Source organism: Prochlorococcus marinus str. MIT 9312 (assembly GCF_000012645.1).
Lineage (GTDB): Bacteria > Cyanobacteriota > Cyanobacteriia > PCC-6307 > Cyanobiaceae > Prochlorococcus_A > Prochlorococcus_A marinus_L.
In genome coordinates, this window is sequence record NC_007577.1 from 452,531 (window position 1) to 567,873 (window position 115,343).

Here is a 115,343-nt window from a genome sequence, read left to right on the forward strand (position 1 = left end):
GCCTCAAATGGACTTGGTGCAAGATAAACACCTCTTCGAAGCATCTCTCTATGTAACTTTCCAAAAAGTTTAGCATCATTTGTTTTTGCTTCATCAAAGTTCCTAACTGGCCCATCACATAAGAAAAAACCAAACATAGCACTTACACTTCCACCGTAAATAGCAATACCATTATTTTCGGCAGACTGAATTATCCCTTCAATTAATCTAGAAGTTATTGCATCTAGTTTCTCATAGGTACCTTCTTGTTTAAGTAGTTCAAGAGTCTTTATACCAGCAGTCATTGCAAGTGGGTTTCCGCTCAAAGTACCTGCCTGGTAGACCGGTCCTGAAGGAGCTACCATTGACATTATTTCTTTCTTACCTCCATAAGCTCCGACAGGTAAGCCGCCTCCAATTACCTTTCCAAGTGTAGTTAAATCAGGAGTAACACCAAATTTTTCTTGTGCGCCTCCATAACTGATTCTGAATCCAGTCATGACTTCATCAAAAACTAATAAGGATCCATTCTCAGTGGTTAATTCCCTTAATCCTTCTAAGAATCCAGGTTCAGGAGTAATAAAGCCAGCATTACCAACAATAGGCTCAAGAATGACCCCCGAAATGGCATCAGGATTTTCTGAAAATAATTTTTTAACTGCTTCAAGATCATTGTAGGGAGCAGTTAGTGTATTTGCAGTTGTTGTTCGTGGCACCCCTGGGGAATCTGGTAAACCTAAAGTGGCCACACCTGATCCGGCTTTCACTAAAAACATGTCTGCATGACCGTGATAGCAACCGTCGAATTTAATAACTTTATCTCTCCCAGTGAATGCTCTCATAAGCCTCAAAACAGCCATGCAGGCTTCAGTTCCACTATTAACAAATCTAACCATTTCTACAGATGGGACAGCATCTATAACCATCTCAGCAAGTTTGTTCTCTAAAACGCAAGGAGCTCCAAAACTGGTCCCTTTCTCAATTGCTTCCTGTAGTGCAGTTGTAACTTCGGGATGCGCATGTCCACATATAGCGGGCCCCCAACTTCCTATGTAGTCAATATATCTATTTCCATCAATATCCCAAGCAAAAGGGCCTTTAACTCTATCAAAAACAATCGGCTGACCTCCGACGGATTTAAAAGCTCTTACTGGGGAACTTACTCCCCCAGGCATTAATTCTTGGGCAGCAGAAAAGATTTCTTCTGATTTGGTGCAATTTAATATGTCAGTCACAATTTAACTAAATAATGCTTTGATAAAAATCTTGTCATGTTCTAAGTTAGAAATAAGTAAAAATTTTGTCAATGAGATTGAAATTCTACATTATGATATTTTTATTGCGATAGTTTGGATTGTAAATTATTTATTTTTAGGAAATCATGATAGAAATCAAGATCATGCTAGATATCTCTTTATTAATAAGCGTTTTCAGATATTAAAAAAATTCAATTTATTTTATTTATATTTCGAAAAAATTATCCTCTTCCTCAAAAAAATCTACATTTATATCGTTCAAGTTAAGATCAATCATTACTGGTGCATGATCACTTGGACGTAAATTCGCTCTTGGTGAGCTGTCTATGACACAACTTTTAAGTTTTGATGACAGTTCTTTGCTGATGTAGATATGGTCTATCCTCCAACCTTTATTTAATTCATAAGCGTTATTACGGTAATCCCACCAACTCCAATGGCCAGGATTTTTTTCAAAAATCCTAAAAGAATCTATTAATCTTTCTTTCAGAACATTATTTAGTGCATTTCTCTCTATCTCAGATGCCATTATTCCTCCTTCATATTTCTTGGGATCATAAATATCCAAGTTAGAGGGAGCAACATTAAAATCACCCATAAGACAAATTAATTCTCCTTTTTTTTCTTGCTCATCCAAATATGAAGCTAAACTACTTAACCAATTAATTTTGTATTCGAACTTATTAGATTCTAGAGAAGATCCATTTGGCACATAGACATTTATAATCTTGATACCATTAATATCAGCAGAAATTAATCTTTTTTGATCAAGGAAAATTTCGGCATTTTGATCAGAGTCTGAACAACCGTAGAATCCTTTTTTAACATTTTCTGCTTTTATTTTAGAAATAATAGCAACACCATTATATGCTTTTTGTCCGTAGACCTCCACTGAGTATCCTAATTTTTCAAAAGGTTCAAATGGGAAACTATTATCCATTACTTTTGTTTCCTGCAAACATAGAATATCTGGATTGACTTGATTCATCCAATCTATTATTTGTGAAAGTCTGGTTCTTATAGAGTTAACATTCCAAGTTGCTATTAACAAATTTCTACCAAATTATGTAGAATTAAGTTAGCAGGAATTTTCGGCGTTAAAGAATTTTGAAATTAAATAAAATGAAAAATTATTTTTGCAAAAACCCTCCTAAATTAATACCTTTAGTAATTTTTCTTATTCCCTTAATTTCCTTAAAAGTTAATTTACTAAATGCTGAATATTTATTTGAAGAATTAGAGATCGATTCCTCAACTAAAACAGATGAGAATAGTTCAGAATTTCCAACAAATCCATTTGAACTTGTTGAAATGATTAGGAGACAAAATAGTATGAATGATGCAACTAATCCGTCTGATGCTATTGATGATGCGTTAAGGTCTTTTAATGGTTTGGAGGAAAAGCAAGAAATTTAAAAAAAATTGTCATTTCAAAAATTTAATATGTTAAAAAACCCTATCCCACAAGTTACTAATCAATTGCAGTACAGAGCAATCGGTATTATTAATGGAAAATTTTCTCCCCATGATAGTGATCAATTAAATAAAGGCTTTTTAATTGACAAAAAGGGCGAGAAGATAGAAACAGTAGTACTAGGTAAAGCATTATCACTTTTAAAAAAGCACATTGATTTAAAGAAAAGTTATTACTGGGTTGTTTATCCAAAAAATAAAAATGCTCAAAACTTGCATTTACAGGTTGCAGGTATTTGGGATCCTTACCAACTGAATGATTTCCCAAATGATTCTTCAGAAACTAACTTTTCTAAATTATTAAAAGAATTAGATTTAGAAGATAATTATTTTTCTGTTAGGGGAGAATTAGTTTTTGTCAATACTCAAAAAAAAGAAATTGTTATTAAAATCTGCTCTGCTTCAAAGTTAAAGAATTTAAAAAATAAAAATTTTAAATTAGTCATAAAAGGGGAGCTTTCTCTTCAACTACTTAATAATTTTGTAAGTTTAGATATTATCAGAGATGGAAATGCTTTGAAATTAATCAAGTACGAAGTTATTGAAAAAGATCTTTCTGGAAATGACTAGAATGAAAGGTTGATTTTTATCGCAATTTTACCAATCAAGCAATCGTGGATTTATGGAAGATGTTTTAATTGAATGTTCTCCAGGTATCTCTGGAGATATGTTGTTAGGGGCTTTTTATGATTTAGGGGTGCCTAAAAAAGTCATTGAACAACCACTTATTGATCTTGGATTAAAGGATTTATATCATCTCGAGTTTAAAGAGTCAAAAAGTTGTTCAATCCGAGGGATCAAGGCAAAGGTTGAGAATATTGATAGCAGTCCTATCAAAAGAACTTGGAGAACTATTAAAGAACTTATTTCAAATGGGCACTTAGAAGATAAATTAAAGCAAATAATTTATGAAGTTTTTGAATCCTTAGCAAATGCAGAAGGAAAAGTTCATGGTGTCAAATCTGAGAATGTTCATTTTCATGAAATTGGAGCTATAGACTCATTAGTGGATATCATAGGAGTATGTGCTGCCTTGAATTACTTAAATCCAAATAAGGTTTATTGTAATGAACCAATGTTGGGGAAAGGTTTTGTTCAAACTGAACATGGAAAATTATCTGTACCACCTCCTGCTGTAATAGAACTAATAAGACAAAAGAATATAAAGGTTTTATCAAGCTTTGACTCAATAGAAGGGGAACTATCTACACCAACTGGCATTGCTTTACTTTCTAATTTAGTCGACTATCTGCGACCTCCTTCAAAATATTCTATTAACTCTTATGGAGTAGGCATTGGTAACTTAAAATTTTCATTCCCTAATTTGGTAAGAGTTTATAAAATTTCTTCATTTGAGGATTCTTCTTGTAATCAACAAATTAATCCAAAGTGTGAAGAGATATCTGTTCAAGAAGCATGGATAGATGATCAAACACCTGAAGATATATCTAATTTTGTAGAGAAACTAAGAATTGAGGGAGCTTACGACGTTTCTTATCAATCTATCTACATGAAAAAGAATAGAATTGGATTTTCTATTCAAGCAATCTTACCAATAGAGAAAAGAGAATATTTTAGGCGATTATGGTTTGATTATTCTAATACTATTGGAGTGCGTGAAAGGACCCAATCTAGATGGATATTACTTAGAAGGAAAGGAGAATGTACAACGACCTTTGGAAATATAAAAGTTAAACAGACTTTGAAACCAGATGGATCAATAACTATGAAACCAGAAAATGACGAAGTCATGAGATTAAAACTAGAGCATAAAATATCAACTGAGGAAATAAGAAAAATAATAAAAGAGTCAAGTAAAGAATTTAAAGCATTTGAAAATTGGAAATGAGATTTAATATAAGGAGTCATAAATATTGGAAATTCCTTAAAAAAGTTAATTTTGATGGTTTAAAGAGTCTTTTCTTTATTTCAAGCTTGTTATATTTTTGCATCTATTTTTTTAATAATTTTGATCAAATTTCTTTTGATATCAATTTTAAAAAAAGTGTAATTAATCTATCTTTATCATTTTTATTTTGTGTTTTAAGTATTTACCTTAACGCTTATGCATGGAAATATATAGTTAAATGGTTCGGAGAAGAATTTAAAAGTAATAATCTAGTTTCTTTTTATGTTTTAACCAATATTCTTAAATACGTTCCAGGGGGTATTTGGCATTTTGTTGAAAGATTTAACTTTATAAAAAAAATAAGTAATCCTCAGATTGCTTTATATTCGACACTTATAGAACCTTATTTTATGTTGAGTGGAGCTTTTCTGTTGGCTTCACTGGGAGTAATTTTTTCACCACTTTACTTTTTTTTAATTTTGCCTTTAATATTTTTAAATAAGAAATTTATTTATGTTGTATTAAAAAGATTAGGGTCTATAAAGGGGAAAGTATTTGAGGTTTTGAGATTTGCAAATTCAAAGGACCAATTTGAAAAGAGAATAAATATAATTTCTTTTTTTCCTGCCAAAGCGTTATTACTTGAAATTGGTTTTGTTTTATCTAAATTTACTGGTTTTTATATCTGTCTAAATACTTTTTATTCAAGTAATACTCTCAACATCATATTTTTATTAGTAATCTTTTCTTTGTCATGGTCTTTAGGTTTGGTAGTCCCATCAGCTCCAGGGGGAGTTGGCGTTTTTGAAGCTTGTCTCCTTTTTTTTGTTAGCAGAAATATTCCACAAAATACAATTATTGTTAGCTTAATTTATTTTAGGGTTATATCTACCTCGGCAGATTTGTTATTAAGCTTCCCTTTTTTAATTAGAAAGCTGTTTAAAAGAATTTAGTTTTTTTTCTCTAAACTTGGAATCAATGTAATTGATGCAATGAGACCTAAAGTCATGATAAGAATGGCTGGTAATATTGCCTCTACCATTCTTTCATCTCCAGCATATTGATATATTCTCACAGATAATGTATCGAAATCGAATGGTCTTAAAATAAATGTTATTGGTAATTCTTTTATTGTGTCTACAAAAACTAAAAGTGATCCTACAAATATTGGTCCTTGGAGTAGAGGTAGATGAATTCTTTTAATGATTCCCAGCCAGTTCTCTCCTAGTCCAAGCGCAGCTTCATCAAGACTAGGAGAAATTCTTTCAAGACTTGAATCAATAGAACCCTTAGCAATAGTTAGAAATCGTACAACATAACCCCAAATTAGCAAGCAAATAGCCATGGAACTCAATTCTGAAGAAGAAATGCTTATTAAAGATAAAGCTAATACAGTGCCTGGGATTGCGTAACCTATTCCCGAAAGGTTCGTAATTAGTCCTAATAAAAAGCTTTTATTTGGTCGTCTAGTTAAGGAAATTATTAATGAGAATAACATCGTTATTAATGCAGTAAAAAGTCCTAGACATATAGTCCTTAATAGTAGATTAAGTAATTCTATAGATAACCCCTTTTGAATTTGATCGATATTTATGAGAACCCAAAAACATGGAATTCCAAAAGAGAAGATTGGAGGAAATAAGGATAAGGTTATTGCTAAAAGAGCTCTAGTTTTTTTTAATTCCCATCCTTGAGAATCTTGTGATGCAGGATTTTCACTCCACCTCTTAGATTTTCTTCTCGAGAATTTTTCAAAAATAATTAAAGTAAAAATTATTAACAAAGCTACCAAAGATAATCCAATAGCACTTTTTGGATTGCCCTCAATTATCCAATTTTCGGCGATACCTGTAGAAATACTTGGAATATTTAATAATGCAAATGTACCTAACTCATTCATTACTTCCATACACATTAAACTTATTCCTGTTATTAGTGCTGGTAACGCCATTGGAAAAGCGATTTTAAAGAAGCTCCTCCACGGCCCAACTCCTAATCCTCTACTAGCATTAATTTGATTAACTCCAAATTTGTTAAAACTTTCGTTAGCAAGAATGAATACATATGGATAAGTAGAAATTGAAAGTATTAAAACACCCCACCATAAACCAGTTACTTGATATCCAAAAATACTTCCTAAATCCTGCAAAACAGCTGTTATTAGATATGCTGGAGCAGCTAGTGGAACTAGCTGACAAATACGGAGAACTTTTCTGAATTTAAAATCACAATTTGAAAGTAACCATCCATTCAAGGTCCCTAAGCCTCCTCCAAATAAACTTGTCAGTGCTAAAACTTTTAAAGTGCCTAGTACCTCTTCTCCTCCTGCAATACCTAATGAAAAATTTCCACCTAATACATATTGAACTCCTTCAAGAAGAAAATTAGAAATTGGAATTAATACTAAGAGTGCAACAATAAACGAAGTGATATAAAAAAGTTTTAATTCGGTTAATGCTTTTTTAAATCCATTAATAAGTATTTTCAAAAATTAATTAAGTCCTACTATTTGCTCTAGTCTGAATTAAATCTACATGATGAAAGTTGATTTTTAATAGTTTGATGATCTAAGTTCTTTCCAATTAATACTATTTTGTTAGATTTATCTTTTGTCCATTCTTCATCATCTAGAGAAAACCGTTTCCCAGACAGGTGAAAAATGTGTTTTCTTTCACTTTCCATAAACCATAATATTCCTTTCGCTCTAAATACATTTTGTGATATTTGATTATCTAAGAAATATTGAAACTTCCTTAAGGAGAATGGTTCAACTGTCTCATAAGAAACTGATGTAAACCCTTCGATATTATTGATCAAATGATTTGAATGAGAAGAGTGATCGTGTGAATGAGAAGAGTGATCGTGTAAATGAGAAGAGTGATCGTGTGAATGAGAAGAGTGATCGTGTAAATGAGAAGAGTGATCGTGTGAATGAGAAGAGTGATCGTGTGAATTATCTTTTACATTTTTCTTTTCCTTCTCGAATTGAAAAGTATCTGTCTCAAAAAGACCAACGCTCATTATTGTTTGTAATCCAACTTCACTATTGGTTGATCGCAAGATCCTAGGTTCTTTTTTTATCTTATTTATAAACTTTTCTACTTTCTTTAATTGTTCTTCGTTCACTAAATCACACTTATTTAAAAGGATGATATCTCCGTATAAAATTTGAGAATAGGAAACACTTTTATTATTAATTTCAAAATCAAAATTTTCTCCATCGATTACAGTGATAATTGAATCTAATCTTACTTTTTCTCTGAGATCGCCAGCTGCAAAAGTCATTGCTACTGGTAATGGATCAGCAAGTCCAGTTGTCTCAACAATTAAATAGTCTAGTTTTTCAGATCTTTCTAAAACTTTTGATACTGTATTTAATAATTCGCCATTAATAGAGCAACATATACAGCCATTATTTAATTCGATCATATCTTCTGAGCCTTCTATGATTAAGTCATTATCTATTCCAATCTCTCCGAATTCATTAACTAAAACGGCTGTTTTAATACCAACTTGATTTTTTAAAATATGATTTAATAATGTGGTTTTGCCAGAACCTAAAAATCCACTAATAATCGTAACTGGTAATAACTTTTTAGACATTTTTACGAATTGTTTTAAATAAATTCAAATTTGTAATTTTATTGATCGAAAATTTTATTGATTTCTGAAGCTAATGTTTGATCCAAATTTGTAATGCCTCCCAAATCATGTGTATTTAAACTGATGATTACTTTTGAATAAATATTTTCCCAGTTTGGATGGTGGTTGTATTTCTCACAGATTAAAGCAACCTTCGTCATAAAAGAGAAGGCTTCAATGAAATTAGCGAAGCTAAATTCTCTTTGGATTTGTTCGGACTTAATTTCCCAGCCAGGTATTTTGACAACTAATTCCTTCAATTCTTCATCTCTTAAAAGGTAAGGTTCCATTGAATAACTAATTGGACTTTAATACATTATAAATATTTTACTTTTTCTCACCAATTATATGTACATTTATAATTCTTTCTTTTTGATCAAATCGATGTTCCCATAAATAAACTGCTTGCCATGTGCCAAGTATTATTTTACCATCTTGAAAACTCAAAGATAAACAAGTGTTTGTTAAGGATGTTTTAATATGTGCTGGCATATCATCAGCCCCTTCTTGATAATGTTTATATGAAATTTCTTCTCTATTTTTTGATAATGTTAGGTAGGAATCATATGGAACTATAGATTGCATATATTTTTTTAAGTCCCTAAGTACATTTGGATCTGCATTCTCATTAATAGTTAAGCTGCAACTGGTATGAAGTGAAGTTAAATTAAAAATTCCTGAATGAAAGTTATTTTTTTCAATAAATAAATTTAAATCATTTGTGATGTCAATAAAACCCTCTCCACTGGTTAAAAATTCTAATTTTGAAAATATTTGTTCCATATAAGTCAAAACTCAACTTATTAATATTCTATTATGAGTAAACAATGTATGTTTTTTTGCAGTCATTAAAATTTTTATCTTAAAATAAATTTAATTAAAATCTAAATTTTTGGCCGAAACTCAATGGAATAAGCTGGGGGCTTATCTTAAAGAAACTCAAATATTAAGTTCAATCCAAAATACACTTTATTGGGACCAGAATACTGGGATGCCAAAGAAAGGCGCTTCTTGGAGGTCTGAACAACTTACCTACATTGCAAAAGTACTGCATAAAAGAAATTCTTCAGAAGAATTTTCTAATTTAATACAATCTGCTAAAAATGAATTATTAAATACGGAACAGAATTCAGATAATCAATTTTTTATTAAAGACAAAGGAAGAAATATTAATCTTTTAATCAAGGAATTTAATAGAGAAAGAAATTTAGATCCTAAGTTAGTTGAATCTTTGGCAAAGGCAAAATCTAAAGGGTATGAAAGCTGGCAAGAAGCTAAGAAAAAATCAGATTTTAAAGTTTTTCTTCCATTCTTTGAAGAATTAGTCAAATTGCGTATTGAAGAGGCAAAGCAAATAAATGATCAATATTCACCATGGGAGACTCTAGCCCAGCCCTTTGAGCCTGAATTGACTTTGAAGTGGTTGAATAAAATGTTTAAACCATTGAAAGAAACTATCCCGGCTTTGATAAGAGAAATTAAACAGTCAAAAAAAAATCATTGGGATTTAAGTCCTGAATCTCAACAAAATTTATGTTCTAAATTACTAGATGAGTTTGGGAGAGATAAAGATCTCGTTATTGTGGGTAAATCGCCCCATCCTTTTTCAATTACATTAGGACCTAATGACTATAGGATTACTACAAGAATTGTTGAAGGTGAACCATTATCAAGCTTTTTAGCAACTGCACATGAGTGGGGCCATTCAATTTATGAGCAGGGTCTGCCATCTCAAAGCCATCAATGTTTTGCTTGGCCTTTAGGTCAAGCAACTTCTATGGGTATTCATGAAAGTCAATCTTTATTTTGGGAGAATAGAATAGTTAAATCCAAATCTTTTTCAAAAAGATTTTTTAAAAAATTTGTTTCAGCTGGATGTTCTTTAAATAATTATTTAGAACTCTGGAAAACTATTAATCATTTGGAAGCAGGATTAAATAGGGTTGAGGCAGATGAATTAACCTATGGTTTACACATTCTAATTAGAACCGAACTTGAAATAGATTTGATTGAAGGAGGTTTGCAAGCCAAGGATATCCCAGCCGAATGGAATAAAAGATATGGTCAACTTTTAGGAATAAAACCATCTAATGATTCAGAGGGGTGTCTTCAAGATGTGCACTGGAGTGAAGGAGCGTTTGGATACTTTCCTTCATACTTATTAGGACATCTTATAAGTGCCCAAATATCTACTCAAATGGAAAGAGAAATTGGTTTGATTGATAATTTAATTGAAAATGGTGAATATCAAAAAATCATCTTCTGGTTAAAAAATAATATACATAAATATGGTAGATCAGTTAATTCTATGGAATTGGTAAGAACTGTCACAAATGAAGAACTATCACCTCAATATTTTATTAATCATTTAAGGTCTAAAGTAAATGATTTTTGCTGAACATTACTTTTGAAGAATTTAGTTGAGTGTAAGGATGTAAGATAAACAAAAATAATTTTTTGATGGCAAATCTTAATCAACCCCCAAGTAGGGTTACACCAAATTTATTGCATATACTAAATGCTTTCACTGATAACTCAAATTCAATAGTAAATACTATCGTTGAATTAAATTCTAATACGATAAATAAATATGAATTAATTACAGAAACGGGTCATCTTAAACTTGATAGAGTTGGTTATTCTTCTCTCGCCTATCCCTTTGCTTATGGATGTATACCGAGGACATGGGATGAAGATGGAGATCCACTTGATGTGGAAATTGTTGGCGTAACTGAGCCATTGATACCTGGATCTATAGTGGAGGCACGGATTATTGGGGTGATGAAATTTGATGATGGTGGAGAGGTAGATGATAAGGTTATAGCAGTTCTGGCAGATGATAAAAGAATGGATCATATCTCAAGTTTTGAAGACCTTGGAGAGCATTGGATAAAAGAAACAAAGTATTATTGGGAACATTATAAGGATCTAAAAAAACCTGGGACATGTACTGTAAATGGTTTTTTCGGGATAAAAGAAGCTGTTAAAGTAATTAAAGATTGCGAAGATAGATATAAAAAGGAAATTGATCCTAAATTAATTAATTAATTTCAGTTCTCCCTAAATTGTTCAAAGATTTCGCTCAGTATTTTGTCAGCCCCTTGGAGCTTTAGTTTCTTAGCTAGTTCTTTGCCTACTTGTTCAGGATCATCAATATTGCCAATATATTGATCTTTAATCAGCCTTTCTCCATCAAGAGAGGCTACCATTCCAGTAAGGTAAAGTTGTTCATTTTGAATACTACTATTTACGCCTATTGGAACTTGGCATCCTCCTTCAAGTTCTCTTAAAAAAGCCCTTTCTGCTAGACATCTTTGACTAGTGGGTTTATCTTCTAAGACACTTATAATTTCTAAAACTTTTTTATCATCAGATTTACATTCAATTCCTAGTGCTCCTTGTCCAACGGCATGAAGGGAAATTTCATTTGGTATGATCTGATGAATTCTTGATTCAAAGCCTAATCTTTTTAAACCAGCGGCAGCAAGAATTATGCAATCAAATTCTCCTGCATCTAATTTTTCTATTCTTGTAATAACATTTCCTCTGATATCCTTGAAGTTAAGATGTGGGTACTTATTTCTTAATTGTGCGAGTCTTCTAAGAGAGCTTGTCCCCACAATTGAACCTGCAGGTAAAGTTTCTAATTTATAGCAATCATTTTTTTTGCTTACTACTAAAGCATCTGCGGGGTCTTCTCTTTTTGTGATGCATCCTAATTTAAGGCCACTAGGCAAATTTGTTGGTAAATCTTTTAGAGAATGTACTGCTATATCTGCTTGGCCTACAAGCATTTGTGCTTCAAGTTCTTTTGTGAATAAGCCCTTGTCACCTATTTTTGCTAGGGCTACATCAAGAATTTTGTCACCTTGAGTTGCCATGGCTTCTATGGATACCTCTAAATTGGGAATATTTTTTTCTAGTTGATCTTTAACCCATAAAGTTTGTACCATGGCTAGTTTACTTCTTCTACTAGCTATTTTAAGTTTAAAATTAGTCATCAAATATTATTTTGAGTTTGGATTAAAATTAAGTCGTATCTATTTTAAGCTATTATTTTGCAACTTTTTAAAGCTGAAAATTATATTTAACTATTATTATTTTATATATTCTTTTAAAACCCCATTTCGATTTGGATGTCTAAGTTTTCTTAGGGCTTTTGCTTCTATTTGTCTAATTCTTTCTCGAGTTACATCAAATATCTGTCCAATTTCTTCAAGAGTTTTCATTCTTCCATCATCAATTCCGTATCTCAATCTAAGAACATCTCTTTCCCTTGGACTTAGAGTTGCTAGGACTCCCTCTAAATCTTCTCTTAATAAAGTTTTAGACACATCTTGCTCTGGATTTTCTATATCAGCCTCTATAAAGTCTCCAAGTCTTGAGTCTTCTTCTTTGCCTATTGGAGTTTCTAAAGAAATAGGTAACTGAGCACTTTTAGCTATAAATCTTAATTTTTCAATTGTCATTTCCATACTCTCAGCTATTTCTTCTTCACTGGGTTTCCTTCCGAATTCTTGGCTGAGAACTTTTGTGGTTTTTTTAATTCTGGATATTGTCTCGTATAAATGAACTGGCAATCTAATAGTCCTACTTTGGTCTGCGATTGCTCTAGTAATGGCTTGGCGAATCCACCAAGTAGCATAAGTAGAGAATTTATAACCTTTTTCATGGTCAAATTTTTCTGCTGCCCTGATCAAACCCAAACTTCCTTCTTGTATTAAATCTTGGAATGATAAACCTCTATTCATATATTTTTTAGCAATGGAAACAACTAATCTTAAATTTGATTGAACCATTTTTTCTTTAGCTCTTCTTCCTAAAAGTAGTCTTCTTCTAAATTTGGAAAGAGGCATATCTATTAATTCTGCCCATTCTCTAACAGAAGGGAAATGGCCTTTTTCTGACTCATATTGAGTTGCCAGTTCTTCTAATTGGAGTAAGTCAGCAATTTTTCTTGCAAGTTCAATTTCTTCATCTGGTCTTAAAAGTCTAATTCTTCCAATTTCTTGCAGGTAAACTCTTATTGAATCTTCGGTGTATATACCTTTTGGCCCAAGCTTTATGTTCCCAAGGCCCTTATCTGCATCTTCAGAATCACTAAATTCATTATTGTTTTCTAAGCTGCTTTCGTTTGAATAAGAAGATTCCTTTAAATTTTCACTATTGATATTACTATTTTCTTCAACCACTGTTTCTAAATTGGAATTAATTTTTTTGTTAATCTTTTTTTTTGAGCTAGGCTTGGAATTCTTTGAATCTGCTGCTACTGGACACATGATTGACTCCTTTCTACGGTGAATTTAACTAGATAAAATTTTATTTAGGGCTAATTTGTACATTTAGTAGTAAAATCCCCTTTTCTTTGTAAAAGAACTTTTTCAAGAAATTAATAAAAAAAGTTTTTTTAAATTGTTGAAAAATTTAAATAGTGCTATAGATTACCTAAAGTAAAAAGTCTTGGGATTTCTCAGACAGGCAGATCAGTTTTTGAATTTTCATTCAATGATCAAAGCTTCATGTCTCCCTTAAGAGCAGGATACTTACAATGTGCAAAAAACACTTTGTGGAATGTTCAACAATCCAATACTAAGAAAAAGTTTTGAAGCCGGCAAGTAATCAGTTATTAAATATCTCTTGTAAATTGGAAATTTTGCTTGATATAGGTAGTAGTAATGATAGCTTTTACTACTTAGATGGAAATAATCTTGGGGTAGAAGTTGGGGATATAGTAATTGTGAAACTAAGAGGGAGATTATTGAATGGGTTAGTGATCTCCAAAGAGAACTTTTCGTCAATGAATAAAGATGAAGCAAATAATACTGCAGGAAGAAGTATAAGATATTTGTTTGTTGAAGGTATTTTGCAGAAAAAAATAATTGATGACTGTTGGAGTGAATGGATAGAGTCCCTAGCTTCTTTTTATATGGTTAGTAATTTAAAAATGTTTAAAACGGCATTTCCGCCAGGCTGGATTGGTAAATATAAGAAAATTCCTCAAGGTTTAAAAGATCAAATATGGATTGAAACCAAAAAAAAATTTGATATAAAAAAAAATGAATTGACCAATAAAGAATTTTTATTAATAGATACTTTGCCCGAAAAAGGTAATTGGCAAAGTGAGTTAATAAAGTCTGGTTTTAATTACACTCTAATTAAGTCACTGGTTAGTAGAAATTACCTGGTTAAATCTAAAAGAAAAAAAACAATAAATACTAAATTTAATTTCTTTGTAAATGATCATATTGCAACGAAGAAACCAAATCTTACAAATGAGCAAAAAATTGCATTTCAGGAATTTCAAACAATGAAACCTGGAGATGCGTTACTCCTATGGGGCGAAACAGGTTCAGGTAAAACAGAAGTTTATATGAGAATTTCTGAATATCAATTACTTAAGAAAAAAAGTTGTTTGATACTTGCACCAGAAATCGGACTTATTCCTCAACTTATTGATAGATTTAGTAAGAGATTTAATAATGTTGTTTGCGAATATCATAGTAACTGTTCTTCTAGTCATAGAACTTTAGTTTGGAAGAAAATTATTAGTGCTAATGAACCTCTAATAGTAATAGGAACGAGGTCCTCAATTTTTCTTCCAATTAAAAATCTAGGATTAATAATAATGGATGAAGAACATGATGTTTCATATAAACAAGATAGCCCTATGCCTTGTTATGACGCAAGAGAGATTGCTATTGACATAGTAAAAAGGAATTCTGCAAAGCTAATTTTGGGGAGTGCAACCCCATCAATGAAGACTTGGAAAAAGTGTATTTTCGAAAAGAATTTTAAGTTAGTACGAATGATTCAAAGGATATCAAGCAAAGAGGCGCCTGAAATAAGAATTATCGATATGCGAGATGAATTTAAGAAGGGAAATATGAAAATTTTATCCAATGAATTATTACAATTGATTCCCCAACTACGCTTAAAGAATGAGCAGGCAATAATTTTGATCCCTAGAAGGGGGCATAGTGGGTTCTTGAGTTGTAGAAATTGCGGATATTTAGTTAATTGTCCAAACTGTGACGTTCCTTTATCGGTACATCTCGGTTCACAAGGAAAAAAATGGTTAAGCTGTCATTGGTGTGATCATAAATCGAGACTGATCAATCGTTGCCCAGATTGTAATTCAAATGCCTTCAAACCTTTTGGGATAGGGACACAAAGAGTTATAGAGTTTTTAAATGCAGAATTTCCTGACTTAAGAGTACTTCGCTTTGATCGAGATACAACCTCAGGAAAGGATGGTCATAGAGATATTCTTTCAAAGTTTTCTAGAGGTGATGCTGATATTCTTGTTGGGACTCAAATGTTAGCAAAAGGGATTGATATCCCTAATATTACTCTTTCAGTAGTTATTGCAGCAGATGGATTGCTTCATCGTCCAGATATTTCGGCAGAAGAAAAAGCATTACAATTGTTTTTACAATTAGCTGGCAGGGCAGGCAGGGCTCAAAAAAAAGGAAAAGTTATTTTTCAAACATATAAACCTAACCATCCTGTAATTTCATATCTTCAAAAAAGAGATTATGAAAGATTTTTAATTGAAAATTCGAACTTGAGAAAAGATGCTAATTTATTTCCATTTTGCAAAATTTGCCTTCTTAAATTATCAGGGGAAAACTATGAATTAACTGAATCTATTGCAATAAAATTAGCAAAATATCTACTGAATTTTTGTGAGAAAAATAACTGGAAATTAATTGGCCCTGCTCCTAGTTTAATTGCTAAAGTCGGGAAAAAATTTAGATGGCAGATATTAATACATGGGCCTGAAGGCTCAAAAATACCTTTGCCTGAAAGATCATTATTATGGAAACTTATTCCAAAAAATGTTTTTTTAATAATTGATGTTAATCCAGCAGAGTTGTAATTATTTTGATGGAAGTTGAGGTAAATCTGTACCTAATTTAAATCTATAGAATCTTAATGAATAAGCTAATATTATAATTATTAAAATAATAGATATCCCAATTAAAAGTTTGTTCAAGCTCCAGAAAGAAAATTCGAGAGTATTAATCTGCCCTTGATTTAAATTCCAGATTATCAAATTCCTTGTGATTTCTAAATTTGAATTATTTTTACCAGTAAGGTTAGCTTTATTAGGGTGAATGATTTTGAAAATGAGTTCTAAATTATCAATACCTTGAATTGAATTAAGATCTAAATCCACCTTATAAAAGTATTTTTTAAAAAAAATAAAGTTTTTTTGAGTAGAGTTAATTTCTATATTTGTTGATGCTCCCGCTAACTCTCCTCCAGTATTTTGGATTATTTTAAGAACTTGCTTTGTATTCTCTAGATCTAGATTTTTATTTTTCATAGAGAAAGTTGATTCTTCTTGTCCAATTTCTGCGTCAGGGAAAATATTTTTCATTTTCTCTTCAAATTTTATTTGCCAAGGGAATTTTTTAATGTATTTACTTTCTATCACTAGATTATTAGTTATTGAATCAAGTTCACTAAGATCAAGAGTATCCTCAACTTTAACGCAGCCACTTAAGAGTGGAATTAATAATAATAGTATTAAAAAAATGATCAGTGAAAAGCCCTTCTGAAAGGGTTTTGTTTCACCAGTTGGAGTATCAGTAACATTGATAAATTTTTTTTTCTCCAATACTTCTCTTTTTTTGCGAAGCGAGTTAAGAGATTTTTTATTTTGTGATGGGTAGCTTTCAAACTGAACGTTCCAATTTTCTGGTTTTTTAATGTCAGGTGAATCTATGACTTCCATCAAATATTTTGCATTTTCTCTCGTCTTATTATCGTAAGATTTTAGAAGTTCTTTACAAAATCTTTTTGCCTCCACCTTTTTATTTGTACCACAAAGAGCGGTGATTAAAATTGTTCTTAAATTTACTCCCTCTTTACTTGATAAAGGAAATGAATCGATTCTTGTCAAAAGAAATTCAATACAATAATGATACTCACCTTTAGCTAAAGCAAGTTCTGCTGTTTCTAAAACTTGCTCATAAGTTTTCATAAGTTAAGCAACTATCATTGTGCCTATTCCGGAATTTGTAAAAATCTCAAGTAGTAATGAATGTTCTATTCGTCCATCGATTATGTGAGCTGCTTTGACTCCTTGAGCTAAAGCTCTTATGCAGCATTCCGTCTTTGGAATCATCCCTTCAGTGACAATTTTTTTATCAATAAAATTTCTTGCCTCTTTAAGATTCATTTTTTCAACGAGACTATTTTTGTTATCTTTTTCTTTTAAAATGCCTTGTGTATCAGTAAGAAGAATAAGTTTTTCTGCATTTATTGCGGCAGCAATTTCTCCAGCGACAAAATCTGCATTGATATTATGCGAAATACCTTCCATGGTTGATCCAATACTAGAAATAATAGGGATATATCCTTTAGAAATAAGAGGATCTAATATTTCAGGATTAATTTTTGTGACCTCTCCCACTAACCCATGGCTCCCATCTCCTAATTCTCTGGATTGAATTAAGTTTCCATCAAGACCTGATATTCCCACAGCTAGGGATCCAGTTTTGTTAACACCTTTTACAATTTGTTTGTTGACCCTGCCCATTAGGACCATTTCAACAATATCCATTGTTTTTTGATCAGTAATTCTTAATCCATTTTCAAATTTAGGAGATATTTCTAATTTCTTTAGCCAATTATTAATCTCGGGACCTCCGCCATGAATTACTATGGGACACACTCCCACGCTTGACAAAAGTGCTATATCTCTAAAAAAAGCCTTTTTTAAATTATCATTTTCCATAACAGAACCTCCATACTTGATAACAATTTTTCTACCTGAGAAACTTTGTATATATGGAAGTGCTTCGCTTAATATTGATACTCTTTGAGAATCATTCATTATTAAAAATCAATAAAACTTTATTGAATTAAGAAATTAGTTTTTTCAAATATATACCTAAATTTAATAAAAGAGAATAAAATCAAATTCTTTTTTATTATCGTCGATGATAAATTCTGATTCAAGACCTTTAACGAAAAACCTGTTTAATCTTTCTTGTTTCTCAATCCATCTTTCTATTGGAACAGCATTTAATTCAAAACGCATTCTGAGACCATTTTTCTCTTCCTTTGTAATTTCTTCTATTTCTTTTAGTTGAGGAGGATTATCCTCGTTCCACAAATTTAAAGATTCTAATGAAGACTCAAGATGAGCCTTTATCCCATACCTCCATCTAGTAACATCTTTAACTAGTGCTGTTAATTCTTTTGGCCTATTAAATCTATTTGTCGTAAAATTCGCCTTGTCAAATAATTCTGCAGGAGGTATCTCTGAAGTCTTTAAACCTAATCCAATTAGAAAAATAGGTACTCCATAAAAAAAAGTAGGTACACTTAAGTTTACTGAGTCTGTAAAATAAGCAGTCATTCCAACAAAAGCTAATATACCTCCAGTTGTTACGATTAAGTTTCCAGGCGATAAGTATTTCTTCATTGTGATTTAGTAGTATGATTTTTAAATGTTCTAACAAGTATTATGCAAGATCCTAATACTGCAAATCAAGGCGATTTAATTTTAAAACTTGATCAAGATAGGGCATGGCTCTTAGAAAATCTTGATAAGGGTAAATGGCCAGAAATTAGAAGCGAACTTGCTTCTCTTGAAAGAAAAATAAGCAAATTAATTATAAGTGTTCAAGAAAATAATGTTGATATTTGATTTAAAAAGGTATTTCGTCAACTTGCGGCACTAAAGGTGAGCTATCCCAACTAGAATTCTTGGCGTTTTCTTTCTTATCAAATGATCCATTATTTTCTTCTTGATCAGTTTTAATAATGTCAACTGGCGTTATTTTATGAATCTTTGAAGCTGTTAGTTCTGGTTGCTTTTCTTTAGTTCCATCTTTTCTAGTAACTGAATTCATTCTAAGACGTCCTTCAATAACTATATTTTGCCCCTCTTTTAGTTCTTCTATCATTTCTTGAGCAATATTTCCCCAACCTAAAATCTTGAGTTCTCTAGCTGGATCTTCACTACGTAATCCTTTAAAATTAACAATCATTTCTGCAATTGGAGTCTGGTTCTCTTGCGTATACCTCATTTGGGGAGCGCTATTAATTACCGCTTGAATTAAACAATGATTCATTACTTTACTATTTAATTAAAGACATACTGATGCAGAATCAAGAAAATTGCTACGAAAATGTTTGGATCCTATCAGGAACTTCTGATGGACCTGTAATGGCTAGTAGGCTTCTTGATCTTAACTATTCAGTTTTTGCAAGTGTTTTAACTTATAGAGCGGCTCAAGCTTATATTGAAAATCCAAAGTTACATATCATTACAGGTAAATTAAATGATAAAGACGAAATTATTAATTTCATAAAAAAAAATAAAATCAAATGCGTTGTAGATGCTACTCATGCGTTTGCCGTAATAATTTCTGAGAATCTAAATAAAGCATGTAAAGAAATTAATGTACCTCTTCTAGTATTTGAGAGAAAATCTCTAATGAATAACTCTAGTAATATTAATTATATTGATGGTTTAAAGGACATAAATAAAGGTGATCTAAAAAATAAGAACATTCTTCTCGCAATAGGATCAAGATTTCTTAACGATACTGCTGAATATTATATGAATTGTGAAGCAAACGTCTTTACAAGAGTACTCCCAACCTATGAAAGCATAACCAAAGCTTTTGGATCATGTATAAAAAATTCAAATATAGCGATACTTGAACCAAGGAAAAATGAGGAAGGCTTTTTAGAAAAAAAACTTTGTAATTTCTGGAGGATAGATTATGTACTATGCAGAGAATCTGGAAGTTATTCTCAGAAAAACTGGGAAAGTATTATTTCTGGAAGTAAGATGAAGTTATTTTTGGTTAAAAGGCCAAAATTTAAAAATGATAATTCTTACTCTTTCTATCAATACGGAAATTTGATAGATCACATAAAAAATATTGAAGTTTAATTCATTATGGAAGTAATAGTCATGATCACAACTGAATCAAGTAAAACAAATGCTTTGAGACTGGCTAAGTTACTAATACAAAAAAAGCTCGCGGCTTGTGTTTCTATGAAGCAAATTTCTTCAATTTATAAGTGGAATGATGATATTGAAGAAACTAAGGAGTTTGAAATAACAATAAAAAGCAAACCAGAATTTAAAGATGATTTAATTGATTTCTTACATAAATTTTCAACATATGATATTCCTCAAATTATTTACAAAAAATACCATTCTGAGATTAAATATTATGAATGGATGAATAAGACTATTTAATTAAACCTAGCTTATTAATTTTTTAAGATCAATATTGGATCTAGATCCTAATTGTGTAATTATTTGCCCTGCACAAATTGAGCCTATCTCTCCACATTTTTTGAGGGAATAATTATTTATTAATCCATGAATAAATCCTCCGGCATAAATATCTCCCGCTCCTGTAGTATCAATAATCTTCTCTGTCGTTATTGACTTAATTACTTCGACATCATTTTTATTAATTATTAGAGAACCATTTCTACCTAGAGTTACTACGACTAATTCACATAAGGACGAGAGGTCTCCTTGGCAGTTTGCTAATTTATCCTTTTTAAATAGACTTAAAACTTCAGATTCATTACAAAAAACTATATCTACATAGTTATCAATTAATTCCAAGAAACTCTCTCGATGTCTATCTACACAAAATGAATCAGACAATGAAAGGATTATTTTTGTATTAGATAGTTTTGCAATTTGAGCGGCTTTAAGAAAAGCATTTTTAGCTAATTCGCTGTCCCATAAATAACCTTCTAAATACAAGTATTTACTTTCTTTGAGTACACTAAAATCAATATCTTTTGGTTCAAACTCTATTGATGCTCCTAAGTAAGTGCACATAGTTCTTTGAGCATCAGGAGTAATCAAAATAATTGAATGAGCTGTTGCCGCCCCTTCTTCAGTTGGTGGAGTATTAAATGTAGTTTTACTTTTTTTTATATCAGAAGAAAAGAAATTGCCAAATTGATCATTTTTCACCCTTCCAATAAACTGCACATCATTACCTAATTCTGCTAAACATACAACCGTATTTGCTGAGGACCCCCCTGATATTTGTTTGATAACTTTGCAATTATTTAACAATGTCTGGGATTGATCAGAATTAATGAGATTCATTGATCCTTTCTCTAAATTATTGATCTCAAGAAATTCATCTTCAGTATTGACAATAATATCTACTATTGCGTTGCCCAAACCAACAAGGTCAACTATTTTATTTTGTTCAAAATGTCTAAAAGATGTCCTCATTAATTTTTTAGTAAATTATCTTAGAAGAGCTCTTTTAGGTCCATGTATTGGGTCTTCAATTACTATAGTTTGATCTCTATTCGCCCCCAATGAGACAATAGCAATTGGAACTTCCATTAATTCAGCTAAAAATCTGAGGTAATTCATGGCATTTTGAGGGAGATCAGATAGATTTCTACAATTTGCAGTTGAACATTGCCAACCTTTTAATTTCTTGAAGATTGGCTTGCATTTTTTTAAGTCATCTGAATTTGTAGGGAAGTAGTCTATTCGCTCTCCATCTAGATCATATGCAATGCAAACTTGAATCTCATCTAATTCATCTAGTACATCTAGTTTCGTAACTGCTAAACAATCAAGACCATTTACAGATACAGCATATTTACCAATAACTCCATCAAACCACCCACACCTCCTCCTTCTACCAGTAGTGGTTCCAAATTCACTACCTCTATCACAGAGTTGATCATTGATACTTCCCTGTAATTCCGTTGGGAATGGGCCCTCACCTACTCTTGTGGTGTATGCTTTTGCGACTCCTATAACTCTATCGATTAACGTAGGGCCAACTCCAGCTCCAATGCAAGCACCTCCTGATATAGGGTTTGATGAGGTAACAAAAGGATATGTCCCATGGTCTAAGTCAAGCAGAGTCCCCTGAGCACCTTCAAATAGAATATTCTTCTTATTTTTTGAGGCTGAATGTATAGTTCTAGTACAGTCGACTACATGTTTTGATAATCTTTCACCATAGTCAAGATATTCTTCAACAATGTCTTCTGTTTTGAGTGGTTTAATACCATAGATTTTTTCTAATAGACCGTTTTTTTCTCTTAATGGAATTTCGATAACATCTCTTAATCTTTCCTTATTAAGTAAATCTCTTACTCTAATACCATTCCTTTGCGACTTATCAGCATATGTAGGGCCAATTCCACGACCTGTCGTCCCTATTTTATTTGAGCCTCTATCAGCTTCCATAGCTTCATCTAATATTCGGTGGTAAGGCATTGTTACATGTGATGTTGATGAAAGTTTTAATCCTGAGATGTCAATTTCATTATCAATTAACATATCAATTTCTTTCAGCAAGATTTTCGGATCTACAACTGTTCCTGATCCAATTAAACAAGTTTTATTTTTATAGAGTATCCCTGAAGGAATTAAATGTAATTTTAAGACTTTATCATCTACAACTATAGTGTGACCAGCATTTACACCTCCTTGGTAACGAACGACAACATCAGCCGAACGACTAAGTAAATCTGTTATTTTACCTTTTCCTTCGTCACCCCATTGGGCCCCGATTACAACAACATTAGCCAATTTTAGAAGAGCATTATTTTTGTGCGAATATTTAATATATTCAAAAATCTTGGTTTACTTTTAAAAAGTAAATGAATTGTATCAACTTTCTCTTAGAACCATTTTTTCAGCAAGAGAAAATTCTTTGGTTAAACGCTCTTTAAGTTTATCTGGTAAAGGTCTACTTGCAAAGTTTTTGTAATGGCCTGCCATAGCATTTAATGCTGTTTGCATTGTGGTAAATGATTGAGTTTTGTTCACCATCCCTCTATTTCTGTATCTAGAAATATAATCAGTTATAAGGGTAAGAGATTCACTTCTTACTTCATCTTTATTTGGAGAATCCTTTGGAGTATCAACTGCTATTTGTAATGTTTTAACAACTGAGATTGTATCTTTTGTATAGTCACCAGTCATTGAGGTTTTTGCAGCTATAGAAGGGGAATTGAATAATGTAAAAATAACAATAAAGGAGAGTGAAAAAGATATAGCTTTGGTGAGATTTTTAATAATTAATTCTGATGTCCATTTTAGTAACATAATTAGCTCCCAAAAATTTTGCCTTAAGAATTTTTATTGTACATTATTTCTGATTCGGAAATAAATGTTTCCAACAATTTATGGGCACTAATTTTAAATTTAGTATTATTTGTTCTGCATATAAGTTCTACTTCGTTGTTAATAGAATCTCTACCAATAATTATTTGAAAAGGAATTCCAATTAATTCTGCATCTTTGAATTTCACGCCCGCTCTATCTTCCCTGTCATCAAGAAGAACGTCAATTTTATTAACTAAAAAGTTGTTATATATTTGCTCTGTAAGGTCTCTTTGAATCTGATCTTTTAGGTTGGTTGGAATAATAATGACTTCAAAAGGAGAAATCTGGATCGGCCAACAAATTCCTTTTTGATCATGATTCTGTTCAATAGCAGCTTGAGCTATTCTTGTTACTCCAATTCCATAACAACCCATCCATAAATTTTTCAAATGACCATCCTTATCAGAAAACTTAGCATTTAATTTTTCACTATATTTTTGTCCTAGTTGAAAAATATGTCCTATCTCAATACCTTTTTTTTCTTTGAGTTCTTCATTATCATTGATTTTTATTTTATCTCCTTTTTTAGCATTCCTAATATCCTCTATTAGATAATCTTTTGAAGTAAAAGAAAACTCCTGAAAAACTTTGTGGAAATTAACTTTATTCGCACCACTTATAAACTTTGAGAGAGTACTTGCAGAATGATCAATTATTCTCGTCCATGTTTTGTCCCAATTAGAACTCGCTTTAATAGTTTCATTATCTAGGTCTGGCCCGATAAAACCTAAAGGAAAGTTAACTAGGTTTTTTTCGATAATTTTTATGTCTTCAATTTTCTGAAGATGCAGGAGGTTGGAACTATGAAGTTTATTTATTAAGTTAAAAAGCTTTACTTCATTAATATGTTGATCTCCTCTTATGCAAGCAAGAATTGGGACCTCCGATTTAATCTCAAACTTTGCAAGAAATACTACGACTTTAATAATCTGACTAGGGTCTAAATTATTATTTTTACAAACTTCGAGAATTGTTTTTTGTTCAGGTGTTTCTATCCATCCTGAAATATTATTTTTTAATGGAATAGGTTGAGAGGGAATGGAAACAGCTTTTTCAATATTCGCAGCATATGAACCGCTTTGAGTAAACAAGATGGAGTCTTCCCCAGCATCTGCAGTTACCATAAATTCTTTGGAGGAGGCCCCGCCAATGGCTCCACTATCTGCTTCAACCCCTACTGTCTCTAGTCCACAAGATTTAAAAATATTTTCGTAAGCATTGCCCACCTTTTCATAAAATGAAGCCAGGTCTTTTTCTGAAGAATGGAAAGAATAACCATCTTTCATTATAAATTCTCTACTCCTCATTAATCCAAATCTTGGCCTTATTTCATCTCTAAATTTTGTCTGAATTTGGTAAAAACATTGAGGTAATTGCTTATAGGAGTTGATGATCTCTGATGCAATACTTGTTATCACCTCTTCGTGAGTTGGAGCTAAACCAAATTCTTTCCCTTGTCTGTCTTTTAGATTAAACATTATTCCTTCCCCTGCAGTATATCCTTCCCACCTTTCACTTTTTTTCCATAAATTTGCAGGATGAAGTTGAGGTAAGAGTAATTTTGTGCAACCAATACTATTGAGTTCTATCTCTATTATTTTAGATATTTTCTCAATAACTTTAAGCATTATTGGCATGTATGCATAAATGCCGCTGTAAACTCTGCGAATGTAACCAGCTTTTAAAAGTAATTGATGTGAAATAATCTCAGCTTCAGAAGGTGTGTCACGAAGTGTCCCCAGAGGAAATGAGGTGGTTACTCGCATACAAAAAATAATTTAATAATAGTTAATTTTATCAATTAAGATGAAAAAAAAATAAAAAGTGTCTTGAGTCCCTCAACGCCGCTAGTCTTGAAATATTCTTTTTGCTACCTTCTTCAGTAATGAAGTACAAACTCTTTTAAAAAGTTCATTATTTCTAAAACATTTTTTAAGGTTATGGAAAATATAGATTCTAATATTTCTAACGAAGAAGAATTAGTAGGTATTGATGAAGTTCAAAAATTCTTAAACAGATCAAGAGCCTCTGTTTATCGTTATACAAACACTGATTTAAGAAATCTAAACCCTAGTTTTAATCCAAGAAAATTAAATCCCGAATTTAGAACTGATCAAAAAGATCCGCTAAAATTCCATCCTAATGAAGTAGCAAGATTTGCAAAAGATATTTTGAGAATTAAGGAAGTAACTGTAGAGGTATTTAATACACCTTCCTCGGCGGCTCAAAACATACTTGTACAAATATTAGACGAATTAAAATCTATTAGGTCATTACTAGAAAAAGAATAATTAAGAAGTCAATAAACAATGTTTTGATTTATTGACATTTAGAATGTAGGATAATTATGTTCAATTATCTCCTTAACCTTTACCAATTAAGAGTTCTTGAGTTATACAAAATCAAAGCACTTTATAAAAAGTAAATCAAGCGAAGAATCTTCTCTTAAATCTACTTTAAGTGATTTTGAAAGAGATGATGATGATGACCCCTTAAGTATAAGGAGTTTATGTATAACATCTCTAGGTATTATTTTTGCCTTTATGATATTTTTATTACCTTCAATCGGCATTTTAATTGGAAGACCTTTCTCTCAAGGGAAAGAGGTAATTATTAATCACGATTTTAAAAAAGATGGATCTTAGTTCGATACCTCCATCTCCAATGAAGGGAATAGTAAATATTGTTGTTGAAATACCTGCAGGAAGTAGGAATAAGTATGAATATTGTTCTGAGGCAGGAATAATGGCATTGGATAGAGTACTTCATTCTTCTGTGAGGTACCCTTTTGACTATGGTTTTATCCCAAATACCCTTGCAGATGATGGAGCTCCTCTTGATGCGATGGTGATAATGGACGAACCTACTTTTGCTGGTTGTCTAATAAAAGCTAGACCTATTGGAGTTTTGGACATGCATGATTGTGGTGCATATGACGGAAAACTTTTATGCGTGCCTATGGCTAATCCTAGACAGGCAAATATAGTAAGTATAAAGCAAATTGCTCCTAATCAACTCGAGGATGTTGCTGAATTTTTTAGAACTAGTAAAGGACTTGATGGAAGAACAGTTCAAATTGATGGTTGGAGGGATTTTGATGCAGTTGAAAATCTATTGAAAAATTGCACACCCCTAAAAAAGAAAAGCTTTAAAGTGCTTAAGAAATCAACCATTAGTAAAGTAAATTGAAGAAAATAATTTTTTATAGTTATTTAAAATGCTCTACTTGCCGAAAAGCTGCTAAGTGGCTTGATAAAAAAGATTTTGAATACCAATTAATTGATATTGTAAAAGAACCTCCACTATTAGATTATTTAAATTTAGCTTTAGAACAATACTCTCCTGATAAAAAAAGGATTTTTAATACAAGAGGGAAAGCCTTTAAATCGATTAATCTTGATATTTACTCTTTATCAAAAGAGGAAATAATTCAACTTCTTTTAAGTGATGGTAAATTAATAAAAAGACCGTTTTTGGTTTATGAAGAAAAAAAAGTGATACTAGGGTTTAACGAAATTGAATATGCCGAACAATTTATGTAAGGTTAAAAAATCAATCCTTAAATAAATTTATGCCTTCTTCTATTAAAAGTTTTTTAAAAGAATGGGGTCTACTAATTCTACTAACTTTTTTTGTTTCTTCTTGTAGATCTTTTTTCGCTGAACCTCGTTATATCCCCTCTGGTTCAATGCTCCCAGAATTACAAATAAACGATAGGTTAATTATTGAAAAGTTCTCTCTGAGGAACTCTTTACCAAGAAGAGGAGATATTGTAGTTTTTAAATCTCCTTACTCATTTGATGAAAAACTAATTTCATCGAGATCTAAGCCGTTACCAAACAAAAGATATTGTTTTTTTATGAGTTTTCCTCCAATGTCTTTTATTCCTGGTTTGAGGGACCAAGCTTGCGATGCTTATATCAAAAGAGTAGTTGCGCTCCCTGGAGAAATTGTAAGTGTAAATACTAATGGTGAAGTAATAATAAATAATAAATTAATTCCTGAACCTTATGTAACTTATAAGTGCTCATTATCCCTTTTTAATAGATGTGGTGAATTTGAAAATATAAAAGTTCCTAAAGATCATTTTTTAGTTTTAGGCGATAATAGGTCAAATAGCTGGGATGGAAGATATTGGCCTGGAAGTAAATTTCTTCACAAAAATGAGATTATTGGAAGAGCTTATTTAAGATTTTGGCCTCTTAGTAAAGCTGGCTTTTTTAATAATTAAAGCCTTTATTTTAAATCTGACTGTATCAAAATAATTTTTTAAAAAGCGTTTTAATTTAAAGCGCTCCAGAAGCAGTTGAATCAATGACACCTCCTAGATGAGTTGTGATATTTAGAGCACTAATTACAGGGGCTTTACTGGGATCTTTAAAAATGTCAATTATAGTTATGCCACCATTACCTTGTTTTATCATCCAGATATTTGAATAATTAATCCCAAGTATATTGCAAATCAGAGTTTTATTGACTGCATCATGAGCGACTACAAGGCTTAAATCATTATCTTTTTGAGATAGACAAATTTTGTCAAAAGCTTCTATGGACCTTTCTGATACATCTTTTATAGATTCCCCTTCGGGCATTATTACTTCTTCAGGTTTATCATGCCAATTTTTTAGCAAAACAGGCCACTTTTCTCTGATTTCTGATTCCAGTTTACCCTCCCATAATCCGTGACTAATTTCTACAAGTGAATCTATTTTTTCTATTTTTAAATCTTTATTATTTTGAACAATTATTTGTGCAGTCTCGTAAGGCCTATCCATTGAACTTGAAAATGCCTTATTGAAAGAAATATTTCTCAAATATTCAAAAGTCTTTCTCGCTTGATCTTTACCGTTTTCGTTTAGTGGGATATCAATTTGGCCTTGGAATCTACCTTCTTTGTTCCAGTTTGTTTCACCATGCCTTATTAGGAAAATTCTTGAATCTCCAATTTGATTGGGAATGTTTTTATTAAGATGAGATGTTTGATTTAAACATTCAATTTGTGTGTTAAAAGATTTACCATGAATTGAAAGATTGAGAATTGAAAAAGAAGCATTCTCTAATCTTATTTTTCTAAAGCCTTGGGTAGGCTTTCCCAATGACAAAAGGATTAAACATCTTAGAATTGCATTATGCCCAACTACTAAAATATTTACATCATCTTTGTCTAAATAAATTCTCAAAATATTTTCTAAAAAATTTGTTGCTTGTTCAAATAAATCTTGAATTGGTTTATATGTTTTACCGTCACTTCTTTTTAAAATAAGATTTTCTGGATCATTTTTCCAAATAGGATAAATTTCTGGAAATTTGTTTTTTATTTCATCAATTTTTATACCAGACCATTCACTAAGGTCTACCTCTAACAAATTATTATCGAATGTAATTTCTTGTTCTTTGTTGAAGCTTTCTTTAATTGTTTTCGCAGTCTCTGCAGCTCTCACGAGAGGTGACGAATAGATTTTATCGAAGTTTATTTTTGATAATGCTTTTCCTGCTTTGAGTGCTTGTTCGTATCCTTCATCAGTTAATAATGAATCATCTGTCCGTCCTTGAATTAATCCTTTTGCATTGAAACTACTTAGTCCATGCCTAACCAAAACTAATCTTATAGTCATTATATAAATTTGAGAATGATTATAATTTAATCATCTCATGGCGTGATAAAAATAGGTATATCAATATTAGAGATTTCAATGAAAACTAACTATAATTTTAAACTTTATAATAAATTATGATCTTTAAAAATATTTCTAAAACGAAACTTTCATTAGCTTTAATTTCTCTTGTCATAACTTTCTTCGTATGGCAACAAGGGTTAAGAGATAGTTTGAGTAGACCATCTGTTTCATTTGATATAAGTCAAAAGGAACAAGAAATTGTTGAATTAGCGGTCCAATCAATACCAACAAACCTTAAAAAATTTTTTATCACAAATGATCCTATTGATCAAATAAATAATTCACTCTCTGAGGTCTCATTTAATGAACTTTCAGAAAGAAATAAATTAATTCGAATAATTTCTTTAGAATCAAATGAATCTTTAATCTTTAAGAATAGATCTAAAGAGTTTGAGAATAAAAACTATAACTTACTAATTGATGAGATACAAAAAAAATCCAATAATAATTCTTATAATCCAAATTCTGAAAAGTTTGATTTTTTTAAAAGGGATAGATTTTTATATCACCTTTTAAGCAAGAAATTTGATTTTGACGATAGTTCAGTAATAACAAAATCATTTTCAAGCAAAATGTTTTTAAAAATATTAGCCATTAGATTAATACCACTTTTGACAATATTGCTTGGCTCTATACTAGCTTTAAAAACATTATGGACAGCCATATCTTTGAAAAAATTTGTGTGGAAAGAAATTAAATCCTTAGACTTAGAATTAATAGATATGGTTTTATTAATTGCAGGTGGATTTGTTGTTTTAGGAGAAGTGGTCTCACCTTTGTTTTCAATAAGTTTAGTTGAACTTATTTCTAAAAATATCTCAAATGAGTTGTCTCAATCTCTGAAAATTTTCTTTGGATATCTTTTTATGGCTATTCCTCCATTATGGATAGTTTATTATCAAATTAAATCTTTGAATGGTGAATTTAGTTTAAAAAAAGATTATTTTCAGTTCAATTTTTTGCCAATAAAAGACGCAATTATACAAGGAATTAAAGGTTGGTTAACAATTGTTCCTTTTGTTTTATTGATTTCTCTAATTATGAATAGTCTGATCGATAATCAAAATGGTAGTAATCCTTTGCTTGAAATTGTACTTAATAATAATAATTATTTATCATTTATTCTTTTATTTTTAACAACAACTCTACTGGCTCCTTTATTTGAGGAGATTATATTTCGCGGTATTTTACTACCAACTCTTTCAAGAGATTTTGGAATAATTTTGGGCATCATAGTTTCCGCTTTTATCTTTGCTTTAGCTCATTTAAGTCTGGGAGAAATGCCGCCATTATTTGTTCTAGGAATAGGACTAGGAATTACAAGAATTGCATCAGGGAGTTTGCTATCTTCAGTAATTATGCATTCTTTATGGAATGGATTGACCTTTTTAAATTTGTTCTTATTGAGAACATAAAGAATTGAATTTTATTACTTGCGAATCAAATCAAAAGATGTTTATTTGATTTATAACACTTCTTTTATTCCAAAATAAATAATAGATGGATCCTTATGATAAAAAATCTTTTTTTTAAAAAAAAAGTTTCATACCAAAGTCAGAAAAATTCACAAAAAATATCTAAAATAAATATCCAATTAATGCATAAAATATTCGACACCATTAATATCTCTATCTTAGTTTTAATTTTTACATTATTTTTCTTGTCTTTTGAAAGCCAAAGGAAATGGTCAAATATTTATAAAACTTTATCTAAAACACAAGCGATGAATAATAATCTCATTGACTATATTTCTAAAACAGAACAGTATTATATTACCGAACTTGATTCAATTAGTACTCATAGAAAGACTAAACCTGAAGATTTAATTTATCTCAATATAATTAAAGATAAAAAAGAAAGTCTTTTCAAGAAAAATTTTAGAAGCTTAATTGAAGGTTTAAGAGATAGCAAATATCAAAGGGGATATTGATGAGAAAATATAAAAAAATTGTTCAAATTATACCTCTTGATAAAAGGAGATTTAAATTACTCTATATTTTTAGCTTGCTAATGATATTTTGTTTGTTTGGTAGGTTAGTTAACTTGCAAGTCTTTAATGCCTCAGATTTGAAAAAGAAAGCGAGATTAATACAATCTTCTACAACTAACGCCTTGAAAAAAAGGAGATCGATTGTTGACAGAAATAATAGACTCATTGCTTACGATAAACCCCTTTATAAGCTGTGGGCTCATCCAAGATATTTTAATTTTCCTGGTGATTCTATTAAAGAAGTTCGTAGCATTGAAGAAGTTGCGAAAAAATTATCACCTATTTTGGATATTAAAGATAAAAAACTCTTGGAAAAATTTAATGACAAAAGCAGCGGCATCATGCTTTTGGATAAAATTTCTGAAGAAAAAGCAGAAAAGATTAAAAACCTTCAAATAAGCGGACTTGATTTGTTTAAATACTCTCAAAGATATTATCCACAAGGGGAACTTTATTCCAATCTTGTTGGTTTTGTTAATGATGAGAATAAAGGTTCAGCAGGTTTAGAGCTTCATTTGGATAATCAAATTAAAGTTTTTAATAAAAGTAATCTAATAAAAAGAGGAGGAGATGGCACCCCTCTGCCTGATAATTCAGCTCCAGGTGATTTTATTTATGATTACAAGAGTTTAGGTCTAACTATAGATTCAAAATTACAGAAAGCGTCATTAAATGCATTGTCAAAGCAAATAAGTAAATGGAAAGCAAAGAAGGGATTTGCCATGGTTATGGATGTTAATAATGGTCAGATTCTTTCCTTGGTTGCAGTGCCTTCATATGATCCGAATAAATTTTGGCAGTATGATTCTGAACTCTTTAGAGGTTGGTATTCTCAAGATTTATTTGAGCCGGGTTCAACTTTTAAGCCTATTAATCTTGCCTTAGCGTTAGAAGAAAAAGTAATCCAAAAAGATGGTTTAGTTGAAGATAGCGGAAAGATTAATGTTGGAGGATGGACACTTTCTAATTGGGATAAAAAAGGTAATGGATACATTGATTATCCAAAAGTATTGCAGGTTTCAAGTAATGTTGGGATGGTAAAAATAATGCAAAATTTAGAGCCTAGAGTTTATTGGGATTGGCTGAAGAATTTAGGTATAAATAAAAATTTAGAGACTGACTTATATGAATCAACTGCAGGCCAATTAAAGAGAAAAGATTTATTCGTAAATCAATCAATAGAGCCTGCTGTGGCTTCTTTTGGGAAGGGTTTCTCAATCTCGCCACTTAAATTGGCTCAACTTCATGCGGCTCTAGCTAATGGCGGTTTTGAAGTTACTCCCCATGTAACCTCAAATTTCAAAGAAAGAGTAAATCAAAACTCAAAAAAACAATTTTTTTCTCCTGAGGTCTCTAAAATTGTTCTTGAATGGATGGAGAGCGTGGTTGATAAAGGTAGTGGATCTGGAGTGAAAATTGAGGGTTATAGAATAGCTGGAAAAACAGGGACTTCTCAAAAAGCTTTAAATGGTGTGTATACAAGTAAAAAAGTTTGTAGTTTTGTCGCCACCTTACCAGTAAATGATCCGAAATATGTTGTCCTTGTTGTCGTTGATGAGCCATCAAAATTATATGCATATGGTTCAACTGTTGCAGTACCAGTTGCGAAAGAAATTATCGAGAGTTTAATAGTAATTGAAAAAATACCTCCTAAGGTTAAAGGTCATGGAATGATTGTTAAAAAACTCTAAAATTTTCTCATTTATATAAATATTTAGTTCATTATTTGATGATTTCATTAGGAATTAAAGCTAGTTTATATATACGTATGATTATCTAGATATGAAATCAATTTTAGAACAATTGTCCTCAATGACTGTTGTTGTTGCAGATACTGGTGATTTAGATTCGATAAAAAAATTTCAGCCAAGGGACGCTACTACTAATCCATCTTTAATACTAGCTGCAGCTAAGAACCCTGATTATGTGAAATTAATTGATAAAGCTATAGAAAGTTCAGAAAATACATTGCCCAATGGATTCTCTGAAATTGAATTAATTAAAGAAACTGTTGACCAAGTTTCAGTATTTTTTGGAAAAGAAATATTGAAAATTATTTCAGGGCGCGTATCGACAGAAGTTGACGCAAGACTTAGCTTTGACACCGAAGCTACGGTAAAAAAAGCAAGAAAATTAATCAATCTTTACAAAAATTTTGGCATTGAAAAGGAAAGAATCTTAATTAAGATTGCCGCAACGTGGGAAGGAATTAAAGCAGCTGAAATTTTGGAAAAAGAGGGTATTAAATGCAACTTAACCTTACTTTTTAACTTCTGCCAAGCGGTAACTTGTGCGAATGCAAATATAACCTTAATTTCTCCGTTCGTTGGTCGTATATTAGATTGGCATAAAGCAAAAACTGGTAAAACTAGTTTTATAGGTGCTGAAGACCCAGGTGTTATTTCGGTTACGCAGATTTATAAGTATTTTAAAGAAAAAGGATTCAAGACAGAAGTAATGGGAGCTAGTTTTAGAAATCTTGATGAAATAAAAGAATTAGCAGGTTGCGATCTTTTAACAATAGCACCAAAATTTCTAGAGGAACTAAAAAGAGAAAAAGGAGTTTTGATTAGGAAATTAGATGCAAGTACCAAAATAAATAATTCTATTGACTATAAATTTGAGGAAAAAGACTTTAGATTGAGTATGTTAGAAGATCAAATGGCCAGTGAGAAGCTTAGTGAAGGTATCACAGGATTCAGTAAGGCTATAGAAGAATTAGAAGAACTCCTAATAGAGAGATTATCAGAAATGAAAAATCATAAATTAATTTCTGCCAACTAAATTTAAGTTTTAATTAAAAAAACTAAATCCCACTCTTTGTTAAAAGCCTTTTTATAACTCTTTTTGCTATGTCTTCATAATTCATTTCCCCTGATAATATTTGGGCAATACGTTTAGGTGCTGTTTTTCTTTTGACACCTAATTGATATCCTGTTCTCGGAAATCTATAAAAGACCTGCGCAATCCTTCTCCCCCAAGCCATTGATCTCCCCCAATTGTTGTTAATTTCTGTTGTGTAAAGATTTAAATCATGTACTTTCCCAGTTAGGCATTGATCTATGCATTCTGCAGCATAAAAACTGCTAATTAAAGAAGGTCTAATTCCTTCAGCTAAAAATGGATCGCATAGAGAGGCTGCATCTCCAACCGCTAAAACTTTATCATTATTTATTGGGTGGAGGCCATTCCATATTCTCAATTTCTTATTAATTGTTTTGTAAGACAAATCATCAAATCCGAAGCTTCTAATAACTTGATTATTTATAGTCTGATTTTCTAGAAGACCGTTATTTATAAAAGTACCTAAACCAATATTTAAGCTCTCTTTTAGGGGGAATGCCCATGCAAATCCATATTTTATAAATCCAAACTCAAACCTAACTGCATCTCTAGGAATTGCACCTAAACCTTTCAATCTTAGTGAGATTGTGTTTGCAAATTTAGGTTTTCTTGGCCCCAATTTGAAATATCCTGCCCATTTGGATTGAGATCCGTCTGCAACAACAAGAAATTCAGATATATATTTTCTTTTGTTATTGCACGTAATTTCCCATTTATCATTTTTTTTTATGATTTTTTCTACTAATACTGGCCTTATTATTTGAACTCCATTCCTCAAGGATTCATCTAGTAATAATTGATCAAGTTTCTCTCTTTTAATAATCCAAAAAGGCGATTCACCAGTAAGATCAGCGGTCACATTATCAGAAGCCTTCCATCTGAATTCAACATTCTTAATTTTTGACTCTATGGAATCTTTTATGTCTAAAGGTAGAAATTTTTGCATTGAAGACGCCATTCCTCCGGCACATGGTTTGTAATCTTGGCAATTTTCTTTTTCAATAACTAGAACAGAATATCCTTTTTTTGATAGGTTAAGAGCGGAAGAAGATCCTGATAAACCTCCACCAATTATTACGACATCAAATTCTTTCAAACTTTTAGAATTTCCTTCTCTTTTTCGGATAATTTAGTTTCTATTAAGGCAATAAATTTATTGGTAATTTTCTGAATTTCAGATTGATTATCTCTTGATTCGTCAATAGAAATAAGACCATCTTTTTCGTCTTTTTTTTCTTTATCAACAGCATCTCTTCTAATATTCCTTAAAGCTACTTTTCCTTCCTCTGCATATTTAGAAGCTAATTTACAAAATTCCTTTCTTCTTTCCTCTGTTAAGGGAGGAACATTTATTCTTATTACTTTACCATCATTATTTGGAGTAATACCTAAATCGCTCATGGAAATAGATTTTTCTATAGCTTGCAAACATGAAATATCGAAAGGTTGTATTGAAATTGTTTGTGAATCAACAGTACTTATTGTGGCAAGAGATTTGATTGGTGTTTCTGCACCATAGTACTCAACACTTATTCTGTCTAACAATGAAGCATTAGCTCTCCCAGTTCTTATAGTATTAAAGTTTCTTTGCGTGGCTTCAATACTTTTATTCATGTTTTCTTGAATTTCTTGTTCTTTCATAATAAAAAAATTTAAATAAGCTTTAACTAATTAATGAACCTATAGCCTCCCCAGCGACAGCTTTAGAGATGTTCCCTTTTTTGAATATATCAAATACCATAATAGGGATATTATTGTCTTTGCAAAGCGCAATTGCAGTACTGTCCATTACTGCGATTTCATCACTAAGAACTTGTTGATAACTGAGATTGGTATATTTTTTTGCGTCTTGAAATTTATTGGGATCACAATTATATACTCCATCAACTTTGGTGGCTTTCATGACAACCTCAGCATTTATCTCTGCTGCCCTAAGAGCTGCCGTCGTGTCAGTTGTGAAAAATGGATTTCCGCACCCACCTCCGAAAACAACAACCCTACCTTTTTCTAGGTGCCTCATGGCCCTTCTTCTAATATAGGGCTCTGCAATTTCCTGCATTTCTATTGCAGTTTGAACTCTGGTTGCTACTCCTACTCTTTCCAAACCATCTTGAAGTGAAATCGCATTCATTACTGTTGCTAGCATGCCCACATAATCAGCTGTCGCTCTATCCATGCCATCTGCAGAGCCTTTAAGTCCCCTAAAAATGTTCCCACCCCCAACAACTATTGCAAGTTGAATATTATTTCCGACTACTTTTGAAACGTCTTCTGCAATTGACTGAACTATAGCAGGATCAATCCCATAAGGTTTTTCACCCATTAGTGCTTCACCACTAAGTTTTAAGAGAACTCTTTTGTAAGTCATTCAATAATCATACTTTTAAGACCTTAGCAAGTAAATGTACCGAATTTATTTTTTGTTCAGATATTGCTTGCGTCTTTAAACATTTCTAAACCTATCTGAAGAAATTAATTAAAAATTTGTTTTAACTAGAACTCAACGCACTTTTGAGCTTTTATTCCTTGTTCTTTGAAAGGATGTCTTATTAGCTTCATTTCTGTAACTAGATCAGCGTAATTGATAATAGAATCAGATGCTCCCCTTCCAGTTAAAACAACATGATTTTTTCTATTATTTAAACTTTTAAAAAAGGTGATTATTTCTTCTGAAGCAAGATAGCCAAGTTTTGTAGCTATATTAATTTCATCAAGGATTATAAGTTTATAAGAATCATTCTTAATATATTTTTTGGCAAGTCGCCATGCTTCTTGAACTAATTTTTCATCCCTAATTCTATCTTGTGTTTCCCAAGTAAATCCCTCTCCTAATGAATGCCAAGATATGTTTGAAGACAAATTCTTCAGTGCTTTTTCTTCTCCAGTGGTCCAGCCCCCTTTAATAAATTGAATAATTGCTACTTTATAACCGTGCCCTATTGTCCTTAATGCCATCCCTAAAGATGCAGTTGTTTTACCTTTGCCATTCCCCGTAAAAACAATCAATAATCCTTTTTTTGTTTTTCTAATTTGTAATCTTTCAGCTTGAATATCTTTTCTTTGCTGCATTCTTTTTTTATATGAGCTCTCATCGTTTTCTGGGGATAGCTTGCCTCCCATTCCAAGTTCTTTGGCTTGATTATCGAGGTTGAATATTTTCTCGGAAGATAATGGTTGCTCTTGCATATAACTCTAATTTTATTAAGTGATTATAAATCTTTAAAGACTTTTAGCTCTCTTAACTCTTAAAAGTGCATTATTGACTGCCTGTTGTTGATCTCTTTTAGTAATCCAGTGGTGATAAGTTTGAGTATGTAAGCTTACCGAATGTCCCATCATTCTGGCAGCTACAGTATCAGGTAAATCATAAAAAATTGTTCTTACTGCCCAAGCATGCCTTAGATCATAAGGTTTTATCTGTAAAGAGTATCGCTTAAACTGGTCTGTAATTTTTTTTCCAATATTTTGTAAGGTTGTGATTTTAAGGTCTCTATTAATATTTGGTAGTAGTTCTGGATTTTTACCAAGTTTTGTTAATTCGAACTTTTCTACCCATTCAGGATGAAATGGCCAAATTTGATGTTCCCCTGTTTTCGTCGTAGGTAAAACTCTAATGATCTTGTCTCCAAAATTTGTTAAAGAACTTAAGTCACAAAAAAACACTTCGTGATTTCTTAATCCATATGTAGCCATAAGACCAAAAACAAATTTCCAAGAGTTGTTTGGTATCTTATCCCAAAGTTTCTCTATCAACTCGTCTGTGGGGAGATCTCTATAGCCTGCTTTATTTAGGCCATATCCTTTAGAATTTAATTTCCAATTTTCTGGGAGTTTAATGTCCAAAAACTTTGCTAAAACACTTAGGGAAGTAGCGCATTGTTTCCTACTTCTACTCCCTTCCTTGTAACTTTCAAGTGCTTTTTGAAATATAATTTCTAAATCTTCATTGTTATCAATATCATAAATATAAAGAATTCTTTTCATATAGGGCTTATAAGAACTTCTCCAAGTAGTTTTTCTAGTGCTGGTTAAATATTCATTTTTTCTTTCTTTAAAGAAAAATTCCTCAAATTGATTTAATCTTTTTGAAAATTCAAAATCATTTTTTATTTCCTTTTTATTAGGTTTATTTATCCAATTAATCCAGTCAAATTGATTTAGTTCTAGTTGCAAATTGATTAATTTTAATTTTTTTTTAGCCTCCTCTAATCCAGAAATATCAGCCTTTATACCAAGAGATATTCTTTGAATTTTAAAGTTATTTTTATCTTCTTTAGTAGGTAGTGAACCTCTGATATTTAATTTCTCTCCTCTTTTTTCAATTCTAAGCTTGCTTCCTTGAGTAGCAAATTTATCATTGACATTATTAATTTCCTGAATTACGTTCATTTACTTCTATAATTGACCTTATAATGACGTTTTTAATGTTGATTTTCAATCACCATAAATTTTAAATGAATAAAATAGGCGTCTTGCTAATGAATTTAGGGGGGCCTGAACGCATTACCGATGTCGGCCCATTCTTATATAATCTTTTTTCTGATCCAGAGATAATCAGGACTCCTTTTCCTGCTTTTCAAAAACCTTTAGCTTGGTTAATTAGTACGCTTAGAAGTACCACTTCACAACAAGCTTATCTTTCTATAGGTGGAGGATCACCCATTAGAAGGATAACTGAACAACAAGCAAGAGAATTGCAATCTAAATTAAGGGAGAAAGGTTTAAATGCTACTACTTATATCGCTATGAGGTATTGGCATCCTTTTACGGAATCAGCAATTGCTGATATGAAAGCAGATTGTGTAGATCAAATTGTTGTACTACCTTTGTATCCACATTTTTCAATAAGTACAAGTGGTTCAAGCTTTAGGGAATTAAAAAAATTAAGAGATTCCGATAATGATTTTAAGAAAATCCCAATGCGATGTGTAAGAAGTTGGTTCAGTCAATCAGGTTATTTAAAGTCAATGGTCGAATTAATTTCCCAACAAATTTCCTGTTGTGAATCACCTCCAAATGCACATATATTTTTTACTGCTCATGGAGTTCCCAAGAGTTATGTAGAGGAAGCTGGAGACCCTTATAAACAACAAATTGAAGATTGTTCCTTATTGATAATTAATGAGCTGGAAAAATATTTAGGGCACAGTAACCCGCATACACTTTCTTACCAAAGTAGAGTTGGTCCAGTTGAATGGTTGAAACCTTACACCGAAGAAGTGTTAGCAGATCTTGGGAAGTCTAATGTTGAAGATCTTATTGTGGTTCCAATAAGTTTCGTTGGAGAGCATATTGAAACATTGCAAGAAATTGACATTGAATATAAAGAAATTGCCGAAAAAGCTGGTATTAAAAACTTTCGTAGAGTGAAGGCTCTAAATACTCATCCTACTTTTATTGAGGGTCTTAGTGATTTAGTAATTTCTTGCCTGGAAGAGCCTCAAGTTAATATAGAGGAGGCTTCTAAGTTACCTGAAAAAGTTAAACTTTATCCCCAAGAGAAATGGCAATGGGGTTGGAATAATAGTTCAGAGGTGTGGAATGGGAGAGTTGCCATGATCGTTTTTCTGGTACTTTTTATAGAACTAATTGCAGGCTCTGGACCCTTACATAGGCTTGGGATTTTATGAAAATTAATTTATGTTTATTTGAAAAATTTTAAATTTATTGAAATTTCTTTTGAATACTTTTCTGACATTACATTTCTAAATGAGGCAAAAGTATTTAATTGAGTTTAATATTTAAAGTAAATATTGAATTTCTTTAGTGACTCTTACTTCGAGATCCTTGTTAAAGGATAGTTCAAAAAATGAAAATTCCGTTTGGATAACTGGTGCAGATGCACTCATGGATGCTCTAAAAATTAATGGGGTAAAGGTTATATTTGGATATCCTGGAGGAGCTATATTACCAATATATGACTCTGTTCATAAGGCAGAGCAAGATGGTTGGTTAAAGCATTATATGGTAAGACATGAACAAGGAGGTTCTCATGCGGCTGATGGATATGCGAGATCTACTGGTGAGGTAGGGGTATGTTTTGGGACCTCAGGTCCAGGTGCAACAAATTTGGTAACTGGAATTGCAACTGCTCAAATGGATTCAATACCTCTAGTAGTAGTTACAGGTCAAGTTCCAAGACCTGCAATAGGGACAGATGCTTTTCAAGAAACTGATATTTTTGGCATAACTCTTCCAATAGTTAAACATTCATGGGTAATAAGAGATCCTGCAAACATCGCGAAAGTAGTTTCAGAAGCTTTTTTTATAGCCTCTTCTGGAAGACCCGGCCCTGTTTTAATTGACATACCCAAGGATGTAGGTCAAGAATTCTTTCATTACCAAAGAGTTTTGCCTGGTGAGATTATTCCTAAGGGATTTAAAAGAAATGGAGACATTAATGATAGTGATATCAAAAAGGCTATTAAATTAATAGAAGACTCTGAAAGACCTCTTCTCTATGTTGGCGGTGGTGCAATATCTTCCGGGTCTCATGATGAAATAAGAACTTTGGCAAAAAATTATCAAATACCAGTTACTACGACATTAATGGGTAAAGGAGCTTTTGACGAAAAAGATAATCTATCAGTTGGGATGTTAGGAATGCACGGAACTGCTTACGCAAACTTTGCAGTAACAGAATGTGATCTTTTAATAGCTATTGGAGCTAGATTTGATGATAGAGTGACTGGAAAATTAGATACTTTTGCACCTAATGCAAAGGTCATTCATATAGATATTGATCCAGCAGAAGTTAATAAAAATAGGCGTGTAGATGTTGCAATTGTCTCTGATGTTTCAAAAGCTGTTCGCAAAATTAATGAAAAATCTCGGGATAACAAATTTGCTTGTCAGACGAAGAAATGGTTAGAAAAAATTGATTTTTGGAAAAATAAACATCCCTTGTATGAACCTCCTCAAGAAGGAGAAATTTATCCTCAAGAAGTTCTTTTGAAAGTTAGGGAACTTTTACCTGAAGCTTATGTAACTACAGATGTAGGACAACATCAGATGTGGGCGGCTCAATATCTTAGGAATTCTCCAAGAAAATGGATTAGTAGTGCTGGCTTAGGAACTATGGGTTTTGGATTGCCAGCGGCAATTGGAGTTAAAGCAGCCTTACCTAATTCAGATGTAATATGCATAGCTGGAGATGCTAGCGTCTTAATGAATATTCAAGAATTAGGAACCTTATCTCAATATGGTTTAAATGTTAAGTTAATTATCATAAATAATCGCTGGCAAGGGATGGTGAGGCAATGGCAGGAAAGTTTCTACAATGAAAGGTATTCCTCATCTGACATGAGTTGTGGCGAACCTGATTTTGTAAAACTTGCTGAGTCTTTCGGAGTTAAGGGATACTTAATTTCTGATAGAAAACAATTACAGAATGAATTACAACATGCGCTTAATCATGACGGCCCTGCCTTGATTAATATTCTTGTCAGAAGAGGTGAAAATTGCTATCCAATGGTCCCTCCTGGGAAAAGTAACGCTCAAATGGTTGGATATGTTAATTGTGAAGAATAATTTTTAAATAAGCCATTTTAAAAAATTTAATTTTAAAAAAAATCAAAATCTTAAAAATTTCTGAATTGAAAAATTTATCAAAATTTATAATAATAATTTGCTTGATTGTTCTTAATCCTCTAGTAGTTAACTCGGCTGAAATTCTTCAAATTAAAAGTTCAAATACTATTTTGGTGGGGGATCAAAATAGGAACTTAATTATTGGATTATTTTGTGTAGATGTAAATGTAAATAATGAACTTGAAGCAACTAATTTACTCAAAAGTGAATTTCCAAGAGGAAGCAGAGTGAAAATAAAACCTTTTGGTTTTAAAGATAATGTTTTGTTAGCGAAAGTATTTAATATTAAAGGTACTAAGGAGATGACAGAATTATTAGTCGCTAAAGACTTTACTAGAGAAAATTGTCCAAATTAAGCATTACTTATGAGTGAATAAAACTCCATTGCCTTGAGATTGTTTTGCTCCTTCTCCAGGAATTAAATTCATCTTTTAATTTGTATGTGCATAAATTGGAGATGTCGATATTTGTATCAGGAATATTTTCATTCAAAAGTTGTCTATGAGCGAATCTTTTTAGATTAAGTTGATTAAAGTTTCGCTTTTTCAAGTTATTTAAATCATTAACATAAAAAAAATTTTCAAATTTAGTCAAGTTGACTGCTATTCTTTTATTTTCGGCCTTTCTATAAAATTCATTTAGTGTCTTTTTATCAACTAGATAATGTTCCTTCGATATTGATGGCCCTATCGCAACAAGTAAGTCATCTCTAGAAGTTCCTAAATTATCAAAAATTTTAACCATATTTTTTATTATTTTTTTTTCTAAGCCTTTTCTTCCACAATGCAAGGCTGCTACATTTCTTGTACTTTTGTCTGCAAAAAATATTGGCATGCAATCAGCTGTGTAAACCCACAAGTTTTGATTAAATTTATCACCAATAAGACCATCTGCATCAATCTCACTCCCTTTTTGCGAATGTGATCCAAAAACTATCGAATTACTGTGAATTTGATTAGAAACGCAATTTACATGATTTTCATTAAAGAAATTTCCTAATAATTGAAGAAATTTCTTAGAGCTAGACTTCGTAAAGTAAGCATGTGGAAATTTATATTTACTAAGAATAGGTGATGAATAGTACTCAAATTTTTTGTTTTGAATGAAAATTTTATTTTTTGAGAAATGTATATCTTTATAAGGAATAGTTCCCTCTCCCAAACAAAACTTATTTAATTAATTCAATATCTCTCAAGATCCAGAATCCTGCAAATTTTTCGATGTATGGCGTTGACTGTATGGAAATAAATTGATAACCAAAGGAATTTTTTTTATTTTCTAAAAACTTTGTACTTAAAATATTTGCATCTTTTTCTGGTAAATCCGTTACAAGCCACTTATCATCTTCCGAAGCTTCAAGTATTAGTTGGTTTTTACTTATTATTAATTTAATAGGTTCTAAAGAACTGAACCATGCAGAAAGTGCCAAAGATCTTTCTTTGCTAAAAAGTCTTAATCCAGGAATTAATTCATTATTATCCAATGGTTGATGAATTGGAAAAATATCTCCAAATTCAATTGGCCAATTTTGTGCTGATTTCAATTCGCCAACAGATATTTCAGAGATAGTTAAAGCATCGCCTCTCACTGCTTCTGGTAAGGGTGTAGGTGAGCTTTCCATTGTAGAAGTAAAAGTTGGAGCTAGTACACCTCTTACGTAGCCTTTTTCCTTTGGATAAATATCTTTTTCAAGAAATTCTATTCTATCGAACAAATTATAGGTTCTTCTACTAACAAGTGCCTCAATATTAGTGGCTTCCAGTGACTTTTTAATTATGGACTTCATTGAAGATCTCCAGAATCTAACTATTGAAGGTTTCGCCCACCCTTCTTTTCTCGCTTCATTTAGTGCTTCATTAAGAGCTTTTGTAAGCCATATCGAATTAACTTCACTAGCAGGGCATTTTTTATTCCAAAGAAAAATATCTTTTGTCTCATAACTTCTTGTAGAGCAAATAATTAACTCCCATCTTTTTTTTCCATTTGCTTCAATTATTGGTCTTGAATAAAAGTCTAATTCCCAATCTGAAATTTTTAATTCAGGACTTGTTTCTTTTTTCTTATTAATATTCATTTGTCTTGATTTTTTTTGTCGAAGAGTGCTTTGGTTTTTAGTGCTCTATCAGTGGCTTCTCGCATAACTTTTTCTTTATCAATAATTAATTCTCCTGCAGAGTTCTCTAAAAGGGCTGTATTAAGACCAATTCGCCCTTTCTCAAGGTCAATTTCAGATATTAAAGCTTTTATAATTTCCCCTTCTCTAAAAATTTCTCGTAAAGAACGAATCGATCCTTTTGTTAGTGAGGATTGATGAAGAAGTCCACTAGCTCCACCTAAATCAATAAAGAAGCCATATGGTTTTACTGCTAAAACTTCTCCTTCAATTAATTGACCCAAGTCTAGACTCGTAAGTTTAGAGACTAATGATGCTTTCTTTTCAGAGAGAACTAATTTTCTGGATTCTGGATTCACCTCAAGGAACGCTACTTTTAGAGTTTTGCCAACAAAAGATTGATAATCTTGACCATCTTCAAGTTGGGATCTTGGGATGAATCCTCTCAATCCATCTACATCACATGTAAGTCCACCTCTGTTAAATCCATTAATTAAAACGTCAATTAATTCTCCATTTTTAGCGGAATTTGAAACTTTCTCCCAACTTTGCCTGAGAATTAATGCCCTAGCGCTCACTGTTACCATCCCATCAGCATTTTGTTCTTTTATAACCAAGACTTCCATTTCAAGGCCTATAGAGAATTTTTCTTTAAAGTTAGTTATGACACCCAACCCACATTCTTTTTTTGGCATATAACCAGGTGCTTTCCCACCAATGTCAACATATAGGCCATCACTTTCGATTGCTATAACCTTCCCTGAAATTGTTTCTCCTGTAGCCCCAATTGGCTCATTTTCATTTAAAGCCTCCAAAAAAGCACTTTCATCAAAATCGAATTCATCAACTGTTCTTTCTAATTGAAAATCTGTGTTTTGCTCAGAAAAATTAAGGGGTCTATTTAAGTTTTGTTGAGAACTATCAAAAGCTTTCGTGTTTTCATTACTGTCCTCAATTTCGTTTACTGATTCATCTTTAATTATTTGAGGTTTGATTGCGATATTTTCTTTTTTAATTTCTTCTTGCGAATTGTTTTGTTCATTCTGTATTTCTTGAGATTTTTTTTGAGTATCCTTCTTGCTTATGTGAAGTACCTGAAGAGGTTTTTTAAAATTTTTTTTATTGCCCTTTGGTTGGATATTATCTTGGGCATTTTTATTACTGACTCCCATCGTAGGTAAAATAAGAATAATTAATTAATAACATACTCTAAATGTTAGTACTCAAAATTAAAATTAATGAACTTTAAACCAATACCTAATAAATTTGAATATTTAAATTGGCAAGAAATTGAGAGTATTGCAAAAGACAAAAGATCAACAGTTATTTGGCCATTCGGCGCTGTTGAGCAACATGGGCCGCATTTGCCTCTTGCTACAGATAGTATTTTTGTTGATGAAATCATTAGCGAAGTTTTTAAATTATTCTCTTCCGATATCCCATTAAAAAAACTTCCAACACAATATATTGGGTTTTCTCCAGAACATAAGGGTTTTGCTGGGACAATTTCACTTTCCTCATATTTAATAACCTCAATGATTAAGGAAGTCGGAGGTCAATTATCTGAAATGGGTTTTAAAAGATTGATATTGATTAATGGACATGGAGGTCAAATCTCACTACTAAATACAGCTGCAAGAGAGCTAAGAAGTTTTGCACCTGGGATGGCAGTATTCCCTTGTTTCTTATGGAGTGGTGTTAATGGATTAAGTGAATTGTTAACAAAAACTGAGATCGAGAATGGGCTACATGCATCCTTAGCTGAAACAAGTTTGATGCTGGCTATAAAACCAGAATTGGTAGGTGATGAACGTCCTAATGAGGGCATTAAAGGACAGATCCCAGAAGGTTGGAGTTTAGAGGGAAATGCGCCAACTGCTTGGCTCACAAAAGACTTGAGTAAATCTGGAGTGATTGGGGATAGTAGAGGTGCAAATGAGTCCTTAGGAAAAGATTTAAAGGAATTATTGATTAATCATTGGTTCAAATTGATAATGAATCTAATGGAATCGGATTGGCCCAATTAAATTGAAATAAATTTAAGTTGAAAAATGTGACTTAACAATTGAAAATATTTTCATGATATTTAAATAAACTCACTATAATCATGTAATATTCATGCATAATGAGCTAAAGATTACTGACATGCAAACTCTAGAAACAAATACAAAAACTACTGAAGAATCCATAGACACGAATTCTTTGAATCTTCCCGACTTTACAACAGATTCCTATAAGGATGCATATAGCAGAATAAATGCAATTGTTATAGAGGGAGAGCAAGAGGCTCATGATAATTACATTTCAATAGCAACGTTAATACCAAATGAGTTAGAAGAATTAACTAAGTTGGCGAGAATGGAACTCAAGCATAAAAAAGGATTTACTGCTTGTGGAAGAAATTTAGGAGTAGATGCTGATATGGTATTCGCAAAAAAATTCTTTTCTAAATTGCATGGTAATTTTCAAATTGCTTTAGAAAAAGGAAATTTAACAACTTGTCTTCTGATACAAGCTATTTTAATTGAAGCTTTTGCTATATCTGCTTATAACGTTTACATAAGAGTTGCTGATCCTTTTGCAAAAAAAATAACAGAGGGAGTGGTTAAAGATGAATATCTCCATCTAAATTACGGCCAAGAGTGGCTTAAAAAGAATTTATCTACTTGTAAAGAAGAATTAATGGAAGCCAATAAGGTTAACCTTCCCTTAATTAAAAAGATGTTAGATGAAGTAGCAGAAGATGCATCAGTTTTGGCTATGGATAGAGAAGAGTTAATGGAAGAATTTATGATTGCTTACCAAGACACTCTTCTAGAAATAGGTCTTGATAATAGAGAAATTGCAAGAATGGCTATGGCAGCGATTGTTTAATAATATTTCTAATTAACTAAGCATTCTAATAATTTATCATTTCTAAATTAAATACATACCTCTATGCTATTGTTCATAACATTGTATAGAAACCATTAATAAATTTTCAATGTTTGGGTTAATAGGCCACTCAACTAGTTTTGAAGATGCAAAAAGAAAAGCTTCATTACTAGGCTTTGATCATATTGCTGATGGTGATCTAGATGTTTGGTGTACAGCCCCTCCTCAATTGGTTGAAAATGTAGAAGTTAAGAGTGCTACTGGAATATCTATTGAAGGTTCTTATATAGATTCTTGCTTTGTTCCTGAAATGCTTTCTAGGTTTAAAACCGCAAGAAGAAAAGTATTAAATGCTATGGAATTAGCTCAGAAAAAAGGGATTAACATTACGGCTTTAGGAGGATTTACTTCTATTATTTTCGAAAATTTTAATCTTCTTCAACATAAACAAATTAGAAATACTTCATTAGAGTGGGAAAGGTTTACTACAGGTAATACACACACTGCCTGGGTTATTTGTAGGCAACTAGAAATAAATGCTCCTCGCATAGGGATAGATCTTAAAACTGCAACTGTTGCTGTTATTGGTGCTACAGGTGATATAGGAAGTGCTGTTTGTAGGTGGCTTGTCAATAAAACTGGTATTTCAGAACTTCTTATGGTGGCTAGACAACAACAACCATTAACTCTATTACAGAAAGAATTAGATGGTGGCACTATAAAAAGTTTAGATGAAGCATTGCCTCAAGCGGATATTGTTGTATGGGTTGCAAGTATGCCTAAAACGATTGAAATTGAAATTGAAAACTTAAAAAAACCATGTTTAATGATTGATGGTGGATACCCTAAAAATCTTGATGAGAAATTTAAAGGTAAAAATATTCATGTTTTAAAAGGAGGTATAGTAGAGTTTTTCAATGATATTGGCTGGAATATGATGGAACTTGCAGAAATGCAGAACCCTCAGAGAGAGATGTTTGCTTGCTTTGCAGAAGCTATGATTTTAGAATTTGAAAAGTGTCATACCAACTTTAGTTGGGGAAGGAATAACATTTCTCTTGAAAAAATGGAATTTATTGGAGCAGCTTCTTTGAAACATGGTTTTTCTGCGATTGGACTTGATAAACAGCCTAAAGTATTGACTGTTTGAAATTATGGCTAAACGTTACCTACTTGATTTTGAAAAGCCTCTTGTTGAACTTGAGAAACAGATAGAGCAAATTAAAGAATTAGCTCGAGATTCAGAAGTGGATGTTAGTCAACAGCTTCTGCAGCTTGAAACCTTGGCAACTAGGAGAAGAGAAGAGATATTTAAATCACTAACGCCTGCACAAAAGATTCAGGTGGCTAGACATCCTCAAAGACCTAGCACTTTAGACTTTGTTCAAATGTTTTGTGATGACTGGATCGAATTACATGGAGATAGAAATGGAGGCGATGATATGGCACTAATTGGAGGTATAGGTTCGATAAATAATCGACCAGTGTTGATGTTGGGGCATCAGAAAGGAAGAGATACTAAAGAAAATGTTGTAAGAAACTTTGGAATGGCAAAGCCAGGAGGTTATAGAAAAGCGCTTAGATTAATGCAGCATGCAGATAGATTTTCTTTGCCAATTCTTACATTTATTGACACTCCTGGAGCCTATGCAGGTTTAACAGCTGAAGAGCAGGGACAAGGGGAAGCGATTGCAAGAAACTTAAGGGAGATGTTTGGTTTGACAGTCCCTATTGTGGCTACTGTTATTGGAGAAGGTGGTTCTGGAGGCGCACTTGGAATAGGTGTTGCTGATAGGTTACTAATGTTTGAACACAGTGTTTATACAGTTGCTAGTCCAGAAGCATGTGCATCAATTTTATGGAGAGATGCTGCAAAGGCTCCTGAAGCAGCATCAGCACTTAAAATTACAGGTAAAGATTTACTTAAATTGGGGATAATAGATGAAGTATTACCAGAACCTTCGGGTGGAAACAATTGGGCTCCTTTAGATGCTGGCAATACACTAAAGGAGGCTATTGAGAAACACCTTGATACTCTACTGCAAATGACTAAAGATGAACTCATTGAGGAAAGATATAAAAAATTTAGGGTTTTAGGTAAATTTATCGAAGCAAATAATATTGAAGAGATTTATAGTGAAATCCCCCCCCAATCTGAATAAATTGAAACTAGCTTTTATAACAGGTGCTACGAAAGGTATTGGTAGATCTACCGCAATTACTTTTGCTAAAGCTGGTTGGGATTTAATTCTACTTTCCAGGAATATGGATTTATTGGAGAAACTAAAGAGTGAATTATTGACTACTAAATCAAAAATTAGCCTGGTTAAATGTGATTTAGCTAATCCTATAGGAATAGAGAATTGTGTTGGAGAAGCAATTGAGAAATATGGTTGCCCTTCAGTCTTGATAAATAATGCCGGTTGCGCATTTAATGGGTCTTTAGTTGAAATGGATTTTGGGCAATGGGAACAAACAATTCAAATAAACCTTACGAGTGTTTTTCAAATTTGCAGCTCAATAATCCCTCAAATGAGAAAAAATGGTGGTTTAGTAATTAATGTTAGTAGTCATGCCTCTTATAATGCTTTCCCTCAATGGGGTGCATATTGTATTTCAAAATCTGCACTCACCATGTTTACTAAATGCTTGAGGGAAGAGGAGAGATCCAATTCAATAAGAGCATGCACAATAACTTTAGGTTCAGTAAATACTCCTCTTTGGGACTCCGAATCAATTAATTCTGATTTTGATAGAACTTCTATGCTCTCCTCAAATAAGGTATCAGATACTATTCTTTATATGGCACAACAACCCGAGTCACAATTGATTGAAGACTTAACTTTGATGCCTTCTGGAGGTGCTTTTTGAAAATTCTATTTATCTTTTTAATCTTTAAAAGGTGATTTTTTTTAGGACTATTTGAACCCGATTGAACAAGAGAATGTGATATAGTGTATAAGCAATTAAGCTTTTGGAAGATACAGTAAATTAAGTTGCATACAATTTTCTGTTTAAAATTTTATGACCTCTACATTACCCAACGATAATATTAGAAACTTTGATGACCAGATTACTAATAAACTAATCTCTGAAATTATCAGAGACAGAATTAAGAATTCTGGGACAAGATTCAGTGCAAATGATAACATTGCAGACTTTATAAATCCTGGAGAATTAGAAATTCTAGAAAAAGAAGTAGCCTCCAGAGTTAAAGACCTCCTTAAGTCCTTAGTAATAGATGTTGAAAATGATCATAATACTCAAGAGACTGCAGAAAGAGTCTCAAAGATGTATTTAAATGAAGTTTTTAAAGGGAGATATCATGAACAACCCAAAGTTACAAGTTTTCCAAACGATAAGAATCTTGATGAGATTTATACTGTAGGCCCTATTTCAGTAAGATCTGCATGTTCACATCATTTGGTCCCAATTCTTGGGGAGTGTTGGATAGGCATTAAACCTGGGAATAAAGTTATAGGGCTCTCAAAATTTGCAAGAGTCGCTGATTGGGTTTTTTCAAGACCTCATATTCAAGAAGAAGCTGTAATGATACTCGCAGATGAAATTGAAAAATTGTGTGAACCTAAAGGTTTAGGTATTATTGTGAAGGCCCAACACTATTGTATGAAATGGAGGGGAGTTAAAGAACCAAATACAAGTATGATTAATTCTGTAGTAAGAGGCGACTTTAGGCATGACTTAAGTTTAAAACAAGAATTTTTTGAACTTGTAAAACAGCAATCTGCAACTAATAACTACTAATTCTTTTTTAAAAACTTAATTAGGGCCCCTGTTTTTTCTAGATCTTTCAAGCCTGGAGATATTTCAATACTGCTTGAAATGTCTAGTCCATCTGGTTTGATGTCAGTTAAAATTTCATCAATCCATTCAGTTGATATTCCGCCTGCTAGCCACCAAGGTTTACTAAATTGGAGATTCTCTAGATAAATAGTTTTTATTTTTTTCCCTGAACCCCCATAAGTTTCTTTATTCCATGAATCAAGTAGTATCGCATCTACAAAATCTTCAAAAGGTTTTATTTGATCCAAGTCCTTTTTAGTTTTTATTCTGAAGGCCTTCCATATTCCAATATTTGGAATTTTTTCCCTTAACCTTTTGCAGTAATCAATATCCTCATCTCCATGTAATTGAATTATAGTTTCACTAGGGTTTCCTAAGAAATTTTTAATAATTAAATCTATAGAACAATTTTGGACAACAGATACCCTCTCGATTTTTGGGTAAAAACTTTCTAATGTTTTAAAAATTTTCTTCTTTTTTACAGCTGATACATACCTTGGTGACTCTTCAACCGCAATAATTCCGATAGCATGAGCTCCTAATTTGGCGACTTGAAGAGCTTGTTCTTCAGACGTGAGTCCGCAAATTTTAACTAAAGTGTTAGTCTTGGGCATATCGTTATCCAGTATGTAAAATTAATATTATTGCTAAATATAGCGGAGATTATTTTTGAGAAGTTGGCAAATTTTTAAAATATGGGGAATTCCCTTCAGAATTCATCCTTATTGGTTTGCAATTCTCTTTTTATTCTCATGGAGTATTAGTAATCAGGTTAATTTTACCTCAGGCGATATTTACAATACTAAAGAGGCTTGGATTATTGGATTTTCTACATCTTTTTTATTATTATCTTCAATTATTTCTCATGAGGTTTTACATACCTTTGTTTCCCTAAATCAGGGTGTAAAAATTAGAAAAATCACTTTTTATTTTCTAGGGGCAATTTTACACACAGATAAGTATTGTCAAACTGCTTTGGGGAATATAAAAATTGCAATCGTTAGACCTCTATTATGTTTCGCTACAGCATTTATTCTACTTTTAATTAGCAATTACAGTACATCTCAAGAAATAATAGCTATCAATATAATTTCTAGAGTAGGTATATTAAATTTATTCTTAGGCTTCTTAAATTTAATTCCAATTGGTTCTTTAGATGGGGGGAATTTATTAAAAAGTATTATTTGGCATTTCTCAGGGAGTAAAAATAAAGGAAGAGATTTCCTCAATAAAGTAAATTTATCTTTATCTTTTTTAGTTCTAATATTTGGCATAATTTGTTTATTTAGATTTAATTTTTATTATGGTTTTATTCTTTCTTTTTTAGGTTTGTTAGGCGTTAATTCTTCAAAATCAGAAAGTCAATTTTTTAAAATTGAAAACATCCTTAAATTTAGTAAAGTTTCTGAGCTTAAATTAAAGCCATTGAGAAAAATTGAATTCGATTCTAATTTCTCAGAATTTAACACAAAAATAAAAGATAAAAAGGATGCAGCAGATAAATATTTCTTTGTTGCAAATACTGGTAGATGGACCGGTTTTGTTGATGAGAATATTTTAAAAACTGTAACTATAAAAAAATGGGAGCGGAATTTTGTTGGGGATTTTCAGAAACCAATAAACAGTTTTGCGAATATCTATAGTAATGAAAAATTATGGAAAACTATAGAAAGACTTGAAGACACTAGTGAAGGTTTTTTATTGGTACTCAATGCTGCAGATATCCCTTTGGGGATAATTGATAGGTCTAAAATTGGATACTTTATATTGAATAAATTAGGTTTTAATTTGCCTTTAGAGATTGTTAACAAATTAAATTATAAAAATCAGTATCCTTTGGGAATTGAATTGCCAAGAATAGTTAATTTAATGAAGCAGAAAGGAGATCTTTAAGAATTGGTGTCATGAAAATTTTCAATATTTTAATTATCAATGGCAACATTTTTGAATCTTATATTAGATTTATTCTCTAGGAATGAATTTCTTAAATGATGAACTATTTCATCATTTGTAAGATCTAGATTTAATTTAGGTGGAGCTTCTTCTTGAAATAATTTTAACCATAAATCTTTTGAGGGATTTGTTTGAATCTCTCCATGCTGAAGGAAGGCACCTTTTTTTCGATATTGTGCACTTCCTACTCTCTTGAACCCATCCTGATCAACTAAATCAGAAATTAATTTACTCCCAAAACAATTAGTTGCTATTGGCGATTTTCGTAATTTGCCATTTTGTAACTTTAGACCTAATTCTCGAAAACTCTTAATTAACCATTTGTTAACCAGTTCATAACTTAGTATTTTATAGTGACTTTTTTTAAATGTTAATGCATATGTTATTCCTCCCGAATGCAAAACAGCTCCCCCTCCAGAGGGACGTCTTACAATGTTAATTTCCTTATTAAATAATAATTTTTCCCAATGAGGAGGAATTTCCTTTTGGTGATAGCCAATTGAAAGCCAATCCCCAGTCCAATAGTAGAATCTTAATGTGAAAATGATTTCAGGATTAGAAATTGTCTGATTTAAAGAATTTAAATCTAAAGCCATTTGATCAAATCCAGGTAAATTATTTGTTGAAAAAATTAAAGCTTGATTTTCTATTCCCAAAATTAAATTTGCTGGTCTATTTATAATAATTTTTAATAAATTTTTTCTTTCAATTTATTAATTACGTAACATCATTTTGTAATAGTGTGTCAAATTCCCTCTTTTAGGTGGAGAATAAAGGAAATATTTTTTTTACCTATGGAGCCAACTCAAACAATAAATTTAATTGCACTAAGCCTAATAGTAGTTGTGCATGCAGGTGTTTTAGCATTAAGACTAGGTATTAGTTTAGGTAGAAACTAAATTAATTAGAAAATATAAATTTTTAAGGTAATAATATAACAAGACTGAATTTACCTATTCAGTAAATATACCAAGAAAAATTTGTCAAAGTCCTTTTATAAAAATGGTATTTTTTACAAAAAATATCTAAGCCCTGGCTTTGAAAAAAAGCAACAGAAACAGGAAAATTTTGTATCTTTAGTTTTTTTAAACATAAAAATTTGCTTTTCCCTTTTAGCCATAATAAGCTTAATAAAACTTGGCTATAGTTCCAAAGTTAGATTGATCAGATTAAGGGAAATTCAAGACTCATTTTTATTCGAAAAATATCAATTCAATGTTTTGACAAGTAGGTTTGATGATTTATTTTCTTCCGAAGGTGAGCAAAGATTTATGAAGGATCAGGATCAAATAATTTCTAGGGACATTATCAGAGTAATATGGCGTTAATAAGGATGATCTAGAATCATTTTACTTATCTTTTTCTATTAACTTTTTTGCCAGTGAGTAAGAACATCAAGGGTTTAGTCCTAATAACAGGTACAACTTCAGGAGTTGGATTAAATACTCTAAAACCTCTATTAAGATTTGGATGGGAAGTCATAGCTGTTAATCGATCAAATAAAAGAGCGATAAAAATAGCTGACGAATTCTTGACAAAAGAGGAAATTAAAGATGTCCATTTTATAGAGATAGATCTTTCTGATTTGGATGATGTAAGAAAAGGTTGCGATGAAATATTGGAAAGATTTAAAAAACCAATTAATTCTCTTATTTGTAATGCAGCAGTTTATAAGCCAAGACTAAAGAGACCTGAAAGATCTCCACAGGGTTATGAAAACTCTATGGCAGTCAATCATTTTGGGCATTTTCTTATGATAAAACTACTTATGGAAAATATTTTATCTTCGGAAAGAGAAATTTTCTTAAATGGTAAATCTACTGTATTCAAGCCAAGAATTACAGTATTAGGAACTGTCACAGCAAATTATTCAGAACTTGGAGGGAGGATACCAATCCCCGCTCCAGCTGATTTAGGAGATTTGTCTGGATTTAAAAATGGTTTTTTATCTCCAATAAGTATGGCGAATGGGAAGAAATTCAAACCTGGTAAGGCTTATAAGGATAGTAAACTTTGCAATATGGTGACCGTACAGGAATTATCAAAAAGATATCCTGCAGAGAAAATTATTATTAATTCTCTATATCCGGGATGTGTCGCTGACACTAAACTTTTTAGAGATACACCTTGGTTATTTAGATTTCTTTTCCCGATATTTCAAAAATTTATAACTAAAGGATATGTGTCACAAAGATTAGCAGGAGAAAGGGTTGCTCAGGTAGCAAGCTATAAAGAATATTCTAAACCATCAGTCCATTGGAGCTGGGGAAATCGTCAAAAAGCTGGCAGAAAAGCTTTTTCTCAAAAGTTGTCAAAAAGAATAATTGATACTAAGACTTCTCAACAAACTTATGATTTAACAAAAAAATTGGTCGGATTAAATTAATTAAGACTAATCAAATCCTAATAAATCAAAAATTTCTCTATCTTTAAGTGGATTTCCTTCTAAAGGTTCTACGTTTTCAAGCATATTTTTAGCAAGAGATAAATATTCATTTTGAACTTCAATTACGTCTTCAGTTGGTTCCATTTCAAAGATGGTACATTTCTTTAGTCTTGATCTTCTGATAGCATCTACATCTTTAAAATGAGCCATAGTTTTTAAACCTGTTCTTTCATTGAATTTATCAATTTGGTCTGTATCTTTTGATCGATTTGCTACTACGCCGCCTAGTCTGACTTTATAATTTTTTGCTTTTGCTTTAATTGCAGAGACTATTCTATTCATAGCGAAAATTGAATCGAAGTCATTGGCAGTTACAATTAGACAGTAATTTGCATGTTGCAATGGAGCTGCAAAGCCACCGCAAACCACGTCCCCAAGAACATCAAAAATAACAACATCTGTATCTTCTAATAAGTGATGTTCTTTTAAAAGCTTAACTGTCTGACCAGTTACATATCCCCCGCATCCTGTACCAGCAGGAGGGCCTCCACTTTCGACGCACATTACGCCATTAAAGCCTTCAAACATGAAATCGGTTGGTCTCAATTCTTCGCTATGAAAATCTACTTCTTCGAGAATATCGATAACTGTAGGAACCATTTTGTGCGTCAAAGTGAAAGTGCTATCGTGTTTCGGATCACATCCAATTTGTAGAACCTTTTTCCCTAATTTTGAGAATGCTGCAGAAAGGTTTGATGATGTAGTTGATTTTCCTATGCCACCCTTGCCGTACACGGCAATAACTAAAGCTCCTTCTTCGATATTTATTTTTGGATCTTGCTTTACTTGAACACTCCCTTCCCCATCAAGAGGTTTATTTATAGTACTTGTCATTTAAAGCTGGAATTTACACGTTAATACTTATATTCTTGCAGGTATATGCCTCATAGAATTCATTTCTCAACAAATAGTTATTTATTAAGATTAAAGATACAAGATATATGTTTATAACTAGATATTCTAGGCTTTTTTATTTATTATATGAGTGAAAATACTCATGCCTAGATAATATTTTATTTGTAATAATTAACCAAAAAATGCTTTTGCGTCGTAGAGGGTCTCATCATTAATTTCAGGAAGACCTTTAGAGAGAGCATATTTCTCTGTATTTGATTTAACTTTACCTCTCACAAAAAATGGTACTTTTGTAAGTTCTGCTTTCCCAGATTCTGTCCAAAGAATACTTTTTTCTTGAATATTCATATTACTTTGCGCTTGCTTAGTTTCTTTATTATCAGGAGCATTTGTCGCAGTATGTCCTAGATGACTTTGATGACCGTCAACAAACTCGAAGTCATGTTTAAACATATCAATAAGATGCTCTTCTAATCCCATCATTAGAGGATGAACCCAGTCGTCAAAAATCACATTTGCTCCTTCCCATCCCATTTGAGGACTATATCTAGCGGGAACATCCTGGACATGCATTGGGGTACTTATCACTGAACATGGAATTCCAAGCCTTTTTGCGCTATGCCTTTCCATTTGAGTTCCTAAGACCAATTCAGGGGACGCTTTTTTCATAGCATCTTCAACTTCAAGGTAGCTATTAGTTATTAGTGCTTCTATATTTAAATCCTTAGCGGCAGCTCTTACTTGTCTTGCCATTTCTCTGCTGTAGGTTCCTAGACCTACGACTTCAAAGCCTAATTCATCTTTGGCAATTTTTGCCGCTGCGATAGCATGAGTACCGTCACCAAATATAAAAACCCTTTTCCCCGTCAAATAATTAGAATCAACTGACTTTGAATACCATGGAAGTTTTGACTTGTTCTCTAGCTCTCCTTTATTTGTTAAAGGGAGGTCAAGCTTTTCATGAACTTCATGAATAAAGTTAATCGTATTTTTTATACCAATTGGAATAGTAGTGGTATATTCCATTCCGCAATTACGTTTAAGCCATTCACAAGAAATCTCAGCAATTTCATGATATAGGCAAACATTAATATCAGCATCAATTAATCTCTCAATATCTTCTGGACTTGAACCCAGTGGTGCAACAACATTAGTATCAATACCTTGCTCTGAAAGTATACGTTGAATTTCGATTACATCATCTCTGCATCTAAATCCTAATAATGTAGGACCTAATATATTAACTTTAGGTCTTCGACCTAAAGACTTCCATCTTTGAGGGTTGATTTTATCAATTTCATTTACCTTATCTTTTAAAAGAGTTCTAATTATTTGATAAAAGGTTTCTGAAGCTCCCCAGTTTTCTTTTTTGCTGTAAGCAGGAAGTTCAAGGTTAACAATTGGAATATCAAAACCCATACCCTTAGCAAGAGCACCTGGCTGATCTTGTATTAGTTCAGCAGTACAACTTTCTCCTACTAAAAGGGTTTTTGGTTTAAATCTTTCAACTGCCTCAGTAATATTCCTTTTAACTAATTCAGCTGTATCTCCTCCTAAATCTCTAGCTTGAAACGTTGTATAAGTTACAGGAGGTCTCTGACCTCTTCTCTCGATCATTGTAAAAAGGAGATCTGCATAAGTATCTCCTTGAGGAGCATGGAGTACGTAATGAATATCTTTCATTGATGAAGCCACTCTCATTGCACCTACATGAGGTGGTCCTTCGTATGTCCAAAGAGTTAATTCCATAATTTTAATGAGTCGCTAATGTTTTGGATGTAAGTATTTGATTCCTTTTTAAAGGCCTTGAGAAAAGTCCAGCCAAGTCAGCTGCTTGATCAATTCCGTGTATTGGACTAAATACCATTTCTATAGACCATTTTGTACTAATACCCTCTGCTTCCAGTGGGTTGGCTAAACCCATCCCACAAACTACCAAGTCAGGACTTGTAGCTCTAACACGATCAAGTTGTTTCTCTACATGCTGACCTTCAACTATTTTTGTATCATCCGGTAATAAATTAAGCTCCTCATCCATCAAATCTTTATTTAAGTATGGAGTTCCAACTTCAATTAGCTCCATTCCACATTCGTTATGTAAAAATCTTGCTAATGAAATCTCAAGTTGTGATTCTGGTAAAAGGAATAATTTTTTACCTCTTAATATTTCAGTATGTTTTTCTAGTGCTTGCCTAGCTCTATTAGCTAAAGGAGCAATTACCTCATGAACTTTTAATTCATTAATTTTAAAAGCATCTGCCCCAGCTAAAAACCATTTACTGCTGCCCTCCACACCTAATGGAAATGGAGCATAAATTATCTCACAACCACGATGCTTAAGGTCCCTGACCGTATCACTTAAGTATGGTTGAGTTAATAAAACCTTTGTGTTCTTTCCGATTTTTGGTAATTCAGTTGATTGCCTGGGAGGAAAACTTTCAACATTAGTTATCCCAATATGATTGAAAATCTTCTTGAATCTATCTTCAACATTATTCGCTAATGTCCCAACTAATAATAATTTCTCATCATCTGTAGATTCCATTAAGGGGACAAGAGCTTTTAATGCACCATCTTCTCCTTGTGTAAATGTAGTTTCGATCCCACTACCTGAGTAGTTCACAAATCTTACTTGACCTAAAAATCGTTTGTTTAATTTTTCAGAAACAGTTGCAAGATCAAGCTTAATAACTTCGCTAGGGCAAGAACCAACTAGGAAAAGAGTCTTTATTTCAGGTCTTCTAGAAATAAGATCATTTACTACTCTATCGAGTTCTTCGTGAGCATCGGCAAGACCAGCAAGATCTTTCTCTTCGAGAATAGCTGTACCAAATCTTGGTTCAGCAAAAATCATTACCCCTGCAGCACTTTGGATTAAATGTGCGCATGTTCTTGATCCAACAACCAGAAAAAATGCATCTGGCATTCTTCTGTGTAACCAAACTATTGAAGTTAGTCCACAAAAGACTTCTCTTGGCCCAGTTTCTTTATTAAGTTCTACTTTACTCATTAAAAATATTTAGAGCTTATCCTTTAAGCTTGCATAAACTTTTTAATTTAAGAAAGTAATTAATAAGTTCTCTTACAAAATGCACACATTTAAAAAACTTATATGAATGTTTAAATACTTAAATGAGAATTATTAAATAGATTTTTTAGGGGGTGATTTAATTTCTGTAGAAGGAATTTCCTTGACTTGTTTTTGAAATCCTCCATACATTTCTAGCTATTTTCGTAGCTAATAATCCTGCTCTTTCTAACTTAGATTTTCCAGGTTTTGCTCCAATTAAAGCTGTCACTTCTGAAGTCGTTAAAGGTGCTCCGGTATTAATAGCTAATTGGGTTAACTCCAATCTATCTCTAAGGTTCTTAAGATTTACTTTTTCTATGTTATCTTCTTCTAACCAACTAAAAGATGGGTCTTTCTGAGACAGTTTTTGCATCAAGCTTAAGCTTACTAATCCAAGAGTTTGATCAGGAGTTAATTCTTTTTCAGTACCAGAAACATTTGGTTCTTTTTTTTGAGATGTTCCCATAAAAATGCATATCTTTTACTTGAAGTTATCGTTTTGTGGGCAGCATGCAAGTAAATTTAATAGAAAAAATGGACCATTATCCGTTATAGTCGCGTGAATGGAACCAACTTCTAGCTTTAACAGAGGAGAACGAAAAAAAGGGAGTTCTCTTGTAACAGGATCTGAGGTGCAATCTCAGTCCAGTGGTGCTAGCTGCTTTATTACTACTGATTCAGAAAAGTCTTTGGTATCCAGACAAGCAAGTCAAGTTGAGCAAATTGAGTTGAGAACATATGTTTTTTTAGATTCTCTGCAACCTCAATTAGCTGCATATATGGGAACGGTTAGTAGAGGTTTTTTACCTATTCCTGGTGATTCATGTCTTTGGATGGAAGTTTCGCCTGGGATGGCCGTTCATAGAGTCACTGATATTGCATTAAAAGCAAGTAATGTAAGACTTGGGCAGATGATTGTTGAAAGAGCATTTGGATCTCTTGCTCTTTACCATAAAGACCAAAGCACCGTTTTACATTCTGGAGATGTTGTTCTAGATGCTATTGGAAGTGAAGTTAGAAAAAGAACAAAACCTGCCACAAGTTGGACTGAAGTTATTCGAGCTATTACTCCAGATCATGCTGTTCTAATAAATAGACAAAACAGAAGTGGATCAATGATTCAATCTGGAATGAGCATGTTCATATTAGAAACCGAACCAGCTGGATATGTTTTAAAGGCAGCAAATGAAGCTGAAAAAGCATCTAATATAACCGTTGTTGATGTTAAGGCAGTTGGAGCTTTTGGTAGATTAACTCTTGCGGGGAAAGAAGGGGATGTAGAAGAAGCGGCAGCTGCAGCTATAAGAGCAATTGAAGAAATTTCGAATTATTGAGAATTTTTTTTAATTTAAACCTATTTCTTTTTTTAAAAAAGGCGAAATAATTTTTGCAGCTTTACCCCTACTGCCTAATTTACTTAGTTGTGATTGTGATAGCTCTCCGTAAACACAATTAGCTTCTTTAACCCAAAAAATTGATTCGAATTCCCCCTTTGGGTATTTGGGCTTCTTAAGAATTTCTCCCCAGCATATTCCAGTTGTATCCTTCACTAAGTTTCCTGAGGGATCACATAAAACCATACAGCTTATAAATCTTGCGCTTCTATAAGGACTGTCAGAAAGTTCATTGATTAATTTTTTGATTTTTTCAGCGTTGTTTTTGGCATATCGAGCAGAATATATGCCTGGTCGACCATCTAAAATATCTACTTCAAGACCCGAGTCATCAGCTAATGCCCAAGTTTTTGTCTCTAACGCAGCTGCCTTTGCTTTTAGAAGTGCATTCTCAAAATATGTATTTCCAGTCTCTTCGACATTTAAATATTCTGGTTGCTTCTCTACTCTTAAAGACAAAACATCAAGCATTTCTGAAATTTCAGATACCTTTCTTTGGTTGCCACTGGCAATTGTTAGAACTGGAAGGTTCAAAATAACAAATAAATTTATGGTGAATATTATCTTACTTCAAAGCTTGATACGGAGACAGGAAAGGTTGAACATTCCACACCTGTGTAGACAGGGCCTGCCTCGTACGGAGATAACTTAATGTAAATTTTTGATTAACACAATAGTATGTTTTGATGCTCTAACTAAATCTCATAAGGATTAATATATCAATAATACCAAGGGTGATAAGTTTATCTTATGAATGGTAGAAAAAAGATTAATAGACTTTTTAGGTAAAAACACTTGACTTATAAGTACTTAATGGACCATTCTTGCAAACGAACATTCCACATTTAGTAATTTAGTAGGCAATGGCTACAGAAACAATGGGTATCGCTCTCGGCATGATCGAGACACGCGGACTTGTACCTGCAATCGAAGCAGCAGACGCAATGACCAAGGCAGCAGAAGTTCGTCTTATTGGTCGTGAATTCGTAGGTGGCGGTTATGTCACAGTATTAGTTAGAGGCGAAACAGGAGCAGTTAACGCAGCTGTTAGAGCTGGTGCTGATGCTTGTGAAAGAGTTGGTGATGGTTTAGTCGCAGCTCACATTATTGCTCGTCCTCACAGAGAAGTTGAACCTGCCCTAGGTAACGGTGAATTTCTTGGTCAAAAGGACTAATTAAGTAAAGCAAGATTTATAAATTTTGCACAATAATTATTTTCCCTACACAGACCTAAATTTATCCTTATGAGTAAGAAGTATGATGCAGGGGTAAAGGAGTACAGAGATACCTACTGGACTCCTGAATATGTACCCCTAGACACCGATTTACTAGCCTGTTTCAAATGTACAGGTCAAGAAGGTGTTCCAAGAGAAGAAGTTGCAGCAGCTGTTGCAGCGGAATCTTCAACAGGTACTTGGTCAACAGTTTGGTCCGAGTTACTTACAGACTTAGAATTTTATAAAGGACGTTGTTATCGAATTGAAGACGTTCCAGGAGATCCTGAAGCTTTTTATGCTTTTATCGCATATCCTCTAGATCTTTTTGAAGAAGGTTCAATTACAAACGTATTAACATCTCTAGTAGGAAACGTTTTTGGATTTAAAGCTCTAAGACATTTACGTCTTGAAGATATTAGATTCCCAATTGCTTTCATCAAAACTTGCGGTGGTCCACCAAATGGAATCGTAGTTGAAAGAGATCGTTTAAACAAATACGGAAGACCTCTTCTTGGTTGTACCATTAAACCTAAATTAGGCTTATCTGGTAAAAACTATGGTCGAGTTGTATATGAATGTCTTAGAGGCGGTCTTGATTTAACGAAGGATGACGAGAATATTAATTCTCAACCATTCCAGCGTTGGAGAGAAAGATTTGAGTTTGTTGCAGAAGCAGTTAAGCTCGCTCAGCAAGAAACTGGAGAAGTTAAAGGTCACTACCTAAACTGTACTGCTAACACTCCTGAAGAACTTTATGAACGAGCTGAATTTGCAAAAGAGCTAGATATGCCAATCATCATGCATGATTATATAACTGGTGGTTTTACTGCAAATACTGGATTAGCAAACTGGTGTCGTAAAAATGGCATGCTTCTGCACATTCATAGAGCTATGCATGCTGTTATTGATAGACATCCAAAGCATGGTATTCATTTCAGAGTTCTAGCAAAATGTTTGAGACTCTCCGGAGGAGATCAATTGCATACTGGAACTGTTGTTGGAAAACTAGAAGGTGATCGTCAAACAACTCTTGGCTACATTGACAACTTAAGAGAGTCATTTGTTCCTGAAGATAGATCAAGAGGTAACTTCTTTGATCAAGATTGGGGTTCAATGCCAGGAGTATTTGCTGTCGCATCAGGTGGTATTCACGTATGGCATATGCCTGCACTTTTAGCGATTTTTGGAGATGATTCTTGTCTTCAGTTCGGTGGAGGAACACATGGCCATCCATGGGGTTCAGCTGCTGGAGCTGCAGCCAACAGAGTTGCTTTAGAAGCTTGTGTAAAAGCACGTAATGCGGGTCGCGAAATCGAAAAAGAGAGTAGAGACATTCTTATGGAAGCTGCTAAGCATAGTCCTGAATTAGCTATTGCTCTCGAAACTTGGAAGGAAATCAAGTTTGAGTTTGATACCGTCGACAAGCTTGACGTTCAAGGTTAAACCAAATTTCAAAATTGAGGAGATTCTTTTTCTCCTCAAACTTCTACAAATCTCGTTCTATTACGAGTAATTTCCATTCACATATAGATTAATTATGCCTTTCCAGAGCACAGTAGGCGACTATCAAACAGTCGCAACCCTGGAAACATTCGGTTTCTTACCACCGATGACCCAGGAAGAAATATACGATCAAATTGCATACATAATTGCTCAAGGTTGGAGTCCTGTCATTGAGCATGTTCACCCTAGTGGAAGTATGCAAACTTATTGGTCTTATTGGAAACTCCCATTCTTTGGGGAAAAAGATCTTAACTTGGTTGTAAGTGAATTAGAGGCATGTCATAGAGCATACCCTGATCATCATGTAAGAATCATCGGTTACGATGCTTACACACAAAGCCAAGGAACAGCTTTTGTAGTTTTCCAAGGACGCTAAATCTACTTTATGTAGTAAATATCTTTCTCCAAAAAAAATTGGAGAAAGTTTTTTTTAAAGAGTTTCAAATTTGAAGATTATGTCAAAAAAAACCAGTAGAGAGATTGCACTAGAAAGAAGAAAGGCGATGAGTGATAGTGGAAAAAAAGCTTCTGCTTATTCTTCGACTACTCAAGATAGAGTTCGATCTTCTCAAGATATACAGATTTCTGGTACTCAGTCTTCTTCTAATAATCAAAATATTATTAAACCTGCTACAAAACATATTCCAAAAACTCAGATAAATATAAAGTCTTCTTCAAAAACTTTATCTAGTAAAGAGTTAGTTATAGAGAGAAGAAAAGCAATGTCTACGCATGGCAAATCAGCTATAAATTCATCTGATAGAACTCGTACTGATGTTAAAAAAGAAATATCGGTAAACGAAGTCAAATCAACTGCTGTTAAAAATCAAGAAATTCAAAACTCAAATAATACAGAAATTAAAACTCTAAAACCAAATGTTAAAAGAAGAGTTAATCAGAAGAGAAAGCCTATTTCTAATACAAGTAGAGATATTGTTTTAGCGAGAAGAGAAGCTCAATCTAAGCATGGTAAATCAGCATCTAAACAAAATACTAGTGCAGCTTCTTTAGCTAGAAGGGGAGATCCAGATTTAAGTAGTAGAGAAATTTCTCAGAGAGTAAGAGAGCTAAGAAGTAAAACTGGTGCAACAGGTAGTAATAAAGGTAATGGTAAATGTAGACCATGTGGTCCAAATAAAAATGGAGCCAAACAAAATATTGCTGATGCTAGTTGGAAAGTTGGCAAAAGTGAAACTGATTCAGGTCAAATAGTTACTGGAACACAAGCTAATAGATCTCTAAAAACTACAGGTAATGAAGCAAGTACATGTAGAACAGTTACTGGGACCCAATATATGGGAGCAGATGTGATTGATCAATTTTGTCAAGATAGACCAAGTTATAAACAACCACTTAGATCTACTGTTACCTCAACAACATCAGGGAATAAAGTAACTGGTAATGAAGTTGGTAGATCTGAGAGAGTTACAGGGGATGAGCCAGGAACTTGTAAACACCTAACAGGTACGGAGTATGTATCTGCTAATCAATCACAGAAGTATTGTGGTGATGTTCCAAGAAATCCATCAAAGGTTAAACATAGTACTACAATTGATGGATTAAAAGTGTCTGGTTCACTTCCTGGCAGATCAACACTAGTTACTGGAGATGAATCAGGTTCTGGACATCAATTGACTGGAGATCAATATCTTGGATCTGAGCCAAATCCAAAAGGTAAAGCATTTGAAAAAGTAGGCAGCTACAATACTCTTAATGGGAATAATGTAACTGGTACAGGGGTAGGAAGATCAGACCATATGACAGGTAATGAACATGGGAGTTGCAAGAATGTAACTGGTGATGAGTACATAGGATCTCAGCAATATGAGAAGTTTTGCGGTTCAAAACCAAAACCGGAAGCTAGGAAAGTAGGTTTAAGCCTTTCTTCAAAGTCTAATTTGATAAGTGGGACTATGACAGGAAGATCAAAAACAGTAACTGGAGATGAACCAGGTTCTTGCAAAGTGTTAACAGGAACACCATATGCAGGCTTAGATCAGATTAATGAAAATTGTAGTAGTGAAACTTCTGAAGATATGAAATCCCGAGCAACAGTTAATTCTGGAAATAATTCAAATGCCAGACTTACAGGTCAGCAACCGGGAATAGGCGGAGTAATGACAGGTGCTAAGAAAGGTGCTTGTAAGAATCTAACAGGAACTCCCTACGTTGGTGGAGATCAGTTCTCAAACGCTTGTGATAATCCTCCTCATGATACTGCGTATGCGAATCCGGAACAATCAGCAGGCAATTCTTGGAACGAATTCTCTGTTAAGTCACCTTCAAGAGAAAAATATTCCGAAAAAAATACACAAGGTGTTACCGGTAATGAATATGAAAATGGCTCAAAGATAACAGGACCTTTTGATATGGCAATAGATAAAGTTACTGGAACTGAAAAATTTAGATTCGAACCTAATAAAAATATTACTTATAAACAAAAAATGCAAATTGAAGAGGTAGATCGTGCTGCAAAGACCCCAGAAAAAAGAGTTGCATCTAGGATTACAGGGGAAGGACAATCCGTGGGAAACGTAACTGGCGATGATTGGGATCGCGGTGATAAGGTAACAGGAACAGAGGGAGCTTCTTCTAGAAAGAGAAATCCATCAAGAGCAGGAAACATGAGCGCAATGCCCCCTTTAGAAGTTAAAAGAAATGAGGAAACAGAAAAACCGGATTTCTTAATAACTGGATCTAGTGGTAATACTCGTGAAGGACAACTTGTTACCTTTTCAGGTGGTGCAAGAGGTTAAGTAAATAATGCCTTTAAGAGGACTGGCTAAAGCCAAGAACTTCACATTGGGGCCTACAGCTCCAATGAAAACTTTTACGGAAAATATTCATATACAAACTAAAGAATCAAATGATTTAAGAAATCCCGGAAAGTTTCATAAATTAACTAATAATGTTCAAAATGAAAACCTATTTAGCTATGAAAGCAGAATAAAAAGTGATTTTGACGAAATTGTTCCAACTCTTAAGGAAATTGCTCGTATACAACATCATGAAGATTTTATAAATAAGGCTCAGACAATATCAAGAAAAAATTTGGGAATAGATTTACCCCTTCATATATTAGATAAATCTTGGGTTAAACCTCTTGATATGAGAGCTTTATATGCATGGTGTGCTTTCAAACAACATGAGAAACTTAGTGATAATTTTTTTAATAATGACCCGCTTGAAGGTGCTGCTGGAAGTAGAGATGCGGAAGACTTTGAAAAATTTCTTTTAGATTGTGGAATACATTTACTTGATATAACTCCTTGTTCAGATGGGCGATTAGCTCATTCAGTCGCTTATGTAATGAGAATACCTTTTAGTTCAGTAAGAAGAAGATCCCACGCTGGAGCACTGTTTGATATTGAAAATACCGTAAATCGATGGGTAAAGACTGAACATAAAAGATATAGAGAGAATATTCCTAATGCAGCTCATAAAGATACCAGGTACTTAAAAGTTGTAACTTATCATTTTAGTTCAGTAGATCCTTTGCATCAGGGTTGCGCAGCTCATGGAAGTAATGTCGGGTTAGCTGCAGGAGAAGGTAGAAATAAACTATATGCTTTCAAAGAGGCTGTAGAGAATAGCTTTTGCTGCGGTGCCTCCGTGGATTTAATGTTAATTGGACTTGATACAGACACTGATTCATTAAAAATACATTTGTCAACTAGCGATGGCAATATAGATTTAGAAAAAACTATTTCTACATTAGAAATTTATAATTCAACAATAAATTTTTCAAAAGAGGATGCAGAAAGAGAAATTTGTCAAACAATTTCAAAGCATTCTTCAAAAGATAAACTCAATGGGCTGGAAAAATTTATGTATAAATTAATTGTCAATAATATTTCTCAAATTGATTATGTTAAGAGTTTTCATAATGGTTCTTATGTAGATATTGGTCATGCAGAGAGGTTTATTGGAGTTGGTATAGGTTTTAAAGAAGTACATCTCAGAAATTTAACTTATTTTGCTCACTTAGATACAGTCGAAGAAGGGGCGCCAGATTTGGATGTAGGAGTGAAGATTTTTACTGGATTAAATGTTTCTCAAGATCTACCTATTCCAGTAGTTATAAGATTTGATTACTCTGGCAAAGTACCTGGAGCAAAAGAGAGGGCAATAAAAGATTGTGAAAGAGTTAATAATGCGATATCAATTAGATATAAAAATTTAGTTGATCAAGGTTTGTTACATACTTGCTCTACTATTAGAGATAGGGACAACATTCATTCCGCCCAACTTATTGGAATGTCTTTAGATAAAAAAACAGAGGAGGCTCACTAGTTATGTTAATTTGCAAGGTTGTAAAACCACTTGTATCTACCAATAGGATTCCTGGTTTTGAACATAAACATCTACAGGTTGTATTGGATGGCTCTTCAAGTAAGGTCGCAGTAGATGCTGTTGGCTGTAAGCCCGGAGATTGGGTTATTTGTGTTGGAAGTTCTGCTGCTAGGGAAGCTGCAGGAAGCAAATCTTATCCAAGCGATTTAACGATTGTTGGAATAATAGATCATTGGGATACTGAAAAAGCATGAATAAAGGAGAATAGAAATCGTGGAAATCATGAAGGTATTAGGAAGGATGGTATGTACTCAAAGAGTTGCTGGCTTAGGCCATATGAATTTACGAATATTGGAAAATAACAAGGGAAAGAAGTTAGTTGCTGTTGACCCTGTTGGCGCTAGAGAAGGTAATTGGGTTTTTACTGCTAGTGGTTCGGCTGCGAGATTTGCTTGCCCTAATCCAGAAGTTCAAACCGATTTAACAATTGGCGGTATTATTGATTATTGGGAGAGTGATTAAATATTCTAACTTAAAAAGTTTATTGAGAAACTTTGCTGAATGTATAGTGTAATTAGTCTTCAATAAAGAATTTAATGTGGAATGAAAGAGAATCACCCTTGAGGATTGAAAAAAGATTTGAATTTGAGAAATACTCAAAGATTAGTAAATTCATGGAGAAAATTGAGAAATTATGTAAAGAAAAGGATATCTATCCAAATATAAGCTTTGGTAAGAATTTTGTTAGTCTTTCAATTTTTTTAGATAATAAATCAATATCTGATAAGGTAAAAGACTTTTCAAAGGATATAGATAAATTTTATTTAGAAGATTAATCTCTTTTAATAATTATTGGGCTTAGCAATATCTCGTTTAATTAAAGCCATTAAATATGTGGGAGCTTTATATCTCCCTGGGAGACATCTATTTAAAGTTTCGAGATGCCCCCAACAAACTGTCTTTTCTATATCTTTAACTGAGTTACCTTTTAAAATTAATAATCTAAGAGCTTTACAAAATAAAGGATAGCCTGCTTCTAATTCATCTATATTAAGCTTTGCTGCCGACATAGACCAATGAGGAATTACCAATTAATAATCTATACAAATATGGTGCAGAATTGGATCAAATTTCAAATTTCTCAATAATTAGAAATTAATCTAGAAATGCAACGCAATCTATTTCAACTAAAACTCCTTTGGGTAAAGATGAAACTTCTACACAGGCCCTTGCGGGAGGATTCTCTACGTTGAAAAAGTCGCTATATATATTATTGACAATTTGAAAATTACTCAAGTCGGTTAAATAAATAGTTGTTTTCACTACATCCGCGATCTTTGCTCCACCAGCTTTAAGAACAGCTGAGAGATTTTTTAAAACTTGAATAGTTTCCTTCTCTATATCACCTAAACATGTTATTTCATTTGTAGCTGGATCTATAGCAATTTGACCAGAACAGTAAATAAAATCCCCAGCTTTTATTGCTTGATTATAAGGTCCGACTGGATCTGGAGCATTAGATGTTTTAATTACTTTCTTAGAGGACATTTGTTTAAGATGATACTTATCTATTTAAACCCATAAGTCTTTATTTTCTCTTAAAAAAGTAAATTCTTTTAAATTTTTTGCTCTTAAGAAAAGGTTTATTTTCATTTCTTCATCCAGTAAAAATGGAATTGTCAATTCGTTTATAGAAAGTTTTTTTTCAACTTGCAAAAGTTTATTTTTTATATCTTGATCTTTAGGTTTGAGATTCAATGCCCATAATAGATTTGCCTTGGTATATTCATGAGCACAATATATTAAGGTATTTTTTGGTAAAGACTTTATTCTTTCTAGAGAAGAGTACATTTGTTGATATGTTCCTTCAAAAATTCTTCCACAGCCTCCTGAAAATAAAGTGTCGCCAATAAAAAGGACAGGACTTTCACCATTTACAAAGAAGGCGATATGCGAGTTTGTATGTCCTAATACTTCAATTATTTTTATTTCTTCGCCTAAGATATTCAAGGTTTCACCATCCTCCACAGATATATTTTGAAAGGGTATTCGCTTTTTATCTTTGGAAGAAGCAATCACCTGAACATTTGGCCATCTTTCAATAAGATATTTCGTTCCTCCAATATGATCTGAATGATGATGAGTTTGCAAAATAGCTTTTATGTACAAATTGTTTTCATCTATGTATCTAATTACTGGTTCGTGTATCGCTGGATCTATAACAACTACTGATTTATCTTTTTCCCATAACCAAATGACATTATCATTTAAAACTCTAAGTCCTATTATATTTTGAGCTTTATTAAATTCCATTATTAACTTAGAATGAAGAATCCTTGGAAAAATTGATCTATGTTTACTATAGCTTTACCAAAAGGAGCTCTGTTAGAAGATTCAATTTCAATTTTTAAAAGAGCTGGGTTAGATTTCTCTGATGCTTTGGAAGAAAATAATAGATCATTAACCTTTGAATCAAATTGCAAACGGGCTAAAGCCTTATTGGTAAGAAATGGAGATGTACCTGTTTATGTAAGTTATGGGCAGGCCGATTTGGGTATTGTTGGATATGACGTTTTACGAGAGTCTGAATTAAAAGTCGCAAAATTACTCGATTTAGGATTTGGGGGTTGTCATATGTCATTGGCGGTTAAGAAAAATAGCAATTATTCCAAACCAACTGATCTTCCCGCGAATTGTAAAGTAGCAAGTAAATTCACGAAAACAGCAAGATCTTATTTTGATGAATTAAATATACCTGTAGAAATAGTTCATTTAACAGGATCTGTCGAACTTGGTCCTATTACAGGTATGGCAGAGGCAATAGTTGATTTAGTCGCAACAGGAAAGACTCTTCAAGAGAATGGTTTAATTAAAATAGATGATATTTTTTACTCAACTGCAAGACTAATTGGAAATCCCTTATCTATTAGGTTAGATGATAATCATCTCAGAGATACGATTTTATCAATAGAATCAATTAATGCTTTATAGAAGATTAGCTAAATGTTTTTGAATGATTTTAGAAGGATTAAAAAGTTAGGTAAATATTTAACTAAAGATAAAAAAACAATCTATTTAATCTTAATAGTATTGCTACCGGTTTCATTCTCTGGAGCTATTCAACCACTATTGGTAGGTCAAGCAATTACTATTCTTAAAAACGAAAGTACAGATGTTTGGCTAAGTAAAACTTTTTTTGGGCAGTCAATAAATGCCATAATTTTAACTTTATTTGTGACAGTTATTTTCAGGTTGATTTTGCAAGGATACCAAACCTACAATATCCAAGCGGTGGGACAGAAATTAACTGCAAGGATAAGGAGAGAACTTTTTGATCATTCAATATCTTTATCTCTCAAGTATCACGATAAAATGCCCGTTGGTAAATTGTTAACGAGATTAACCAATGACGTTGATGCTTTAGCCGAGGTTTTTGGTAGTGGAGCAGTTGGAGTAATTGCTGACTTTGTCAGTCTGATAGTAATCTCTTTGACAATGCTTTCAATTGATAGAGGGCTTGCCATTTTATTGCTATTAACTCAGATTCCAGTTTCATATTTCATTATTTGGCTTCAAAAACGGTATAGAAGAGCTAATTATCAAGTTAGGGAAGAATTGTCTCAACTCAACTCTGATTTTCAAGAGAATCTTCAAGGTTTAGAAGTCGTTCAGATGTTCAGAAGAGAGGCTTTCAATAGCAAGAAATTTTCTAATACTGGAGTTGCTTACAAGAAAGCAGTAAATGGAACAATTTTTTATGATAGTAGCATTTCGGCATTTATAGAGTGGATTTCTCTTGCCGCAGTTTCCTTGGTTTTGGCAGTTGGTGGATATCTTGTTACTTCTGGAAATATTGGTTTAGGAACATTAACAACTTTTATTTTATATTCCCAAAGACTTTTTGAACCTTTAAGGCAGCTTGCAGAAAGATTTACTCAGATACAAGGAGGTCTAACAGCTGTTGAAAGAATAAATGAATTATTGGATGAAGAAATACAGATTAAGGACTCTATTTCCACAAAACATTTTTCAGAAAATACTCAAAATGTAAATAAGCAATTTCAAGGCAAAATTGAGTTCAAGAATGTTAATTTCTTCTACAAAGAAGGAGAAGATATCATAAAGAATTTATCTTTCATGATCAATCCAGGAGAGCATGTGGCTTTCGTAGGACCAACTGGTTCAGGTAAAACAACTATAATTAGATTATTATGTAGATTGTATGAACCTCAATCAGGCCAAATTTTAATCGATGATATAGATATCAAAGATATTCCTATCGCAACTCTTAGAAATATGTTGGGAGTGGTTTTGCAAGATACCTTTATCTTTAGTGGAAATGTTGCAGATAATTTGAAACTAAATTCGAATATAGACAATCTTGAATTAGAAAGTCTTTGTAAAGAATTAGGGTTAGATAATTTGTTAAAAAAATTACCAGAAGGTTTGAACACCTTTCTGAGAGAAAGAGGGGGGAATCTTTCTTCTGGCGAGAGACAACTTCTTTCAGTAGCTCGAGTAGCGATTAGAAATCCTGTTGTTTTAATAATGGACGAAGCTACAGCGTTTATGGATCCTTCTACAGAGGCTACTTTGCAGAAAGATCTTCAGAGAATTCTGTCAAAAAGAACAGCATTAGTAATAGCTCACAGACTAGCAACTATTGAAAATTCTGATAAGATTTTAGTTTTAAAAGCAGGATCATTAGTTGAAGAGGGAACACATAGTGAATTGAGACAGAAAAAGGGTTTATATTTTCAGCTCTCTGAGCTTCAACAAAAAGGATTTGCGAATTTTTAATGATTTTTAGAAACCAAGGTTCATTAACAAAAAAATCGAACATTATATCGAGAGATAAGCTGATAGATATCTATGGCTTAAATTCTTATGAATTCACTCAAAAAAATAAAGAAGAAATATTTGTATGTAGTAAAAATAAAGAGTTAGATCTAATAGAACTAGACCAACTTTTGCAAACTGTTGGTTGGAGCAGGCGACCTATAAGGAGAGTTAAAAGAGCTTTGGATTTTAGTATTTTGGTAGTTGGTTTATGGCGTCATGATGATAAATTTCCCAGACTAGTAGGATTTGCAAGATGCACTGGCGATGGAATTCTAGAAGCAACAGTTTGGGATGTGGCTGTTAATCCTGTCTATCAAGGACTAGGATTGGGTAAAGAAATAATGAAATATGTTCTAAAAGAATTAAAAAATATTGGTATTTCTAAAGTCACACTTTTTGCTGATGCGGAAGTGGTTACATTTTACAAAAGACAAGGTTGGATATTAGAACCAAGAGGTTCTAAATGTGCTTTTTGGTATGCAAATTAATCATTTTTTGTAGTAGTCAGAATATATAGATTTTATCGATTCTCCTTTTAACCATCTTCTTCTAAATTTCCAGTTCTTAAGTGCTTGGAGAAAAATATTAGTTCTTTCCCATTTTCTTGAACTTATGAAAATAGGTAGATTTAATTGTTTTAAATTTTTTTTATTATTTAATCTCCTTAAGAAATCTACGTCTTCCATTAAAGGTATCTTTCTAAAACCATTATTCTTAAAATAAGTCCTTCTATTAATTATTAAACCTTGATCACCATAAGGTTTTTTAAAATATTGACTTCTAAAATTTACAAGAATCTCGAGAACTCTATAAATTATCTTTTTCTGATTAATTTTAAATTTAAAATAGTAAATATAATTTTTGTCTCCCTTTAAAATTGAATTTATTTTTCTAAACCAATCATGAGTTAATCTTGTGTCCGCATGCAAAAAAATGAGCCAGTCCCCTTTTGAATGCTTGGCACCCATATCTAATTGTAAACCTCGATTTCTTTCTTTAGATTTGTATACTTTTGCTCCATAAATATTTGCGATATCAATAGTTTTATCTTCACTACCACAGTCAACAATAATAATTTCGCCCTCTTTCTGAATAATTGACAAGTCTGAAAGCAATAATGGCAAATTATTGGCTTCATTGATAGTTGGAATGATAATTGAGATTTTAGACAAGTTGATTAATTTCTATTTTCAATATCAAGTATCGTATCTATATCTATTTTTTTATCTAAAAACTTATATTTCAATTTTGTAGAAGCAAAATTATCAATTGTACTTTGAAGAACATTTTCTGTACCCCACCTAATTTTGATAAAAGGTAAATATAGATTCTTTGACATTATTTTTTCTGATAAACCAATAAGCCAATATCCTCCATCATTAGATGGTCCTAAAATAAGATCATTTTGTTTTAGCTCTCTTAGTGTATTCAATAAATCTTGATGGCATAAATCTGGAAGGTCAGTACCAATAAAAATAATATTTTTGATCTTATGTTGAGTACAAAACTTTTTGTTGATAATTATTTGCCTTTTCATTTTTTCTCCCAAGCAGCCTTTCCCCTGTAAATTAAATTTTTTGATGCCTAATTCTTTAGACCATCTCATACAATTCTTTTTTCCTAAACCAGATATAGCTATAGAAATATCAATGAGTTTAGTCTTTTGGAGATATTTGGCGACTGAAATAGTGTGTTTAGTCATCACACTTTGTACTTTTGCAGAATTACTTTTACCTATATCTTTTGATAATCTTGTTTTGCATCTTCCAAAACCATGCCATTTTGCCATGATAATAAGTAATGCTTTATCCAATAATTTTGAAAGATTTAAAATAATTATATGCCTATTAAAAAAATATTAAATTTATTTTTATAAATTTAGATGATGCTTTGTTAAATAATTTTAAATTTGTTGTGATCTTGTGATTTGATAATGTGCAATTATTAATTTCCAACTAGATTAATAATCTAAAGAAAAAAATTTTGCAAGCAATTAATCCTATTTGGGCGGAAGTTCAAAAATCACTACAAAAAACTTTAAGTAAGCCTTCATTTGAGACATGGATAAGGCCTGCTAAATTTAATTGTTTTGAGAATGGCTTATTGACCTTAATCGCTCCAAATACGTTTTCCAGTGACTGGTTAAGAAAGAATTATTGTGAAACTATCGAAAAAACTGCAAAAGAAATTTGCGGCTATGATGTAAAAGTTATTTTTAAATCTGAAACAAATATCAACAGCTATTTAACAAATAAAGAGAACCTAGATGAAAAGAAAGTGGATCATAAAACAAAATCATTTTCTAATAATAGCCAAGATATTTCTTCAAAAAATCGATCCAAAAAGCCTAACGGTTTAAATTTACGCTATGTCTTTAAAAGATTCGTTGTAGGTCCAAATAGTAGGTTGGCTCATGCCGCAGCTTTAGCGGTTGCCGAATCTCCCGGTAGAGAATTCAATCCATTATTTATTTGTGGTGGAGTGGGTCTTGGTAAAACTCATTTAATGCAGGCAATAGGTCATTATCGAGTAGAAATAGATCCAGAAGCAAAAGTCAAATATGTATCTACAGAGACTTTTACTAACGACGTTATTAGTGGTATTAGGAGAGATGGAATGACGGCTATTCGAGATAAATATAGAAATGTAGATTTGATTTTAATAGATGATATACAGTTCTTAGAAGGTAAAGAGTATACACAGGAAGAATTTTTTCATACCTTCAACGCTCTTCACGAATCAGGAAGTCAAATAGTTATTGCAAGTGATAGACCTCCAAATCAATTGTCGGGAATTCAAGAGAGATTGATTTCTAGATTCTCAATGGGTATGACTGCAGATATTCAACCGCCCGACCTTGAGACAAGGACGGCTATTCTTCAAAAAAAGGCAGAACAAGAGAGGATGAATCTTCCAAGAGATTTAATTCAATTTATAGCAGGAAGATTTACTTCGAATATTCGAGAATTGGAAGGGGCCTTTACTAGAGCTGTTGCATTCGCATCAATAACTGGCTTGCCAATGACAGTCCAATCAATTGCTCCAATGCTTGATCCAAATAGTGTTGGAGTAGTTGTTACTCCAAAACAAGTTATTAACAAAGTGTCAGATTTCTTTAAAGTTTCTACTGATGAATTGATTAGTTCAAGTAGGAGAAAACCAGTGAGTCAAGCTAGGCAGATAGGTATGTATCTTATGCGACAAGGAACAGATCTAAGCCTACCAAGAATTGGAGATGAATTTGGGGGCAAAGACCATACAACTGTTATGTATGCTATTGAACAAGTTGAAAAAAAATTATCTATTGATCCTAATATTGCAAGTCAAGTTCAAAAAATAAGAGATTTACTTCAAATAGATTCAAGAAAAAATTTATAATTAACTATAAAATAAAATTTCTAGGATCTTGATCATATCTATGCATAAGAGGTATCTTATCGATTTCATTTTTGTCACTTAGCAATTCAATTTTATTCAATGATTGTCTTAATAACCTTGCGGAAATAAGTGGCATATCTCTTGGAACTGAGATTCTATTTTTTAAGTATTTTATAGATATTCCTGAAAGTTTCTCAGTTATACGAATTTCACCTGTGATCATGTGTGTCAAAGCTGATCTCAATGATTCATCAAAGGATTCTTTATCGTATGGGTTTACTTTTATTAAACTGTCTTTATGCTTTATTACTCTTTTAAGAGCAATTTTCGCGAAATATTTTGAATCATAATTTTTATTTAATTCATAATTCCCAAGACCTTTCCCGTTATCTATTAACTCAGATAACGCTATCTGTTGTTCATTGCTTTCTTTATAACATCCACCCATTTGTGGAGGTAAATCATGAGAGTGAGTATGAAAATCTCCTTGAGTGCCTCTATAAGTACTTGTCTCTTCAAAAAGGGTAAGCCAGTTATCTACATAACGGTAATTAGATCTTAAATTAAATCCTTTATAATAAGTTAATGAAGCATTCATTCTCTCCATATAAGGAATAAAAATTATATCTCCAACACCAGGCTCAATTTCACCTGTATTTGATGCTGATGGATCAACAAACCCTGATTTTGATTTTCTCAAGATTTCATCAAATTTAGAAATTGATTCTTTAAATCTTTTTTTTCTAAAAGAATTATCTATAAAATTAAAGCTTTCTCGGCAAAGCCAATTACACCAGGATCTGAAAATTTCTCTTTCTAATTCTCGAGTTTTAATAAGGTGACTAGATGTTATAAAGGAACCAAGTGCTCCAAATTCATTTTCTAAAAAAGATATGATATCATCGCTTTCCGTTATAAATTGCCCTTTGAATTCAATTGCAGGTAATTTACCTGATTTAACTTTATGAAGGAACCAACTTTCTTTTTTACCGTAACAAAACATGTTTATTTTTTTGACTCTGTACGGAATTCTTTTATATTCAAGCCATAACCATATTTTCTGACAGTAAGGACACCAAGAATGCCTATCCCTATAGAGGGTAATTATTACATCATTTGCAGTATGCCCAAATAATCTTAAATTTGCATAGGAATTATTAATACCATTGACTCTATCAAGATCTTCAACTTTATATTTATTTAAATCTTCCCATGTCAAAATATCATTCATTCTTTGAATTAAGGCTATAAACTAACTTTATAATAATTGATTAAAAAAATCTTGGAATTTCAATTTGATTTGATTGTTGTTGGCGCTGGATCTGGAGGACTGGCGGCGGCTAAACGTGCTGCTAGTTATGGCGCAAAAGTTGCAATCATAGAAGTAAATAAAATAGGAGGAACTTGTGTAATAAGGGGATGTGTTCCTAAGAAATTGATGGTTTATGCAGCTAAAAGTAAAAAAAATATGGATTCTTCTGAAGGATATGGATTAAAAAGTGAAGGTATTAGTTTTGAATCAGATATTTTATTGAAGAATGTTAGAGAGGAGGTTTCCAGATTAAGTGATTTACATAGAAATTCTTTAAATAAACTAGATGTAACTGTTTTTGAGGGCTTAGGAAGATTCACTGCTCAAAATGAATTAGAAATAATTTGTCCAAAAACAAAGAAAATTATAAATAAAATTAGCTCAAAAAAAATTCTTATTTCAGTTGGAGGTAAACCAAAGAAATTGAATATCCCAGGAATGGATTTGGCATGGACTAGTGACGATATTTTTGAGTTAGAAAATTTTCCTAAATCAATTTTAATAGTGGGTGGAGGATATATTGCCTGCGAATTTGCTTCTATTTTCAGGAATTTAGGTACTGAAGTAACTCAATTAATAAGAGGTCAACGTTTACTTAATGGTTTTGATGAAGATCTGTCTTCATGCTTAGAAGAATCACCTACTTTTACTGGAATAAATATCATCTTCAATACTCAATTAAAGTCTATCAGGAGAGTAAATGGGAATCTGGAATCTACTTTGGATTCCGGTGAGAAAATTTTAACTAATAATATCCTTATTGCTACAGGTAGAGAACCAAATCTTATCCCTTTAAATTTAGATTTTTTAAATCTAAAGATGGATGGCCAATATTTAGATGTTAATGAACTTAATCAAACAAGCAACGCTAATATTTTTGCAGTTGGCGATATCATAAACAGACCAAATTTAACTCCAGTAGCAATTGAACAAGGTAGAGTCTTTTCGGATAATTTCTTTAATGACCAAAAAAGAAAAGTAAATTATGAAAATATCCCGAAGGCAGTTTTCACTATACCAGAAATTTCAACAGTTGGTTTAAGCGAGAAAAGAGCGAAAGAGGTTTACTCTGAGAAAAATATAAAAATTTTCAAATGTAAATTTACGCCTATGTCTAATACTTTTAAAGAGAAAAAAACAAAATGTATGTTGAAGATTGTAGTTAATTCAATAACTGATAAAGTACTGGGATGCCATATGTTTGGAGAAACATCATCTGAGATTATTCAAATGGTATCAATTGCATTAAACGCAGGTATAACAAAAAAAGACTTTGATACTACTATGGCTTTGCACCCAACTATCTCAGAAGAATTTGTGACAATGTATGGCTAAAATTATGATTCAGAAAATTTTAAATTTTCTTGAGCAAATAGAATTACTACAAGTAATGAAAAGTAAAAAATTAAACCTATCCTTAATTCAGAAAGATAATTAAATTCATTCAAAAAGAGTATCTTGTCAAGAATGTAAAAAATATAAAGATTAAGCAAAATAAATCCTTCAATTCTCGTAATTTTTCCTTTGCTCCAAAAAATTGGTAAGCATGCAAAGGTAGTTAAAACCATAAAAGGTAAGTCAACTTTTATTAGGCTTTGTTCAATTACTAAACCTTTAAATCCTGAAAAAATACTACAACTTCCAAGAATTAGAAGTTGATTGAGCAAATTGCTTCCAATTACATTCCCAATCGCAAGATCTGTTTTGCCTTTAAATGCTGCAATTATTGAGGTTACTAATTCTGGCAAAGATGTTCCAGTGGCGACAATAGTTAAACCAATAACAATTTCATTTACACCTAAAAGAGTAGCGAGAGTTTGAGAACCGTTTACTAAAATATTTGAACCAAAGCTTAAAAGAAATATTCCCAATATTAACTTTAGTAAAATATTTAGCTTTCCTTTATGGTTATTTTTGAATTCAGCTATCTCTGGTTCAGCATCTTTTGTAGCCTCTTCTTTCTCATTGATAGTATTAATTTCCCATATTGTATTTAAGACTAAACAAAATATTAGAAAGATCCCTGCTTGCAATGTTAATAAGCCTGTTGATGACATTGCCCAAACAGCACAAGAAATAGCCATTAATAGAGGGACATCTCTTCTGACTATCCTGCTTTTTACCTTAAGTGGTGTTATCAATGAGCTTATACCTAAAACTACAAGAACATTGAAGATATTGCTTCCTATTACATTGCTAGCCGCAATCGAATCACTACCTTTTAAAATTGAACTTAAACTGACTAATAATTCAGGAGAGCTTGTACCTAGTGAAACAACTGTTAAACCAATAACTATTTGAGGTATTCCTAAAATCAAAGATAAATATATAGCTCCTTGGATAAAGAACTCTCCTCCTGCAAAAAGTAAAACAACTCCTAAAAATATTTCTATTATTGGAAATAAAAAATCACTCATATTCAAGCTTTTATTTAGATAATTAAAATTTTAATAATTGATTAATAACTATCCTCGAATATCTATAATTTATTGTCAATTTTAATTTGCTGTTAAAATTGATTAAATAGTAAAAATTTTGAAGACATTAACCATAATAAAACCTGATGATTGGCATTTACATTTAAGAGAAGGTCTTGTATTAAAAAATATCATTCATTTTACTTCAGAATTTTTTGGAAGAGCTATCGTTATGCCAAATACTAAAATTCCCATAACAACTATTGATGGCGCTATTTCTTACAAAAAATCTATTGTTGAAGCGTTACCAGAAAGTTCTAAGTTTGAACCATTAATGACAATGTATCTTACAGATGAGACTGATAAAGGAGAACTAATAAATGGTTTCAAAAATAATGTTTTTTTCGCAGCAAAATTATATCCTGCTAATGCCACAACAAATTCCATTCATGGAGTTAAGAAAATAAAAAATCTATATAAGATCTTTGAATCAATGCAAGATTCTGGAATGCCTCTTCTAATTCATGGGGAAGTGACTGATTCTGAAGTGGATGTATTTGATAGAGAAGAAGTTTTTATAGATAGAGAACTTTCCCAAATAACTAAAAGATTTCCAAAATTAAAAATCGTTTTAGAACATATAACCACCTCTTATGCAGTGGATTTTGTTCAAGAAAATAATATTGGAGCTACTATCACTCCCCATCATTTGCACATAAATAGAAATGCAATGTTTTTTGGAGGCTTAAATAGTGATTTTTACTGCTTACCTGTGGCTAAGAGGGAAAAAAATAGACTGGCTTTGAGGAAAGCTGCAACAAGTGGGAAAGAATGTTTTTTCTTGGGAACTGACTCTGCTCCACACCTAAGAAAGTGGAAGGCTTTTTGTGGTTGTGCAGGTATTTTTAATTCGCCAGTAGCAATAGAAAGCTATTTAACTGTATTTGAAGAGGAAAATGCTCTAGATAATTTTGAGAAGTTTGCAAGTTTGAATGGCTCTGATTTTTATAATTTGCACCCAAATAAAGAAAAATTAAAATTAGTGTCTAAACCTAATAAAATTAAAGAATATATTGATGTTGTTGAAGAAAAAAATATTGTCGGACAAATAAAACCATTTCATGCAGGTGAAACTTTACAATGGCATGTAGAAGGGATTGTAAATTAACAAATTAAAGTTAATCTGATCATTCATTAAAAGTGTAAATTTCCCAATTTTTATTGGTTAAATGGGTTGCTTTCGGCTACGATAAATAAGCGCAAATTCCTTTTGGGAGTGTGGCGGAATTGGTAGACGCGCCGGACTTAAAATCCGTCGAGCGATTTAGCTCGTGGGGGTTCAAGTCCCCCCACTCCCATTATTTAATTATTTACTTTTAGTTCTGACGATAACTTCCAATAATTGTTATGTTTTAACTAAGCAACCATAAATCAAAATGGAAAGTTTTTTCAATAATTCATTCGCTACTTTAATTGCTTATATGGGAGTTATAACTATCTATTTATTGGTTATTCCATTATTACTATTTTACTGGATGAATAATAGGTGGCATGTTATGGGCAAATATGAAAGATTAGGAATTTATGGACTTGTATTTCTTTTCTTCCCAGGTTTAATTTTATTTTCTCCATTTTTAAATCTCAGATTAAAAGGAAGTGGTAAAGGTTAAAGAATTGACTAAAGGTAAAGTTATACAAATAGGTATATTTGTCTCATTAATAGGATTAATTAGCTATAAGATTACACCGCAAATTGGTGTCGAAAATTTTACCTCAACTACTATCTCGAGTTGTATCTTAATTCTGATTGTTATTACTTGGGTAACATCTTATATTTATAGAGTTTTAAATGGAAAGATGACTTTTATGGAACAAAGGAAGCGTTATAGAAAAAAGTATGAAAAAGTTGTTAATGATAAACTTGAAAATAAGTTCAATGCATTGTCAAAGGAAGAGCAGGAAAAACTAATGGAAGATTTAGAAAAAAATCCATAAACTTTCATAGACAAAATCTAAAATTCATGAAAGATAACAAAATGCAAATTACTAAAAATGAATCTTTATCAAAGGTAGATGAGAAGTTTTATGAGTTAAAAAAAAATAAAAAAATAGCTTTGATGCCTTTCATAATGGCTGGGGATCCCAATATTGAAATAACCTCTGAGATCTTATTAAAGTTACAAGAAAATGGAGCGGACCTTATTGAATTAGGCATCCCATACAGTGATCCACTCGCAGACGGACCTGTTATTCAAGTAGCGGCCTCTCGCGCCTTAAAGTCAGGTACTACCCCAAGAAAAGTAATTACAATTTTAGAGTCTTTAAAAGGTAAATTAAATATTCCCATCATACTTTTTTCTTACTTAAATCCCTTACTATGTTTTGGCTTTGAACAGTTTTGTGAGACAGCATCTAATGCTGGTGTTTCTGGACTAATAATTCCTGATCTACCTTTAGAGGAAGCTTGTAAATTTTCTAAAATAGTTAGCAACCATTCTATGGACTTGATTTTATTGGTAGCTCCAACTACTCCTTTTGAAAGAATGAAACAAATATCAAATCATACAAAAGGCTTTACTTATTTGGTAAGTGTTACAGGTGTCACTGGTGAGAGAAATAAAATGGAAAATAGAGTAGAAAATCTTATCGCTAAATTAAAAGAAATAAATTCTAATCCAATTGCTGTTGGTTTTGGGATATCAACTCCTGAACATGTTAATAAAGTTCGAGAGTGGGGAGCAGATGGAGTAATTATTGGGAGCGCATTTGTAAAACGAATTTCTAGTTCAAGTGAAAGAGATGTCGTTGATCATGTGGGTGAATTTTGTAAGGATATGCGTTTAGCTGCTGATCAAAAAAAATAAATACAAAGCGAATATATTGATAAAAAAACTAATTAGTAATTTAAAAAATTAAGTATCAAATTTATGTTTGTTAGCTTTAAGATTCTTCAGTAGGTAATAATCTTATTTGTTTTCTTCCAAGCTTAATTTCAAATTCATCACCTGCTTTTAAATCTAAAAGTGCTGTATATGCTTTCCCAATCAAAAGATTTCCGTTCCCTTGAACTGTAGCTATATAACTTAGCTTTCTTCCTCCTTTGCCAATTCCTGCAACTCCAGAGTCACCAAGATTAACTCCTTTTGCTTCTAGTAATGCTTCATAAAATGCGGTGAAATTTAGGCGTTCACCCCCATTTTTCTTGGTGGAAACATATCCACAAGCTCGAACAATGTCAGACTTGCTAACATCACCAAGCTCTTTAACTTTTGCAAGAAGATCACTACCAGTTAGCATAATTAATTAAAAGAAAGTTCTTCTTAAATAAGATAGCAATTTGTGTGTAATCTATGCAATTATTTAGTATATATTTATTCTATTATTTATCTTTAAAAATGGAAAAGTTTGTAGTTTTTGGAAAGTACTGTGAAGATGCAATCATAAAAAGGGCCCCATTTCGTGAACAACATCTTAATAGACTTAAAAACTTAAAAGATCGCGATATTTTAGTTACTTTAGGACCAACAAAATGTACAAAATATTTGTTTGGTATTTTTAATGCTAATAATACAGATCAATTAAGAGATCTAATTGAGGAAGATATATATTGGGAAAAAGGTATTTGGATTAATTTTGAAATTTATCCCTGGGTTCAAGCTTTTTAAATAGAATTTATAATATTTTTTAGTATTTGATATTATTTATTAAAGTAAAATTTATTTAAAAGAAAATATATAAAAATATTTTTTATTAATAATTTAATTTTTGATTATGTATAGAAATTAAAGCGATATTTATTTTAAAAGGTTGGTTTTTAAGAGTGATATATTTCTATGAAAACTCTTAGTGAAGTTTGAATATTATTTCTTATTAAAATAGAATGTTTTAAAAAATATTTATTTACTAGTGTCTTGATTTATCTGATTTACTAAAGAGTCGATATCTAATTGGTTATATGGTGGTGTTTGTTTTGTCTCTTGGTAATCATTTTTTATATTGTTTAACCAATTTTGTTCAATCTTTATGAGATTCTTTGCAATGTTGAACATACCGCCTTTTTTATATAATTCTTTAATTTTAAGAATAATCTCAGAGGTTCTGCTCGATTTAATATTTAATTCATTTGCTAAATCTTTTTGGTTAAATCCATGAGATTTTAACCAATCTTTAATAAAGGAGACGAGTTCTTTTTCTTCCTGTTGAGATAATCTACTCATTCAATAAAAAGGGAATAACTTATTAAGCTTAATCTCTGCTCTTGCTCTTATTGAAGGAGTCATATATTTGCTCCATATACTAAGTACTGCTGTGAGGGCTACAAAATCATCACTAAAACCAACTAATGGCATAAAGTCAGGGAAAAGGTCAAATGGCATAATTAAATAGGCGAGAGCAGCCATTAATGAAACTCTTACTTGTGCTGGAGTGTAAGGATCTATAGCCATCTCCAAAACTTCTAAGGCAGGCTTGGCAATTGTTCTTCCTGCTTTAATAAGAATCTTGATAATGATATTTTCATCAAATGTTGAACTTTCTAAAACTTCAGCATCATAAATTTTTTCTTGGTTTTTGTAATTCTCTTTCATCGTTATAAATGAAATTTAAATATTTCTAATGATATTTTTAGCTAATGCTATCAACCAAGCCATTCTGTATTCCTGCTTTTCTAAGTTTTCTTAAAGCACGTTGAACAACCTGTCGGCAATATTCCCTGCTACAACTCATATGTCTTGCTACTTCAGCTAAAGTTCTCCACTCATTTGAACCGTCTAAACCAAATCTTAGGCTTACTATCTTTCTCTCTTTCTCAGTTAAATTTGCTTTATCTAATAACTTCCAAGCAGAGGCTGTCCTCTCAGCTAATTCGGCTAACTCCATTGGAGGAGTTTGATCACTTGGAAGAATATCAACTAGTTCAGAGGGATCAGACTTTGATTTAACAGTACCTTGGAGACTAACAGTGATGCTTCTTAATTCACAAGAAAGGAGTTCATCAATTTCCTCCTTAGTTATTTTTAATTCTTCAGCTAGCTCATCACTATTGGGTGTAATACCTTTAAGTTGCATTAGCTTTGATTTAGCCGATCTTAATTTCGTGAGCTTTTCATTGATATTAACGGGTATCCTGATAGTCCTACTTTGAGTTGATAATGCTCTATTTAATCCTTGCCTGATCCACCAATAAGCATAGGTGGAGAATCTGTGTCCCCTAGAGGGATCATATTTTTCGACAGCCCTTGTAAGGCCTAATGTCCCCTCCTGAATCAAGTCCAGTAATTCTAGCCCTTTTCCTTGATATCTCTTGGCAAGGTTGACAACTAATCTTAGGTTGGCTGTGATCATCTCATTTTTGGCCTTTTCACCAATTTTGATCTTTTTTCTTTCAGCTTCGGAATATTCACAAGCAGGGCCTTTCCCACCTGCCTCTTGGCATCTATTAACAAGCACGACCATTTCTTGGACTTTTCTGCCCATAGTGAGTTCTCTTTCGGGAGTCAAAAGTTGATGACGACCTATTTCACCAAGAAAATCGCTTAATGAACTCACGATTTACCTCATTGTTGATATATTTAACTTATAGTTAATTCAGTAATAAGCCATACATGTAATAATTAATTAATATTTAATTAATAATTATTATTTAGTTAATTATTATTTTTTTCTCAAATTTTTATATTAATTAATCATAAATTATAAATTTAAATTATTTAATTTTTTCTTCTTGATTCTAGAACAGCAAGTACATCTCTCCACTCAACCCCTTTGTGCATAAGGGCTACTTGCAGATGATAAATTAAATCAGCAGCTTCATTTGAGATTGAATCTTTATTATTATCTTTGCAAGCCATTATAAATTCAGCGGATTCCTCCCCTATTTTTTTTAAAATAGTATTACTGCCTTTTTTTAATAAATGATTTGTGTAACTTTTGTCTGAAGGATTTATTGATCTTTCGTTAATGGTATGGAATAATTCAGAGCAAATATTTGAGAAGGGAGTTGTTTTTTTCTCTTTTTTATTATTTTGATTAATTTGAATTTCGTTGAAAAAACAACTTTTTTCCCCAGTGTGACATGCTCCTGATCCATTTTGTTCAATCAAAAGAATTAGTGAATCATTATCGCAGTCGAATCTTATATCCTTAAGTATTTGAGTACTTCCACTTGTAGCTCCTTTTCTCCAGATTTCGGATCTTGATCTACTCCAGTAATGAACGTTATTGGTTTCAAGAGTCATTGTCAATGATTCTTTGTTCATCCAAGCAAGCATAAGAATTGATCCGTCAAGCCAATCTTGTGCTACTGCAGGGATTAATCCATAATTATCAAAGCTTAGATCTTCTATAGAGAAATTAGTTGAATAAGTCATTATGTTTGTTATGTTAAATCTTATTAATTATGTTTTATTGATAATTATACTAACAGTTAATTGATGTATATTCCTTCTCTGAAATTTTCATGCAGTAAAAGTTACGAGGATTTTCCCTGTTCACATAGGCAATGGCGCCATGAAGGCCACTGTAGATTTGTTCATGGATATTCAAGATCATTCACCTTTTGGTTTACTGCAAAAAAATTAGACCTAAATGGTTTTGTTGTGGATTTTTCAAGTTTAAAGCCCCTTGAGAATAAACTAAAGCAGCAATTTGACCATACTTTTTTGATAAATAAAGATGATCCTTTATTGAATTACTGGGAAAAATTACATGACTTAGATGCTTTAGATCTGAGAATTATGGATAATGTGGGAATGGAGTTCACTTCTAAATTAATTTGGAGATGGGCTAATGAATACTTGCAGGATAAGGATAAGGGCAGAACATGTTGTTGGAAAACAGAATCAAAAGAAAATAAATCTAATAAAGCAAGTTATGAGATGATTCCTGAGTGGTTCGAATCTTAGATTAAAGTTGTTAAATTTCAAGTCTTATAAAATTCTTTAATTTAGATATTTAATCAACAATTATCTCTCCATTAACCAGATAAATATTAACCTCTTTTTTATTAAGGTAATGATTATTCAATATATTGTTTGCAATTTTTGTCTCAATTTGTTTCTGAATAATTCTTTTTAAAGGCCTTGCACCATAGGCATTGTCAAAACTATTTTGGACCAGTTGGTTAATTGCATCATCGGTAATTTTGAAGTTTAAATTTTTTTTGTTAAGTCTGTTTTCTAAATTTTGAAGCTGGATTTTTGAAATTTCTTTTATGTCATTTAATTCTAAATTATTAAAAATAACTATTTCATCAAGTCGATTTAAAAACTCAGGCTTGAAAAATTTTTTAAGTTCAGTATCTACAACTTTTTTAATTTCATTTGTATCTTCTTTTCTAACTGATAAATCATTTATTGATTGACTTCCTAAATTGCTTGTAAGAACAATGATTGAATTCTTGAAATTGATTGTACGACCTTGACCATCCGTAATGATTCCATCATCAAGAACCTGTAAGAGAATATCTAAGATATCTTTGTGAGCTTTCTCTATTTCATCAAGAAGTATTAATGAATACGGATTTTTGCGCACAGCTTCAGTTAGTTGACCGCCTGATTCGAAACCTAAATATCCAGGAGGCGCACCTATGATTTTGCTAACTGAATGCTTTTCCATATATTCAGACATATCCAGTCTTGTAATTGAAGAATTTGAATCGAATATAATTTTTGCTGTTACTTTACTAAGCTCTGTTTTTCCAACTCCAGTTGGACCTAAAAAGAGGAAACTAGCTAATGGCTTGTTTGGATCATTTAGACCAGTCCTTGATCTCTTAATGGAATCTGCAACTGCCCTAATTGCACTATCTTGACCAATAATTTTTTCTTTAAGGATCGACTCAAGGCTTAAAAGCTTATTTTTTTCCGACTGGTTTAAGTTCTGTACTGGAATAGAGGTCCACTTTGAGACAACTTCTGCAATATCATCAAAAGTTACTTCTTGCCTTAAAAGACTCGTCTCTCCTTTTTTGTGAGAATTAACTAGAGACTCACTTTTTCCTTTCAATTTTTTTTGTAAAGAATTTAAAGTCCCAAATTCCAATTCTGCGGCTTTGTTCAGGTCGAAACTCCTTTTTGCCTGGTCTATTTGTAATTGAATGGATTCAATTTCTTCTTTTATGGTGCTAATCTCATCAATTTCATCTTTTTCTTTTTTCCATTGATCGCCTAATTCTGCCTGTCTATCTTTAAGTGATATAAGTTCATTATTAATTTTGTTTAATCTTTCTATAGAAAAATTATCTGTTTCTCTTTTTAAAGATAATTTTTCCATCTCAAACTGTAGAACTTTTCTATCAATTTCATCAATTTCTTCAGGTTTGGAAGTTATGATCATATTTAATCTTGAGGCTGCTTCATCGATTAGATCTATCGCTTTGTCAGGAAGAAATCTATCGTTAATATATCTTTCGCTAAGGGTGGCAGCTGCAACCAAAGCATTATCAGAAATTCTCACACTATGATGAACTTCGTATCTTTCTCTCAAGCCTCTTAATATTGATACAGTATCATCTATTGAAGGAGCATCAATTTTTATTTTCTGAAATCTTCGTTCTAAAGCAGGATCTTTTTCTATATTTTGTTTGTGTTCATTAATAGTTGTAGCACCAATGCATCTAAGTTCTCCTCTTGCAAGCATTGGTTTTAATAGGTTGCTTGCATCTAAAGAACCACCACTGGCGCCTGCACCAACTACTGTATGAATTTCATCAATAAAAAGAATGATCTTACCGTCTGATCCCTTGACTTTCTTTAGGACATTTTTTATTCTTTCTTCAAATTCTCCACGATATTTTGCTCCAGCTAAAAGTGAACCCATATCTAATGAAATTAGTTGCCTATTTTGTAGTGCAGAAGGTACATCGCCATTAATAATTCTTTGAGCCAACCCTTCCACTATGGCTGTTTTGCCAACCCCAGGTTCTCCAATAAGAACTGGATTATTTTTTGTTCTTCTACTCAATATTTGAATTGTTCTTCTAATTTCTTCATCCCTACCAATAACTGGATCTAAGATCCCATCCCTTGCTGATTGGGTTAGATCAATGCCATATTTATCTAAAGACTCATTAGAAGTACCAAAGTCATTTTTTACTGCTGGATCTGACTTCATTTTCTTTATAGTTTCAAGAAATTCCGGAATACCTTTTTGATTTAAAATTTGAAATCCATATTTATTATCATAAGTGAAACCGTAAACTAAGTGTTCTGTTGATATCACTACATCATCAAAAGTATTTTTAATATCGTTCGCTTTTAAAAATATTTTGTAAAGAGTATCACCAATATATAAATTATCTTGTTTATTTTTCATTTTCGCCTTCGAATTTAATGAAGACATTATTTCTTTCTCAAACTCTTTGATATTTACATTATTTTTTTTTAAGATCTTTTTTGTAAGGTTGTCTTGTTTTATAAGAGCTAATAATAAATTGTCAGAGTCTACGTCTTGTTGGTGATTTTTATAAGCAATTTCTTTAGCAAAAATAAAACAGTTCCAAGCAGAATTTGAAAATTCGCTTGGAACTATTTTCATCAATCAAAATATTAGGTATGACTCTAATAAGTATTAAAAATACTTAACTATTAGAGATTTATTCAACAATAACTTTACCTACCATTCCAGCCCCTCTGTGTGGCTCGCAATAGTAATCATAAGTTCCTGAGGTATTAAATGTTTCTTCCCAAGACTCTCCTGGAGCAAACGCTAGGTCTGCATGACTTAACTCCTCATGTCCATCAAAAACAGCATTGTGAGGGGCAAGTTTATTATTGACGAATTTAACTGTGTCCCCAGCACTAATGTTTACTGTACTTGGTTCAAATGCAAGCATTCCTGCATCCGTACCAAGTTTAACTTCTACAGTCTTAGCTGAAACTGATGAAATACCTAGGCCTAGAGTTAAAACTATTGCGAATAACCCTGCAAAGATTGAACGTAACATAATTAAAATTTACTTATATACATATATTACAAGGCTTAGGGAACCTAACTGCGAGAGTTTTAATTGTTATTACAGCTTGGTAACTTTGATAGCCTTAAAATATCATTCAGTGTTTTAGCATGACTTTTAAGTTTGAAAGTCTCAGGATTAGTGATGGGGACATGATTAAAGTCGTATTTTTTGATACTGAAGCCATCCCATGGTGTAGTTTGGATGGGAAGAATTCTTAATAATGTTTTTAGAATTTTTTTTGAAAGGGGTATTGCAAAATATCTCTTCATCTTATTCCTTTTTAAAAGTGTAATTATGGCCTCGTCAATTGAAATAAATCTCTGACCTAGAACAAATTTTCTAAAACCTTTGTATTGCTCTTCTTTATGATTTTTAATTAGAAAACCACAAATTTGAGCAATATCATTTGCGTGTATAAAATGAAATTTGGAATCAAGTTTTAAAAATCTTGCTATCCAAAGCCATTTCCCAATTTCTTTCAATCCACTAGTTAAATAGCTAACAGGGAATTTACTTTTTATGCCAAGACTTCCTCCAAAAACCAAGGTAGGGAAAACAGCAAATGTTTTTTCTGCGAATGAGCTTTCTCTAAGTCTCTGGAAACATTCATATTTTGTTTGTATGTATTCTGTTCCATAAACTAATGACTCTCTCATTAATTCTGTGTTTTTATCAAGAATGCTTGCTGTTGAAAAATAAATAATCTTTTCTAGCTTTTTAATATCAAGCATTTCAAGTAATTCTTCGAAAGCTTTAATATTTACCTCATAAGCTCTTCTTGGATCTCCCCAAGCTGTAGCAGTATGTATTAGATAATTAATTTGACTAATTTCCTTTTTATATCTATTTGATTCTCTAATATCGCACACTATCAACTTGACTTTTTTATTTTCTTGAATAGCAATTGGTAACTTACTTTTATCTCTTACCATGAGATAAAGCTTGAATTTTGTATTTTTTAAAAACCAATCAACTAAATATTGGCCAACACATCCATTCGCACCTGTTATTAATAAGTTTTTATATGCCAAGACTTTGTCTAGTAAGTTAGTTTTTTCCCATGCTCAAAAAATGTTTGAGCATTTTCTTCTGGAGTGCCAGGTAAAATCCCATGACCTAAATTAAGAATATATTTCCTATCTTTAATTTTATTAAAGGTATCATCGATCCTTTCTTTTATTGATTCTTTATTTCCAAATAAAATGCCAGGGTCAACATTACCTTGGATGCCTATCTCATCAGGGATTCTTTTACAAGCCTCTTCAATATCTACTGTCCAGTCTAATGAAATTATATCTACCCCAGTTTTTGCCATTCTTTCTATTACGCCTGCACTTCCTGAAATATAGAGAATAACAGGTGTGTCAGGGTACTCCTCTTTTACAATGTCAACAACTTTTTTTTGATAAGGCCCAGCAAAGATATCATAATCTTGTGGGCTTAGTTGACCTGCCCATGAATCAAAAATTTGTACTACTTGCGCTCCAGATTTTATTTGAAATTTAAGATATTCACCAATAGATTTTGCAAAATGATCAAGAAGTTTGTGAAGTAAATCTGGTTCTTTAAAAGCCATTGATTTTATTAAAGAATAGTTTTTACTGCTTTTACCTTCAACTACATATGCAGCCAGGGTCCAAGGTGCACCAACAAAACCTAAAACTGTTGCCTCATTATTTACATCTTTTTTTAGTGAAGATAGAACTTGCCCAACAAAACTTAAACTCTCACTTGGATTTAATTCTTTTAAACTTTCTATCTGGCTAAGAGTTCTTATTGGGTCCTCAATTATTGGACCTTTACTTTCTATGATCTCAAAATTTATACCCATTCCTGGAAGAGGTGTGAGAATATCTGAAAAAAGGATCACACCATCCGGTTTGAAAGCATGAAAAGGCTGCATTGATATCTCATATGATAGTTCTGGATTTTCAGACCTCTCTCTAAAGCTTGGGTAACGCTCCCTTAAATCTCTATAGATTTTCATATATCTTCCTGCTTGCCTCATCATCCATACTGGAGGTCTAGTTACTTTTTTACCTAATGCGGCAGAAAGTAGTAGTGGTAAATTTTCACCCATTTTTCAATTCGATATGTTTTTTTTAAAAAAAAATAAAATTCCAACTTAAAAATCTTACAATGCAAAGCAGATCAAAAGTGTTATATGAACATTTATATGAAGCAGTAAGTTAAATGAGCCTTCTTATTTTTTTGATTGATGTTTGAAGATACTCACGCTTAATGGCGGCAAAGCAAGTTCTAGAGCATTTTGATAATCATGAATATTGTAATTTATAGCTTCTTTACCTCCCATATTTCCTTTATTACTGCCTCCGTATCTAGAGCCATCAGAATTAAATATCTCTTTATAGAATCCTTCTACAGGAACACCTACTTTATATGAATCATGAGTATTAGGTGTAAAGTTAGCAACAATAACAAGCCATTCATTAGTGTCGTTCTCTCTTCTCATGAAACTTATTACTGAATTAGATTTGTCATTACAGTCAATCCATTGGAATCCATAAGGATCAAAGTCATTTTTCCATAACGCAGGTTCATTTTTATAAAGTGCATTTAGATCATCAACCAAGTTTCTGATCCCTTTATGAGGTTCAAATTCTAGTAAATCCCATTGAAGATCATCCCAAACATTCCATTCTTGTCTTTGTCCAAATTCCATTCCCATAAATATTGTTTTTTTACCTGGATGGGTCCACATATAAGTTAGTAATGCACGAGTATTTGCATATTTCTTCCAGTCGTCGCCAGGCATTTTATGTAAAAGATGACTTTTTCCATGGACTACTTCATCATGACTGAGAGCAAGCATAAAGTTCTCTGTATAGTTATATGTTATGGAGAAAGTTACACTATTTTGATGGAATTGTCTGAACCAAGGATCTATCTCAAAATAATCGAGCATATCGTGCATCCAACCCATATTCCATTTTAAATTAAACCCTAATCCTCCCATATCTGTTGGTTTGGTTACCATTGGCCAAGTTGTTGATTCTTCAGCAATAGAAAGTGCACCAGGGAAATGTTGGAAGAGTACATGATTAGCCTGTTGAAGAAATTTAACGGCTTCTATATTTTCATTCCCACCATTCTCATTAGGTATCCATTCTCCATCTGGGCGTAGATAGTCTCTGTATAGCATTGAAGCTACTGCATCTACTCGTATGCCATCAATATGAAATTCTTCAAACCAATAAACCAGATTGGCTACTAGGAAATTCCTTACTTCGTTTCTGCTGTAATTAAAAATTAAAGTTCCCCATTCTTTGTGTTCACCTATGCGTGAATCCCCATGTTCATAAAGATGACAACCATCAAAAAATGCTAAGCCATGCTTGTCTTTTGGAAAATGACCAGGTACCCAATCAAGAATTACTCCTATTCCCTCTTCATGACATTTATTTACAAACTCTCTAAATTCATTTGGAGTGCCAAACCTACTTGTAGGTGCATACCAACCTGTAACCTGGTATCCCCATGAACCATCGAAAGGATGTTCAGATATTGGCATTAGTTCAATATGAGTAAATCCTCTATCTTTTACATAAGGGATGAGTTTTTCGGTTAATTCTGGATAAGTTAAAAGTCTTGTTCCAGGTTTTAAATCTGCAGCAGGTACTGGGTTTCTAGGATTCCCATTGTCTTCAATATATTTATTATCTGTTGATTCATGGAGCCAACTTCCTAAATGCATCTCATAAACTGAGATTGGCTTATTGATTTGACTAGAGGAATCTCTATTTGTAATCCAAGCATTATCATTCCAATTAAAGTTTTTCAATTTTGAAACTATTGAACCATTTTGAGGTCTGATTTCATGAAGGAAACCATATGGATCAGCTTTCTCATAAATATGACCTTGTTGTGTTCTTATTTCATATTTATATGTATCTCCCTCTTCCATTGTTGGCATGAATAGTTCCCAAATTCCTCCTAATCTTTTTTGCATTGGATGATGTCTTCCATCCCAAGAATTTATATCTCCAATTATCGAGATTGATTTTGCATTTGGAGCCCAAATGCAGAACATGACACCTTTTTGATTTTTTTCTTCAATGAGATGTGCTCCCATTTTTTCCCAAATATGATGATGATTACCTTCTGCAAAAAGATGTCTATCAACTTCTCCCATCCACTCTTCTATATATGACCAGGGGTCATGTTGTGTATGTGTGATCCCTCCTCGTGAAATATTTATTTCGTAATTAGACTCTGGATTTTCAGGCAGGATTGCTTCAAAAAGCCATTTATGGTTTATGCTTTCCGCCTTATAGGTATTATTTTTAAAATTTATTTTAACTTCGTCGGCTTCAGGCATCCATACCCTTATTACCCATTGCTCTTCATAAAAATGAGGACCTAATATTTTTAATGGATTATCATTGCAACAATTTTCTAGGTTGATAGCTTCTGATTGAATCCAGTCTGCTTGAATTGTCTCGATCATGACTGGTAGATATTAAGGATTAATAATATCAAATGATTAACCAAAAAAATAATTATTTATCAAAAAAAGGGTTCATTTTCATAAATGTTTTATTAAGGCTAAAACTTAGAGTAATAATTCTATGATTTGCTGAAGGCGCCCCAATATTATCCTCCCCAAATCCAGAATTAACTCCAATAGCGGGATAAGCTGCTGCAGATATAGATAAGCGAAGCTTGCTACCTTTAATTAAACAAATATTTGTTGGCTGCATTGTTATTTTATAAATGCATTCTTCACTTATTTTGGAGTTTTTAATCCTTAAGAATCCAGTTGAAAATTGATTCACCTTCTCATCACCCTTTTTAACTAGAGATAAAGCAAGGCAGATATCGAAATTGGGCTGATCACTTTTTACTGGAATTTCTAATGTGGGGACTCCTGTTAAATATTGATCTTCTTCAAAAGAATTGGTTTGAAATACACCTACATCAAAGCGTTTATCAATAATATTTCTATTAAACTTTCCTGGATTTGGACCTAAATGACCACCGTCAGATGGAGTAGGTCTCCATGGGTCATTAACAATTGTGAACCATCCTGATCCTTTTGAATTTATGGTCAGACTTCCATCTTCAATATCTATATTTGCTGTGCCATCACTTTTGAGCCCAAAAATAAATTCAGGGTGAAATTTATTATCTAATTCTTCCCATTTATTTAATGAAATATTCCATATTTTTTTCTCGCCTTGTGAATTCTTAGAACTAAATTTTTCATCTGATTTTAAGTGTTTATCAAAAAATTTCAATAAAGATTCTTGTGACCCCTCCCACCAATTTAGATGTGTCGCATTCCCAATAATAATCTCTGGACTACCCCCAGCTTCTTTAGATTTTTTATAAAGATCAAAGGCACCTTTTAAATGTGGATCCCAAAGTCCTCCAATAATTAACATAGGTTGTTTAATCCATGTTGAAATTGGGTTAAATTCTTCAAAGGGGCTAGCATTATTTAAATTAATAAGCCATTTCAAAACAAAGCTATTAGGATCATATCTTTTTAAAATATCAATTCCTTCCCTTAAATAACTTTTATTTTCTAAGGCTATTCTTATTTTTTCCCACTCAATCAAATTATTTTCTCTTTTCATTTTTAGTGCAGCGATTTGAAGTCCCCATGCAATATTGTTATGCCACCAATATGCTCCTCCATCTGAGCACCAATGATCCTTAATATTCATCCCAGTCATTGCTGGAGATAAACAATCAGGCGGCTTTGTATTTAATTCACCAGTTAGTTGAGTAAATCCTTGATAAGAAAAACCATATAAGCCAAGTTTTCCATTACATTCCTTTAGAGACCTTACCCATTTATGTGTTTCAGAAGTGTCGCTAGCTTCTTGAGAAAAACCATTAAATACGCCTTCAGAGGAACCCATACCTCTAACATCTTGAATTATTACCATATACCCCTTGGAAGCCCACCACTCAGGGTGAGAATAGGTAATAGTTGAAGCTATTTCCCTGCCATAAGGTTGTCTCATTAATAATGCAGGCCATGGTCCATTACTATTAGGTAACCAAATTCTTGATATAAGTCTTACTCCATCTCTAAGTACTATAGACTTGTCAAACCATCTTGAACCAGACATTTAGGCTTTAGATAATGTCTGGGCAGTGAAGCCCAATGACGTAAATAGAAAAGATCTCTGCGTTAACGGGAGTCAACTTATTTTTTTTTGATACATAATCGATTGCTTTATCTGAACTAGCTGAAATACCTTTTGAGTTAAACTCTCTAAACTTATTACATAAATTCTTAGCTTCGTTTGGATTCTTTTTTACACTTTCCAATAAGTTAGATTGACTAAAAGCAGGGTATAAAGAGTTCGAAAACAAAAATAACAAAAATAAAAAAGGTTTCATTATTACTAACTTTTTCTAAATTCTACATTAAAAAATTTTTTTAACCAAGATTGCGAATGGATTCTTAGATTTGACTAGCTTTTTTAATCCATTTTTTTAAGAGAATAATATTTATATTTGTCTTGGTTTTAACTCTAAGATTTCTTTCTAATCTCCCAATTTTGCGTTCTAATTCGTAAGGAGTGGATAGTGATAATGATTTAATAGAAGATATACCGCAATGTAAAAGTAGATATCCTTGCGGTGGAGAAATTCCAATTTCTTTTTTAAAAATAGCGATAGCTTTAATTTTCCTTAAGTTATTAAATGTACAAAGTGAAGATTTTCTTTGAATTTCATTTATATCTAGGTCCGATAGATTACTTAATTTTTCAAAGTCAGTTAGATTATTTTGAATTAAAAAAGATTTCTCATGTCTAAAGTTAGTTGGCAAAAAATCTAAAAAGGTTTTGCTTTCCATTGTGTAACAGACTAGTTCATTTTGACATTTTTCTGAATTTCTCCTATAACCACTGGTTTACTTACACCATCTGAAATTTTTTCAAGTTTTCTTATCTTTATTTTTACATTCGCACCAGATCTGCTACCTTTCCTTAAGTTTTCCGATAATTGTTTTAAAGTTGGTTCAATTGACTCTTCTGGAAAATCATCATCTGATTTAGCAATAATCAAATCGAACCCATTGTCATAAACAATTGGGACATATTTTGCATCTTCTATTACTATTTTTTGAGTATAACTTTGTATAAATGCCCAACTGCTTAAAGAAAGTAATAATGAGAAAATGGTTGCTCCTATTATTCGAAATTTAAAACCAAAATTAAATATAAAGGCTATTACAGTAACGCATAAAAGGAATATTCCAAGAAATCCAAAGATTTTGGGTGTGTTCCCTAATAGTTCAAAAAAAGACATTTAGTGGCTTTGACCTGATTAATTTCTTATATTTTGTAAGCCTACTCTATTTTTGGGCTCTAACTTGAAAAAAATTAGATCTCTAAATTTAAATACAAAAATTCTACTGATAGGGATAATTTTGTCCTCAGGATTTTTAGGCACTTTTTTATTAAATAATTTTTTAAAAGAAACTTATAGTGCTAGGAAATTAGAACTAGAAGAAAGTATTGAGAAGCTTTTAGATAAAAATGTTGAGTTAGGTGATTATGTCGGGATTAGATTCCTAGGTATTTCTTTTGGTAATTCTAAAATTAATGATAAAAAAAATATAGATTCTGAAATTAAAGCTAAAAATTTATACGTAGGCATTATGCCTTTTAGATCTTTTTTTAAACAAAAATGGATAGTAAAAATAAGTCCTAAGCAAGCTGCCATAAATATAGATAGAGATTTCTTTAAAAGCGATGAATCTTATAAAAATGCTAGAAGTACAAAAAAATTACAATCAAAGTATGAATTTAACTTTAACTTAAATGAATATTCAATCCTGAATTTTAATAAAACAGGATTAAAAACAAAAGTAAAAGGTAATGTTATCTACAAGTCAAGTAATAGACAAATAATTGCAAATATAAAATCTAATTTTGATGAAAAAGGTGTTTTAAAATTTAAATTTAATACAAAGTTAAATCAAGACTTTTTAAGTATAGATTTATTTTCTAGGGGATTAGATCTTGAGAACTCTGAATATAGTATTGGCACCAGCAAAATTTCTTTTAAAGAAGGAAATTTTAAAACTAATTTTAAATTTACTAAATCATCTACGCAAACATTTTGCAAAGGAAAATTTTCTTTTACCAATTTAAAAATAAAACCCAACGATTTCTCTGAGAATATAAAATCAGGTTCAACTAGGTTTTTTTGTAAAGATAATAATTTAATAGGAAATTCAGAAAACTTTAAATATGGGACTTTAACTTCAAATTTTAATCTTAATGTTCCATTAAATAAAAGTTCAAATAATATCGTTTTTAAAGGAAGCGTTGGATATGTTGATAGTCTGAATCCAGATATTAAACTATCGGGAAATATTCCTTATTGGTTTGATAAAAGAGGTATTAATTTTGGCAATATAGATTCTAATTTCAAGATAAATAGAACTCAATTATCTAATTTAAATATTTTCCGAAAAAATGATATAAGGGGTTTCGTTACTGCTAAAGGAGAATTAAAAGGGAAAATCAGTAATCCTGATATTTCGATTAACTTTGATGTTGATTATCCGCACTATAAAGGGATACATATTAGAGAAATATGGGAGGGAGATATTAAAAATGATAATAATGAATTTCTGTTAAATATGAAAAATAGATATTCACCAATACCTTCATTTCTCTCAGTTAAGTTTGATTCTAAACTTAAACTAGATAAAGTAAATTTTGTAAGAGTTTTTAACTCAAATAAAGGAAGTATATCAATATTCAAAAAGGTTGATCGTTATAATTGGAGAGCTGATAATTTTCCTCTTGATGAACTTGAATTATCTATAAGCAAAAATCAATTCGATAGAATTAAAGGAATTATTAATGGTGCGGGTTCAATATCTTTAGACCAGTCCAGTCTTGATGGCCGACTCGCCTGGAGTTTAGGAGAATATAGAAATATAAAGTTAGCAAATTCATTATTTGATTTCAGCTTCAAAAATGATTCTTTTAATGTCGACTCTTCAATATATCCAATCGATGGAGGAATAATTGAAATCGAATATGATTCAAATAAAAATAATTTAATTAATTTAGACTTTAACAATATAAGTACAAATTGGACGATCCTTACTGCAGTGGATATTTTTAATTTTGAGAATAAAAAAGTTATTCCAACAAGAAGTTCTAATATCTTGGATGATTTGGAAATAAATAAAGATAATAATTCTTTTAAAGAGAGGATAGATTTTATAAATAAATTCAATGAAAATAATAATCCTTTAGGGGACAAATTTGACTTTCAAAAATATTTAAATAAATTCAGCAGTAGATATAATGCAAAGATAACTATTAAGGGTGATAGACCAAGCAATTACAAATTAAATGCAAAAATAAATGGTTATCTTAATGTCTCTAGAGAGGATAACAAAAATAATAAAGAGGCCTTTTCTATCGATTTGGAAGGAGGATTATTAAAAGGTGATGGTTCTTTAAGAATTGAAAAACTACCATTAAGTACTGCAAATATCTTTTTAAAACGACCAAGAGATTTTATTGGAGGATTGGATATGAATTTATTTTATAATCTTGATACAAAATCTTTCTCAAGTGAAATTTCTTCCAATAATTCATCAATAAAAAATAACAAAATTTTATTTGATAAAGGACTAATTGAATTTAATAACTCCATTTTTGATATTGATTTTTCCTTGCTTATAAATGACTCGGAAATTCCAATTAAAATTAAAGGCAGAATACCTACAAAAACTACTGAAAACTTGGATCTAAGATTGATTGGCAATGGCAAATTTATTGAGTTAATTGATATTTTTGCTGATAAATACTTTACCTTTATTGCAGGTGAAGCAAATCTTAGAATGATAATAAAAGGTACTATTGATAAACCAATATTAAATGGATTTGTCGTACTCAAAGATTCTGAAATTGACTTTTTCAACAATATAATCAAAGATATTAATAGCTTGATGATTTTTGATTTTGATTCTTTAGAAATCAAAAATCTAGAAGCAAATTCAGAAGATTCTGGGAATATTTTTATAAAAGGTTCTTTGCCTTTTTATAGTAAGGATGATTCTGAGAAGGCAGAGATTAATTTAATACCTAATCTAACTTTTTGCGAATTAGAAAGAGGAGAATATCAAAAGAAAGATTTAAGGAAAGTAATAGATCAATCAATGATAATTGATGATGCTGTTGAACAATATAAAAAATATTTGTTAGATAAACCAGCTATAGCTTTTTGTGCGGAAAAATTTACTTTAAAGACAAATAATTCTAATTTTCTAATAGATTCAGATATAGATTTAAGTGGATCATTTGAAAATCCTGTTTTAGGAGGTGATCTATCTCTAAATAATGGATATATTAATCTTATTAGAACCATTAAAGATAAAGATTTAGAAGCTTTAAATCAAGTTGCTGAGGTGGCTAACAAACCTTTTAAAAAAGTTAATAATAATAAACGAAGAGAAGATAAAAAGCCTTGGCCAGAACTCAAGTGGAATGAAAATGAGAATATTGAAATAATTTCAAATGAAACAATTTTGGATTCAGTCCTTTTAGGAGAAACTTTGCCTAATTATTTGGATAATTTGAGTTTTAATAATCTTAAATTAAAACTTGGACCAGATTTTAAACTTCAATACTCTGATTTGGTTCAAGCTTATTTAGATACCAAATTAGACCTTAATATAAATGGCAAGATAGGGAAAGATTTAAATGCTAGAGGTCTAATTTATCTTAAAAAAGGTAGAGCAAATTTAGGGACTACCCCGTTTAAACTTGATAAAAATAAAGATAACTATATTTTATTCGCATCAAGAAGTGGTGTAGTCCCCTACATTAATTTTTCTTTAGTTAGTAAAGTCCCAGATTCTATAATACCTATCAGTGAAAATAACCAGGATAAAAACATCTCAGGTGATCTTGATGAAAATGCTACTTCAAATGGTTTTGGAGCTGTTGGTATTGGCAATACAAGGCTTATCAAAATTGAAGCTTCTTACGAAGGATTTCTAGATCAATTATCTTTTGAAGATGAAAATAAAAGAATCCAATATAGGAGCACCCCAAGTTATAACAGATCACAAATAATTGGTTTAATTGGAGGTAACTCTGCAAATTTAATAAATAGAGCATTTATTTCACGACTTAATAATGCGGATGCTTTTAGTGAAAGATTTCAGTTATCTTTATATCCAGCGTTAATTGAAAATAATGATTCTTTAAATAACATTTTTTCTAATGAAAATTTAGATATAGAAAATGATGGACAATCACCTTCTAATGAGGAATTTTCTTCTCAAGCTTGGGTAGCTGAAATAGGACTTGATGTTACTGATAAAATAAATTTTGCCTTTCAAACAGTTCCAGGTAGAGATGACCTTCCACCTACAGGAATTTTTACTTTTCAGGCCAATCCAAACTTAGAATTATTAGGTTCTTATGATTCTGATGGCGATTGGAAAAGTCAAGTTCAATTATTTTTTAGATATTAAGTCATAAAAAAAGTTAGTTCAAAGAATCCTTAATTTGAATTATTATTAAATTAATTAAAATATATATATGGCCAATATCTTTGAAGTTCCTCAACCAGGTAATGATCTTTTAGAAAAAGCTGATCAAGTTCGTTTGGCATCAATAAAAATAAGTCAGACTGAAAATCACAATAGAATTAAAGCTTTAAATTCTATGGCTGATTGTCTAGAAAAAAGTACTAAAGAAATTTTAGAGGCGAATAATGAGGACTATACAAGAGCCCAAAAGAAAGGAATTTCAAAGGCTTTACTCTCTAGATTAAAGTTATCAAAAGAAAAATTAAATTCAGGAATTGAAGGAGTAAGAAAAGTTGGAGACTTGGCTGATCCTGTCAATCAAGTTCAAATCAAAAGAGAGCTTGCTAAGGGATTGATTTTAGAAAGAAAGACTGTGCCTATAGGAGTCCTAGGGGTTATTTTTGAATCGAGGCCAGATGCTGTTATGCAGATTAGTTCTCTAGCAATAAGATCAGGTAATGGCGTAATGCTAAAGGGCGGTAGTGAAGCCAATTTAACAAATACTGCAATAGTCAAGGCTTTGAAAAAGGGTTTGTATGAATCAGGACTTGATAAAAATGCAATATGCTTACTTACAAGCAGAAAAGATAGTATGTCGATGTTAAATCTTGAGAAATATATTAATTTGATAATTCCTAGAGGAAGTAATGAATTAGTTAAATTTATTCAGGAGAATACAAGAATTCCCGTGTTAGGTCATGCTGATGGAATTTGTCATTTATTTATAGATAATGAGGCAAATCTCGAGATGGCTTTATCAGTAGCTTTGGATAGCAAAATTCAATATCCTGCAGCATGTAATGCTATTGAAACTTTATTAGTGCATAAAGATATTGCACAAGTTTTTCTAGAAAAGGCAATACCTTTGTTTAATTCTAATGACGTTAAATTAATTGGAGATAAACGAACAGTTGAGTTAGGGGTGAAGTATGAGGCTAGTGTAGAAGATTGGCAAACTGAATATTTAGATTTAATTTTATCGATAAAAATTGTTGACGATCTTGAGGAGGCAATTAATCATATTCAAAAATTTAGTTCAAAACATACAGATGGAATAATCACTGAAAATTCAACTTCTGCTAAAAAATTTATGAATGTAGTTGATAGTGCAGGTGTTTTTCATAATTGCTCTACTAGATTTGCAGATGGGTTTAGATATGGATTCGGAGCCGAAATTGGGATATCTACTCAAACTCTTCCCCCAAGAGGACCTGTAGGTCTAGAGGGTTTGGTTACATATAAATATTTTCTAAATGGCGATGGGAATATCGTTGATGATTTTTCATCTGGTAAGGCTATCTATACTCATAAGGATCTTTGAATTTTTTGAAGATGGAAACATTTTTAAAAATTGAGAATATTAAACTTTGGGCTAGAGTGGGTGTTCTTGAGGAAGAAAGGCAATTAGGACAATTATTTAGTTTGGATATATTTTTGTGGACTGATTTTGAAAAGTGTACTGCAAATGATGATATTAAAAAAACGGTTGACTATTCAAAATTAGTTGAAATTTTAAAAGATCAATCAAAGAAAATATATTGTTTCACAATCGAAAAATACTCTGACGCAATCTTAGAAATTATTAATAAGAAATTTAAGCTCACTAAAATTAAAATTATTTTGACAAAATGTAATCCTCCAATTACTGGTTTTGATGGGAAGGTGTCAATAGTCAGAATTCTTCAAAATAAGTAAAAGTTTTGGAAAAAAGAAATCCCATTATATTGATTCATGGTCTTTGGAATACTTCAAGTATTTTTTCTTCTATCACTTCAAAACTGGATGAAATTGGAATTGAATATTTTGCCCCAACTCTTAGTCATTCATATGGAATGACTTCAATTATTGATTTAACAAATATATTAAACGGATTAATTTTAGAGAAATACGGTTTAGAAAAAGAAATAGATATTTTAGGATTTTCTATGGGAGGAATAATTGCTAGGTATTGGATTCAAAAATTTGATGGATATAAAAGAACAAGAAGATTAATATCTATAGGCTCCCCTCACAAAGGAACATTGATGGCTCAATTAGTACCTAAATACCCTTTTAGAGGAATATCAGAAATGAAAATAAATAGTAAGTTTCTTAAAGAACTTGCAAACAATGATTTTTTTCTTAATGATATCGAGTGTATAAGTTTCTATACTTATTTGGATCTAATGGTTTTTCCTTCCTGGTGGACTAATTTAAATTTAGGAGAAAAAATATCAGTAAAAGTATATAAACATAGAAATTTAGTAAGAAATAAAGTTTCTGTTAATAAAATAATTGAGAAAATTATTATGTAGTTCCAGACAAGCCCAAGTGTCTTATTAGGGGATCTGTTTGTGGCTCTCTCCCTCTGAATAGTTTGAATATTTCTAATGGAGATAAGCTTCCTCCTAAGCTAAGTATTGTGTCTTTAAATTTCTTTCCTATTAATTTTAAATCCTCAGTATTTTCCAGATCAGCTTCTTCAAACATAGAAAAAGCATCAGCACTTAGAACCTCAGCCCATTTATATGAGTAATATCCCGCAGAATATCCACCTGCAAATATATGACTAAAACAACAAAGAAATTGATCTTCTTGAATTGGGGCAATTACAGTAGTTTGTTCTGCAATTTCTCTTCTAAGTTTGTCTGCAGTTTTACCTTTGTTTTTATCAATATTACTGTGTAATCTGAGATCTGTAATCGCAAAATGAAGTTGTCTAAGTGTGTCCATTCCACAATTAAAAGTCCTGTTCTTTAAGAGTTTCTCAAAGTTTTCATCGGATAACTTTTCCCCTGTTTGATAGTGTTTAGCAATATTCAAGAGTGTATTTTTATGGAAGCACCAGTTCTCCATAAATTGACTTGGAAGTTCTACTGCATCCCATTCAACATTATTAATGCCAGCAGCTTGAGGGAGATTTACAGTAGTAAGCATATGTTGAAGACCGTGACCAAATTCATGGAAAAGTGTCTGAACTTCTTCGAAACTCATCAAACTAGGTTTGTCTTTTGATGGTGGAGTCTGATTACAAACAAGATAAGCCACCGGTAGGGTATTCTTCCCAACATTATTTTTATTCAAACATTCATCCATCCAAGCTCCTCCTCTTTTTGATTCCGGTCTAGAATAAGGATCGAGGTAAAAAGATGCTATTTTTTTTTCTTTTTTATCGAGGATATTAAAAAACAAGACGTCATTATTCCATGAGGGTGCTTCATCAGTTGCTTCGACAACTTTAATTTCAAATAACTTTTCGCTTAGTTTAAACAAACCTTTTAAAACATCATTTAGAGGGAACCAAGGCCTCAAAGCCTCTTGATCTAAATTGAACTTTTCCTTTCTAAGAAGCTCAGACCAATAACTAATATCCCATGGCTCAATAGTCTGGGAATGGGGAAACCCATTATCTTTAGAAAAATTTTCTAGTGATTGTAATTCCAATTTTGCTGTTTTAAAAGCTGGTTCTCTTAATTCCTCTAAAAGGGTTTCAACATTTTTAATTTCTTTGGCCATTTTCGTTGACAAACTCAGTTCTGCCCAACTTTTATACCCAAGAAGATTGGCCTGTTTAGTCCTTAGAGATAATATCTCTTCAATAATTTGAGAATTATTCTTTTCTCCATCTGAAGCCCTGCTCACAAATGCCTTATAGAGTTTTTCTCTGAGTTTACGGTCAGTGGCATATGTCATAAACGCTGTATAAGTTGGAATATCTAGGCTTAATTTCCAAGGACCATTTATAACGTTAACTTCGCCATCTTTCTTTAAGTGATTATGAGCTGATATTGCCATTAATTCTAGTACTCGATCAGGAAGACCATCAACTTCAGATTTTTTATTTAAAATTAAAAACCAATTTTTTGTAGCATCAAGAACGTTGTTGCTGAAATCTGTTGATAGCTTGCCAAGCTTTTCTGAAATTTCATTGAAATATTTTTGATCATTTTTTTGTAGAGAAATCCCCCTATGTTGCATTTCAAGTATTTCTTTATCTAGAATTCTATTTTTGATTCGATCAAAGTTATTTGTCTCTTTAAGCTTGACTAAGGAATTGTAAATTACTTTACTTTGTCCAAATCTGTTACTCAAGCTAATAATCTCGGGAAGAAATTTTGAATAAACATCTCTAAGACTTTTAGAGTTATTTACGGCATTTAAGTGGCTTATTACCCCCCAACTCCACCTGAGGACTTCATTAACTTCATTTAAAGGGTTTATAACTTTATTCCAATCCAACTTTTTCTGAATCAAATAATTAGAAAGATCTTCCTCTATATTTTTGAAATCATTGCCTATCTTTATTAATACTTCTGGAAATTGTTTACTGATACTTTCTGGAGTAAATTTTTTAAATTCTGGTAATTCTCCATATTTAAAAATTGTGGTTTCCATTTATTTAAGACAAATTAAACTTAACTAATGTTTGAAATTAGCCCTACTAATTTAGCTAAAGTTAGCTGCTGACTGAGAGCATTGGTTGAAGATTCATATAAATTTATGGCTATTTTTGGCCAAAAACCTATCACTAAAGTAGGAAATAATAAACTAAAGCCAATTGTCAATTCTCTACCATTCATTTCTTTAACTGTTGCTAGTGCAGGAATTCTAGGTCCAAAAAATACTCTTCTACACATAGATAGTAGATATATTGGAGTAAGGACTAGACCAATAGCTGCTATAAGAATTGTGATTGATCTAAAAAGGGAACTGAAGCCTTCTTGACTTGTGATACCTAGAAAAATCGTGATTTCACTTATAAACCCGCTCATGCCTGGTAATGCTAGGGAAGCTAGTGAGCTTGTCAAGAAAAAAGCAAAAGTTATTGGCAAGACCTTGGCTAAACCACCCATATTCGGAATAGAAAGAGTATTTGTTCTTTCGTAGAATGAGCCTGTAACAAAAAACATAGCTGCTGCAATGAGTCCGTGGCTGATCATTTGAAGCATTGCACCGCTTATCCCTAAAGAATCTACCGCTCCGATCCCTAAAAGAACAAAACCCATATGACTTACTGAGCTACATGCAATTCTCCTTTTGACATTATCTTGCGCGAATGCATTAAGTGCTCCGTAAATTATATTGATTATTCCAAGAATAATTAATGCAGGTGCAATTTGCAGATGTACTTCAGGTAATATTTGAACGTTGAATCTTAATAGAGCGTAGCCACCCATTTTTAAGAGTATACCTGCAAGTAACATTGATACTGGAGCATTAGCCTCTCCATGCGCATCTGGCAACCAAGTATGTAGTGGAAAGATAGGTAATTTCACTCCAAAACCAATTAAAAATCCGAGATATGATAATAAAGCTAGACTACCTGTTACGTGTTTATTGGTTAAATCAGTAATATTTAATGTAAAAGTCTCACCACTTAAGGCAATTGCTAATCCGCTTATTAGGATTAGTAAAGAAGCCAAAGCTGTATAAAGAATAAATTTGGTGGCTGCATATAATTTCTTTTTTCCTCCCCAAATAGCAATAAGAAGATATACCGGAACCAACTCTAGTTCCCAAGCTAAGAAAAATAATAGGAAATCTTGAGAGAGGAAAACTAGGGCCTGCGCTGATGCTTGAACTAATAAAAGCGCAAAATATAAATTAGATTTTTTCTTTATTTTCCAACTTGCAGCAGCTGATAAAAAAGTAATTAACCCACTCAAAGCCACTAAAGGCGCAGATAACCCATCCACTCCAAGAGACCACTCTAAGCCTATCGAAGGTAACCAGACAGCTCTTTCTACAAGTTGCAAAGAGCTATCTGAAGTATTAAATTTTTGGAAAAGTACACCAATTATCAGTAAAAAATCTATAAACAAAAAACTTAATGAGATATTTCTAGGGAGCGTATTGTCTTCCCCTTCCTTCGAACTCAAAAAAGGCATTATTAATGCCCCAATTAAAGGTAGTAAAACAATTGATGATAGCCAAGGGAAAGATTCTAAATTCATTTTGTAATGAATAATTTTTTTATTCTAGTTGAAGTTGCACTAGCTTGAGACTATAACATTAAAAATGCCTAAGTAAAACTACCTACTAGAGATAGTGCTGAATTGGCTGCCTGTTGTTTGAAGGTTTAAAAATGGTGCTCTACTTGCTACACCTGACTTCTCCCATGCTTTTACCATGGCTTGACTAACCTCCTTGCCATTTTCTTTTTTACACAAAGCTAAGATGCTTGGTCCCGCCCCACTAATTGCGCATCCTAAAGCACCTGCTTGTAGTGCGGCATCTTTGACTTCCAGCCCACCTTTAATAAGCTTCCATCGGTATGGTTCATGTAGCTTATCAAACATTCCCTCTTTTATTAATTCATCGTTTCCTGCTTTTAAGCCATTTAGCAATAAAGTAAGTGCCCCCATATTTGTAACTGCATCAGATATTGGTACATTCTTAGGCATTACTTTCCTTGCTTCACTTGTGCTTAAACGAATCGCAGGTATTGCTACAACAGCTTTGATAGAGTCGTGCCAATCACATCTTATGATTCTCCATCTTTGAGAAGAAGACCGGGCCGTTAAGCAAAGCCCCCCCAAAAGAGAGGGTACTACATTATCAGGATGGCCTTCAATATCAATAGCAAGTTCTAGAAGTTTTTCTTTGGGCAGTGGAGAGTTCATTATTGCATTTGCTCCGATTAGTCCAGCAACTATTGCTGTAGCACTACTTCCAAGGCCGCGTGCCGGAGGTACAGCCAACTTTACTCTTGCTTCAAGCGCAAAAGGCTCCATATTTGCACTCTCCCATACTTTCTGAGCCGCTCTAAAAACTAAGTTTTCAGGTCCCCCTCTTAAATGATTCCCATCTGTACTTTCCATTATTAGATCAAATCTATCTCCACCACCTTCAATTCTTGTAAAAATAAATTCATTATGTAAATCTAATGCTGCACCAAGGCAGTCGAATCCAGGCCCCAAATTAGCAGTTGTGGAAGGTACTGTTACTCTTATTTTTTTTCCTACTTCAGGAATAGACATTTCTTGTTACTCAGTTTTTAAAAGCATTTTTGCTCTGCAGGCTGCACTAAAAAGCCCAAACTCTTCATCTAAAATCACTTTCAGAGGTATTGTTTTAAGAATATCTTTTAATCTTCCTTTATCAAAAAATTGTTTCATAAATATATTTGATTTAAAGTTTTTGAAATGTTTTGGTGCCGTTCCTCCTGAAATCCATAACCCTCCAAAGCATAATTCTTGAAGAGCGACATCTCCTAATAAAGAGGCATAAGCACCTAACCATATCCTCTCTACTTCAATCATTAACTGATCCCCCTTATTCGAAAACGTACAAATTTTTTCTGGGATTTCTTTTCTCAAAGCGTCAGAAATTTTAATTTCTTTAAAATATTTTTGTAAAGGATGGTTTTTAGCATCAGGTTTGCTCAGTCTCCATTCGGCAATTCTCGATAAACCAATACCACTAACAATTCTTTCACAAGATATCCTCTCAACTTTTAGATAATTCTTAAGCCAAATCTTTAATTCCCATTCTAATTTTGACTTTGGCGAGTATTCAACATGACCACCTTCGCTAGCTAAAACTTTCACATTATTTTCTGATATTATTCCTCTTGCAATGCCTAAACCTGTCCCAGCTCCAACTATGGCATGCAAATCATTATTAGTACCTGCAAAAAAGTCCCCATTCTGGATTGTTGAATATTGATTTTCTTTTAAATAAGGTATTCCGTAAATTTGCACTGCGAAATCATTTATTAGCTCGCAGCTTTTAAAATTAAATTTCTTCTGTAATGCATTTCCAGATATATTCCACGACAAGTTAATAATTTTTGCGTTGTTATTAGATAAAGGACCAGCTACTGCGAAGCATGCAGAATAAGGATGAGCAATATTTTTGCATTCATTTTTGAGAAAATCTTCTAGGATTAATTCAAAAGAGTTCCAATCAGAAGATATATATTTCTTTTTGAATATTAACTTAGGTGAATCATCATTTATATCTTTTTTAAATATTCCCAAAAGAACCTTGGTACCTCCTAAATCACAAGCCAGAAAATTCATAAATTTGAAATTATTCCGTTCGACCTTTTTTATCTATTAATTCATCCATTAATTTATAGAGATTAGGTAAATTGAAAATTCCTAAATTTGTTCCATCCAAAGCTCTTAGAGCTACTGAATCAATTTCCTCTTCTTTATCACCTATTACTGCAATTAAGGGAATTCTACTTATAGTTGCCTCCCTTATTTTGTATCCTATCTTTTCATTCCTAATATCAACTTTTGATCGGTAACCATTATTATTTATTAATTCATTAAATTTTAAACACTTTTCATTATTTCTATCGGTAATACTCAACAAAATTATTTGATAAGGAGCAAGCCAAATCGGAAATTTCGCCTCATATTGTTCAATTAAGATTCCGATAAATCTTTCAAAGGATCCTAAAATTGCCCTATGAAGCATAACTGGATTTCTTTTTTCATTATCAATATCTACATAAGTTGCTTCCAATCTAATAGGCATTGAAAAATCAACCTGAATGGTTCCGCACTGCCAGACTCTATTAAGACAATCTTTTAACGAGAATTCTATTTTTGGACCATAAAAAGCACCTTCTCCAGGTTGGAGTTCCCATTTTAGATTCTTATTATCGAGAGCTTTGGTAAGGGCCTCTTCTGATTTATCCCAAATCTCTTCACTACCTACCCTTTTTTCAGGACGGGTTGATAATTTGATAATTATTTCATCAAAACCAAAAGTTTTATAAACCTCGAAAACAAGATCTATAAATGTGGACACCTCTTCTTGAATCTGCTCTTCTTTGCAAAATATGTGCGCATCATCTTGAGTAAAGTTTCTTACTCTCATTAAGCCGTGCAGTGCACCAGAGGGCTCATTTCTGTGACAAGAACCAAATTCAGCAAGACGAATAGGTAAATCCTTATAACTTTTTAAACCTTGATTAAATAATTGAATATGGCATGGACAATTCATTGGTTTTATTGCATATGTTCGATTTTCTGACGCAGTAGTAAACATATCGTCTCTAAATTTTTCCCAATGACCGGATTTTTCCCAGAGAGATTTATCAACAGCTTGTGGTGTTTTGATTTCTAAATAATCATTTTTTTTAAGTATTTCTCTTATGTATTTTTCAAGCACTTGGTAGATTGTCCATCCATTTGGATGCCAAAAAATCATTCCTGGAGATTCTTCTTGAATATGAAAAAGTGAATGTTTTTTTCCAAGTTTTCTATGATCTCTTTTTTCCGCCTCTTCAATTCTTGTTAAATAATCTTTGAGTTCTTTTTCTTTAGCCCATGCAGTTCCATATATTCTCTGTAATGCTTCATTCTCACTATTACCTCTCCAGTATGAGCCTGATAATTTAAGTAACTTAAAGTGTCTCAAATGTCTTGTGTTGGGTACGTGAGGCCCTCTACACATGTCGATATATTCTTCGTGCTTGTATAAATTGATGAGACCTTCTTCAGGAATTTCTTCAATTATTCGTAATTTAAAAGTCTCATCTCTTTCCTTAAAAGTTTTAATTGCCTCTTCTTTAGAAACTTGTAAAATTTCAACGTCATAGTTCGTTTTTATTAATTTATTTATTCTATTTTCGATTTTTATTAAATCTTCAGGAGTAAATCTTTGTTCAGAAAAAATATCGTAATAAAAACCATCCTCAATTACAGGCCCAATTGCCATTTTAATATCAGAGTAAATTTGTTTAACTGCATGACCAATAAGGTGAGCAAAGGAATGTCTTATTATTTCAATTCCTTCTTTATCTTTTGATGTAATGATTACAACTTTGGAATCATTTTTTATAGGGAGCGTTGCATCTATAAGGACATCATTTACTTTCCCAGCAATTGTTGCTTTAGCTAATCCAGCACCTATACTCTGGGCAATTTCTAGAATAGTTACAGATTTTTCGAAAACCTTTTTTGAACCATCAGGCAAGGTAATTATTGGCATAATTTATTTCTCCATTTCAAAGAATCCCAATTTTGATTTAACTCTTTTTAAAGTCTGATTTGCTAAATCTTCAGCTTTTTCCTTCCCTTCATCAAGGATGTTATTTAATTGATAAGGATCATTAATTAATAATTTATATTTTTTCTGAATAGGTTCTAGTGATTCAATGAGTTTTTCAGTAATTAATTTTTTAAATGTCCCCCATCCAGTCTCTGAGAATTCATTTTCGCATTGAGAAATTTCTTTGCCAGATAATATTGAATAAATCATCAAAAGATTTTTAGATTCTGGTCTCTCTGGGTTGTTAAATTCAATTCCAATAGAACTGTCACTTTTTGCTCTTTTTATTTTTTTTGTGATTATTTCAGGAGGATCTAATAAGTTAATGCGACTGCCCTCATTAGGATCACTTTTGCTCATCTTTTTTGAACCATCAACTAAACTCATTATTTTTGATCCATTCTTCATAATTATTGGCTGAGGAATTTTCAAAATATTTTTATCTTTACTAAATTTGGCATTAATTCTTTGTTGTGCAATATCTCTAGCAAGTTCAAGATGTTGTTTTTGATCCTCACCTACTGGTACGTAGTCTGCATCGTATAGGAGGATGTCTGCAGCCATCAGGATTGGATAGTCAAATAATCCAATAGATACATTATTTCCCTGTTGTATGGATTTTTCTTTGAATTGAATCATTCTTTCCATCCAATTTATAGGAGTCATGCAATTTAATATCCAACAAAGTTCTGAATGTGCAGAAATCTGACTTTGAACGAAAATTGAGCATATTTTGGGATCTATCCCACAAGCAACGTACAAAGCGGCGGTAGAGATAGTATTTTTAGATAATTCTTTGGGATTATATGCGGCTGTTATTGCGTGCAAATCAACTACACATAGAAATGTTTCATATTCCTCTTGAAGTGTCACCCAATTATTGATTGCTCCAAGCCAATTTCCTATATGTAAATCACCAGTTGGTTGGACTCCCGAAAGAATCCTTTTTTTATTTGTCATCCTTTTCTAATTCGCTAGATTGGATTTCTTCATTTGAGGTACTTTTGACAGGTCTTGCAAAGGGGTCAGGTGTTTTTTTTGTATTTTCTTCATAAGGTTTTTGTGATTGTCTATTCGGAGAAGAGTTTTTGTTATTTTTTGCATATTCTGTGATTGATTCAATTAGTTTTTCGTCTTTGAGCATTTCGCTAAGTGTTCTAACAGAAAAACCAAGAACTGCAACAGTAGATCTTAGTTGAAAGGCTTCTTGTATTGATTTAACAGCTTTCATTTCGTTATCACTTAATCTTATTCTGAATCCGCCTCCATCTCTTCTACCGCCAGATCTATCTCTGAAATTAGATCTTTCATTATTGGAACGACCTCTGTAATTTTCTTGTCCAGGATTATTGTCAAAATTTGAATTAGACATCTTGATGTTTAATATATTTAAATAGTTTATTAACTTAGCATCTGGTTATGCAATAAGTCTTGCTGAATGCCTTAAATTTTTATCTATTAATTAACGAGTTATGTAATTTTGCTTTTCTCATTGACAACTTGCATTAAAATAAAATTAGAGTAAAAAAGTATCGTGTTTGATATTAGTAAAGACAACCTTTTAAAGGATTTAATAAAGTTTCCAAAGAAAAACATTCTTATAATTGTACTTTTACTGGGCTTTGGAGAATGGTTCGCAAGTGATTTAATACATTTAACAGGAGGGTCAATAGGATTTTTTATTTTATGCTTCGGAGGATATTTTTTCCTTAAGAATGACCAACCAAAATTTAATGAGCCAAAGGACTTAGATGGCTGGTTAAATCTTTGTAATGAAGATTTAAACTTCTATGAGGAAATTGAGGAGAAAAATAATTTAGAAAAACAAAATCTTCAAAGACAACTATCCCTTGACTCGATAATTAATAGAGTTGCAAAAGAGAAAATTTGTTTTATTGGGAAGAAAGATTATGACTCAACTCAAACTTTATTTAGAGATTTCTTCAAAGAAGATAAGTTTGATTTTAATTTTATTGAAAAAATGCCGAAATATAATTCTTCTGAAATTGTTCCTGATAACGTAATAAATACTGATGCTATTTTATTCTTTCTAAGTTTCCCTTTATCTGCTAATGATTTTTTATGGTTAGAAAAGCTTCCAAAGGATATGCCTATTTGGTTAGTAGCCCAGTCTTCAAATGGATTTGAATCTCAAAATGAAATTAATGAATTGAAGGATCAAATTTCAGGAGAATTTATAAATAGAATAATCAGAGTTGATACAAATAAAAATCAATTAACTCATATACCTTTTTCTTTAAGGAAGTTTTTTCTAAGTTCAAGTAAAAATATCGAGAATACCAAGAAAAGGCTTTTGAAGCAATTGCATACTAAATGGCAGTCTGAGATTGAGGGGATAAGAAGAACACAATTGAAAGTTTTACAGAGAAAGAATCAAATTCTTGTTGCCACGACTGTTTTCTTGTCACCACTTCCTTCAATAGATGTGTTGTCTATGGCAGTTTTAAATTCTCTAATGATTAAAGAGATAAAATCAATATGGGGATGTAACTGGTCTCCAGAAATTTTGGATAAAGTATCAAAACAAATAATTAAGACTGCAATAGCTCAGGGTGTAATTGAATGGAGTGGTCAGACTTTAATTGGATTAACAAAATTGCATGGCCCAAATTGGTTGTTTTCAGGTACTTATCAAGCAATAAGTGCAGCATATTTAACAAGAGTCGTATCTAGTTCCCTGGCAGATTTTATGGCGATAACAAAAGGGGTATCTGAGCCTGACTTGGAATTTATAAAAGAAAATTCTGAAAAAATTGTTGAAAAAGCTTTCGAAAAAGAGAAAATAAATTGGCAATCTTTGATATCTGATTTAAAAAATCCTTTAATTCGACTTAGATATAGTTCATAATTTCTGGAAGTATTAAGAAATGCATAAAAAGTTTTTACTTTTAATTTTTGTATATTTGATATGTCTTTTTTCAACTACCTCATGTAACAGAATCACAACTAAAAATGAAACTAAAAAAGAGGTGGTTTTAGCAAGCTTTACCGTTTTGGCAGATATAATCCAAAATATTGTTAAAAATGATGACTTCGTGGTTAGATCAATCACTAAACCTGGGATAGAAGTTCATGGTTATAAACCAACTCCAAGTGACCTAATAAATGCCTCAGAAGCATTTGTGTTTGTGGATAATGGATTTGGATTTGAAATATGGTCAGAAAAATTTGTTTCTAATTTGAAAGTTCAAAGAATAACAATTGGAGATGATTTGGAACCCATATTTATAAGTGAAGATTCTTACAAAGGTAAACCAAATCCCCATGCTTGGATTTCCCCAAAAAGAGGAATTCTTTATGTAGATATTATCGTGGAATCCTTATCAGAATTGAGGCCCACAAGAAGAGAATTATTCGAAAAGAATGGAGAAACTTATAAAAATAAACTCTCTAAAATTCATAAAGATTTTTCACTTTTTATTAATAACTTAGAAAAAGATAAAAGGTATCTAGTAAGTTGTGAGGGTGCATTTTCTTATCTTGCTAATGATTATGGGTTAAATGAAGTTTACTTATGGCCCGTTAATGCCGAGAGTCAAATCACTCCAAAAAGGATGGCAAGAACAATATCCTTAGTTAAGAAAAAAAATGTCCCAGCTGTATTTTGTGAAAGTACTGTAAGCAATGAATCCCAAATGGTTGTTGTAAATGAAACTGGAACTAAATTTGGAGGAAATCTTTATGTTGATTCGTTGTCAGGTGATAATGGCCCAGCTAATTCTTACTTAGGAATGCTGAAACATAATTTGGAAATTATTAAAAGAGGTCTTGAATAAAATATGGAAAACTCTAATTATCAAAACTATAGGATTGATGCAGAAAATATATGCGTAGACTACAACGGTAAAGTTGCATTATATGATGCCAACTTAAGATTAAAACCTGGTCAAATTTGTGGATTGGTAGGAATGAATGGTGCAGGGAAAACAACTTTTTTTAATGCATTGACTGGCTTCGTTAACATTTCTAAGGGGAAAATAAGAATTAACGGAGAGTCTTTAAGGTCTGCTCAAAAAGATCAGACAATCGCTTATGTTCCTCAAAGTGAAGGTATTGATAGTCAATTCCCTGTAAATGTTTGGGATGTTGTAATGATGGGGAGATATGGGTCGATGAATGTTCTCAGGTGTCCAAGAGAATCTGATGTTCAGGCTGTTAAAGATGCTATTGAGAGGGTTGACCTGACCGATTTTTTATCTACACCAATTGGTAATTTGTCTGGAGGTCAAAGGAAAAGAACTTTTTTAGCCAGAGCAATTGCACAAAGAGCCTCAATATTATTGCTGGATGAACCCTTTACGGGAGTTGATATAAGAACTGAGAAACTAATTTCGGAATTATTTATTCAGTTTAAAAATGAGGGTAAAACAATTTTATTATCAACTCATGATATGATTCATGTTCGCGAATTTTGTGATTTGGTACTTTTAATAAACAAAACAGTAGTTGCATATGGGGAGACCTCTGAAGTCTTTACTCCTGAAAATATAACAAGTACCTTTGGTGGGATCTCTCCTGACGTTTTGTTTGGCCCTGAGTCATAAAAAAAATTATTTATGGAGTTCTGTTTATTCTCTAGTATAAATTCATTCTTAACAGATCCTTTAACTCATGATTTTATGAGAAAAGCTTTATTTATGAGCTCTTTAGTTGCTGCTGTTTGTGGTTTTTTATCTAGTTATTTAACTCTCAAAGGTTGGGCTTTAATGGGGGATGCCGTATCACATTCAGTAATGCCTGGAGTTGTTGTGGCTTATGCTTTGGGATTACCATTCTCATTGGGTGCATTTATATTCGGAGTAGGTTCTGTAGCACTTATAGGATTTGTTAAACAAAAATCGAGAGTTAAGGAAGATACTGTTATTGGGTTAGTCTTTACAGGCTTTTTTGCTCTTGGAATAGTTTT

Annotated in this window: 120 protein-coding genes and 1 tRNA gene (2 of these 121 running past the window's edge); 61 read left to right on the forward strand and 60 right to left on the reverse strand. The window is 32.1% G+C overall.

What is annotated here, in order from left to right; translation table 11 throughout:
* Together hemL and xth are read right to left on the reverse strand one after the other, a co-directional pair.
* A protein-coding gene (gene hemL / locus PMT9312_RS02495; protein WP_011376043.1) for a glutamate-1-semialdehyde 2,1-aminomutase crosses the window boundary here: on the reverse strand, positions 1-1,214 show its 5' portion. It extends 91 nt beyond the left edge of the window; the window shows 1,214 of its 1,305 coding nt (coding positions 1-1,214); its start codon is at positions 1,212-1,214; its stop codon lies beyond the left edge, outside the window.
* Between the two features lie 226 nt (positions 1,215-1,440).
* Positions 1,441-2,286: an exodeoxyribonuclease III gene (gene xth / locus PMT9312_RS02500; protein ID WP_011376044.1), complete on the reverse strand. Its 846-nt coding sequence runs from the start codon at positions 2,284-2,286 to the stop codon at positions 1,441-1,443.
* 71 nt (positions 2,287-2,357) lie between these two features.
* Between xth and PMT9312_RS02505 the strand changes: the two genes are divergently transcribed.
* From PMT9312_RS02505 to PMT9312_RS02520, 4 genes are read left to right on the forward strand one after another with little or no spacing between them, the layout of a single operon-like run.
* The gene (locus PMT9312_RS02505) at positions 2,358-2,651 is read left to right on the forward strand and encodes a hypothetical protein (RefSeq protein WP_011376045.1); all 294 of its coding nucleotides are present in this window, start codon (positions 2,358-2,360) and stop codon (positions 2,649-2,651) included.
* A 27-nt stretch (positions 2,652-2,678) separates the two neighbouring features.
* Entirely contained in the window at positions 2,679-3,278 is a 600-nt protein-coding gene (locus PMT9312_RS02510) for a hypothetical protein (protein ID WP_011376046.1), read from the forward strand.
* Positions 3,279-3,330: 52 nt separating this feature from the next.
* Positions 3,331-4,557: a nickel pincer cofactor biosynthesis protein LarC gene (larC, locus tag PMT9312_RS02515; RefSeq protein WP_011376047.1), complete on the forward strand. Its 1,227-nt coding sequence runs from the start codon at positions 3,331-3,333 to the stop codon at positions 4,555-4,557.
* The gene (locus PMT9312_RS02520; protein ID WP_011376048.1) at positions 4,554-5,510 is read left to right on the forward strand and encodes a lysylphosphatidylglycerol synthase domain-containing protein; all 957 of its coding nucleotides are present in this window, start codon (positions 4,554-4,556) and stop codon (positions 5,508-5,510) included. The genes larC and PMT9312_RS02520 overlap by 4 nt, the downstream gene beginning before the upstream one ends.
* On the opposite strand, the gene PMT9312_RS02525 is transcribed toward PMT9312_RS02520, so the two are convergent.
* The 4 genes from PMT9312_RS02525 to PMT9312_RS02540 are packed head-to-tail and all read right to left on the reverse strand — an operon-like array spanning position 5,507 to position 8,982.
* On the reverse strand, positions 5,507-7,045 hold the full coding sequence (locus tag PMT9312_RS02525; protein WP_011376049.1) for an ABC transporter permease: 1,539 nt from the start codon (positions 7,043-7,045) through the stop codon (positions 5,507-5,509). The two genes, PMT9312_RS02520 and PMT9312_RS02525, sit on opposite strands and share 4 nt — an antisense overlap.
* Positions 7,046-7,071: 26 nt before the next feature.
* Positions 7,072-8,160 (reverse strand): CobW family GTP-binding protein, encoded by a 1,089-nt coding sequence (locus tag PMT9312_RS02530; RefSeq protein WP_011376050.1) that lies wholly within the window; start codon positions 8,158-8,160, stop codon positions 7,072-7,074.
* 38 nt (positions 8,161-8,198) lie between these two features.
* Positions 8,199-8,489: a 4a-hydroxytetrahydrobiopterin dehydratase gene (locus PMT9312_RS02535; RefSeq protein WP_011376051.1), complete on the reverse strand. Its 291-nt coding sequence runs from the start codon at positions 8,487-8,489 to the stop codon at positions 8,199-8,201.
* Positions 8,490-8,526: 37 nt separating this feature from the next.
* Positions 8,527-8,982, reverse strand: a complete 456-nt coding sequence (locus PMT9312_RS02540; protein WP_011376052.1) for a secondary thiamine-phosphate synthase enzyme YjbQ — start codon at positions 8,980-8,982, stop codon at positions 8,527-8,529.
* A 109-nt stretch (positions 8,983-9,091) separates the two neighbouring features.
* Between PMT9312_RS02540 and PMT9312_RS02545 the strand changes: the two genes are divergently transcribed.
* Together PMT9312_RS02545 and PMT9312_RS02550 are read left to right on the forward strand one after the other, a co-directional pair.
* Complete coding sequence (locus PMT9312_RS02545; RefSeq protein ID WP_011376053.1) at positions 9,092-10,597, forward strand: carboxypeptidase M32; 1,506 nt, start codon at positions 9,092-9,094, stop codon at positions 10,595-10,597.
* Positions 10,598-10,659: 62 nt separating this feature from the next.
* The gene (locus tag PMT9312_RS02550) at positions 10,660-11,247 is read left to right on the forward strand and encodes an inorganic diphosphatase (protein WP_011376054.1); all 588 of its coding nucleotides are present in this window, start codon (positions 10,660-10,662) and stop codon (positions 11,245-11,247) included.
* Positions 11,248-11,249: 2 nt separating this feature from the next.
* On the opposite strand, the gene hemC is transcribed toward PMT9312_RS02550, so the two are convergent.
* Both hemC and rpoD read right to left on the reverse strand, forming a co-directional pair.
* Positions 11,250-12,200, reverse strand: coding sequence for a hydroxymethylbilane synthase (gene hemC, locus PMT9312_RS02555; RefSeq protein WP_011376055.1), 951 nt, complete (start codon positions 12,198-12,200; stop codon positions 11,250-11,252).
* Positions 12,201-12,296: 96 nt separating this feature from the next.
* Complete coding sequence (gene rpoD, locus PMT9312_RS02560; RefSeq protein ID WP_011376056.1) at positions 12,297-13,478, reverse strand: RNA polymerase sigma factor RpoD; 1,182 nt, start codon at positions 13,476-13,478, stop codon at positions 12,297-12,299.
* A gap of 323 nt (positions 13,479-13,801) precedes the next feature.
* Here rpoD and priA point away from each other — a divergent pair, with 323 nt between their 5' ends.
* Positions 13,802-16,078: a replication restart helicase PriA gene (priA, locus tag PMT9312_RS02565; protein WP_011376057.1), complete on the forward strand. Its 2,277-nt coding sequence runs from the start codon at positions 13,802-13,804 to the stop codon at positions 16,076-16,078.
* Here priA and PMT9312_RS02570 read toward each other — a convergent pair whose 3' ends face one another.
* The 3 genes from PMT9312_RS02570 to PMT9312_RS02580 all read right to left on the reverse strand — a co-directional run bounded on the left by PMT9312_RS02570 (position 16,079) and on the right by PMT9312_RS02580 (position 18,637).
* The gene (locus PMT9312_RS02570; RefSeq protein ID WP_011376058.1) at positions 16,079-17,188 is read right to left on the reverse strand and encodes a DUF3153 domain-containing protein; all 1,110 of its coding nucleotides are present in this window, start codon (positions 17,186-17,188) and stop codon (positions 16,079-16,081) included. It lies immediately after the preceding gene.
* 3 nt (positions 17,189-17,191) lie between these two features.
* Positions 17,192-18,043, reverse strand: a complete 852-nt coding sequence (argB, locus tag PMT9312_RS02575) for an acetylglutamate kinase (RefSeq protein ID WP_011376059.1) — start codon at positions 18,041-18,043, stop codon at positions 17,192-17,194.
* Between the two features lie 63 nt (positions 18,044-18,106).
* Positions 18,107-18,637, reverse strand: a complete 531-nt coding sequence (locus PMT9312_RS02580) for a DUF2854 domain-containing protein (protein ID WP_011376060.1) — start codon at positions 18,635-18,637, stop codon at positions 18,107-18,109.
* 42 nt (positions 18,638-18,679) lie between these two features.
* Between PMT9312_RS02580 and PMT9312_RS02585 the strand changes: the two genes are divergently transcribed.
* Positions 18,680-18,862, forward strand: coding sequence for a hypothetical protein (locus PMT9312_RS02585; protein ID WP_011376061.1), 183 nt, complete (start codon positions 18,680-18,682; stop codon positions 18,860-18,862).
* A 1-nt stretch (position 18,863) separates the two neighbouring features.
* Here the strand turns inward: PMT9312_RS02585 and PMT9312_RS02590 are convergent, their stop codons facing one another.
* Entirely contained in the window at positions 18,864-19,289 is a 426-nt protein-coding gene (locus PMT9312_RS02590) for a single-stranded DNA-binding protein (RefSeq protein ID WP_011376062.1), read from the reverse strand.
* A gap of 29 nt (positions 19,290-19,318) precedes the next feature.
* On the opposite strand from PMT9312_RS02590, the gene PMT9312_RS02595 reads away from it, so the two are divergent.
* Positions 19,319-20,119: a precorrin-6A/cobalt-precorrin-6A reductase gene (locus tag PMT9312_RS02595; protein WP_011376063.1), complete on the forward strand. Its 801-nt coding sequence runs from the start codon at positions 19,319-19,321 to the stop codon at positions 20,117-20,119.
* Between the two features lie 6 nt (positions 20,120-20,125).
* Positions 20,126-20,431: a divalent-cation tolerance protein CutA gene (gene cutA, locus PMT9312_RS02600; RefSeq protein ID WP_011376064.1), complete on the forward strand. Its 306-nt coding sequence runs from the start codon at positions 20,126-20,128 to the stop codon at positions 20,429-20,431.
* A 6-nt stretch (positions 20,432-20,437) separates the two neighbouring features.
* Here the strand turns inward: cutA and PMT9312_RS02605 are convergent, their stop codons facing one another.
* The 4 genes from PMT9312_RS02605 to PMT9312_RS02620 form a co-directional block, all read right to left on the reverse strand.
* The gene (locus PMT9312_RS02605) at positions 20,438-21,442 is read right to left on the reverse strand and encodes an adenosine kinase (RefSeq protein ID WP_011376065.1); all 1,005 of its coding nucleotides are present in this window, start codon (positions 21,440-21,442) and stop codon (positions 20,438-20,440) included.
* A gap of 15 nt (positions 21,443-21,457) precedes the next feature.
* Complete coding sequence (locus PMT9312_RS02610) at positions 21,458-22,768, reverse strand: adenylosuccinate synthase (protein ID WP_011376066.1); 1,311 nt, start codon at positions 22,766-22,768, stop codon at positions 21,458-21,460.
* 81 nt (positions 22,769-22,849) lie between these two features.
* Positions 22,850-23,287 carry a photosystem II protein Psb27 gene (gene psb27, locus PMT9312_RS02615; protein WP_011376067.1) on the reverse strand — a complete coding sequence of 146 codons (438 nt, stop codon included), beginning with the start codon at positions 23,285-23,287 and terminating at the stop codon, positions 22,850-22,852.
* 23 nt (positions 23,288-23,310) lie between these two features.
* On the reverse strand, positions 23,311-25,113 hold the full coding sequence (locus tag PMT9312_RS02620; RefSeq protein WP_011376068.1) for a proline--tRNA ligase: 1,803 nt from the start codon (positions 25,111-25,113) through the stop codon (positions 23,311-23,313).
* Positions 25,114-25,287: 174 nt separating this feature from the next.
* On the opposite strand from PMT9312_RS02620, the gene PMT9312_RS02625 reads away from it, so the two are divergent.
* From PMT9312_RS02625 to lepB, 5 genes are all read left to right on the forward strand, one after another.
* Positions 25,288-25,638, forward strand: a complete 351-nt coding sequence (locus PMT9312_RS02625; protein WP_011376069.1) for a hypothetical protein — start codon at positions 25,288-25,290, stop codon at positions 25,636-25,638.
* Positions 25,639-25,734: 96 nt separating this feature from the next.
* Positions 25,735-25,992 (forward strand): hypothetical protein, encoded by a 258-nt coding sequence (locus PMT9312_RS02630; RefSeq protein WP_011376070.1) that lies wholly within the window; start codon positions 25,735-25,737, stop codon positions 25,990-25,992.
* Entirely contained in the window at positions 25,982-26,536 is a 555-nt protein-coding gene (locus PMT9312_RS02635; protein WP_011376071.1) for an inorganic diphosphatase, read from the forward strand. Before PMT9312_RS02630 ends, PMT9312_RS02635 begins: the two co-directional genes overlap by 11 nt.
* Positions 26,533-26,889: a Spx/MgsR family RNA polymerase-binding regulatory protein gene (locus PMT9312_RS02640; protein ID WP_011376072.1), complete on the forward strand. Its 357-nt coding sequence runs from the start codon at positions 26,533-26,535 to the stop codon at positions 26,887-26,889. The genes PMT9312_RS02635 and PMT9312_RS02640 overlap by 4 nt, the downstream gene beginning before the upstream one ends.
* Before the next feature lie 29 nt (positions 26,890-26,918).
* Positions 26,919-27,578, forward strand: a complete 660-nt coding sequence (lepB, locus tag PMT9312_RS02645) for a signal peptidase I (RefSeq protein ID WP_011376073.1) — start codon at positions 26,919-26,921, stop codon at positions 27,576-27,578.
* A 55-nt stretch (positions 27,579-27,633) separates the two neighbouring features.
* On the opposite strand, the gene PMT9312_RS02650 is transcribed toward lepB, so the two are convergent.
* Positions 27,634-28,962 carry a histidine phosphatase family protein gene (locus tag PMT9312_RS02650; RefSeq protein ID WP_011376074.1) on the reverse strand — a complete coding sequence of 443 codons (1,329 nt, stop codon included), beginning with the start codon at positions 28,960-28,962 and terminating at the stop codon, positions 27,634-27,636.
* A 116-nt stretch (positions 28,963-29,078) separates the two neighbouring features.
* On the opposite strand from PMT9312_RS02650, the gene PMT9312_RS02655 reads away from it, so the two are divergent.
* From PMT9312_RS02655 to tal, 4 genes are all read left to right on the forward strand, one after another.
* Positions 29,079-30,440 carry a CPBP family intramembrane glutamic endopeptidase gene (locus PMT9312_RS02655; protein WP_011376075.1) on the forward strand — a complete coding sequence of 454 codons (1,362 nt, stop codon included), beginning with the start codon at positions 29,079-29,081 and terminating at the stop codon, positions 30,438-30,440.
* Between the two features lie 182 nt (positions 30,441-30,622).
* On the forward strand, positions 30,623-30,955 hold the full coding sequence (locus PMT9312_RS02660) for a hypothetical protein (RefSeq protein ID WP_225866672.1): 333 nt from the start codon (positions 30,623-30,625) through the stop codon (positions 30,953-30,955).
* Positions 30,955-32,706 carry a peptidoglycan D,D-transpeptidase FtsI family protein gene (locus PMT9312_RS02665; RefSeq protein WP_011376077.1) on the forward strand — a complete coding sequence of 584 codons (1,752 nt, stop codon included), beginning with the start codon at positions 30,955-30,957 and terminating at the stop codon, positions 32,704-32,706. Before PMT9312_RS02660 ends, PMT9312_RS02665 begins: the two co-directional genes overlap by 1 nt.
* Positions 32,707-32,797: 91 nt before the next feature.
* Positions 32,798-33,799 carry a transaldolase gene (gene tal, locus PMT9312_RS02670; RefSeq protein WP_011376078.1) on the forward strand — a complete coding sequence of 334 codons (1,002 nt, stop codon included), beginning with the start codon at positions 32,798-32,800 and terminating at the stop codon, positions 33,797-33,799.
* A gap of 22 nt (positions 33,800-33,821) precedes the next feature.
* Here tal and PMT9312_RS02675 read toward each other — a convergent pair whose 3' ends face one another.
* The 5 genes from PMT9312_RS02675 to PMT9312_RS02695 form a co-directional block, all read right to left on the reverse strand.
* On the reverse strand, positions 33,822-34,955 hold the full coding sequence (locus PMT9312_RS02675) for an NAD(P)/FAD-dependent oxidoreductase (protein ID WP_011376079.1): 1,134 nt from the start codon (positions 34,953-34,955) through the stop codon (positions 33,822-33,824).
* Positions 34,952-35,500 carry a ribosome recycling factor gene (gene frr / locus PMT9312_RS02680; protein WP_011376080.1) on the reverse strand — a complete coding sequence of 183 codons (549 nt, stop codon included), beginning with the start codon at positions 35,498-35,500 and terminating at the stop codon, positions 34,952-34,954. Before frr ends, PMT9312_RS02675 begins: the two co-directional genes overlap by 4 nt.
* Positions 35,501-35,522: 22 nt before the next feature.
* The gene (gene pyrH, locus PMT9312_RS02685) at positions 35,523-36,227 is read right to left on the reverse strand and encodes a UMP kinase (RefSeq protein ID WP_011376081.1); all 705 of its coding nucleotides are present in this window, start codon (positions 36,225-36,227) and stop codon (positions 35,523-35,525) included.
* A 125-nt stretch (positions 36,228-36,352) separates the two neighbouring features.
* Positions 36,353-37,045 (reverse strand): cob(I)yrinic acid a,c-diamide adenosyltransferase, encoded by a 693-nt coding sequence (gene cobO, locus PMT9312_RS02690; RefSeq protein ID WP_011376082.1) that lies wholly within the window; start codon positions 37,043-37,045, stop codon positions 36,353-36,355.
* 33 nt (positions 37,046-37,078) lie between these two features.
* On the reverse strand, positions 37,079-38,248 hold the full coding sequence (locus tag PMT9312_RS02695; RefSeq protein WP_011376083.1) for a site-specific integrase: 1,170 nt from the start codon (positions 38,246-38,248) through the stop codon (positions 37,079-37,081).
* Between the two features lie 65 nt (positions 38,249-38,313).
* Between PMT9312_RS02695 and hemH the strand changes: the two genes are divergently transcribed.
* The 3 genes from hemH to PMT9312_RS02710 all read left to right on the forward strand — a co-directional run bounded on the left by hemH (position 38,314) and on the right by PMT9312_RS02710 (position 41,805).
* Entirely contained in the window at positions 38,314-39,489 is a 1,176-nt protein-coding gene (gene hemH, locus PMT9312_RS02700) for a ferrochelatase (protein WP_011376084.1), read from the forward strand.
* A gap of 136 nt (positions 39,490-39,625) precedes the next feature.
* Positions 39,626-41,389, forward strand: a complete 1,764-nt coding sequence (gene ilvB, locus PMT9312_RS02705; protein WP_011376085.1) for a biosynthetic-type acetolactate synthase large subunit — start codon at positions 39,626-39,628, stop codon at positions 41,387-41,389.
* A 65-nt stretch (positions 41,390-41,454) separates the two neighbouring features.
* Positions 41,455-41,805, forward strand: a complete 351-nt coding sequence (locus tag PMT9312_RS02710; protein WP_011376086.1) for a hypothetical protein — start codon at positions 41,455-41,457, stop codon at positions 41,803-41,805.
* Between the two features lie 7 nt (positions 41,806-41,812).
* Here the strand turns inward: PMT9312_RS02710 and pgeF are convergent, their stop codons facing one another.
* Genes pgeF through PMT9312_RS02725 form a run of 3 tightly spaced genes read right to left on the reverse strand, consistent with a single transcriptional unit; the run spans position 41,813 to position 44,734 of the window.
* The gene (gene pgeF, locus PMT9312_RS09425) at positions 41,813-42,610 is read right to left on the reverse strand and encodes a peptidoglycan editing factor PgeF (RefSeq protein WP_011376087.1); all 798 of its coding nucleotides are present in this window, start codon (positions 42,608-42,610) and stop codon (positions 41,813-41,815) included.
* Between the two features lie 7 nt (positions 42,611-42,617).
* A complete protein-coding gene (locus PMT9312_RS02720; protein ID WP_011376088.1) occupies positions 42,618-43,523 on the reverse strand; it encodes a Tab2 family RNA-binding protein in 906 nt (301 codons plus the stop codon).
* The gene (locus PMT9312_RS02725) at positions 43,520-44,734 is read right to left on the reverse strand and encodes a S1 RNA-binding domain-containing protein (protein WP_011376089.1); all 1,215 of its coding nucleotides are present in this window, start codon (positions 44,732-44,734) and stop codon (positions 43,520-43,522) included. The genes PMT9312_RS02720 and PMT9312_RS02725 overlap by 4 nt, the downstream gene beginning before the upstream one ends.
* A 66-nt stretch (positions 44,735-44,800) precedes the next feature.
* On the opposite strand from PMT9312_RS02725, the gene PMT9312_RS02730 reads away from it, so the two are divergent.
* The 6 genes from PMT9312_RS02730 (at position 44,801) to folE (ending at position 50,201) form a co-directional block, all read left to right on the forward strand.
* A complete protein-coding gene (locus PMT9312_RS02730; RefSeq protein ID WP_011376090.1) occupies positions 44,801-45,589 on the forward strand; it encodes a creatininase family protein in 789 nt (262 codons plus the stop codon).
* Between the two features lie 118 nt (positions 45,590-45,707).
* Positions 45,708-46,436 (forward strand): aldehyde oxygenase (deformylating), encoded by a 729-nt coding sequence (locus PMT9312_RS02735; protein ID WP_036924707.1) that lies wholly within the window; start codon positions 45,708-45,710, stop codon positions 46,434-46,436.
* Between the two features lie 109 nt (positions 46,437-46,545).
* A complete protein-coding gene (locus PMT9312_RS02740; RefSeq protein ID WP_011376092.1) occupies positions 46,546-47,586 on the forward strand; it encodes a long-chain acyl-[acyl-carrier-protein] reductase in 1,041 nt (346 codons plus the stop codon).
* Positions 47,587-47,590: 4 nt separating this feature from the next.
* The gene (locus PMT9312_RS02745; protein ID WP_011376093.1) at positions 47,591-48,598 is read left to right on the forward strand and encodes an acetyl-CoA carboxylase carboxyltransferase subunit alpha; all 1,008 of its coding nucleotides are present in this window, start codon (positions 47,591-47,593) and stop codon (positions 48,596-48,598) included.
* Entirely contained in the window at positions 48,573-49,307 is a 735-nt protein-coding gene (locus PMT9312_RS02750; RefSeq protein ID WP_011376094.1) for an SDR family oxidoreductase, read from the forward strand. The genes PMT9312_RS02745 and PMT9312_RS02750 overlap by 26 nt, the downstream gene beginning before the upstream one ends.
* A 153-nt stretch (positions 49,308-49,460) precedes the next feature.
* Entirely contained in the window at positions 49,461-50,201 is a 741-nt protein-coding gene (gene folE, locus PMT9312_RS02755) for a GTP cyclohydrolase I (protein WP_011376095.1), read from the forward strand.
* Here folE and PMT9312_RS02760 read toward each other — a convergent pair.
* Positions 50,198-50,854: a phosphoribosylanthranilate isomerase gene (locus PMT9312_RS02760; protein WP_011376096.1), complete on the reverse strand. Its 657-nt coding sequence runs from the start codon at positions 50,852-50,854 to the stop codon at positions 50,198-50,200. The two genes, folE and PMT9312_RS02760, sit on opposite strands and share 4 nt — an antisense overlap.
* A gap of 55 nt (positions 50,855-50,909) precedes the next feature.
* Here PMT9312_RS02760 and PMT9312_RS02765 point away from each other — a divergent pair, with 55 nt between their 5' ends.
* Positions 50,910-52,133, forward strand: a complete 1,224-nt coding sequence (locus PMT9312_RS02765) for a site-2 protease family protein (protein ID WP_011376097.1) — start codon at positions 50,910-50,912, stop codon at positions 52,131-52,133.
* A 29-nt stretch (positions 52,134-52,162) separates the two neighbouring features.
* Here the strand turns inward: PMT9312_RS02765 and PMT9312_RS02770 are convergent, their stop codons facing one another.
* A complete protein-coding gene (locus PMT9312_RS02770; RefSeq protein WP_225866681.1) occupies positions 52,163-52,789 on the reverse strand; it encodes a lipoyl protein ligase domain-containing protein in 627 nt (208 codons plus the stop codon).
* A 198-nt stretch (positions 52,790-52,987) separates the two neighbouring features.
* On the opposite strand from PMT9312_RS02770, the gene psaM reads away from it, so the two are divergent.
* The 3 genes from psaM to PMT9312_RS02785 all read left to right on the forward strand — a co-directional run bounded on the left by psaM (position 52,988) and on the right by PMT9312_RS02785 (position 54,579).
* Entirely contained in the window at positions 52,988-53,092 is a 105-nt protein-coding gene (psaM, locus tag PMT9312_RS02775; protein ID WP_011376099.1) for a photosystem I reaction center subunit XII, read from the forward strand.
* Between the two features lie 81 nt (positions 53,093-53,173).
* The gene (locus PMT9312_RS02780; RefSeq protein WP_011376100.1) at positions 53,174-53,521 is read left to right on the forward strand and encodes a hypothetical protein; all 348 of its coding nucleotides are present in this window, start codon (positions 53,174-53,176) and stop codon (positions 53,519-53,521) included.
* 53 nt (positions 53,522-53,574) lie between these two features.
* A complete protein-coding gene (locus PMT9312_RS02785; protein WP_011376101.1) occupies positions 53,575-54,579 on the forward strand; it encodes a protochlorophyllide reductase in 1,005 nt (334 codons plus the stop codon).
* A gap of 6 nt (positions 54,580-54,585) precedes the next feature.
* On the opposite strand, the gene bchL is transcribed toward PMT9312_RS02785, so the two are convergent.
* The 4 genes from bchL to PMT9312_RS02805 all read right to left on the reverse strand — a co-directional run bounded on the left by bchL (position 54,586) and on the right by PMT9312_RS02805 (position 59,030).
* Entirely contained in the window at positions 54,586-55,473 is an 888-nt protein-coding gene (gene bchL, locus PMT9312_RS02790; protein ID WP_011376102.1) for a ferredoxin:protochlorophyllide reductase (ATP-dependent) iron-sulfur ATP-binding protein, read from the reverse strand.
* Positions 55,474-55,665: 192 nt separating this feature from the next.
* The gene (locus PMT9312_RS02795; protein ID WP_011376103.1) at positions 55,666-57,243 is read right to left on the reverse strand and encodes a ferredoxin:protochlorophyllide reductase (ATP-dependent) subunit B; all 1,578 of its coding nucleotides are present in this window, start codon (positions 57,241-57,243) and stop codon (positions 55,666-55,668) included.
* A 4-nt stretch (positions 57,244-57,247) separates the two neighbouring features.
* Complete coding sequence (locus tag PMT9312_RS02800; RefSeq protein ID WP_011376104.1) at positions 57,248-58,504, reverse strand: ferredoxin:protochlorophyllide reductase (ATP-dependent) subunit N; 1,257 nt, start codon at positions 58,502-58,504, stop codon at positions 57,248-57,250.
* Between the two features lie 157 nt (positions 58,505-58,661).
* Positions 58,662-59,030 (reverse strand): hypothetical protein, encoded by a 369-nt coding sequence (locus PMT9312_RS02805; RefSeq protein WP_011376105.1) that lies wholly within the window; start codon positions 59,028-59,030, stop codon positions 58,662-58,664.
* A gap of 97 nt (positions 59,031-59,127) precedes the next feature.
* Between PMT9312_RS02805 and PMT9312_RS02810 the strand changes: the two genes are divergently transcribed.
* Positions 59,128-59,898 (forward strand): hypothetical protein, encoded by a 771-nt coding sequence (locus tag PMT9312_RS02810; RefSeq protein ID WP_011376106.1) that lies wholly within the window; start codon positions 59,128-59,130, stop codon positions 59,896-59,898.
* A 9-nt stretch (positions 59,899-59,907) separates the two neighbouring features.
* On the opposite strand, the gene PMT9312_RS02815 is transcribed toward PMT9312_RS02810, so the two are convergent.
* Positions 59,908-60,492 carry a non-canonical purine NTP pyrophosphatase gene (locus tag PMT9312_RS02815; protein WP_011376107.1) on the reverse strand — a complete coding sequence of 195 codons (585 nt, stop codon included), beginning with the start codon at positions 60,490-60,492 and terminating at the stop codon, positions 59,908-59,910.
* Between the two features lie 329 nt (positions 60,493-60,821).
* On the opposite strand from PMT9312_RS02815, the gene PMT9312_RS02820 reads away from it, so the two are divergent.
* From PMT9312_RS02820 to PMT9312_RS02855, 8 genes are all read left to right on the forward strand, one after another.
* Positions 60,822-61,133 (forward strand): BMC domain-containing protein, encoded by a 312-nt coding sequence (locus PMT9312_RS02820; RefSeq protein WP_002807869.1) that lies wholly within the window; start codon positions 60,822-60,824, stop codon positions 61,131-61,133.
* Between the two features lie 69 nt (positions 61,134-61,202).
* Positions 61,203-62,618, forward strand: a complete 1,416-nt coding sequence (locus PMT9312_RS02825; protein WP_002805854.1) for a form I ribulose bisphosphate carboxylase large subunit — start codon at positions 61,203-61,205, stop codon at positions 62,616-62,618.
* Positions 62,619-62,712: 94 nt separating this feature from the next.
* Positions 62,713-63,054, forward strand: coding sequence for a ribulose bisphosphate carboxylase small subunit (locus PMT9312_RS02830; protein WP_011376108.1), 342 nt, complete (start codon positions 62,713-62,715; stop codon positions 63,052-63,054).
* Between the two features lie 79 nt (positions 63,055-63,133).
* Entirely contained in the window at positions 63,134-65,434 is a 2,301-nt protein-coding gene (locus PMT9312_RS02835; RefSeq protein WP_011376109.1) for a carboxysome assembly protein CsoS2, read from the forward strand.
* A gap of 7 nt (positions 65,435-65,441) precedes the next feature.
* Entirely contained in the window at positions 65,442-66,971 is a 1,530-nt protein-coding gene (locus PMT9312_RS02840) for a carboxysome shell carbonic anhydrase (RefSeq protein WP_011376110.1), read from the forward strand.
* A 2-nt stretch (positions 66,972-66,973) separates the two neighbouring features.
* Positions 66,974-67,225 (forward strand): carboxysome peptide A, encoded by a 252-nt coding sequence (locus PMT9312_RS02845; RefSeq protein WP_011376111.1) that lies wholly within the window; start codon positions 66,974-66,976, stop codon positions 67,223-67,225.
* 19 nt (positions 67,226-67,244) lie between these two features.
* Positions 67,245-67,493 carry a carboxysome peptide B gene (locus PMT9312_RS02850; protein ID WP_011376112.1) on the forward strand — a complete coding sequence of 83 codons (249 nt, stop codon included), beginning with the start codon at positions 67,245-67,247 and terminating at the stop codon, positions 67,491-67,493.
* 74 nt (positions 67,494-67,567) lie between these two features.
* Positions 67,568-67,807, forward strand: a complete 240-nt coding sequence (locus PMT9312_RS02855) for a 4a-hydroxytetrahydrobiopterin dehydratase (protein WP_011376113.1) — start codon at positions 67,568-67,570, stop codon at positions 67,805-67,807.
* A 6-nt stretch (positions 67,808-67,813) separates the two neighbouring features.
* On the opposite strand, the gene PMT9312_RS02860 is transcribed toward PMT9312_RS02855, so the two are convergent.
* From PMT9312_RS02860 to gloB, 3 genes are all read right to left on the reverse strand, one after another.
* Entirely contained in the window at positions 67,814-68,041 is a 228-nt protein-coding gene (locus PMT9312_RS02860) for a DUF3136 domain-containing protein (RefSeq protein ID WP_002806681.1), read from the reverse strand.
* An 85-nt stretch (positions 68,042-68,126) separates the two neighbouring features.
* Positions 68,127-68,519: a RidA family protein gene (locus PMT9312_RS02865; protein ID WP_011376114.1), complete on the reverse strand. Its 393-nt coding sequence runs from the start codon at positions 68,517-68,519 to the stop codon at positions 68,127-68,129.
* A 24-nt stretch (positions 68,520-68,543) separates the two neighbouring features.
* A complete protein-coding gene (gloB, locus tag PMT9312_RS02870) occupies positions 68,544-69,284 on the reverse strand; it encodes a hydroxyacylglutathione hydrolase (RefSeq protein ID WP_011376115.1) in 741 nt (246 codons plus the stop codon).
* Positions 69,285-69,323: 39 nt separating this feature from the next.
* On the opposite strand from gloB, the gene hisG reads away from it, so the two are divergent.
* From hisG to PMT9312_RS02885, 3 genes are read left to right on the forward strand one after another with little or no spacing between them, the layout of a single operon-like run.
* A complete protein-coding gene (gene hisG, locus PMT9312_RS02875) occupies positions 69,324-69,962 on the forward strand; it encodes an ATP phosphoribosyltransferase (RefSeq protein WP_011376116.1) in 639 nt (212 codons plus the stop codon).
* Positions 69,963-69,974: 12 nt separating this feature from the next.
* On the forward strand, positions 69,975-71,771 hold the full coding sequence (locus tag PMT9312_RS02880) for an ABC transporter ATP-binding protein (RefSeq protein ID WP_011376117.1): 1,797 nt from the start codon (positions 69,975-69,977) through the stop codon (positions 71,769-71,771).
* The gene (locus PMT9312_RS02885) at positions 71,771-72,301 is read left to right on the forward strand and encodes a GNAT family N-acetyltransferase (RefSeq protein ID WP_011376118.1); all 531 of its coding nucleotides are present in this window, start codon (positions 71,771-71,773) and stop codon (positions 72,299-72,301) included. Before PMT9312_RS02880 ends, PMT9312_RS02885 begins: the two co-directional genes overlap by 1 nt.
* Here the strand turns inward: PMT9312_RS02885 and PMT9312_RS02890 are convergent, their stop codons facing one another.
* Positions 72,302-72,985, reverse strand: a complete 684-nt coding sequence (locus PMT9312_RS02890) for a TIGR04283 family arsenosugar biosynthesis glycosyltransferase (RefSeq protein ID WP_011376119.1) — start codon at positions 72,983-72,985, stop codon at positions 72,302-72,304.
* Between the two features lie 5 nt (positions 72,986-72,990).
* A complete protein-coding gene (locus PMT9312_RS02895; RefSeq protein ID WP_011376120.1) occupies positions 72,991-73,602 on the reverse strand; it encodes a TIGR04282 family arsenosugar biosynthesis glycosyltransferase in 612 nt (203 codons plus the stop codon).
* A 194-nt stretch (positions 73,603-73,796) separates the two neighbouring features.
* Between PMT9312_RS02895 and dnaA the strand changes: the two genes are divergently transcribed.
* Positions 73,797-75,191 carry a chromosomal replication initiator protein DnaA gene (gene dnaA / locus PMT9312_RS02900; protein ID WP_011376121.1) on the forward strand — a complete coding sequence of 465 codons (1,395 nt, stop codon included), beginning with the start codon at positions 73,797-73,799 and terminating at the stop codon, positions 75,189-75,191.
* Positions 75,192-75,195: 4 nt separating this feature from the next.
* On the opposite strand, the gene PMT9312_RS02905 is transcribed toward dnaA, so the two are convergent.
* Positions 75,196-76,422, reverse strand: a complete 1,227-nt coding sequence (locus tag PMT9312_RS02905) for a glutathione S-transferase (RefSeq protein WP_011376122.1) — start codon at positions 76,420-76,422, stop codon at positions 75,196-75,198.
* Positions 76,423-76,473: 51 nt separating this feature from the next.
* Between PMT9312_RS02905 and gorA the strand changes: the two genes are divergently transcribed.
* Entirely contained in the window at positions 76,474-77,838 is a 1,365-nt protein-coding gene (gorA, locus tag PMT9312_RS02910; protein ID WP_193741799.1) for a glutathione-disulfide reductase, read from the forward strand.
* Positions 77,839-77,840: 2 nt separating this feature from the next.
* Here the strand turns inward: gorA and PMT9312_RS02915 are convergent, their stop codons facing one another.
* Entirely contained in the window at positions 77,841-78,920 is a 1,080-nt protein-coding gene (locus PMT9312_RS02915) for a calcium/sodium antiporter (protein ID WP_011376124.1), read from the reverse strand.
* Between the two features lie 118 nt (positions 78,921-79,038).
* On the opposite strand from PMT9312_RS02915, the gene pyrC reads away from it, so the two are divergent.
* From pyrC to trpA, 5 genes are all read left to right on the forward strand, one after another.
* A complete protein-coding gene (gene pyrC, locus PMT9312_RS02920; protein WP_011376125.1) occupies positions 79,039-80,088 on the forward strand; it encodes a dihydroorotase in 1,050 nt (349 codons plus the stop codon).
* A 104-nt stretch (positions 80,089-80,192) separates the two neighbouring features.
* Positions 80,193-80,278: transfer RNA gene (locus tag PMT9312_RS02925), tRNA-Leu, on the forward strand.
* 78 nt (positions 80,279-80,356) lie between these two features.
* Entirely contained in the window at positions 80,357-80,590 is a 234-nt protein-coding gene (locus PMT9312_RS02930; RefSeq protein WP_011376126.1) for an NAD(P)H-quinone oxidoreductase subunit L, read from the forward strand.
* A 4-nt stretch (positions 80,591-80,594) separates the two neighbouring features.
* The gene (locus tag PMT9312_RS02935) at positions 80,595-80,915 is read left to right on the forward strand and encodes a DUF3007 family protein (protein WP_011376127.1); all 321 of its coding nucleotides are present in this window, start codon (positions 80,595-80,597) and stop codon (positions 80,913-80,915) included.
* A gap of 26 nt (positions 80,916-80,941) precedes the next feature.
* Positions 80,942-81,784, forward strand: coding sequence for a tryptophan synthase subunit alpha (trpA, locus tag PMT9312_RS02940; protein WP_011376128.1), 843 nt, complete (start codon positions 80,942-80,944; stop codon positions 81,782-81,784).
* Positions 81,785-81,860: 76 nt separating this feature from the next.
* On the opposite strand, the gene PMT9312_RS02945 is transcribed toward trpA, so the two are convergent.
* Positions 81,861-82,217 carry an AbrB family transcriptional regulator gene (locus tag PMT9312_RS02945; protein WP_011376129.1) on the reverse strand — a complete coding sequence of 119 codons (357 nt, stop codon included), beginning with the start codon at positions 82,215-82,217 and terminating at the stop codon, positions 81,861-81,863.
* Positions 82,218-82,315: 98 nt separating this feature from the next.
* Here PMT9312_RS02945 and PMT9312_RS02950 point away from each other — a divergent pair, with 98 nt between their 5' ends.
* The gene (locus tag PMT9312_RS02950) at positions 82,316-82,585 is read left to right on the forward strand and encodes a YciI family protein (protein ID WP_011376130.1); all 270 of its coding nucleotides are present in this window, start codon (positions 82,316-82,318) and stop codon (positions 82,583-82,585) included.
* Between the two features lie 231 nt (positions 82,586-82,816).
* On the opposite strand, the gene PMT9312_RS02955 is transcribed toward PMT9312_RS02950, so the two are convergent.
* The 4 genes from PMT9312_RS02955 to hisIE form a co-directional block, all read right to left on the reverse strand.
* On the reverse strand, positions 82,817-83,137 hold the full coding sequence (locus PMT9312_RS02955; RefSeq protein WP_011376131.1) for a hypothetical protein: 321 nt from the start codon (positions 83,135-83,137) through the stop codon (positions 82,817-82,819).
* The gene (locus PMT9312_RS02960) at positions 83,138-83,506 is read right to left on the reverse strand and encodes a YkvA family protein (protein ID WP_011376132.1); all 369 of its coding nucleotides are present in this window, start codon (positions 83,504-83,506) and stop codon (positions 83,138-83,140) included.
* 37 nt (positions 83,507-83,543) lie between these two features.
* Positions 83,544-84,467 carry a sigma-70 family RNA polymerase sigma factor gene (locus PMT9312_RS02965; protein WP_011376133.1) on the reverse strand — a complete coding sequence of 308 codons (924 nt, stop codon included), beginning with the start codon at positions 84,465-84,467 and terminating at the stop codon, positions 83,544-83,546.
* 161 nt (positions 84,468-84,628) lie between these two features.
* The gene (hisIE, locus tag PMT9312_RS02970) at positions 84,629-85,288 is read right to left on the reverse strand and encodes a bifunctional phosphoribosyl-AMP cyclohydrolase/phosphoribosyl-ATP diphosphatase HisIE (RefSeq protein WP_011376134.1); all 660 of its coding nucleotides are present in this window, start codon (positions 85,286-85,288) and stop codon (positions 84,629-84,631) included.
* A 63-nt stretch (positions 85,289-85,351) separates the two neighbouring features.
* Between hisIE and PMT9312_RS02975 the strand changes: the two genes are divergently transcribed.
* Positions 85,352-85,822, forward strand: coding sequence for a 6-carboxytetrahydropterin synthase (locus PMT9312_RS02975; RefSeq protein ID WP_011376135.1), 471 nt, complete (start codon positions 85,352-85,354; stop codon positions 85,820-85,822).
* Between the two features lie 49 nt (positions 85,823-85,871).
* Here PMT9312_RS02975 and PMT9312_RS02980 read toward each other — a convergent pair whose 3' ends face one another.
* The 9 genes from PMT9312_RS02980 to PMT9312_RS03020 form a co-directional block, all read right to left on the reverse strand.
* Positions 85,872-88,454: an ATP-dependent Clp protease ATP-binding subunit gene (locus PMT9312_RS02980; RefSeq protein WP_011376136.1), complete on the reverse strand. Its 2,583-nt coding sequence runs from the start codon at positions 88,452-88,454 to the stop codon at positions 85,872-85,874.
* Positions 88,455-88,512: 58 nt separating this feature from the next.
* The gene (gene petE, locus PMT9312_RS02985; RefSeq protein WP_011376137.1) at positions 88,513-88,863 is read right to left on the reverse strand and encodes a plastocyanin; all 351 of its coding nucleotides are present in this window, start codon (positions 88,861-88,863) and stop codon (positions 88,513-88,515) included.
* Positions 88,864-88,922: 59 nt separating this feature from the next.
* Entirely contained in the window at positions 88,923-89,906 is a 984-nt protein-coding gene (locus PMT9312_RS02990; RefSeq protein WP_011376138.1) for an NAD-dependent epimerase/dehydratase family protein, read from the reverse strand.
* An 8-nt stretch (positions 89,907-89,914) separates the two neighbouring features.
* Complete coding sequence (gene hemE / locus PMT9312_RS02995) at positions 89,915-90,955, reverse strand: uroporphyrinogen decarboxylase (protein WP_011376139.1); 1,041 nt, start codon at positions 90,953-90,955, stop codon at positions 89,915-89,917.
* Between the two features lie 123 nt (positions 90,956-91,078).
* Positions 91,079-93,343, reverse strand: a complete 2,265-nt coding sequence (glgB, locus tag PMT9312_RS03000) for a 1,4-alpha-glucan branching protein GlgB (RefSeq protein ID WP_011376140.1) — start codon at positions 93,341-93,343, stop codon at positions 91,079-91,081.
* A 52-nt stretch (positions 93,344-93,395) separates the two neighbouring features.
* Positions 93,396-94,976: a CocE/NonD family hydrolase gene (locus PMT9312_RS03005; RefSeq protein WP_011376141.1), complete on the reverse strand. Its 1,581-nt coding sequence runs from the start codon at positions 94,974-94,976 to the stop codon at positions 93,396-93,398.
* Positions 94,977-94,983: 7 nt separating this feature from the next.
* Positions 94,984-95,250, reverse strand: coding sequence for a hypothetical protein (locus PMT9312_RS03010; RefSeq protein ID WP_011376142.1), 267 nt, complete (start codon positions 95,248-95,250; stop codon positions 94,984-94,986).
* A 64-nt stretch (positions 95,251-95,314) separates the two neighbouring features.
* Positions 95,315-95,710, reverse strand: coding sequence for a DUF4332 domain-containing protein (locus PMT9312_RS03015; RefSeq protein WP_011376143.1), 396 nt, complete (start codon positions 95,708-95,710; stop codon positions 95,315-95,317).
* Between the two features lie 11 nt (positions 95,711-95,721).
* Positions 95,722-96,165 (reverse strand): DUF2518 family protein, encoded by a 444-nt coding sequence (locus PMT9312_RS03020; RefSeq protein WP_011376144.1) that lies wholly within the window; start codon positions 96,163-96,165, stop codon positions 95,722-95,724.
* 115 nt (positions 96,166-96,280) lie between these two features.
* Between PMT9312_RS03020 and PMT9312_RS03025 the strand changes: the two genes are divergently transcribed.
* The 4 genes from PMT9312_RS03025 (at position 96,281) to PMT9312_RS03040 (ending at position 102,720) form a co-directional block, all read left to right on the forward strand.
* Positions 96,281-100,369, forward strand: coding sequence for a translocation/assembly module TamB domain-containing protein (locus PMT9312_RS03025; RefSeq protein WP_036924650.1), 4,089 nt, complete (start codon positions 96,281-96,283; stop codon positions 100,367-100,369).
* 67 nt (positions 100,370-100,436) lie between these two features.
* A complete protein-coding gene (locus PMT9312_RS03030; protein ID WP_011376146.1) occupies positions 100,437-101,747 on the forward strand; it encodes a glutamate-5-semialdehyde dehydrogenase in 1,311 nt (436 codons plus the stop codon).
* 11 nt (positions 101,748-101,758) lie between these two features.
* Positions 101,759-102,121, forward strand: a complete 363-nt coding sequence (folB, locus tag PMT9312_RS03035) for a dihydroneopterin aldolase (protein WP_011376147.1) — start codon at positions 101,759-101,761, stop codon at positions 102,119-102,121.
* Between the two features lie 5 nt (positions 102,122-102,126).
* The gene (locus PMT9312_RS03040; RefSeq protein WP_011376148.1) at positions 102,127-102,720 is read left to right on the forward strand and encodes an esterase/lipase family protein; all 594 of its coding nucleotides are present in this window, start codon (positions 102,127-102,129) and stop codon (positions 102,718-102,720) included.
* Here PMT9312_RS03040 and PMT9312_RS03045 read toward each other — a convergent pair.
* From PMT9312_RS03045 to PMT9312_RS03075, 7 genes are all read right to left on the reverse strand, one after another.
* The gene (locus PMT9312_RS03045; RefSeq protein WP_011376149.1) at positions 102,713-104,800 is read right to left on the reverse strand and encodes a M3 family metallopeptidase; all 2,088 of its coding nucleotides are present in this window, start codon (positions 104,798-104,800) and stop codon (positions 102,713-102,715) included. The genes PMT9312_RS03040 and PMT9312_RS03045 overlap by 8 nt on opposite strands.
* 20 nt (positions 104,801-104,820) lie before the next feature.
* The gene (locus PMT9312_RS03050; RefSeq protein WP_011376150.1) at positions 104,821-106,359 is read right to left on the reverse strand and encodes an NAD(P)H-quinone oxidoreductase subunit 4; all 1,539 of its coding nucleotides are present in this window, start codon (positions 106,357-106,359) and stop codon (positions 104,821-104,823) included.
* A 78-nt stretch (positions 106,360-106,437) separates the two neighbouring features.
* The gene (gene thrB, locus PMT9312_RS03055; protein WP_011376151.1) at positions 106,438-107,385 is read right to left on the reverse strand and encodes a homoserine kinase; all 948 of its coding nucleotides are present in this window, start codon (positions 107,383-107,385) and stop codon (positions 106,438-106,440) included.
* Positions 107,386-107,391: 6 nt separating this feature from the next.
* Positions 107,392-108,429 carry a glucokinase gene (locus tag PMT9312_RS03060; protein ID WP_011376152.1) on the reverse strand — a complete coding sequence of 346 codons (1,038 nt, stop codon included), beginning with the start codon at positions 108,427-108,429 and terminating at the stop codon, positions 107,392-107,394.
* Between the two features lie 10 nt (positions 108,430-108,439).
* A complete protein-coding gene (gene thrS, locus PMT9312_RS03065; RefSeq protein WP_011376153.1) occupies positions 108,440-110,356 on the reverse strand; it encodes a threonine--tRNA ligase in 1,917 nt (638 codons plus the stop codon).
* Between the two features lie 3 nt (positions 110,357-110,359).
* Entirely contained in the window at positions 110,360-111,376 is a 1,017-nt protein-coding gene (gene trpS / locus PMT9312_RS03070; RefSeq protein ID WP_011376154.1) for a tryptophan--tRNA ligase, read from the reverse strand.
* Complete coding sequence (locus tag PMT9312_RS03075; protein WP_011376155.1) at positions 111,366-111,788, reverse strand: hypothetical protein; 423 nt, start codon at positions 111,786-111,788, stop codon at positions 111,366-111,368. Before PMT9312_RS03075 ends, trpS begins: the two co-directional genes overlap by 11 nt.
* A 162-nt stretch (positions 111,789-111,950) precedes the next feature.
* Between PMT9312_RS03075 and PMT9312_RS03080 the strand changes: the two genes are divergently transcribed.
* The 4 genes in view from PMT9312_RS03080 to PMT9312_RS03095 are tightly spaced (at most 19 nt apart) and all read left to right on the forward strand, a layout consistent with a single transcriptional unit that may run on beyond the window.
* Positions 111,951-113,285 (forward strand): YcjF family protein, encoded by a 1,335-nt coding sequence (locus PMT9312_RS03080; RefSeq protein WP_011376156.1) that lies wholly within the window; start codon positions 111,951-111,953, stop codon positions 113,283-113,285.
* A gap of 19 nt (positions 113,286-113,304) precedes the next feature.
* Complete coding sequence (locus tag PMT9312_RS03085) at positions 113,305-114,213, forward strand: metal ABC transporter substrate-binding protein (protein ID WP_011376157.1); 909 nt, start codon at positions 113,305-113,307, stop codon at positions 114,211-114,213.
* A gap of 3 nt (positions 114,214-114,216) precedes the next feature.
* Complete coding sequence (locus PMT9312_RS03090; protein WP_011376158.1) at positions 114,217-114,981, forward strand: metal ABC transporter ATP-binding protein; 765 nt, start codon at positions 114,217-114,219, stop codon at positions 114,979-114,981.
* A 12-nt stretch (positions 114,982-114,993) separates the two neighbouring features.
* Positions 114,994-115,343, forward strand: the start of a protein-coding gene (locus PMT9312_RS03095; protein ID WP_011376159.1) for a metal ABC transporter permease. 526 nt of this gene lie beyond the right edge of the window; 350 of the gene's 876 nt are visible here — the first part of the coding sequence; it begins with the start codon at positions 114,994-114,996; its stop codon lies beyond the right edge, outside the window.

What these genes read in the sequence shown, in the direction of transcription:
- PMT9312_RS02505 (WP_011376045.1), top strand. Translation starts at nt 2,358, where the DNA reads ATGAAAAATTATTTTTGCAAAAACCCTCCTAAATTAATACCTTTAGTA.
- PMT9312_RS02510 (WP_011376046.1), top strand. Translation starts at nt 2,679, where the DNA reads ATGTTAAAAAACCCTATCCCACAAGTTACTAATCAATTGCAGTACAGA.
- larC (WP_011376047.1), top strand. Translation starts at nt 3,331, where the DNA reads ATGGAAGATGTTTTAATTGAATGTTCTCCAGGTATCTCTGGAGATATG.
- PMT9312_RS02520 (WP_011376048.1), top strand. Translation starts at nt 4,554, where the DNA reads ATGAGATTTAATATAAGGAGTCATAAATATTGGAAATTCCTTAAAAAA.
- PMT9312_RS02530 (WP_011376050.1), bottom strand. Translation starts at nt 8,160, where the DNA reads ATGTCTAAAAAGTTATTACCAGTTACGATTATTAGTGGATTTTTAGGT.
- PMT9312_RS02535 (WP_011376051.1), bottom strand. Translation starts at nt 8,489, where the DNA reads ATGGAACCTTACCTTTTAAGAGATGAAGAATTGAAGGAATTAGTTGTC.
- PMT9312_RS02540 (WP_011376052.1), bottom strand. Translation starts at nt 8,982, where the DNA reads ATGGAACAAATATTTTCAAAATTAGAATTTTTAACCAGTGGAGAGGGT.
- PMT9312_RS02550 (WP_011376054.1), top strand. Translation starts at nt 10,660, where the DNA reads ATGGCAAATCTTAATCAACCCCCAAGTAGGGTTACACCAAATTTATTG.
- hemC (WP_011376055.1), bottom strand. Translation starts at nt 12,200, where the DNA reads ATGACTAATTTTAAACTTAAAATAGCTAGTAGAAGAAGTAAACTAGCC.
- rpoD (WP_011376056.1), bottom strand. Translation starts at nt 13,478, where the DNA reads ATGTGTCCAGTAGCAGCAGATTCAAAGAATTCCAAGCCTAGCTCAAAA.
- PMT9312_RS02570 (WP_011376058.1), bottom strand. Translation starts at nt 17,188, where the DNA reads ATGAAAACTTATGAGCAAGTTTTAGAAACAGCAGAACTTGCTTTAGCT.
- argB (WP_011376059.1), bottom strand. Translation starts at nt 18,043, where the DNA reads ATGAATGATTCTCAAAGAGTATCAATATTAAGCGAAGCACTTCCATAT.
- PMT9312_RS02580 (WP_011376060.1), bottom strand. Translation starts at nt 18,637, where the DNA reads ATGAAGAAATACTTATCGCCTGGAAACTTAATCGTAACAACTGGAGGT.
- PMT9312_RS02585 (WP_011376061.1), top strand. Translation starts at nt 18,680, where the DNA reads ATGCAAGATCCTAATACTGCAAATCAAGGCGATTTAATTTTAAAACTT.
- PMT9312_RS02590 (WP_011376062.1), bottom strand. Translation starts at nt 19,289, where the DNA reads ATGAATCATTGTTTAATTCAAGCGGTAATTAATAGCGCTCCCCAAATG.
- PMT9312_RS02595 (WP_011376063.1), top strand. Translation starts at nt 19,319, where the DNA reads ATGCAGAATCAAGAAAATTGCTACGAAAATGTTTGGATCCTATCAGGA.
- cutA (WP_011376064.1), top strand. Translation starts at nt 20,126, where the DNA reads ATGGAAGTAATAGTCATGATCACAACTGAATCAAGTAAAACAAATGCT.
- PMT9312_RS02605 (WP_011376065.1), bottom strand. Translation starts at nt 21,442, where the DNA reads ATGAGGACATCTTTTAGACATTTTGAACAAAATAAAATAGTTGACCTT.
- psb27 (WP_011376067.1), bottom strand. Translation starts at nt 23,287, where the DNA reads ATGTTACTAAAATGGACATCAGAATTAATTATTAAAAATCTCACCAAA.
- PMT9312_RS02620 (WP_011376068.1), bottom strand. Translation starts at nt 25,113, where the DNA reads ATGCGAGTAACCACCTCATTTCCTCTGGGGACACTTCGTGACACACCT.
- PMT9312_RS02625 (WP_011376069.1), top strand. Translation starts at nt 25,288, where the DNA reads ATGGAAAATATAGATTCTAATATTTCTAACGAAGAAGAATTAGTAGGT.
- PMT9312_RS02635 (WP_011376071.1), top strand. Translation starts at nt 25,982, where the DNA reads ATGGATCTTAGTTCGATACCTCCATCTCCAATGAAGGGAATAGTAAAT.
- lepB (WP_011376073.1), top strand. Translation starts at nt 26,919, where the DNA reads ATGCCTTCTTCTATTAAAAGTTTTTTAAAAGAATGGGGTCTACTAATT.
- PMT9312_RS02650 (WP_011376074.1), bottom strand. Translation starts at nt 28,962, where the DNA reads ATGACTATAAGATTAGTTTTGGTTAGGCATGGACTAAGTAGTTTCAAT.
- PMT9312_RS02655 (WP_011376075.1), top strand. Translation starts at nt 29,079, where the DNA reads ATGATCTTTAAAAATATTTCTAAAACGAAACTTTCATTAGCTTTAATT.
- PMT9312_RS02660 (WP_225866672.1), top strand. Translation starts at nt 30,623, where the DNA reads ATGCATAAAATATTCGACACCATTAATATCTCTATCTTAGTTTTAATT.
- PMT9312_RS02665 (WP_011376077.1), top strand. Translation starts at nt 30,955, where the DNA reads ATGAGAAAATATAAAAAAATTGTTCAAATTATACCTCTTGATAAAAGG.
- tal (WP_011376078.1), top strand. Translation starts at nt 32,798, where the DNA reads ATGAAATCAATTTTAGAACAATTGTCCTCAATGACTGTTGTTGTTGCA.
- frr (WP_011376080.1), bottom strand. Translation starts at nt 35,500, where the DNA reads ATGAAAGAACAAGAAATTCAAGAAAACATGAATAAAAGTATTGAAGCC.
- pyrH (WP_011376081.1), bottom strand. Translation starts at nt 36,227, where the DNA reads ATGACTTACAAAAGAGTTCTCTTAAAACTTAGTGGTGAAGCACTAATG.
- cobO (WP_011376082.1), bottom strand. Translation starts at nt 37,045, where the DNA reads ATGCAAGAGCAACCATTATCTTCCGAGAAAATATTCAACCTCGATAAT.
- PMT9312_RS02695 (WP_011376083.1), bottom strand. Translation starts at nt 38,248, where the DNA reads ATGAACGTAATTCAGGAAATTAATAATGTCAATGATAAATTTGCTACT.
- hemH (WP_011376084.1), top strand. Translation starts at nt 38,314, where the DNA reads ATGAATAAAATAGGCGTCTTGCTAATGAATTTAGGGGGGCCTGAACGC.
- PMT9312_RS02720 (WP_011376088.1), bottom strand. Translation starts at nt 43,523, where the DNA reads ATGAATATTAATAAGAAAAAAGAAACAAGTCCTGAATTAAAAATTTCA.
- PMT9312_RS02725 (WP_011376089.1), bottom strand. Translation starts at nt 44,734, where the DNA reads ATGGGAGTCAGTAATAAAAATGCCCAAGATAATATCCAACCAAAGGGC.
- PMT9312_RS02730 (WP_011376090.1), top strand. Translation starts at nt 44,801, where the DNA reads ATGAACTTTAAACCAATACCTAATAAATTTGAATATTTAAATTGGCAA.
- PMT9312_RS02735 (WP_036924707.1), top strand. Translation starts at nt 45,708, where the DNA reads ATGCAAACTCTAGAAACAAATACAAAAACTACTGAAGAATCCATAGAC.
- PMT9312_RS02740 (WP_011376092.1), top strand. Translation starts at nt 46,546, where the DNA reads ATGTTTGGGTTAATAGGCCACTCAACTAGTTTTGAAGATGCAAAAAGA.
- PMT9312_RS02745 (WP_011376093.1), top strand. Translation starts at nt 47,591, where the DNA reads ATGGCTAAACGTTACCTACTTGATTTTGAAAAGCCTCTTGTTGAACTT.
- folE (WP_011376095.1), top strand. Translation starts at nt 49,461, where the DNA reads ATGACCTCTACATTACCCAACGATAATATTAGAAACTTTGATGACCAG.
- PMT9312_RS02760 (WP_011376096.1), bottom strand. Translation starts at nt 50,854, where the DNA reads ATGCCCAAGACTAACACTTTAGTTAAAATTTGCGGACTCACGTCTGAA.
- PMT9312_RS02770 (WP_225866681.1), bottom strand. Translation starts at nt 52,789, where the DNA reads ATGGCTTTAGATTTAAATTCTTTAAATCAGACAATTTCTAATCCTGAA.
- psaM (WP_011376099.1), top strand. Translation starts at nt 52,988, where the DNA reads ATGGAGCCAACTCAAACAATAAATTTAATTGCACTAAGCCTAATAGTA.
- bchL (WP_011376102.1), bottom strand. Translation starts at nt 55,473, where the DNA reads ATGACAAGTACTATAAATAAACCTCTTGATGGGGAAGGGAGTGTTCAA.
- PMT9312_RS02795 (WP_011376103.1), bottom strand. Translation starts at nt 57,243, where the DNA reads ATGGAATTAACTCTTTGGACATACGAAGGACCACCTCATGTAGGTGCA.
- PMT9312_RS02800 (WP_011376104.1), bottom strand. Translation starts at nt 58,504, where the DNA reads ATGAGTAAAGTAGAACTTAATAAAGAAACTGGGCCAAGAGAAGTCTTT.
- PMT9312_RS02805 (WP_011376105.1), bottom strand. Translation starts at nt 59,030, where the DNA reads ATGGGAACATCTCAAAAAAAAGAACCAAATGTTTCTGGTACTGAAAAA.
- PMT9312_RS02810 (WP_011376106.1), top strand. Translation starts at nt 59,128, where the DNA reads ATGGAACCAACTTCTAGCTTTAACAGAGGAGAACGAAAAAAAGGGAGT.
- PMT9312_RS02820 (WP_002807869.1), top strand. Translation starts at nt 60,822, where the DNA reads ATGGCTACAGAAACAATGGGTATCGCTCTCGGCATGATCGAGACACGC.
- PMT9312_RS02825 (WP_002805854.1), top strand. Translation starts at nt 61,203, where the DNA reads ATGAGTAAGAAGTATGATGCAGGGGTAAAGGAGTACAGAGATACCTAC.
- PMT9312_RS02830 (WP_011376108.1), top strand. Translation starts at nt 62,713, where the DNA reads ATGCCTTTCCAGAGCACAGTAGGCGACTATCAAACAGTCGCAACCCTG.
- PMT9312_RS02835 (WP_011376109.1), top strand. Translation starts at nt 63,134, where the DNA reads ATGTCAAAAAAAACCAGTAGAGAGATTGCACTAGAAAGAAGAAAGGCG.
- PMT9312_RS02840 (WP_011376110.1), top strand. Translation starts at nt 65,442, where the DNA reads ATGCCTTTAAGAGGACTGGCTAAAGCCAAGAACTTCACATTGGGGCCT.
- PMT9312_RS02845 (WP_011376111.1), top strand. Translation starts at nt 66,974, where the DNA reads ATGTTAATTTGCAAGGTTGTAAAACCACTTGTATCTACCAATAGGATT.
- PMT9312_RS02855 (WP_011376113.1), top strand. Translation starts at nt 67,568, where the DNA reads ATGTGGAATGAAAGAGAATCACCCTTGAGGATTGAAAAAAGATTTGAA.
- PMT9312_RS02860 (WP_002806681.1), bottom strand. Translation starts at nt 68,041, where the DNA reads ATGTCGGCAGCAAAGCTTAATATAGATGAATTAGAAGCAGGCTATCCT.
- PMT9312_RS02865 (WP_011376114.1), bottom strand. Translation starts at nt 68,519, where the DNA reads ATGTCCTCTAAGAAAGTAATTAAAACATCTAATGCTCCAGATCCAGTC.
- gloB (WP_011376115.1), bottom strand. Translation starts at nt 69,284, where the DNA reads ATGGAATTTAATAAAGCTCAAAATATAATAGGACTTAGAGTTTTAAAT.
- hisG (WP_011376116.1), top strand. Translation starts at nt 69,324, where the DNA reads ATGTTTACTATAGCTTTACCAAAAGGAGCTCTGTTAGAAGATTCAATT.
- PMT9312_RS02880 (WP_011376117.1), top strand. Translation starts at nt 69,975, where the DNA reads ATGTTTTTGAATGATTTTAGAAGGATTAAAAAGTTAGGTAAATATTTA.
- PMT9312_RS02885 (WP_011376118.1), top strand. Translation starts at nt 71,771, where the DNA reads ATGATTTTTAGAAACCAAGGTTCATTAACAAAAAAATCGAACATTATA.
- PMT9312_RS02895 (WP_011376120.1), bottom strand. Translation starts at nt 73,602, where the DNA reads ATGGCAAAATGGCATGGTTTTGGAAGATGCAAAACAAGATTATCAAAA.
- PMT9312_RS02905 (WP_011376122.1), bottom strand. Translation starts at nt 76,422, where the DNA reads ATGAATGATATTTTGACATGGGAAGATTTAAATAAATATAAAGTTGAA.
- PMT9312_RS02915 (WP_011376124.1), bottom strand. Translation starts at nt 78,920, where the DNA reads ATGAGTGATTTTTTATTTCCAATAATAGAAATATTTTTAGGAGTTGTT.
- PMT9312_RS02930 (WP_011376126.1), top strand. Translation starts at nt 80,357, where the DNA reads ATGGAAAGTTTTTTCAATAATTCATTCGCTACTTTAATTGCTTATATG.
- trpA (WP_011376128.1), top strand. Translation starts at nt 80,942, where the DNA reads ATGAAAGATAACAAAATGCAAATTACTAAAAATGAATCTTTATCAAAG.
- PMT9312_RS02945 (WP_011376129.1), bottom strand. Translation starts at nt 82,217, where the DNA reads ATGCTAACTGGTAGTGATCTTCTTGCAAAAGTTAAAGAGCTTGGTGAT.
- PMT9312_RS02950 (WP_011376130.1), top strand. Translation starts at nt 82,316, where the DNA reads ATGGAAAAGTTTGTAGTTTTTGGAAAGTACTGTGAAGATGCAATCATA.
- PMT9312_RS02955 (WP_011376131.1), bottom strand. Translation starts at nt 83,137, where the DNA reads ATGAGTAGATTATCTCAACAGGAAGAAAAAGAACTCGTCTCCTTTATT.
- PMT9312_RS02960 (WP_011376132.1), bottom strand. Translation starts at nt 83,506, where the DNA reads ATGAAAGAGAATTACAAAAACCAAGAAAAAATTTATGATGCTGAAGTT.
- hisIE (WP_011376134.1), bottom strand. Translation starts at nt 85,288, where the DNA reads ATGACTTATTCAACTAATTTCTCTATAGAAGATCTAAGCTTTGATAAT.
- PMT9312_RS02975 (WP_011376135.1), top strand. Translation starts at nt 85,352, where the DNA reads ATGTATATTCCTTCTCTGAAATTTTCATGCAGTAAAAGTTACGAGGAT.
- PMT9312_RS02980 (WP_011376136.1), bottom strand. Translation starts at nt 88,454, where the DNA reads ATGAAAATAGTTCCAAGCGAATTTTCAAATTCTGCTTGGAACTGTTTT.
- petE (WP_011376137.1), bottom strand. Translation starts at nt 88,863, where the DNA reads ATGTTACGTTCAATCTTTGCAGGGTTATTCGCAATAGTTTTAACTCTA.
- hemE (WP_011376139.1), bottom strand. Translation starts at nt 90,955, where the DNA reads ATGGGTGAAAATTTACCACTACTACTTTCTGCCGCATTAGGTAAAAAA.
- glgB (WP_011376140.1), bottom strand. Translation starts at nt 93,343, where the DNA reads ATGATCGAGACAATTCAAGCAGACTGGATTCAATCAGAAGCTATCAAC.
- PMT9312_RS03005 (WP_011376141.1), bottom strand. Translation starts at nt 94,976, where the DNA reads ATGTCTGGTTCAAGATGGTTTGACAAGTCTATAGTACTTAGAGATGGA.
- PMT9312_RS03010 (WP_011376142.1), bottom strand. Translation starts at nt 95,250, where the DNA reads ATGAAACCTTTTTTATTTTTGTTATTTTTGTTTTCGAACTCTTTATAC.
- PMT9312_RS03015 (WP_011376143.1), bottom strand. Translation starts at nt 95,710, where the DNA reads ATGGAAAGCAAAACCTTTTTAGATTTTTTGCCAACTAACTTTAGACAT.
- PMT9312_RS03020 (WP_011376144.1), bottom strand. Translation starts at nt 96,165, where the DNA reads ATGTCTTTTTTTGAACTATTAGGGAACACACCCAAAATCTTTGGATTT.
- PMT9312_RS03030 (WP_011376146.1), top strand. Translation starts at nt 100,437, where the DNA reads ATGGCCAATATCTTTGAAGTTCCTCAACCAGGTAATGATCTTTTAGAA.
- folB (WP_011376147.1), top strand. Translation starts at nt 101,759, where the DNA reads ATGGAAACATTTTTAAAAATTGAGAATATTAAACTTTGGGCTAGAGTG.
- PMT9312_RS03045 (WP_011376149.1), bottom strand. Translation starts at nt 104,800, where the DNA reads ATGGAAACCACAATTTTTAAATATGGAGAATTACCAGAATTTAAAAAA.
- PMT9312_RS03050 (WP_011376150.1), bottom strand. Translation starts at nt 106,359, where the DNA reads ATGAATTTAGAATCTTTCCCTTGGCTATCATCAATTGTTTTACTACCT.
- thrB (WP_011376151.1), bottom strand. Translation starts at nt 107,385, where the DNA reads ATGTCTATTCCTGAAGTAGGAAAAAAAATAAGAGTAACAGTACCTTCC.
- PMT9312_RS03060 (WP_011376152.1), bottom strand. Translation starts at nt 108,429, where the DNA reads ATGAATTTTCTGGCTTGTGATTTAGGAGGTACCAAGGTTCTTTTGGGA.
- thrS (WP_011376153.1), bottom strand. Translation starts at nt 110,356, where the DNA reads ATGCCAATAATTACCTTGCCTGATGGTTCAAAAAAGGTTTTCGAAAAA.
- trpS (WP_011376154.1), bottom strand. Translation starts at nt 111,376, where the DNA reads ATGACAAATAAAAAAAGGATTCTTTCGGGAGTCCAACCAACTGGTGAT.
- PMT9312_RS03075 (WP_011376155.1), bottom strand. Translation starts at nt 111,788, where the DNA reads ATGTCTAATTCAAATTTTGACAATAATCCTGGACAAGAAAATTACAGA.
- PMT9312_RS03085 (WP_011376157.1), top strand. Translation starts at nt 113,305, where the DNA reads ATGCATAAAAAGTTTTTACTTTTAATTTTTGTATATTTGATATGTCTT.
- PMT9312_RS03090 (WP_011376158.1), top strand. Translation starts at nt 114,217, where the DNA reads ATGGAAAACTCTAATTATCAAAACTATAGGATTGATGCAGAAAATATA.